General features: G+C 63.0%; 87 protein-coding genes, 1 pseudogene and 1 riboswitch (1 of these 89 running past the window's edge). Of the genes and pseudogenes, 53 read left to right on the top strand and 35 right to left on the bottom strand.

Annotated features, from left to right (window positions below):
- On the bottom strand, positions 1-797 hold a 797-nt coding region (gene leuB / locus BC360_RS07370; protein WP_065794742.1), incomplete at its 3' end, for a 3-isopropylmalate dehydrogenase.
- A 495-nt stretch (positions 798-1,292) separates the two neighbouring features.
- Here leuB and BC360_RS07365 point away from each other — a divergent pair.
- Positions 1,293-1,934, top strand: a complete 642-nt coding sequence (locus tag BC360_RS07365) for a LysE family translocator (protein WP_065794741.1) — start codon at positions 1,293-1,295, stop codon at positions 1,932-1,934.
- 137 nt (positions 1,935-2,071) lie between these two features.
- Positions 2,072-4,135, top strand: coding sequence for a M3 family metallopeptidase (locus tag BC360_RS07360; protein WP_065794740.1), 2,064 nt, complete (start codon positions 2,072-2,074; stop codon positions 4,133-4,135).
- A 98-nt stretch (positions 4,136-4,233) separates the two neighbouring features.
- Here BC360_RS07360 and BC360_RS07355 read toward each other — a convergent pair whose 3' ends face one another.
- Entirely contained in the window at positions 4,234-5,715 is a 1,482-nt protein-coding gene (locus BC360_RS07355; RefSeq protein ID WP_065794739.1) for a glycosyl transferase family protein, read from the bottom strand.
- 154 nt (positions 5,716-5,869) lie between these two features.
- On the opposite strand from BC360_RS07355, the gene BC360_RS07350 reads away from it, so the two are divergent.
- A complete protein-coding gene (locus BC360_RS07350) occupies positions 5,870-8,044 on the top strand; it encodes a TonB-dependent receptor domain-containing protein (protein ID WP_244512679.1) in 2,175 nt (724 codons plus the stop codon).
- Between the two features lie 64 nt (positions 8,045-8,108).
- Here the strand turns inward: BC360_RS07350 and BC360_RS07345 are convergent, their stop codons facing one another.
- Positions 8,109-9,281, bottom strand: a complete 1,173-nt coding sequence (locus BC360_RS07345; protein ID WP_065794738.1) for a dihydrodipicolinate synthase family protein — start codon at positions 9,279-9,281, stop codon at positions 8,109-8,111.
- Between the two features lie 319 nt (positions 9,282-9,600).
- Between BC360_RS07345 and BC360_RS07340 the strand changes: the two genes are divergently transcribed.
- From BC360_RS07340 to BC360_RS07320, 5 genes are read left to right on the top strand one after another with little or no spacing between them, the layout of a single operon-like run.
- Entirely contained in the window at positions 9,601-10,644 is a 1,044-nt protein-coding gene (locus BC360_RS07340) for a LacI family DNA-binding transcriptional regulator (RefSeq protein ID WP_065794751.1), read from the top strand.
- Positions 10,641-11,642, top strand: coding sequence for a Gfo/Idh/MocA family protein (locus BC360_RS07335; RefSeq protein ID WP_065794737.1), 1,002 nt, complete (start codon positions 10,641-10,643; stop codon positions 11,640-11,642). Before BC360_RS07340 ends, BC360_RS07335 begins: the two co-directional genes overlap by 4 nt.
- A gap of 4 nt (positions 11,643-11,646) precedes the next feature.
- Positions 11,647-13,266 carry an acyl CoA:acetate/3-ketoacid CoA transferase gene (locus BC360_RS07330; RefSeq protein WP_083222462.1) on the top strand — a complete coding sequence of 540 codons (1,620 nt, stop codon included), beginning with the start codon at positions 11,647-11,649 and terminating at the stop codon, positions 13,264-13,266.
- Positions 13,259-14,038, top strand: coding sequence for an enoyl-CoA hydratase/isomerase family protein (locus BC360_RS07325; protein WP_065794736.1), 780 nt, complete (start codon positions 13,259-13,261; stop codon positions 14,036-14,038). The genes BC360_RS07330 and BC360_RS07325 overlap by 8 nt, the downstream gene beginning before the upstream one ends.
- A complete protein-coding gene (locus BC360_RS07320) occupies positions 14,038-15,546 on the top strand; it encodes an aldehyde dehydrogenase family protein (protein WP_065794735.1) in 1,509 nt (502 codons plus the stop codon). The genes BC360_RS07325 and BC360_RS07320 overlap by 1 nt, the downstream gene beginning before the upstream one ends.
- 112 nt (positions 15,547-15,658) lie before the next feature.
- Here BC360_RS07320 and BC360_RS07315 read toward each other — a convergent pair whose 3' ends face one another.
- Positions 15,659-16,711: a LacI family transcriptional regulator gene (locus BC360_RS07315; protein ID WP_065794734.1), complete on the bottom strand. Its 1,053-nt coding sequence runs from the start codon at positions 16,709-16,711 to the stop codon at positions 15,659-15,661.
- A 316-nt stretch (positions 16,712-17,027) separates the two neighbouring features.
- Between BC360_RS07315 and BC360_RS07310 the strand changes: the two genes are divergently transcribed.
- The 9 genes from BC360_RS07310 (at position 17,028) to BC360_RS07270 (ending at position 26,978) form a co-directional block, all read left to right on the top strand.
- The gene (locus tag BC360_RS07310) at positions 17,028-18,260 is read left to right on the top strand and encodes an ABC transporter substrate-binding protein (protein WP_413813728.1); all 1,233 of its coding nucleotides are present in this window, start codon (positions 17,028-17,030) and stop codon (positions 18,258-18,260) included.
- A gap of 179 nt (positions 18,261-18,439) precedes the next feature.
- The gene (locus BC360_RS07305) at positions 18,440-19,321 is read left to right on the top strand and encodes a carbohydrate ABC transporter permease (RefSeq protein ID WP_065784548.1); all 882 of its coding nucleotides are present in this window, start codon (positions 18,440-18,442) and stop codon (positions 19,319-19,321) included.
- On the top strand, positions 19,318-20,199 hold the full coding sequence (locus BC360_RS07300) for a carbohydrate ABC transporter permease (protein WP_065784546.1): 882 nt from the start codon (positions 19,318-19,320) through the stop codon (positions 20,197-20,199). The genes BC360_RS07305 and BC360_RS07300 overlap by 4 nt, the downstream gene beginning before the upstream one ends.
- Positions 20,200-20,203: 4 nt before the next feature.
- Positions 20,204-21,316, top strand: coding sequence for an ABC transporter ATP-binding protein (locus BC360_RS07295; protein WP_065784545.1), 1,113 nt, complete (start codon positions 20,204-20,206; stop codon positions 21,314-21,316).
- An 8-nt stretch (positions 21,317-21,324) separates the two neighbouring features.
- Positions 21,325-22,836 (top strand): FAD-dependent oxidoreductase, encoded by a 1,512-nt coding sequence (locus tag BC360_RS07290; RefSeq protein WP_065794732.1) that lies wholly within the window; start codon positions 21,325-21,327, stop codon positions 22,834-22,836.
- Positions 22,833-23,612 carry a 3-ketoacyl-ACP reductase gene (locus BC360_RS07285; RefSeq protein WP_065794731.1) on the top strand — a complete coding sequence of 260 codons (780 nt, stop codon included), beginning with the start codon at positions 22,833-22,835 and terminating at the stop codon, positions 23,610-23,612. Before BC360_RS07290 ends, BC360_RS07285 begins: the two co-directional genes overlap by 4 nt.
- A 107-nt stretch (positions 23,613-23,719) precedes the next feature.
- Positions 23,720-25,375 (top strand): GMC family oxidoreductase, encoded by a 1,656-nt coding sequence (locus tag BC360_RS07280; RefSeq protein ID WP_065794730.1) that lies wholly within the window; start codon positions 23,720-23,722, stop codon positions 25,373-25,375.
- 8 nt (positions 25,376-25,383) lie between these two features.
- Positions 25,384-25,701 (top strand): Dabb family protein, encoded by a 318-nt coding sequence (locus tag BC360_RS07275; RefSeq protein WP_065784538.1) that lies wholly within the window; start codon positions 25,384-25,386, stop codon positions 25,699-25,701.
- A 5-nt stretch (positions 25,702-25,706) separates the two neighbouring features.
- Positions 25,707-26,978, top strand: coding sequence for a glycerate kinase (locus BC360_RS07270; RefSeq protein WP_065784537.1), 1,272 nt, complete (start codon positions 25,707-25,709; stop codon positions 26,976-26,978).
- Between the two features lie 141 nt (positions 26,979-27,119).
- Here BC360_RS07270 and BC360_RS07265 read toward each other — a convergent pair whose 3' ends face one another.
- A complete protein-coding gene (locus BC360_RS07265) occupies positions 27,120-28,457 on the bottom strand; it encodes an aspartate aminotransferase family protein (RefSeq protein WP_065794729.1) in 1,338 nt (445 codons plus the stop codon).
- A 149-nt stretch (positions 28,458-28,606) separates the two neighbouring features.
- Here BC360_RS07265 and BC360_RS07260 point away from each other — a divergent pair, with 149 nt between their 5' ends.
- Positions 28,607-29,155, top strand: coding sequence for a cupin domain-containing protein (locus BC360_RS07260; RefSeq protein WP_065794728.1), 549 nt, complete (start codon positions 28,607-28,609; stop codon positions 29,153-29,155).
- Positions 29,156-29,223: 68 nt separating this feature from the next.
- On the opposite strand, the gene BC360_RS07255 is transcribed toward BC360_RS07260, so the two are convergent.
- The 5 genes from BC360_RS07255 to BC360_RS07235 form a co-directional block, all read right to left on the bottom strand.
- Positions 29,224-29,457, bottom strand: a complete 234-nt coding sequence (locus BC360_RS07255) for a hypothetical protein (protein ID WP_065794727.1) — start codon at positions 29,455-29,457, stop codon at positions 29,224-29,226.
- A gap of 167 nt (positions 29,458-29,624) precedes the next feature.
- Entirely contained in the window at positions 29,625-30,860 is a 1,236-nt protein-coding gene (locus BC360_RS07250) for a pyridoxal phosphate-dependent aminotransferase (RefSeq protein WP_065794726.1), read from the bottom strand.
- A 42-nt stretch (positions 30,861-30,902) separates the two neighbouring features.
- Complete coding sequence (locus BC360_RS07245) at positions 30,903-32,435, bottom strand: aldehyde dehydrogenase family protein (protein ID WP_065794725.1); 1,533 nt, start codon at positions 32,433-32,435, stop codon at positions 30,903-30,905.
- 30 nt (positions 32,436-32,465) lie between these two features.
- The gene (locus BC360_RS07240; protein WP_065794724.1) at positions 32,466-33,887 is read right to left on the bottom strand and encodes an FAD-binding oxidoreductase; all 1,422 of its coding nucleotides are present in this window, start codon (positions 33,885-33,887) and stop codon (positions 32,466-32,468) included.
- Between the two features lie 10 nt (positions 33,888-33,897).
- Positions 33,898-35,298 carry a VOC family protein gene (locus BC360_RS07235; RefSeq protein WP_065794723.1) on the bottom strand — a complete coding sequence of 467 codons (1,401 nt, stop codon included), beginning with the start codon at positions 35,296-35,298 and terminating at the stop codon, positions 33,898-33,900.
- A gap of 113 nt (positions 35,299-35,411) precedes the next feature.
- Between BC360_RS07235 and BC360_RS07230 the strand changes: the two genes are divergently transcribed.
- The 6 genes from BC360_RS07230 (at position 35,412) to BC360_RS07205 (ending at position 48,328) form a co-directional block, all read left to right on the top strand.
- A complete protein-coding gene (locus BC360_RS07230) occupies positions 35,412-36,305 on the top strand; it encodes a LysR family transcriptional regulator (protein ID WP_025425244.1) in 894 nt (297 codons plus the stop codon).
- 370 nt (positions 36,306-36,675) lie between these two features.
- Positions 36,676-45,291, top strand: coding sequence for a cyclic beta-(1,2)-glucan synthase (gene ndvB, locus BC360_RS07225; protein ID WP_065794722.1), 8,616 nt, complete (start codon positions 36,676-36,678; stop codon positions 45,289-45,291).
- A gap of 212 nt (positions 45,292-45,503) precedes the next feature.
- A complete protein-coding gene (locus BC360_RS07220; protein ID WP_065784527.1) occupies positions 45,504-46,661 on the top strand; it encodes an OpgC family protein in 1,158 nt (385 codons plus the stop codon).
- Positions 46,662-46,837: 176 nt separating this feature from the next.
- Positions 46,838-47,419, top strand: coding sequence for a TetR/AcrR family transcriptional regulator (locus BC360_RS07215; protein WP_065794721.1), 582 nt, complete (start codon positions 46,838-46,840; stop codon positions 47,417-47,419).
- A gap of 13 nt (positions 47,420-47,432) precedes the next feature.
- A complete protein-coding gene (locus tag BC360_RS07210; RefSeq protein WP_065794720.1) occupies positions 47,433-47,726 on the top strand; it encodes a YciI family protein in 294 nt (97 codons plus the stop codon).
- Complete coding sequence (locus tag BC360_RS07205; protein WP_065794719.1) at positions 47,723-48,328, top strand: DNA-3-methyladenine glycosylase I; 606 nt, start codon at positions 47,723-47,725, stop codon at positions 48,326-48,328. The genes BC360_RS07210 and BC360_RS07205 overlap by 4 nt, the downstream gene beginning before the upstream one ends.
- Positions 48,329-48,413: 85 nt before the next feature.
- On the opposite strand, the gene BC360_RS07200 is transcribed toward BC360_RS07205, so the two are convergent.
- On the bottom strand, positions 48,414-50,171 hold the full coding sequence (locus tag BC360_RS07200) for a glucan ABC transporter ATP-binding protein/ permease (protein WP_065794718.1): 1,758 nt from the start codon (positions 50,169-50,171) through the stop codon (positions 48,414-48,416).
- A 388-nt stretch (positions 50,172-50,559) separates the two neighbouring features.
- Between BC360_RS07200 and BC360_RS07195 the strand changes: the two genes are divergently transcribed.
- Together BC360_RS07195 and pyc are read left to right on the top strand one after the other, a co-directional pair.
- The gene (locus BC360_RS07195) at positions 50,560-51,300 is read left to right on the top strand and encodes a helix-turn-helix transcriptional regulator (protein WP_065794717.1); all 741 of its coding nucleotides are present in this window, start codon (positions 50,560-50,562) and stop codon (positions 51,298-51,300) included.
- A gap of 116 nt (positions 51,301-51,416) precedes the next feature.
- Complete coding sequence (pyc, locus tag BC360_RS07190) at positions 51,417-54,875, top strand: pyruvate carboxylase (RefSeq protein WP_065794716.1); 3,459 nt, start codon at positions 51,417-51,419, stop codon at positions 54,873-54,875.
- A 287-nt stretch (positions 54,876-55,162) separates the two neighbouring features.
- Here pyc and BC360_RS07185 read toward each other — a convergent pair whose 3' ends face one another.
- The 3 genes from BC360_RS07185 to BC360_RS07175 all read right to left on the bottom strand — a co-directional run bounded on the left by BC360_RS07185 (position 55,163) and on the right by BC360_RS07175 (position 57,585).
- On the bottom strand, positions 55,163-55,924 hold the full coding sequence (locus BC360_RS07185; RefSeq protein WP_065784515.1) for an amino acid ABC transporter ATP-binding protein: 762 nt from the start codon (positions 55,922-55,924) through the stop codon (positions 55,163-55,165).
- Entirely contained in the window at positions 55,921-56,601 is a 681-nt protein-coding gene (locus tag BC360_RS07180) for an amino acid ABC transporter permease (protein WP_065793348.1), read from the bottom strand. Before BC360_RS07180 ends, BC360_RS07185 begins: the two co-directional genes overlap by 4 nt.
- A 210-nt stretch (positions 56,602-56,811) precedes the next feature.
- Positions 56,812-57,585 carry an amino acid ABC transporter substrate-binding protein gene (locus BC360_RS07175; protein ID WP_065794715.1) on the bottom strand — a complete coding sequence of 258 codons (774 nt, stop codon included), beginning with the start codon at positions 57,583-57,585 and terminating at the stop codon, positions 56,812-56,814.
- Positions 57,586-57,858: 273 nt separating this feature from the next.
- Here BC360_RS07175 and BC360_RS07170 point away from each other — a divergent pair, with 273 nt between their 5' ends.
- From BC360_RS07170 to ispG, 4 genes are all read left to right on the top strand, one after another.
- On the top strand, positions 57,859-58,641 hold the full coding sequence (locus tag BC360_RS07170) for a DeoR/GlpR family DNA-binding transcription regulator (protein WP_065794714.1): 783 nt from the start codon (positions 57,859-57,861) through the stop codon (positions 58,639-58,641).
- Positions 58,638-59,024, top strand: coding sequence for a VOC family protein (locus BC360_RS07165; RefSeq protein WP_065794713.1), 387 nt, complete (start codon positions 58,638-58,640; stop codon positions 59,022-59,024). The genes BC360_RS07170 and BC360_RS07165 overlap by 4 nt, the downstream gene beginning before the upstream one ends.
- Before the next feature lie 30 nt (positions 59,025-59,054).
- Positions 59,055-60,239, top strand: a complete 1,185-nt coding sequence (locus BC360_RS07160; protein WP_065794712.1) for an MFS transporter — start codon at positions 59,055-59,057, stop codon at positions 60,237-60,239.
- 190 nt (positions 60,240-60,429) lie between these two features.
- Positions 60,430-61,683, top strand: a complete 1,254-nt coding sequence (gene ispG / locus BC360_RS07155) for a flavodoxin-dependent (E)-4-hydroxy-3-methylbut-2-enyl-diphosphate synthase (protein WP_065794711.1) — start codon at positions 60,430-60,432, stop codon at positions 61,681-61,683.
- A gap of 95 nt (positions 61,684-61,778) precedes the next feature.
- Here ispG and BC360_RS07150 read toward each other — a convergent pair whose 3' ends face one another.
- The 3 genes from BC360_RS07150 to BC360_RS07140 form a co-directional block, all read right to left on the bottom strand.
- On the bottom strand, positions 61,779-62,420 hold the full coding sequence (locus tag BC360_RS07150; RefSeq protein WP_065794710.1) for a LysE family translocator: 642 nt from the start codon (positions 62,418-62,420) through the stop codon (positions 61,779-61,781).
- Positions 62,421-62,592: 172 nt separating this feature from the next.
- The gene (gene hisC, locus BC360_RS07145; RefSeq protein WP_065794709.1) at positions 62,593-63,648 is read right to left on the bottom strand and encodes a histidinol-phosphate transaminase; all 1,056 of its coding nucleotides are present in this window, start codon (positions 63,646-63,648) and stop codon (positions 62,593-62,595) included.
- A gap of 3 nt (positions 63,649-63,651) precedes the next feature.
- Positions 63,652-64,566 carry a polyprenyl synthetase family protein gene (locus BC360_RS07140; RefSeq protein ID WP_065794748.1) on the bottom strand — a complete coding sequence of 305 codons (915 nt, stop codon included), beginning with the start codon at positions 64,564-64,566 and terminating at the stop codon, positions 63,652-63,654.
- Between the two features lie 173 nt (positions 64,567-64,739).
- Here BC360_RS07140 and mtgA point away from each other — a divergent pair, with 173 nt between their 5' ends.
- The 4 genes from mtgA (at position 64,740) to BC360_RS07120 (ending at position 67,242) form a co-directional block, all read left to right on the top strand.
- Positions 64,740-65,486, top strand: a complete 747-nt coding sequence (gene mtgA, locus BC360_RS07135) for a monofunctional biosynthetic peptidoglycan transglycosylase (RefSeq protein WP_065794749.1) — start codon at positions 64,740-64,742, stop codon at positions 65,484-65,486.
- A gap of 75 nt (positions 65,487-65,561) precedes the next feature.
- A complete protein-coding gene (locus tag BC360_RS07130; RefSeq protein ID WP_065794708.1) occupies positions 65,562-66,209 on the top strand; it encodes a glutathione S-transferase family protein in 648 nt (215 codons plus the stop codon).
- Positions 66,210-66,368: 159 nt separating this feature from the next.
- Positions 66,369-66,554, top strand: a complete 186-nt coding sequence (gene rpmF, locus BC360_RS07125; RefSeq protein WP_025425225.1) for a 50S ribosomal protein L32 — start codon at positions 66,369-66,371, stop codon at positions 66,552-66,554.
- A 286-nt stretch (positions 66,555-66,840) separates the two neighbouring features.
- Complete coding sequence (locus tag BC360_RS07120) at positions 66,841-67,242, top strand: hypothetical protein (protein WP_025425224.1); 402 nt, start codon at positions 66,841-66,843, stop codon at positions 67,240-67,242.
- A gap of 64 nt (positions 67,243-67,306) precedes the next feature.
- On the opposite strand, the gene phaR is transcribed toward BC360_RS07120, so the two are convergent.
- On the bottom strand, positions 67,307-67,885 hold the full coding sequence (gene phaR, locus BC360_RS07115) for a polyhydroxyalkanoate synthesis repressor PhaR (protein WP_065794707.1): 579 nt from the start codon (positions 67,883-67,885) through the stop codon (positions 67,307-67,309).
- Positions 67,886-68,107: 222 nt separating this feature from the next.
- Here phaR and BC360_RS07110 point away from each other — a divergent pair, with 222 nt between their 5' ends.
- From BC360_RS07110 to BC360_RS07075, 8 genes are all read left to right on the top strand, one after another.
- Positions 68,108-69,289 (top strand): acetyl-CoA C-acetyltransferase, encoded by a 1,182-nt coding sequence (locus tag BC360_RS07110; protein ID WP_065794706.1) that lies wholly within the window; start codon positions 68,108-68,110, stop codon positions 69,287-69,289.
- A gap of 121 nt (positions 69,290-69,410) precedes the next feature.
- Positions 69,411-69,662: a hypothetical protein gene (locus BC360_RS32095; RefSeq protein WP_065794705.1), complete on the top strand. Its 252-nt coding sequence runs from the start codon at positions 69,411-69,413 to the stop codon at positions 69,660-69,662.
- 17 nt (positions 69,663-69,679) lie between these two features.
- Positions 69,680-70,405: a beta-ketoacyl-ACP reductase gene (locus BC360_RS07100; protein ID WP_065794704.1), complete on the top strand. Its 726-nt coding sequence runs from the start codon at positions 69,680-69,682 to the stop codon at positions 70,403-70,405.
- A 701-nt stretch (positions 70,406-71,106) separates the two neighbouring features.
- On the top strand, positions 71,107-74,094 hold the full coding sequence (locus tag BC360_RS07095; protein ID WP_065794703.1) for a DEAD/DEAH box helicase: 2,988 nt from the start codon (positions 71,107-71,109) through the stop codon (positions 74,092-74,094).
- A gap of 7 nt (positions 74,095-74,101) precedes the next feature.
- Positions 74,102-74,515, top strand: coding sequence for an RNA-binding S4 domain-containing protein (locus BC360_RS07090; RefSeq protein ID WP_065794702.1), 414 nt, complete (start codon positions 74,102-74,104; stop codon positions 74,513-74,515).
- A gap of 201 nt (positions 74,516-74,716) precedes the next feature.
- Positions 74,717-75,055 carry a ferredoxin FdxA gene (fdxA, locus tag BC360_RS07085; protein WP_025425217.1) on the top strand — a complete coding sequence of 113 codons (339 nt, stop codon included), beginning with the start codon at positions 74,717-74,719 and terminating at the stop codon, positions 75,053-75,055.
- Between the two features lie 412 nt (positions 75,056-75,467).
- Positions 75,468-76,037 carry a CarD family transcriptional regulator gene (locus tag BC360_RS07080; protein WP_025425216.1) on the top strand — a complete coding sequence of 190 codons (570 nt, stop codon included), beginning with the start codon at positions 75,468-75,470 and terminating at the stop codon, positions 76,035-76,037.
- A 348-nt stretch (positions 76,038-76,385) separates the two neighbouring features.
- Positions 76,386-77,252 (top strand): RNA polymerase factor sigma-32, encoded by an 867-nt coding sequence (locus BC360_RS07075; protein ID WP_053251667.1) that lies wholly within the window; start codon positions 76,386-76,388, stop codon positions 77,250-77,252.
- A 292-nt stretch (positions 77,253-77,544) separates the two neighbouring features.
- Here the strand turns inward: BC360_RS07075 and BC360_RS07070 are convergent, their stop codons facing one another.
- The 4 genes from BC360_RS07070 to thiB all read right to left on the bottom strand — a co-directional run bounded on the left by BC360_RS07070 (position 77,545) and on the right by thiB (position 82,729).
- Positions 77,545-79,056, bottom strand: a complete 1,512-nt coding sequence (locus tag BC360_RS07070) for a M48 family metalloprotease (protein ID WP_065780396.1) — start codon at positions 79,054-79,056, stop codon at positions 77,545-77,547.
- 295 nt (positions 79,057-79,351) lie between these two features.
- Positions 79,352-80,068: an ATP-binding cassette domain-containing protein gene (locus BC360_RS07065; protein WP_065794701.1), complete on the bottom strand. Its 717-nt coding sequence runs from the start codon at positions 80,066-80,068 to the stop codon at positions 79,352-79,354.
- The gene (gene thiP / locus BC360_RS07060; RefSeq protein ID WP_065794747.1) at positions 80,065-81,669 is read right to left on the bottom strand and encodes a thiamine/thiamine pyrophosphate ABC transporter permease ThiP; all 1,605 of its coding nucleotides are present in this window, start codon (positions 81,667-81,669) and stop codon (positions 80,065-80,067) included. The genes BC360_RS07065 and thiP overlap by 4 nt, the downstream gene beginning before the upstream one ends.
- A gap of 31 nt (positions 81,670-81,700) precedes the next feature.
- Positions 81,701-82,729 (bottom strand): thiamine ABC transporter substrate binding subunit, encoded by a 1,029-nt coding sequence (thiB, locus tag BC360_RS07055; RefSeq protein ID WP_065794700.1) that lies wholly within the window; start codon positions 82,727-82,729, stop codon positions 81,701-81,703.
- Positions 82,730-82,778: 49 nt separating this feature from the next.
- Positions 82,779-82,896, bottom strand: a riboswitch (TPP riboswitch).
- Positions 82,897-83,037: 141 nt separating this feature from the next.
- Here thiB and BC360_RS07050 point away from each other — a divergent pair.
- The 5 genes and pseudogenes from BC360_RS07050 to BC360_RS07030 all read left to right on the top strand — a co-directional run bounded on the left by BC360_RS07050 (position 83,038) and on the right by BC360_RS07030 (position 88,003).
- A pseudogene (locus BC360_RS07050) lies at positions 83,038-83,623 on the top strand (GNAT family N-acetyltransferase).
- A gap of 106 nt (positions 83,624-83,729) precedes the next feature.
- Positions 83,730-84,380 (top strand): thiamine diphosphokinase, encoded by a 651-nt coding sequence (locus BC360_RS07045; protein ID WP_065794746.1) that lies wholly within the window; start codon positions 83,730-83,732, stop codon positions 84,378-84,380.
- Between the two features lie 3 nt (positions 84,381-84,383).
- Positions 84,384-86,210: an ABC-F family ATP-binding cassette domain-containing protein gene (locus tag BC360_RS07040; RefSeq protein ID WP_065794699.1), complete on the top strand. Its 1,827-nt coding sequence runs from the start codon at positions 84,384-84,386 to the stop codon at positions 86,208-86,210.
- 78 nt (positions 86,211-86,288) lie between these two features.
- The gene (locus BC360_RS07035) at positions 86,289-86,768 is read left to right on the top strand and encodes a MarR family winged helix-turn-helix transcriptional regulator (RefSeq protein ID WP_065794698.1); all 480 of its coding nucleotides are present in this window, start codon (positions 86,289-86,291) and stop codon (positions 86,766-86,768) included.
- Positions 86,765-88,003 (top strand): multidrug effflux MFS transporter, encoded by a 1,239-nt coding sequence (locus BC360_RS07030; RefSeq protein WP_065794697.1) that lies wholly within the window; start codon positions 86,765-86,767, stop codon positions 88,001-88,003. The genes BC360_RS07035 and BC360_RS07030 overlap by 4 nt, the downstream gene beginning before the upstream one ends.
- A gap of 83 nt (positions 88,004-88,086) precedes the next feature.
- On the opposite strand, the gene BC360_RS07025 is transcribed toward BC360_RS07030, so the two are convergent.
- Positions 88,087-89,304, bottom strand: a complete 1,218-nt coding sequence (locus BC360_RS07025) for an argininosuccinate synthase (protein ID WP_065780415.1) — start codon at positions 89,302-89,304, stop codon at positions 88,087-88,089.
- 171 nt (positions 89,305-89,475) lie between these two features.
- Between BC360_RS07025 and BC360_RS07020 the strand changes: the two genes are divergently transcribed.
- Positions 89,476-90,117, top strand: coding sequence for a LysE family translocator (locus BC360_RS07020; RefSeq protein WP_065794696.1), 642 nt, complete (start codon positions 89,476-89,478; stop codon positions 90,115-90,117).
- 229 nt (positions 90,118-90,346) lie between these two features.
- Here the strand turns inward: BC360_RS07020 and BC360_RS07015 are convergent, their stop codons facing one another.
- From BC360_RS07015 to BC360_RS06985, 7 genes are all read right to left on the bottom strand, one after another.
- On the bottom strand, positions 90,347-91,141 hold the full coding sequence (locus tag BC360_RS07015; protein WP_065780424.1) for an ABC transporter ATP-binding protein: 795 nt from the start codon (positions 91,139-91,141) through the stop codon (positions 90,347-90,349).
- Positions 91,138-92,016: an ABC transporter permease gene (locus tag BC360_RS07010; RefSeq protein WP_065794695.1), complete on the bottom strand. Its 879-nt coding sequence runs from the start codon at positions 92,014-92,016 to the stop codon at positions 91,138-91,140. Before BC360_RS07010 ends, BC360_RS07015 begins: the two co-directional genes overlap by 4 nt.
- A 226-nt stretch (positions 92,017-92,242) precedes the next feature.
- The gene (locus BC360_RS07005; protein ID WP_065794694.1) at positions 92,243-93,196 is read right to left on the bottom strand and encodes an ABC transporter substrate-binding protein; all 954 of its coding nucleotides are present in this window, start codon (positions 93,194-93,196) and stop codon (positions 92,243-92,245) included.
- Between the two features lie 218 nt (positions 93,197-93,414).
- Complete coding sequence (gene rlmN, locus BC360_RS07000) at positions 93,415-94,650, bottom strand: 23S rRNA (adenine(2503)-C(2))-methyltransferase RlmN (protein ID WP_065794745.1); 1,236 nt, start codon at positions 94,648-94,650, stop codon at positions 93,415-93,417.
- 233 nt (positions 94,651-94,883) lie between these two features.
- Positions 94,884-95,387: an invasion associated locus B family protein gene (locus tag BC360_RS06995; RefSeq protein ID WP_065780809.1), complete on the bottom strand. Its 504-nt coding sequence runs from the start codon at positions 95,385-95,387 to the stop codon at positions 94,884-94,886.
- Between the two features lie 405 nt (positions 95,388-95,792).
- Positions 95,793-96,170, bottom strand: coding sequence for a YkvA family protein (locus BC360_RS06990; protein WP_065780441.1), 378 nt, complete (start codon positions 96,168-96,170; stop codon positions 95,793-95,795).
- Between the two features lie 48 nt (positions 96,171-96,218).
- A complete protein-coding gene (locus BC360_RS06985; protein WP_065794693.1) occupies positions 96,219-96,536 on the bottom strand; it encodes a 4a-hydroxytetrahydrobiopterin dehydratase in 318 nt (105 codons plus the stop codon).
- An 85-nt stretch (positions 96,537-96,621) separates the two neighbouring features.
- Between BC360_RS06985 and BC360_RS06980 the strand changes: the two genes are divergently transcribed.
- Positions 96,622-97,098: a low molecular weight protein-tyrosine-phosphatase gene (locus BC360_RS06980; protein WP_065794692.1), complete on the top strand. Its 477-nt coding sequence runs from the start codon at positions 96,622-96,624 to the stop codon at positions 97,096-97,098.
- On the opposite strand, the gene thpR is transcribed toward BC360_RS06980, so the two are convergent.
- Complete coding sequence (gene thpR / locus BC360_RS06975; protein WP_065780452.1) at positions 97,035-97,625, bottom strand: RNA 2',3'-cyclic phosphodiesterase; 591 nt, start codon at positions 97,623-97,625, stop codon at positions 97,035-97,037. The two genes, BC360_RS06980 and thpR, sit on opposite strands and share 64 nt — an antisense overlap.
- A gap of 114 nt (positions 97,626-97,739) precedes the next feature.
- Positions 97,740-98,381, bottom strand: coding sequence for an arylesterase (locus tag BC360_RS06970; protein ID WP_065794691.1), 642 nt, complete (start codon positions 98,379-98,381; stop codon positions 97,740-97,742).
- Between the two features lie 67 nt (positions 98,382-98,448).
- Here BC360_RS06970 and BC360_RS06965 point away from each other — a divergent pair, with 67 nt between their 5' ends.
- The 4 genes from BC360_RS06965 to BC360_RS06950 all read left to right on the top strand — a co-directional run bounded on the left by BC360_RS06965 (position 98,449) and on the right by BC360_RS06950 (position 103,363).
- Entirely contained in the window at positions 98,449-99,174 is a 726-nt protein-coding gene (locus BC360_RS06965; RefSeq protein WP_065780458.1) for an ABC transporter ATP-binding protein, read from the top strand.
- Positions 99,171-101,723, top strand: a complete 2,553-nt coding sequence (locus BC360_RS06960; protein ID WP_065794690.1) for an ABC transporter permease — start codon at positions 99,171-99,173, stop codon at positions 101,721-101,723. Before BC360_RS06965 ends, BC360_RS06960 begins: the two co-directional genes overlap by 4 nt.
- Positions 101,724-101,944: 221 nt before the next feature.
- Complete coding sequence (locus BC360_RS06955) at positions 101,945-102,682, top strand: Bax inhibitor-1/YccA family protein (protein WP_065780467.1); 738 nt, start codon at positions 101,945-101,947, stop codon at positions 102,680-102,682.
- A gap of 123 nt (positions 102,683-102,805) precedes the next feature.
- Entirely contained in the window at positions 102,806-103,363 is a 558-nt protein-coding gene (locus BC360_RS06950; RefSeq protein ID WP_065780810.1) for a GNAT family N-acetyltransferase, read from the top strand.
- 72 nt (positions 103,364-103,435) lie between these two features.
- Here BC360_RS06950 and BC360_RS06945 read toward each other — a convergent pair whose 3' ends face one another.
- The 3 genes from BC360_RS06945 to acnA all read right to left on the bottom strand — a co-directional run.
- The gene (locus tag BC360_RS06945; protein WP_065780811.1) at positions 103,436-103,840 is read right to left on the bottom strand and encodes a DUF2794 domain-containing protein; all 405 of its coding nucleotides are present in this window, start codon (positions 103,838-103,840) and stop codon (positions 103,436-103,438) included.
- Between the two features lie 430 nt (positions 103,841-104,270).
- Positions 104,271-105,044: a DUF1223 domain-containing protein gene (locus tag BC360_RS06940; protein WP_065780475.1), complete on the bottom strand. Its 774-nt coding sequence runs from the start codon at positions 105,042-105,044 to the stop codon at positions 104,271-104,273.
- 184 nt (positions 105,045-105,228) lie between these two features.
- Positions 105,229-106,289: the 3' end of an aconitate hydratase AcnA gene (gene acnA / locus BC360_RS06935; RefSeq protein WP_065794689.1), read on the bottom strand. The gene runs 1,630 nt beyond the window's last position; 1,061 of the gene's 2,691 nt are visible here — the last part of the coding sequence; the start codon falls outside the window, past its right edge — the gene reads right to left on this strand; its stop codon occupies positions 105,229-105,231.

Genomic DNA, 106,289 nt, shown 5'->3' with positions numbered 1-106,289 from the left:
AGCATGCCGAGCGACCCGGTCAGCATCGCCGCCACATCCGAGAGCATGTCGCCGAACAGGTTGTCGGTGACGATGACGTCGAACTGCTTGGGCTGGCGCACCAGCTGCATGCCGCCGGCATCCGCCAGCATGTGCTCGAGCCCAACATCGGAATATTTCGCCTTGTGGGTTTCGGTGACCACCTGGTTCCACAACACGCCCGACTTCATGACGTTGCGCTTTTCCATCGAGCAGACGCGGTTGTTGCGGCTGCGGGCCAGTTCGAAGGCAACGCCGGCGATGCGCTCGATCTCGTAGGTGTCATAGACTTGGGTGTCGATGCCGCGCTTCTGGCCGTTGCCGAGATCGATGATTTCCTTCGGCTCGCCGAAATAGACGCCGCCGGTCAGCTCGCGCACGATCAGGATGTCGAGGCCTTCGACCAGTTCCGGCTTCAGCGACGAGGCGGCGGCGAGCGCCGGGTAGCAGATGGCCGGGCGCAGGTTGGCGAACAGCTCAAGGTCCTTGCGCAGCCGTAAGAGACCGGCTTCCGGACGGACGTCATAGGGCACGGCATCCCACTTCGGACCGCCGACGGCGCCAAACAGCACGGCGTCGGCGGCCAGCGCCTTGGCCATGTCCCCTTCCGAAATCGCCTGGCCGTGGGCGTCATAGGCCGAGCCGCCGACAAGCCCCTCGTCCGTCACGAAGCCGGCACCAAGCTCGGCATTCATGTAGGCAATGATTTTGCGGACTTCCGCCATGGCTTCCGGGCCGATGCCGTCGCCGGGCAGAAGGAAGAGATTGCGCACTGTCATGGAAAGTCCTTCTCGCGGGGAAAACTCGCGCGCGTCTTAGCGCAACTTCGTATCGAGGGAAATCATCGCGACGAAAGAATTGTGCGCCAACATCCCTGTCCCGCGCCCGTTACCGCAGAAACAGCGCGCAGGCCGAAAGGGTGGAGTTCTCACCTTCACGACTTGCAGCCATCAGCGCACATGCACGGAAGAGTCAGGACCATGCGTCCGTTCACTCTCGAGATCGCGACGCTTCTCGGCGCCAGCATCAATGCCCTCATCCTCGGCAACCTCCGGGTCGGTGGCTTCCGTTGCTAGAACACGCCGTTCGCGCCGCCAATGTTCCGTCGAAGCGCGTCTTGTCGCCGACACACCCGACTGTCACGAGGCAGCCGCGCCAGCAAATGCAAGGTTCTGTCACGGACTCCCTTTTGGCGTTCGCTCACGCTCGCCTTTCCGCTTGACGGAATCGCCGGCTGCGGATCGAATGGCCGTTGACTTAACCGGGGACCTGCCATGTCCGAGACGCTGCTGATCGGTGCCTTTCTCGCCGCCCTCTCCTACACGCTCATTCCCGGGCCGGCCTTCCTCGCCCTGCTTGGCATCGGTGCCGGTCAGGGCCGCAAGGCCGGTGCGCTGTTCATGGGCGGTCATCTCGCCGGCGATATCCTCTGGTCGACGCTTGCGCTCGTTGCCATTGTCGGCGCGCGCTCGGTCGGCACCACGATCTTCGACATTCTCGGTCTCTTCTGTGGCCTCTATCTCGGCTGGATCGGCTGGACCGCCCTGCGCGCCCGGCCGACGGGCGAAAACAGGGCGCTGATCACGGTGGAGCGGCCGCTCCGGCGCGGGCTGATCTTCGGCCTGACCAACCCGAAGGGCTATCCGGTGGCGCTCGCAACCTTCACCGCTTTGCTCGCCGGCTCCGCCAACGCATTGGAATTCGACTCCTTGCCGATGCTGCTCGGCGTCTCGCTCATTGGCTTTCTCGTTGCCGACCTGATTCTGGTCGTCATCATCGGCGCTTCGGTCGTTCGGCGCTTCTATCGCCGCCACGAGCTGGCGATCGTCCGGCTTTCGGGCCTACTGTTCATCGGCTTTGCCGTCCAGGCCGTGTGGCACGCTGCCCCCGGCCTTCTCGGTCTGCGCAAGCCGTGATGCCCAAGCCGTGACGCCAAAGCCTTGACGCCAAGGCCGCCAGCAACCACCTCAAGCTCTTCCGCCCGGCATGCCTCCGGCTTCACGGGCGTTCCCTCCCGGTCTCTGGCCGGCATCCGCATGCGAAAGGACCTTCCATGACCGCGAGTACCCCGCTCAACCCTGCCCTGACGACCTGGACCGGACATGAGGGCCTGCCCCGCTTCGATCTGGTGAAGGACACGGATTTTGCGCCGGCCTTCGAGGCGGCCTTCCGGGCACATGAGGCGGAAATCGACGAAATCGCCGGAAACGCTGATGCGCCGACATTCGAAAATACCTTAATTGCGCTTGAGATCGCTGGTGATGCGCTGTCGCGCATATCCTCGATCTTCTGGAACAAGGCCGGTGCCGATACCAACGAAACCATTCAGGCTCTGGAGCGCGACATCGCGCCAAAAATGTCGCGGCATTACTCCAAGATCGGCATGAATGCCGCGCTGTTCAAGCGGATCGACACGCTCTGGGAGAACCGCGAAAGCCTCGGTCTCGATCTGGAGGCGACGCGGGTGCTGGAGCGGCACTGGAAAGGTTTCGTCAAATCCGGCGCGAAGCTCGCGAAGGATGAGCAGGAACGGCTGGCGGCGATCAACGAGACGCTTGCCGGCCTCGGCGCCAAATTCGGTCAGAACGTGCTTGCCGACGAGAAGAACTGGGCGCTCTTCCTGGAGAGTGACGAGGATCTGGCCGGTCTGCCGGATTTTCTGCGCGACGCCATGGCCGCTGCCGCCAGCGACCGCGGCGAAAAGGGCAAATATGCGGTGACGCTGTCGCGTTCGATCATCGAGCCGTTTTTGACCTTCTCCGACAATCGCGAGCTTCGGGAACAGGCTTTCCGCGCCTGGATCGCCCGCGGCGAGAATGGTGGCAAAACCGACAATCGCGGCCATATCGCCGAAACGCTGGCGCTGCGGGCCGAGAAGGCCAAGCTGCTTGGCTACGCCAACTATGCGGCGCTGAAGCTCGACGACACCATGGCCAAGACACCGGCAGCCGTGAACGGCCTGTTGATGCAGGTCTGGGAAAAGGCGGTTGCCCGTGCCCGCGAGGAAGAGGCGGATCTTGCCACGCTGATCGCGATGGAAGGCCGCAATCATGACGTCATGCCTTGGGATTGGCGCCACTATGCGGAAAAGCTGCGCACCGAAAAGTTCGACTTTTCGGAAGGCGAGCTGAAGCCCTACCTGCAGCTCGAAAAGATCATCGACGCCTGCTTCGACGTTGCCCAGCGCCTGTTCGGTATCACCGCGACGGAAAAGCAGGGGATTGCCGGCTACCACCCTGATGTGCGCGTCTTCGAGATCCGTGACGCAGCCGGAAAGCTTGTGGCGCTGTTCCTCGGCGATTACTTCGCGCGTTCGTCGAAGCGCTCCGGCGCCTGGATGAGCTCGTTCCAGTCGCAGCACAAGCTGACGCTGAAGAACGGCGCAGTCGGCGAATTGCCGATCATCTACAACGTCTGCAACTTTGCCAAGCCCGCTGAAGGCAAGCCCGCGCTCCTGTCGCTCGATGATGCGCGCACCCTTTTCCACGAGTTCGGGCATGCGTTGCATGGCATGCTATCCAACGTCACCTACCCCTCGGTTTCCGGTACGGGCGTCTCGCGAGACTTCGTGGAACTGCCGTCGCAACTCTACGAACATTGGCTGACGGTGCCGGATATCCTCAAGCGCTACGCGGTGCATTACCAAACCGGCGAACCGATGCCCGAGGCGCTGCTTGGCAAGGTGCTTGCTGCACGCACCTTCAATTCCGGCTTCACGACCGTCGAGTTCACGTCGTCCGCACTGGTCGACATGGCCTATCACACGGCGGAAACACAGGGTGAACCGATGGCGCTCGAAGCGGCGACGCTCGAGAAGATCGGCATGCCGAAGTCGATCGTGATGCGGCACCGCAGCCCGCATTTCCTGCATGTCTTCTCCGGTGATGGATACTCCGCCGGATATTATTCCTACATGTGGTCGGAAGTGCTGGATGCGGATGCCTTTGCTGCCTTCGAAGAGACGGGCAATCCCTTCGATCCTGATATGGCGCGCAAGCTGAGGGACAACGTCTATTCGGTCGGCGGCTCGATCGATCCGGAAGATGCCTACAAGGCTTTCCGCGGCAAGCTGCCGAGCCCGGACGCCATGCTGGCCAAGAAGGGCCTGGCGGCCTGAGACGGACGGCGGGTCTACTGCATAATTCCTTAAATCGGAATCGATTTATGAAGAGAATTATGCAGCAGGTTCAAAGTGTTACGGCGTCATTTTGGGCGTCATATCTGATGCGCGGCGCTGTATCGTGCCATCTGGCGCGATCGGCCCGACCATAGCGCACGCGCCGTTTCGCAGGCGGCCTCGAAGTCCGAGGCGTTGCCGAGACTGAGAAGGGCAGCGGCTGCCGTGGTGACGATCGTCGTCTCGGCGCGTTCGTCGCGGGCAGCCCCCGTCCAGACCGCCTCCCAATATTCCCGGGTGCTGAGGCCGGTGCGCGCTTCGGCGGCTGGCGCCGGTAGGGCTGGAATCACCAGGTCCATGGCCTCGCCGGCGACCAGCCGAAACAAAGGCGTCTGGCGATAGGGGGTGAACTCCGCATGGTCGCGGGTGTTGCCGAGGATCGTCAGGTCCCTGACGCCGAGCAGCAAGGCGATGTCCCGGCTCAGTGTCCTGGCGGCGGAATTGGCGACGCCAAGCAGGCTCGTGCGCGCGCCCACGGGATTGATCAGATGCACGGCGGAGCCAAGCGGGGTGCGCATTTCCATCAGCCCGTAGAGGCCGAGCAGGCGATAGATCTGCGGCGAGAGTGCCGGTAGCGGCAGATAGGCAATCCCGGTTGTCGCCAAAGCGATATCGGCTTCCTCAAGCGATGCGCAGATGGCAATCCCGTCGCGAGCGGCGGCGATTTCGAGCTTGCCGCGCTCGGCGCCCTCCTGGCCGTAGTGGCCGTGCAACATGACGCGGTAGCCGGCGCTTGCCACCAGGCGCGCGGCATGCAGGAACCACGGCGCAGTCTTGAGCTTCGGCGAGAGATAGCAGGGCCAGTCCAGATCTGCCGCACCGCTGCCGACGGCGACAGCGCCGACATGGCGGCGGATCGCCCGCACGAAGCCGGCGATCTCGACGGCGGTCGCGCCACGATATTGCAGCGCCACCATCAGGGCGCCGATCTGTACCGGGTCTGCCTCCCCGGCCAGGATGATCATCAGCGCATCTTCCGCTTCCGCCTCGCTCAAGGGTCGGCTGCGGCCGGCGCCGGTGCCGATGGTCGCAATGCTGCGGGCCAGCCGGCGTTGCGGGGCTGCATCGCTGCCGATCCCCGCGAGTTTGGCGGCAAAGGCTTCCGGCGTCGGCTCGCCGTCCAGCATCAGGCTCGGTCGCACGGCGAGCGGCGGCGCCGCGATCAAGCCAGCCCCCTCCCAACCACTCTGTTCCTGCGGATCCGGCGTCACGGTTCGGCCGGGTGGTTCGAAAAGAGCTTCCGCCTCCGCGGCAAGTGCGCGCACCCGCAATCTCAGCGTTTCGGCAAAGGGCGTCGGCCGCAGGCCGTGGCCGGTGCGCAGGAACAGCGGGTCGTCATATTCCTCGCGCAACTGGGACAGCAATCGGCTCATGGCGGAGGGCTGGAGGCCGACGCTGACGGCTGCCCGGCTGACGCTGCTTTCCCGCAACAGCGCATCGAGCGCCAGCAGCAGGCGCAATTTGCGCATGTCGGTCTGGCGGTCGTGCGGGGGCAAAGTCTCCTGCGTCTGAGCCTTCATTGCTGTCGTTTCCCTCAAACACGGTTCGAGCATATTCGAAGCCCGTGTTTTGCGCTCATTCACATTTAGAACGGTTCTAAAACAGTGCCGTTGACCGGCTATCCCGCCAATAACTAAGTCGACTTTGATACTCAAGTTATTTGTGGGGACAAAGATGAGCATTGGGGCACGCGGTGCGATGGATAGCGGCATCGAGCGGCGCACATTCGCATTACCGATCCGGCGCCGGCCCGAGCAACGGTCGTTCGGTCGATCGCAGCGCTTTCTCTATGCGTGCCTTGCCGGCACGGCGCTGACCGTGCCGATCGAAGTGCAGGCGCAGAAAGCCAAGGACAAGGCGAAGACAACGGAGCTGCAGCAGATCGTCGTCACCGCGACCGGCTTCGAGCAGAACGTCAAGGACGCGCCGGCGAGCATCACCGTCGTCACCGGCGAAGAGCTGGAAAAAGGATCGTTCCGCGACCTGACCGACGCGCTTCGCGATGCTCAAGGCGTTGCGGTGACGGGTGTTGCCAACGAGCGCGATATCTTCATCCGCGGCCTGCCCGGTTCCTACACGCTGATCCTCGTCGATGGCAAGCGCCAGAGCACGCGCGACGCCCGCACCAACGGCAATTCCGGTTTCGAGCAGAGCTTCGTGCCGCCGGCGGCCGCGATCGAGCGCATCGAAATCGTGCGCGGGCCGATGTCGTCGCTCTATGGCTCAGATGCCATGGGCGGCGTCATCAACATCATCACTCGCAAGGTCTCCGATACTTGGAACGGATCGATCACCACGGATGCGACGGTGCAGCAGCATTCGCGCTACGGCAATTCCGGCCAGGTGTCATTCTACGCCAACGGCCCGATCCTGAAGGATACGCTCGGCATGCAGATCTGGGGGCGCGGGCTGAAACGCGGCGAGGACAAGTTCCTGTCCGGCATCACCGGCGCCCGCGAGCACGATCTGACGGCGCGGCTTGCCTATACGCCGAATGAGGACCACGACTTCTTCCTCGAGGGCGGCACGGCGAGGCTGCGGCGCGAAGCCACTGTCGGCAACACGATCGCTTCCGGCCCGAGGGACGTCAGTACCTACAACGACAATGATCGCGATCACTGGTCGTTTTCCCATACCGGTCGCTGGGGACCGACCACGTCGGACTTCTCGATCCTGCAGGAATGGGCGGAGCGGCGGACCTACAACTACAATCCGGCCGATGGCCGCTTCGCCAAGCAGGCACGCGCGCCCGAGGTTCGCAACACCGTCATCGACGGCAAGTTCACGACCCCGTTCGACCTCGGCGGCAGCCACATGCTGGTGACCGGCGGACAGTTCTTCGAAGCGCGGCTCTCCGACCAGAATCCCGGACGGCGCACCGGGCTCACCGAAAAACTCTCGGCGACGCAACGGGCGCTCTTTGCCGAGGATGAATGGCGCATGCTCGACAGCTTCGCGCTGACAGGCGGGCTGCGCCTCGATCACCACGAGGAATATGGCTATCACCTCAGCCCGCGCCTCTATGGCGTCTGGGATGCAACGGACGCCCTGACGGTCAAGGGCGGCATCTCCACCGGCTTCCGCGCGCCCGACATTCGCAGCATCGCGCCGGGCTATGCCTACACGACCGGCGGCGGCGGTTGCTCCTATGGGCCGGCCGGGACCTGCGGCGTCATCATCGCCGACCCGAACCTCAAGGCGGAGTCGAGCACGAGCTATGAAATCGGCGCCATCTGGGACAATGGCGACGTCATCCTCGGCGGCACCTATTTCTACACCGACTTCAAGGACAAGATCTCCAACTCGCTGGTGCTTGATGCCGCCGGAAACCCGGTACGCTGGAGCGAGGATCCGAATTACCGGCTGTGGTACAACTACAATATCGACGACGCCGTCATCCAGGGCGTCGAGCTGACGGCAACCTGGAACGCGACGGCGGATCTGACCCTGCGTGGCAGCTACACCTATACGCACTCCGAACAGAACACCGGAACCTATGCCGGTTTCCCGCTGGCGCGCACACCGGAGCATATGGCCAACCTTCGGGCCGACTGGTTCACGCCGGTCGAAGGTTTGGAAGCCTGGGCTTCGGTCAATTATCATGGCGAGGAGATCGCCGCCGGCGCGCGCATCGGCACCAACGGCAAGCCGGTGACGATCAACGGCCAGCAGGGGCGGAAATACGACGCCTATGCCACCGTCGACATCGGCACCAAATATGCGCTCGGCGAAGGCCTGACCCTGAACGCGGCGGTCTACAACCTCCTCGACAAGGAGGTCGAGCCGACCGATTTCAACACGGTGATGGAGGGCCGCCGTTTCTGGATGAGCCTGACGGCGACGTTCTGAGACAATCCACCGAGGTCCCTGCCCCGGTCATTGACGGCGCCCGCGCGGGCGCCGTCTTGCGTTGTCAGCCGGCCTGTTCGACGCCGAGGGTCGCGAGAAAACTCTGCATCCGTCTGGTAGCGAGTTCCGGTCGGTCGAGCACGTTGGCCTTGTCGGCAAGCCGGAAGATATCGGTGTAGTGCAGGAGGCCACGTGCGGACTGCATGCCTGCGGGCATGGTGAAATGGCTCTGGTGGCCGTTCAGCCAGGCGAGGAAAACGACGCCGGCCTTGTAATACTGCGTCGGCGCCTCGAATATCTTGCGCGACAACGGCACGGTTGGCTCGATCACACCGCGGAACGTGGCCAAATCGCCCTTGGCCAGTGCCGCAAGCGCCTTGGAGGCGGAAGGAGCGACCGCATCGAAGATGCCGAGCAGCGCGTGGCTGTACTTCGCGCGGTCGCCCTCGATCAGTTCCACATAGTTGAAGTCGTCGCCGGTGAAGCAGAGCACACCCTCAGGCAAGCGGCTGCGCAGGGCGACTTCCTTGGCGTTGTCGAGCAGCGAAATCTTGATGCCTTCGACCTTGTCGCGATTGGCCGCGATGATCGACAGCACCACGTCGAGCGCCTCATCGAAATCGTCAGACCCCCAATATCCCCTAAGCTGCGGGTCGAACATGTCGCCGAGCCAGTGCAGCACCACCTTGTCCTTCGTCTGGCGCAGGATATGACCGTAGACATGACGATAATCGTCCGGCGAGCGGGCGACGCGGGCAAGCGCGCGGCTTGCCATCATGATGGCGCGGCCGCCCTCACCCTCGACGAAACCGATCTGTTGCTCATAGGCGGCAATCACGTCGTCGAGCGTGCGTGCGTCGGCAGGTGAAAGGTGATCCGTTCCGGCGCCGCAGGCAAGGTCGGCCCCCGGCACGCTTCGCGCCTCGGCGAGGGAACGTCGGATCAGCTGCTGCGCGCCCGGCCAGGCGAGGCCCATGCCGCGCTGGGCCGTGTCCATCGCTTCGGCGATCTTGAAGCCCAGGCTCCAGAGGTGATGGCGGAATGCCATGGTCTGGTCCCAGTCGATGGCGGCATTGCCCCAGGGATCGGCATCGCGAAGCGGATCCGAAACGACATGGGCGGCGGCGTAGGCGATGCGGTTGAAGGTTGGGGCGGTGCTCGGCCGCTCGAGCGGGATTCCCGTCAGTCGGTAGTGCTCCAATGAGCCGTCTTGGCGTGGCAACGTCAGGCTTGTCATCGGCTTTCGTCTCCTCCTCGGACCGTTGCTTTCGAATAATTTAGATCGTTCCAAATTTCAAGCGGCAATTGTTGCCATTTGTTTTCCGGGTCCGGTGCGGCGAGAAGACGGAGTGCGGCAAGTCGAGATTAAGTATATGTAATTATGAGATATATTATGAATTTATGGCGCCAATATCTTGCTGGTATGTCAATTGCGCGCGCTGCTTCATCTCCGCTTCTGTGTTGCCGGAATCAAAAATGTAACCGTTTTCCTCTTGACTGATTTGGAACGTTCCAATTATGAATGTGAGAAATACCGCATGTTTTGGGAGGATGCCTTGGTCAAGGAACGGGTAACGGTGGTCGATATCGCACGCGCAGCCGGCGTGTCGAAGTCGACCGTGTCGCTCGTCCTGCAGGGCAGCCCACTCGTCAACGAAGTGACCCGTGCCAAGGTCAATGCGACCATTCGCGAGCTTGGCTATGTCTACAATCGCAGCGCTGCCAACCTGCGCCAATCGAAGTCCAAGATCATCGGCATCGTCGTCAACGACCTGACTAACAGCTTCTTTGCCGAGCTGGCGGTCGGCGTCGATGCCGTGGTGCAGTCGGCCGGCTTCGTTCAGTTTCTCGCCAACACGAATGAAAAGATCGAGCGCCAGCGCGAGGTCGTTGCGTCCATGCGCGAGCATGGGGTTTCCGGCCTGATCATCTCGCCGGCGCGCGGTACCGAGGCGGCCGACCTGGCGCCTTTGGTTGATAGCGGCATTCCGGTCGTGCTTGTCGTTCGCGATATCGCCGATGCGGGCGTCTCCTCGCTGACGTCGGACAATCATGCCGGCGCCATGGCGGCCGTGCGGCATCTGATCGCGCGTGGCCATCGGCGCATCGCCTTTCTCGGTGGCTTCCCCGACACTGTCGTGTTCGAGGCGCGCATGCGCGGTTACCGCGATGCCTTGCTCGAGGCGCGGCTCGATGCGGCCGACGTGCTCGTCATCGGTTCGGCGCCATCGCGCGCCGGCGGCGTCACGGCCATCGAGCAGGCGATGATGCTTGCCGACCGGCCGACGGCAGCACTGTGCTTCAACGACGCGGTCGCCTTCGGCGTCTGCGACGGCCTCAGGGCGCGGCGGCTGGAGCCGGGCGCTGATTTTGCCGTGATCGGCTTCGACGACGTGATCGAGGCGAAGACCGCGGTGCCGGCACTGACGACCGTGTCCGTCGATCCGCAGGGCATGGGGCAGAGGGCGGCGGAATTGCTGCTGAAGCAGATCAACGCGGGCAGGGCCGAGGCTGAATCGATCATCGGTTCGGTGCGTCTCGTCGTTCGCCAGAGCTGTGGTGCTGCGATCGAGCGCAGAACGAGGGAGGCATTATCATGACTGGGTGGGGTCTGATCGGCGCGAGCACGATCGCGCGCGAATGGGTCATCGACGCAATCCGCGCGACGGGCGGCGAAGTCGTTTCGGTGATGAGCACCAGCGCCGAGCGCGGTGCCGCCTATGCCAGCGAAAACGGCATCGGCAAGTCAGTGACGTCGGTCGAGGAGCTGGTCGGCGATCCCGATGTCGATGCCGTCTATGTGTCGACCACCAACGAACTGCATCGCGAGCAGACGCTGGCAGCGATCGCGGCCGGCAAACACGTGCTCTGCGAAAAGCCGTTGGCGATGAACTTGAATGACGGCTGCGAAATGGTGCTGAAGGCGTGTGAGGCCGGCGTCGTGCTTGCCACCAACCATCATCTGCGCAATGCAGCCACCCACCGCGCCATGCGCGAAGCAATCGCCGAAGGCAAGATCGGTCGACCGATTGCCGCGCGCGTTTTCCACGCGGTCTATCTGCCGCCGCACCTTCAGGGCTGGCGGCTGGAGCGACCGGATGCCGGTGGTGGCGTCATCCTCGACATCACCGTGCATGATGCCGATACGTTGCGCTTCGTCCTCGATGACGACCCGATCGAAGCCGCGGCCATCAGCCACAGCGCCGGCATGGCCAAGGAGGGGCTGGAGGACGGCGTTATGGGCGTGCTTCGCTTCCGCTCCGGCGTCATCGCCCAATTCCATGATGCCTTCACCACCAAATTCGCCGAGACCGGCCTCGAAGTGCATGGCACCGAGGGCTCGCTGATCGGTCGCAATGTCATGACGCAGAGGCCCGTCGGCACGGTCACGCTGCGCAATGCCGATGGCGAGAGCGAGCTGCCGCTCGACCATCGCAACCTCTACGAAACCGCGCTTTCCGCTTTCCATGCCGCGGTCGCAGGCGAAGGCCGCCCGTCGGCATCCGGCGAAGACGGTGTCTGGTCGCTGGCGACAGGGCTTGCCGTCGTCAAGGCGGCCGCAACCGGCCAAGCTGTACCGATCGAAACGGGACTTTGAACGGATGTCGATGAACAAGCAAATCTCGCCGGCCGAAGCGGCCGCCTTGATCCCGGACGGTGCAATCGTTTCCGTCTCCTCCTCCAGCGGTCTCGGCTGCCCGGATCTGATGCTGAAGGCGATCGGCGAACGCTTCGAGGCGACCGGCCATCCCCGTGGCCTGACGACGCTGCATCCGATCGCCGCGGGCGACATGAGCGGCATCAGGGGTGTCGACCACATCGCCAAGAAGGGGCTCTTGAAGAAGATCATCGGCGGCTCCTATCCCTCCGGCCCGTCGAGCGCCGAGCCGCCCCTGATCTGGCAGATGATCGGCGCCGACGAAGTCGCCGCCTACAACATTCCCTCCGGCATCCTCTTCGACATGCACCGCGAGGCCGCGGCCAAGCGCCCCGGCGTCATGACCAAGGTCGGGCTCGACACCTTTGTCGACCCGTCGCGCGAAGGCTGCGCCATGAACGCCTCGGCGGCGGCCGAACCGGTGGTCAAGAAGATCGCCTTCGAGGGCGAGGACTGGCTCTATTTCAAGGCGATCGCGCCTGAGGTGGCGATTATTCGCGCGACCACGACGGATGAACGCGGCAACCTGACTTACGAGCATGAAGGCGCCTATCTCGGCGGCCTCGACCAGGCGCTGGCCGCCCGCAACAATGGCGGCATCGTCATTGCCCAGGTCAAGCGCATCACCAAGGAAGGCTCGTTGAAGCCGCACGATGTGCGTGTGCCCGGTGTGCTCGTCGATTATGTCGTCGTCGATCCCGACCAGAAGCAGACGACGCAGACGCTCTATGATCCCGCCATCTCCGGCGAGATCTTCCGTCCGCTCGACAGTTTCCGCGTGCCGGAGTTCAACATCCAGAAGGTCATCGCCCGCCGTGTGGCGCAGGAGCTGCAAACGGGCAGCGCGGTCAATCTCGGCTTCGGCATTTCGGCCAACGTGCCGCGAATCCTGCTCGAGGAAGGCCTGCACGGTGCCGTTACCTGGGTGATCGAGCAGGGTGCCGTCGGCGGCGTGCCGCTCTTGGATTTCGCCTTCGGCTGCGCGTCCAACGCCGATGCCTTCATGCCCTCGCCCTACCAGTTCACCTATTTCCAGGGTGCGGGCTTCGATGCCTCGCTGCTTTCCTTCCTCGAAATCGACCGCAGCGGGTCCGTCAATGTCTCGAAGCTCTCCTTCCGGCCGCATGTGACGGCCGGTGCCGGCGGCTTCGTCGACATCACCGCGCGGGCGAAGAAGATCGTCTTTTCCGGCATGTTCAATGCCGGCGCCAAGCTTGCCGTCGCCGATGGCAAACTGGTGATCGAGAAGGAAGGCAAGCTGAAGAAGCTCGTCAACGAGGTCGAGCACGTTACCTTCTCCGGCCGCCGCGGCATCGAACAGGGCCAGGACATCACCTATGTCACCGAGCGCTGCGTGATGAAGCTGACGCCCGAAGGCGTGATGCTCACGGAAATCGCGCCGGGCGTCGACCTGCAGGCTCATATCCTCGACCAGTCCGAGTTTCCTCTGATTGTGTCCGATCGTTTGAAGACCATGGATGCAGCACTTTTCCACGAGGCACCGATCGGCCTGAAGCTGCCAGTCAAAGCTGCCCGTGCGCTTGCGGGAGGCGCCCATGTCTGAGGACCGCATCCAGATCGCAGTCGACGGCCCGATCGCCACGATGACGGTCGCCCGTCCGGAAAAGCTCAACGCTTTCGACATCGACATGCTGAAGGCGCTCGCTGCAGCCTGCGATACGGTGGAAGTGATGCGCGAGGTGCGCGTGCTGATCCTGACGGGGCAGGGCAAGGCCTTCTCCGCCGGTGGTGACATCAAGGCCTGGGGCGGCATGGATGCCGCCGCCTTCGGTCATGACTGGGTGCGATTCGGCCATCGGGTCTTCGAGCGGCTGGCGACGTTGAGAATGCCTGTTATCGCGGCGCTCAACGGCCATGCGCTCGGCGGCGGCCTGGAACTGGCCGCTGCGGCCGACATCCGGATCGCCGAAAACCAGATCAAGATTGGCCTGCCGGAAACGAGCCTCGGCATGGTGCCCGGCTGGTCGGGCACGCAGCGGCTTGTTGCCCGTTTCGGCGCCCAGATCGTGCGGCGCATGGTGCTCGGCGGCGAGATGTTCTCCGCCGAGACGGCGAAGGCGGAAGGTCTGGTCGATGCGGTCGTCGAAACCGGAACGGTGATGCAGGCGGCGCGGGATTATGCCGCCCGCGTGGCAAAGCGTGGTCCGGCCGCGCTCGAGATTTCAAAACTGATGATCGCCTCTGCGAACGGCGAGGACAAAGGTGCTGCGGTCGAAGCGCTGGGTTCGATCCTCGTTGCCAAGACAGGCGATCTCAGGGAAGGCGTCGCTGCTTTTTCCGAAAAGCGCGAAGCCCAGTTCAAGGGAGAATGGTAATGACGGTTCTGGTGAGGCCCAAGGCACTCGGCGATCACAAGGTGCGCACGTTCCAGATGCTGATCGACGGCAAATGGGTCGACAGTGCCGACGGACGCACGATCGAGCGTGTCGCGCCCGGCCACGGCGTCGTCGTCAGTCGCTATCAGGCGGCGGCGAGCGTCGATGCGGAGCGGGCGATCTCTGCTGCCCGCCGTGCTTTCGACGATGGCCCCTGGCCGCGCATGACGGCGTCCGAGCGGTCACTGATCCTGCTCAAGGCCGCCGACATGATTGCCGCGCGCGCCGACGAGCTTGCCTTCCTCGACGCCATCGAATCGGGAAAGCCGATCAGCCAGGCCAAGGGCGAACTCGGCGGTGCCGCCGATATCTGGCGTTATGCCGCAGCCCTTGCCCGTGATCTTCACGGCGAAAGCTACAATACGCTGGGCGATGGCACGCTCGGTGTGGTTCTGCGTGAAGCGATCGGTGTCGTTTCGATCATCACGCCGTGGAATTTCCCGTTCCTGATCGTCAGCCAGAAGCTGCCTTTTGCGCTTGCTGCCGGCTGCACAACCGTGGTCAAGCCTTCCGAACTGACCTCTGCCTCGACGCTGATCCTCGGCGAAATTCTCGAAGCGGCCGGTGTGCCGGCGGGTGTCGTCAACATCGTTACTGGGACCGGCCCGGAGGTCGGCGCGCCGATGACGACGCACCCGGATGTCGACATGGTTTCCTTCACCGGCTCCACCGGCGTCGGCCGCCTGACGATGGCCAATGCCGCGCAGACGCTGAAGAAGGTGTCGCTCGAACTCGGCGGCAAGAACCCGCAGATCGTCTTTCCCGACGCCAACATCGACGAGTTCATCGACGCGGCCGTATTCGGCGCGTACTTCAATGCCGGCGAATGCTGTAATGCCGGCTCGCGACTGATCCTTCACCACGATATTGCCGAAGAGGTGACGGCGCGCATCGCGGCGCTCTCGGCCAAGGTCAAGGTCGGCGATCCGCTCGATCCGGAAACCCAGGTCGGTGCGATCATCACGCCGCAGCATCTGGAAAAGATTGCCGGCTATGTATCCGCCGCATCAAAGGATGGTGCCGCTGTCGCCCATGGCGGCACGGTGCTCGATCTCGGCATGGGGCAGTTCATGGCGCCGACTATTCTCTCGTCGGTGCGGCCTGAGATGGCCGTTGCCCGCGAGGAGGTTTTCGGCCCGGTGCTGTCGGTGCTGACCTTCGAGACCACCGAGGAGGCGATCCGCATCGCCAATTCCATCGACTACGGTCTGTCGGCCGGTGTCTGGAGTCGCGACTTCGACACCTGCCTGACGATCGGTCGTCGCGTGCGCGCCGGCACGGTCTGGATGAACACCTTCATGGATGGTGCTTCCGAGCTGCCGTTCGGCGGCTATCGCCAGTCCGGTCTTGGCCGCGAGCTCGGTCGTCATGCGGTCGAGGACTACACCGAAACCAAGACGCTCAACATGCATATCGGCGCGCGCACCGGCTGGTGGATGCCGCGCTGACTCCGGGGATGGGAGGAGACGAACGATGACGGCAGGGATCGCGACAACGAAACGGGACGCGGGGTCATCGAACGCCGTCGACCGGTCGTCGTCGCGCGGCTCAGCCCGATGCCTACCAGTTGGCCGGGATCTGTGGAGAGAGCAGCAGTTGCAGCTTGCTGACGTCGGTTTCGCCGCCGATGCGCTGGAGCAGCACGCGGCCCATGTCCTCGCCGGTGGCCGTCAGGTCCTCGTAGATCGTCTCGACCTGGGGCTGGATTGCACCGAGCAGGTGCGAGGTCTGCTTGGCGACGATGTCATATTCCCGGCCGAGCGTCAGGCCGCAATCGCTCATGCCGGTGATGGTGGCGAGAGCGCAGACTTCACCGCCGCACATGAAACTGTCCGGCGGGTCGGGCTCGGCATACCGTTGGCGCACACGGTCGCGAATGTCGCCGGCCGGGCTGTCGAGATCGATGCCGGAGAGGATTTCGTAGGCGCAGCCCGCCTCGCGCACGGCGGTCATGAAGCCGTGCTGCAGATGGCCGCCGAAAGTGAAATCGGCCGGGCCGCTGATCAGCGCCGGCTTGCGGCGCCCCTTGGCGATCAGCCGGCGGGTCGCCTGATAGGAGAAGGTGAAGTTGTCGTAGTCGACATAGGCATGCGGCGCCGAAAGCTCCGTGCGTCCGTGGGTAACGAACGGAAAGCCGATCTCCGAAAGCAGCATGACGCGCGGATCGAGCGGTTCGGTGCGCGAGAAGATCAGGCCATCAGCCATGCTGTTGCGGGTGATGTAGTTGACCGCCTCGACATTGGTCGTGTTGAGGAAGTTCGGCATGACGATCAGGTGGTAGGAGGTGCCCTGCAGCGCCTTGGCGATGCCGCTCATGATCGAGGTACCGTAGCCGAGGATTTCCTCGTGCGGGTCGAGCAGCACCGCAATGACGTTGGTGCGGCCGGTCTTCAGGCGCTGGGCGGCGCGATCGGGCGAATAGCCGATTTCGATCGCCACCTCGCGAACTCGCCGGCGGGTGTCGGCGGAGATTTGTGGCGCTTCGGCAAGGGCACGCGAAACGGTGGTGACCGCCAGCCCGGTGATCTGGGCGATCGTCCGAAGGGTCGGCTTGCCGCGTCTGGCGGGCGAGCTGTTGTCTTCAGAACGGGCGGGCTTGGAGGGATCGGCCAATGCTAGTCATCCTCAAGGCGGTCAAGAGCGGCTTTTGTAACGTGGCACGAACGCTTAGGCAATCGAATCATGAAAACGTTTTAAATCTCGCGCTGCGACATGAATTGTTGCGATGCGAAAAGCCTAAGGCTGCATATAATTCAGCAATTTCAATTGCTTCTTGAGGTGAAGAAGCGCACGCGTGCGGAATGCTTGACTTGCTGAATTTATAACGTTTTAAATTGGCCAGCCGCTGCCTTAGGCGGTGCGATATCCGAGGCGGGAGGAGGTTCCGCTTCGATAACTTGCAAACGGGAGGAAAACGATGCGCAAGTTGATGACGACGACGGCTGTTGTGGCGCTGATGATGGCGGCCACTGCCGCGCGCGCAGCAGAAAACGTGGAAGTGCTGCACTGGTGGACATCCGGCGGTGAAGCTGCCGCGCTCGACGTTCTGAAGAAGGACCTCGAAGGCAAGGGCATTTCCTGGACCGACATGCCGGTCGCCGGCGGCGGCGGCACGGAAGCCATGACCGTGCTTCGCGCCCGCGTCACCTCGGGCAACGCTCCGACTGCGGTGCAGATGCTCGGCTTCGACATTCTCGACTGGGCCAAGGAAGGCGCGCTCGGCAACCTGGACGACACCGCTGCCAAGGAAGGCTGGGACAAGGTCATCCCGACGGCCCTGCAGCAATTCTCGAAATATGACGGCCACTGGATCGCCGCTCCGGTCAACGTCCACTCGACCAATTGGGTCTGGATCAACAAGGCCGCCCTCGACAAGGCCGGCGGCAAGGAGCCGACGAACTGGGACGAGCTCATCGCTCTGCTCGACAACTTCAAGGCTCAGGGCATCACGCCGATCGCCCATGGCGGCCAACCGTGGCAGGACGCGACGATCTTCGACGCCGTTGTGCTGTCGCTCGGCACCGACTTCTACAAGCAGGCGTTCATCGATCTCGACCCGGCAGCGCTCGGCGGCGACAAGATGAAGGAAGCCTTCGATCGCATGACGAAGCTGCGCTCCTATGTCGATGACAACTTCTCCGGTCGCGACTGGAACCTCGCTTCGGCAATGGTCATCGAGAACAAGGCCGGCCTGCAGTTCATGGGCGACTGGGCCAAGGGCGAATTCCTGAAGGCGAAGAAGGTGCCGGGCACCGATTTCGTCTGCATGCGCTTCCCAGGCACGCAAGGGTCCGTGACCTTCAACTCCGACCAGTTCGCGATGTTCAAGGTTGCCGACGACAAGATCCCTGCTCAGCTGCAAATGGCATCGGCGATCGAAAGCCCGACCTTCCAGTCGGCCTTCAACGTCGTCAAGGGTTCGGTTCCGGCCCGCACCGACGTTCCGGATACCGACTTCGACGCTTGCGGCAAGAAGGGCATCAAGGATCTCGCCGAAGCCAACACCAGCGGCACGCTGTTCGGTTCCATGGCTCATGGCCATGCCAACCCGGCTGCCGTCAAGAACGCGATCTACGACGTCGTAACGCGCGAGTTCAACGGTGAACTGTCCTCCGAAGAGGCAGTCAAGGAACTTGTCGCTGCCGTCGCGGCTGCGAAGTAACGGGCAAGACCCGGTCCGGGACGCGAACAGGCGTCCCGGACACCCATTCTGACATGCAAGCGTCTTCGCAGCGCCGCGTTCACCGCGGACGCGCGGGAGCGTTTTGATACAAAGAACCTGCGCGAATGCCGATATCAGGGAGTTTCCCGGCGGCTAAGCGCCAGAAGTGGTGAACGTTCATGGATAGCCGCAGTCGACTGCAGGACCTGATACCGAAGCTGGTCCTCGCCCCGAGCTTCGTTATCGTCCTGATCTTTGTTTATGGCTTCATCGCCTATACCGGCTTCCTGTCGATGACGGACAGCAAGATGCTGCCGTCCTACAATTTCGTCGGTTTCAGCAATTATCAGAAGCTCTGGGCCCTGCCGCACTGGTGGCGGGCGGTGAGCAACCTGGCGATCTTTGCGTCGCTCTACATCATCATCTGCTCGGTGCTCGGCCTCGGACTTGCGATCCTGCTCGATCAGAAGATCCGGGCGGAAGGTTTTCTGCGGCCGATCTATCTCTATCCGATGGCGCTGTCGTTCATCGTTACCGGCACGGCGTGGAAGTGGTTTCTCGATCCCGGCATCGGGCTTGAAAACACCATGCACCTCTGGGGCTGGGAGAGCTTTTCGTTCAACTGGATCAAGGACCGCAACTACGCGATCTATTGCGTGGTGATCGCCGCCGTCTGGCAGTCGACCGGCTTCATCATGGCGATGTTTCTCGCGGGCCTTCGCGGCGTCGACAACGAGATCATCAAGGCGGCGCAGATCGATGGTGCACCGACATCGACGATCTACCGGCGGATTATCATTCCGCTGATGCGGCCGGTGTTCCTCTCCGCCTTCGTCGTTCTCGCCCATCTGGCGATCAAGGCCTACGACCTGATCATCGCCCTCACCGGCGGCGGCCCCGGCCAGGCGACCGAACTGCCGGCGACCTTCATGTATTCCTACACCTTCACCCGCAACCAGATGGGCATCGGCGCCTCGTCGGCCATCATCATGCTGGTGATGATCTTCTCGATCATCGTTCCCTATCTCTACTCCGAAATTCGGGGAGGAAAACGCTCATGAGCGCCCCCAGCCCAGACAATGTCATCTCGCACAACCGCCTGACGCGGGCACTGATCTACACCGCGCTGATCGTTTTCGCGCTCTATTCGCTGCTGCCGCTCTACGTGATGCTGGTCAACTCGCTGAAGCCGCTCGATGAGATCCGCCAGGGCGGCATGCTCAATCTGCCGCAGACCCTGACGCTGGAGCCCTGGCTTTCCGCCTGGTCGACGGCGCAGATCGGCGTGCAGCCGACCGGCCTGAGGCCGTTCTTCATCAATTCCATCCTGATGGTGGTGCCGGCCGTCGCGATCTCGACGCTCATCGGTGCGCTCAATGGCTACGTGCTGACCAAGTGGCGCTTTCCCGGTGCCAACATCTTCTTCGGCATGCTGCTTCTGTCGTGCTTCATCCCCTTCCAGATCGTGCTGATCCCGATGGCGCGCATGCTCGGCATCATCGGTCTTGCCGGCTCGATCTGGGGCCTGATCTTCGTGCACGTGATCTACGGCCTCGGCTTCACCACGCTCTATTTCCGCAACTACTACGAGGCCTTCCCGACGGAACTCGTGCGTGCGGCACAGATCGATGGCGCCAGCTTCTTCCAGATCTTCTGGCGGATCATGCTGCCGTCGTCCGGCCCGATCATCGTCGTCTCCGTCATCTGGCAGTTCACCAATATCTGGAACGACTTCCTGTTCGGGGCGTCTTTCTCCGGCGCATCCTCGACGCCGATGACGGTGGCGCTCAACAACCTCGTCAGCTCGTCGACCGGGGTCAAGGAATACAACGTTCACTTCGCAGGCGCGATCCTCGCCGCCCTGCCAACGCTCATCGTCTACATCGTGTCCGGCCGCTACTTCGTGCGCGGGCTGATGTCCGGCGCCGTGAAAGGATAAGCCCATGTCTTTCCTCAAAATCAGCAACCTGCGCAAATCCTACGGCTCGCTCGAGATCCTGAAGGACATCAACCTGGAGATCGATGAAGGCGGCTTTCTCGTGCTCGTCGGTCCGTCCGGCTGCGGCAAGTCGACCCTGCTCAACACCATTGCCGGTCTCGAGCCGATCACTTCGGGGGAGATCGCCATCAACGGCCGGTCGGTCGCCGATCTGCATCCGTCGAAGCGCGACATCGCCATGGTGTTCCAGTCCTACGCGCTCTATCCGAACATGACGGTCGCCGGCAACATCGCCTTCGGCATGGAAATCCGCGGCGTGCCGAAGGACGAACGCGAGAAGGCGATCAAGCAGGTCGCCGACATGCTGCAGATCGGCCATCTGCTCGATCGTAAGCCGAGCCAGCTCTCCGGCGGCCAGCGCCAGCGTGTCGCCATGGGCCGCGCGCTCGTGCGCAACCCGCAGGTCTTTCTCTTCGACGAACCGCTGTCGAACCTCGACGCCAAGCTGCGCGTCGACATGCGTACCGAGATCAAGCGTCTCCATCACCGGATGAAGACGACCATCGTCTACGTGACGCACGACCAGATCGAGGCGATGACACTGGCGACCAAGATCGCGGTATTGAAGGACGGCGTGCTGCAGCAGTTCGGGACGCCGGCCGAAATCTATAACAATCCGGCCAACATGTTCGTCGCCGACTTCATGGGATCGCCGGCCATGAACCTGTTGACGGCGCGCATCGAAAAGAGCGGTTCCGACGTTGCCGTCACGCTCGCGCGCCCGAACGCCGAGCCGATGAGGCTTGCCGTGCCGCATAACGGCGCACTCGCCGCCTATGCCGGCAAGGACGTCGTCTTCGGCATCCGTCCGGAAGCGCTGACCGATCCGGATGGTGCCGACCGCAATGCCAAGGCGATCGTCGAAGGCGAATGCCTGATCGAGGTGGTTGAGCCCGCGGGTTCGGACACCTTCGCGGTGACCCGCCTCGGCGGCAAGGAGGTCGTTGCCCGCCTGCGCGCCGATGCGCGCATCGCACCCGGCCAGACGTCGCAGCTCGCCTTCAATCTCGACAAGGCGGTGTTTTTCGATCCTCAGACGCAGCAGCGGATCGCGTGACCTGAACCATGCCGAGAGAGCCGGATATCGTCATCATCGGGTCGGGGATCGGCGGCTCCACCATTGCGGCGGGGCTCGCCGGCTCGGGTGCGCGCATAGCCATACTCGAGCGCGGCGAGCGCCTGCCCGACACACCGGACGCGCGCAGCTATAGCTCGATCTTCGTCAAGGGCCATTTCCGACCCAAGGAGATGTGGCGCGAAGAGGATGGTACCGAGTTCAATCCGGGAAATTTCTATTTCGTCGGCGGCAATTCCAAACTCTTCGGCGCGGTGCTCTTGCGCTACCGCGCCGAGGATTTCACCGAGATGCAGCATCTTGGCGGCGTTTCGCCGGCCTGGCCCTTTCCCTACGAAGAGTTGGAGCCGTGGTACGGCAAAGCCGAGCAATTGTTCGAGGTGCGCGGCGAATTGGGCCAGGACCCGACGGAGCCGTTCCACGCCTCGCCCTACCCTTACGGCGCGGTACCAGACGAGCCGGCCATTGCCCGCGCTCGCGCCGAATTGAAGGCGCAGGGGCTGCATCCGGCGACGCTGCCGCTTGGCGTCGATATCGACACGTGGCTGGCCGGTGGGCGCACGCCATGGGACGGGTTCCCTAACACAGGCCAGGGCAAGAAAGATGCCGAGACCGCATCGCTCGCCTCCGCGCTGAAGGACCCCAATATCGAGCTGATCACCTCCGCGCATGTCGACACGCTGGAGATAGGTCGAGGTGGCCGGATTGAAGCGATCCACTACACCCACAGAGGCGAGAAGAAGCGCCTTTCGCCCGGGTTGGTGATCCTGTCGGCGGGCGCGATCAACTCAGCGGCTATCCTGCTGCGCTCCGGCGACGGCAAGGGACTGGCCAACGCCTCCGACCAGGTCGGCCGCAATTTCATGAACCATAATTGCAGCGCCATGCTGGCGATCAATCCGTTCAGGCGCAATGACAGCGTCTACCAGAAGACGCTGATGTTGAACGATTATTACCTGACCGGCGGCAGGAACGGTTTGCCGCTCGGCAATGTCCAGCTGCTCGGCAAGATCAACGGCGACATCCTCAAGGCCAATGCGCCGGGAGGATTTCGCTTCTGGGCGCCGCGCTTCGCGTTCGACTTCATGGCCGGCCATGCGGTCGACTGGTACATGATGACGGAGGACCTGCCGAACCCGGAAAGCCGCATCATGGTCGACGGCAAGGGCATCATCATGCAGTGGCGGCGCTCGAACATGGAGGCGCTTTCCGGCCTCGAAGCGAAGATGCGCGAGCACTTCAAAGCTGCAGGCTATCCGATCGTGCTTTCCCAGGCCTTCGACAAGCGCACGCCGTCGCATCAGTGCGGGACGGTGCGGATCGGCAAGGACCCGAAAGACGCGCCACTCGACGTCTATTGCCGCGCCTTCGATCATCCGAACCTCTTTGTCGTAGACGCCGGCTTCCTGCCGACCTCGGCGGCCGTCAACCCGGCGCTGACGGTGGCGGCGCAGGCGCTGCGCGTTGCCGACCATATCGTTGCGAAGGAGCTGAGAGCATGACGACATCGAAGCGTCCCGTGGCTGTTGTTACCGGCGGCCGGCGCGGCATCGGGCTCGGTGTTGCCCGCGCCCTGGCGCGTGACGGCTTCGATATCGCGCTGACAGGCCTCGGTGCCGCGGACCAGACGACGCAGGCGACGCTCACCGAGCTATCGGCACAGGGCGGCCGGGCCATCTACCTCGAGGCCAATCTCGCCGATGTCGGTGCGCATGCCGCAGCCGTTGCCGACATCCGCCAGGAGCTGGGCCCTATCCGTTGCCTCGTCAACAATGCCGGTATCGCCTCCGTCGTGCGCGGTGATTTTCTCGACCTGCTGCCGGAGAATTTCGACACGATCGTCGCCACCAACCTGCGCGGCACGGTGTTCTTTACCCAGGCCGTGTTGCTCTCGATGCTCACCGAGCCGCCGGGCGCAACGCCGCGTTCGATCATCAACATCACCTCGGTTTCCGCGACCATGAGTTCGCCCGAGCGGCTCGACTATTGCATGACCAAGGCCGGGCTTGCCGCCTTCAGCCAGGGGCTCGCCTTGCGGCTGGCCGACACCGGCATCTCCGTCTTCGAAATCCGACCGGGCGTCATCCGGTCCGACATGACCGCCGGCGTTTCGGCGAAATACGACGCCCTGATCGACGGCGGTCTCGTGCCGATGAAGCGCTGGGGCGAGCCCGAGGACATCGGCAACATCGCCGCCGGGCTTGCCGGCGGGAAATTCGGCTTTGCCACGGGCTCCGTCATCCAGGCGGATGGCGGCCTGTCGATCGGTCGACTCTAGGGAACAGTGCAGGGCAGTCAGAGGCTCGCAAGAGCGAGCGGGTTTTGAGTTTATCACGTCGGAAATTTGGAACGTTCCAAATGCCGTGCCGTGGAGGAAGACAGGCAATGACATACGACTATATCATCACCGGTGCCGGCCCTGCCGGCTGCGTTCTTGCCAACCGCCTCTCCGAGGATCCGTCCGTGCGTGTGCTGTTGCTGGAGGCGGGCGGCGGCGACTGGAACCCGCTGTTTCACATGCCGGCCGGTTTCGCCAAGATGACCAAGGGCGTCGCCAGCTGGGGCTGGGAGACGGTGCCGCAGAAGCACATGAAGGGCAGGGTGCTGCGCTACACCCAGGCCAAGGTGATCGGCGGCGGCTCGTCGATCAATGCCCAGCTCTATACCCGTGGCAATGCAGCGGACTACGACCTCTGGGCGTCCGAGGACGGTTGCTCCGGCTGGGACTACCGCAGCGTTCTTCCTTATTTCAAGCGGGCGGAAGACAACCAGCGCTTTGCCGACGACTATCATTCCTATGGCGGTCCGCTCGGCGTTTCGATGCCCGTTTCCACGCTGCCGATCTGCGATGCCTATATCCGCGCCGGTCAGGAACTCGGCATCCCCTACAATCACGATTTCAACGGCCGCCAGCAGGCGGGGGTCGGCTTCTACCAGCTGACGCAGCGCAACCGCCGCCGGTCGAGCGCATCGCTTGCCTATCTCTCGCCGATCAAGGACCGGCGGAACCTTAACGTGCGCACCGGCGCGCGCGTCGCCTGGATCATACTCGAAGGCACGCGTGCCGTCGGCGTCGAAGTGGTAACGGCCAAGGGAAGCGAAACCATCCGGGCGGAGCGGGAAGTTCTGGTCTCGTCAGGCGCCATCGGTTCGCCGAAGCTGCTGCTACAATCCGGTATCGGGCCGGCAGATCATCTGAAGTCGGTGGGCGTGCAGGTAAAGCACGACCTGCCCGGCGTCGGTGGCAACCTTCAGGATCATCTCGACCTCTTCGTAATCTCAGAATGCACCGGCGACCATACCTATGACAATGTGGCGAAGCTGCATCGGACGCTCTGGGCCGGGCTGCAATATGTGCTTTTCCGCTCCGGCCCGGTGGCGTCGAGCCTGTTTGAGACCGGCGGCTTCTGGTACGCGGATCCGGATGCCCGCTCGCCGGATATCCAGTTCCATCTCGGTCTCGGCTCCGGCATCGAGGCTGGCGTCGCGCGACTGAAGAACGCAGGCGTGACGCTCAATTCCGCCTATCTGCATCCGCGCTCGCGCGGCACTGTCAGGCTTTCGGCCGCCGATCCGGCCGCAGCCCCGCTGATCGATCCGAACTATTGGGAAGATCCGCACGACCGCAAGATGTCGATCGAGGGGCTGAAGATCGCCCGCGAGATCATGCAGCAGGCGGCGCTCAAGCCTTTCGTGCTGGCGGAACGTTTGCCGGGCAACAGTATCGTCTCCGACGCGCAGTTCTTCGACTATGGCTGCGCCAATGCCAAGACCGACCACCACCCGGTCGGCACCTGCAAAATGGGCACCGACGCCATGGCCGTCGTCGGCCTCGACTTGAAAGTGCGTGGCCTCGAAGGTCTTCGCGTCTGCGACAGTTCGGTCATGCCGCGCGTTCCCTCTTGCAACACCAACGGGCCGACGATCATGATGGGCGAGAAGGGCGCCGACATCATTCGCGAACTCCAGCCCCTGCCGCCGGCGATCTTCGCCCATGAACGAAACGATGCCCGGCCGCGGGCCCGCGCCGATATCCGCTGAGGAAAATCATGATCCGCCACTGTGTCTTCATTCGCTTCCGTCCAGAAATTCCGGCGGATGAGAAAGCGTCGATCTTCGCCGAGATTGCGGCGCTGAAAAGCCGGCTCCCCGGGCTGCTGGCAACCCATGCCGGCGCCAATGTCAGCCCGGAAACCGGCATGGACAAGGGCTATGCCGAAGGCTTCATCGTCGATTTCGCCGATGCCGCAGCGCGCGACGCTTATCTCGACGACCCGCAACACCGACAGACCGGCGCAAAAATCGTTGCGGCTGCGCAAGGCGGCACCGACGGCATTTTTGTCTACGACCTCGAAGTCCGGGGCTAAGGACGATGGCAGACTTTGACGCGCGTCCCTTTCTCACCACTCTTTTCGAGGCGGCTGTGCGTGCAGCCGACCCCTACGAGGCGATCCGCGCACATCTGCCGGAAAGACCCAAGGGGCGAACGATCGTCGTCGGCGCGGGGAAGGCCGCAAGCCAGATGGCCGCTGCCTTCGAGAGACTGTGGGATCATCCGCTGACCGGCACCGTCGTTGCGCGTCACGGGCCGATCGAACATTGCGAGCGCATCCGCGTGCTGCAATCCGCCCATCCGGTGCCGGATGAGGCCGGTCTCAGGGCATCGGAAGAGTTGCTGAAGCTGGTGAAAGGTCTGAGCGCTGACGATCTGGTCGTCGCGCTGATCTCCGGCGGCGGGTCAGCCCTGTTGCCGGCGCCGCCCGATGGTTTGACGCTTGCCGACGAGATCGCTGTCAACAAGGCGCTGCTCGCCTCCGGCGCACCGATTTCCGCGATGAACGTCGTGCGCAAGCATGTGTCGCGCATCAAGGGCGGGCGCCTGGCGGCAGCGGCAGCGCCGGCGCGTGTCGTCAGTCTCGTCGTTTCCGACGTTCCCGGCGACAATCCCGCCTTCGTTGCCTCCGGTCCGACGGTGCCCGATGGCAGCACGCCACGGGAGGCACTCGATGTGGTTACCCGCTATGGCATGGCTCTTCCCGATGGCGTGATGGCCCATCTTAGATCTGAAGTAGCGCGGGCGCCTGATCCGTCGGACCCGGTTTTCCGCCGACACGCATGCCACGTGATCGCGTCGGCAAGCGTGTCGCTGGAGGCTGCCGCGAGGAAGGCGAAGGAATTGGGCGTTGAGGCTCGGATCCTGTCGGATGCGATCGAAGGCGAAGCGCGCGATATCGGCCGCATGCATGCGGCGCTGGCGCGCGAAGTCGCGCTGCGCAATCGCCCTTTCCAAAAGCCGGTCGTGCTCCTGTCCGGCGGCGAGACGACGGTGACGATATCGGGCAAGGACTACGGCAAGGGCGGCCGCAACACCGAGCTGTTGCTATCGCTGGCACTCGATATTGATGGTCTCGATGGGATCGATGCCTTGGCGGCGGATACGGACGGCATCGACGGGTCGGAAGACAATGCCGGTGCGTTCGCCAATGGCGGCAGCGTCAACCGGATGCGTGCTACGGGCGCCGATCCGCGAGCGCATCTCGCGCGTCACGATGCCTGGTCGGCATTCTCAGCGAGCGGCGATCTTTTCGTGCCCGGCCCGACCGGAACCAATGTCAACGATTTCCGGGCAATGCTGATCCGCTAGATGGCGCAATGCCGGACGGAAACCATTTCGCGTTTACCCGGAATTGCTTAGCCGGATTCGCGCACGCTCGTGGAGTGGCTCATCGGAAACGCATTCGTCGCCGCTGCCGAAGTGCTCGGCAGCGGCGACGTAATCTTTCACCTACTTCGCGCGCTTCAGCGCATCGCCGAGGATCGAGACGATTTCACCAAAATGTTTTTCCTCGGCGATCAGCGGCGGCGAGAAGGCGATGATGTCGCCGGTCACGCGGATCAGCAGGCCCTTTTCGAAGCAATCGACGAAGACGTCATAGGCACGGGCGCCGACGGCGCCATCGCGCGACTGCAGCTCGATACCGGCGATGAGGCCGATGGTGCGGATGTCGATGACACCAGGCAGGTCCTTCAGCGAATGCATGGCATCGTGCCAGGCGTCCTGCAGCTCGGCGGCACGGGTCATCAGGCCTTCGTCGCGGTAGATGTCGAGCGTGGCGATGCCGGCGGCGCAGGCGGCCGGGTGGCCGGAATAGGTGTAGCCGTGGAACAGCTCGATCTGGTTTTCCGGGCCGTGCATCAGCGCGTCGTGCACCTTGCGGCTGGCAAAGACCGCGCCCATCGGGATAGCGCCGTTGGTAAGCCCCTTGGCCGCCGTCACCAGATCCGGGGTGACGCCGAAGAAGTCGGTGGCGAAGGCCGCGCCAAGACGACCGAAGCCGGTGATGACCTCGTCGAAGATCAACAGGATGCCGTGCTTGTCGCAGATCGCGCGCAGCCGCTCGAGGTAGCCCTGCGGCGGAATGAGGACACCGGTCGAACCGGCAACCGGCTCGACGATGCAGGCGGCGATCGTCTCGGCGCCGTGCAGCGCCACCAGCCGCTCGAGATCGTCGGCAAGCTCGGCGCCGTGTTCTGGCTGGCCCTTGACGAAGGCGTTCCTGGCAAGATCGTGGGTGTGGCGCAGGTGGTCGGAACCGGGGAGCTGCGGGAAGACACGGCGGTTGTTGAGAATGCCGCCGACCGAGATGCCGCCGAAGCCGACGCCGTGATAGCCGCGCTCACGACCGATCAGGCGCGTGCGGGTGCCCTGGCCGATCGAGCGCTGATAGGCGATCGCCATCTTCAGCGCGGTGTCGACCGATTCCGAGCCCGAGCCGGTGAAGAACACGCGATCGAGCTTCTGGCCTTCCGGCCCCGGCGCAATCTCGGCGAGGCGTTCGGCAAAGTCGAAGGCGATCGGATGGCCCATCTGGAAGGAGGGGGCGAAATCCATCGTAGACAGCTGGCGCTCGACGGCCGAGGCGATCTGGCGGCGGCCATGGCCGGCATTGACGCACCAGAGACCGGCGGTGCCGTCGAGGATCGTACGGCCGTCTGTGCTGGTGTAGTGCATGCCTTCGGCGGATGCGAGCAGGCGGGGTGCCGCCTTGAACTGCCGGTTGGCGGTAAAGGGCATCCAGTAGCTGTCGAGTACCGGGGCGTTGGGTTTGGTGTGCTGGTTCATGGCATCCTCCTGAAGGTTCGGGGATTGACGCCATGATTTGAATTGCCAAACAAGTCCTTTTCTGCTGTCGTTCAAGCCATTGAATTTTATAGGACGAGGTCCGAGAAGTTGCGATATTCCGAACAACCTGAACACCGGAATGGACACCCATGAGCGTGGACATTGGAAACCGGCTTCGTCACCTCAGGCTGATGCACAATCTTTCACAGCGCGAACTTGCTAAACGGGCGGGCGTGACCAACTCGACGATCTCGCTGATCGAATCGAACGCCTCCAATCCTTCCGTCGGCGCGCTGAAGCGCATCCTCGACGGCATTCCGATCGGGCTTGCGGAGTTCTTCTCGTTCGAACCGGAGCGGCCGCGCAAGGCGTTCTATGCGGCGGAGGAACTGGTCGAGATCGGCAAGGGGCCGATTTCGTACCGCCAGATCGGCGAAAATCTCTTCGGCCGCAGCCTGCAGATCCTGAAGGAGTGTTATCAGCCGGGCGCCGATACCGGAAAGGTGCCGCTGGTGCATGACGGCGAGGAGGGCGGTATCGTGCTGTCGGGGCGCATCGAGGTCACCGTCGACGACGAGCGGCGGATCCTGGGGCCCGGTGACGCCTATTATTTCGAAAGCAGGCGGCCACATCGGTTTCGGTGCGTCGGGCCGGTACCCTGCGAAGTGATCAGCGCCTGCACGCCACCGACGTTTTGAGCCGCCGCAGGCGTCCTTGACGAAACGAGTGATCTAGAGAGTGCAGGTGCTGTGCCCACTGAATGCGGCTACCCGCGCTCGAACCGGGCCACCAACACCGTGCCGAGAACTATACCCAAGATTGCCCCAAGCGGCATGATGACCGTATAGGTCGGGTGCAGGCATCCCAGGCCCTGGCATCCGCCGATGATGTTGAAAGCATCGAGAATATCCATGCCCATCAGGGCAAGAAATGCCCCGGCGGTTCCACCAAACAGCCAGATTATCGCGGTCTTGAGCATGGCGGCGAGAATGTCAGACATTGCTTTCTCTGGCAGTCAGTGGTTGCGTGCAATGTGCATACGCCATCCTGGGGTGCGGTCAAGCATTTGGCCGCCAGTGCCTACGGCGATCGCTTTTCGTCCGGAGGGGATCACCGACAAAAGATGTTGGGGGCGCAACGTGCGCCCCCCGGGTCCGCAAAAATGCGTCAACCCTGAAGTCTTGCGCAGGCGTCGGCGATGCGCTTTAGCGCTTCCTTCAGCTCCGCTTCCGAGGTCGCGTAGGAGATGCGGAAGAACGGCGACAGGCCGAAGGCCGAGCCTGGAACGACGGCAACGTGGGCGTCGTCGAGCAGGTAGGCGCAGAAGTCCGTGTCCGTCTCGATCGTCTTGCCCGAAGGTGTCACTTTGCCGAGCATGCCGGCGCAGCCGGAGAAGGTGTAGAAGGCACCTTCCGGGACGCGGCAGTCGAGGCCGTCGATGGCGTTGAGGCCGCTGACGACGAGATCGCGGCGGCGCTGGAAGCTGGCCGTGCGTTCCTTCAGGAAATCCTGCGGGCCGGTCAACGCGGCCACCGAAGCGGCCTGGCTGACCGAAGATGGGCAGGAGGTCGCCTGGCTCTGGACGACGGCCATCGCCTTGATCAGCTCGCGCGGACCACCGGCATAACCGATGCGCCAGCCGGTCATGGCATAGGCCTTGGAGACGCCGTTGACCGTCAGGGTGCGACCCTTGAGGCGAGGTTCCAGTTGGGCAGGGGTGACGAAGCGGAAGCCGTCATAGACGATGTGTTCGTACATGTCGTCGACCAGCAGCCACACATGCGGATGCCGCAAGAGCACGTCGAGAAGCGGCCGGTAGTCGGCAGCGCCGTAGGCTGCGCCCGAAGGGTTGGAGGGCGAGTTCAGGAGCACCCAGCGCGTCTTCGGCGTGATTGCCGCTTCGAGCTTGTCGGCTGTGAGCCGGAAGCCCGAGGCCGCGTCGCAGGGGATCAGGACCGGCTTGCCTTCGCAGATCTGGACGATATCCGAATAGGAGGTCCAGTAGGGCGTCGGAATGACGACTTCGTCGCCGGGATTGATCGTCGCCATCATGGCGTTGAACAGGATCTGCTTGGCGCCGGTGGCGACGGTGATCTCGTCCTGCTCATAGGCGAGGCCGTTCTCGCGCTGGAACTTTTCGCGGATCGCCTTCTTCAGTTCCGGCGTGCCGTCGAGGGCGGTGTATTTGGTTTCGCCGCGCTGGATCGCTTCGCAGGCGGCCTGCTTGACATAGTCAGGCGTGTCGAAATCCGGCTCGCCGGCGCCCAGAATGATGACCGGCTTGCCCTCGCGCTTCATCGCCTGGGCACGCGCGCCGATCTTGAGGATTTCGGATACCCCGATCGAGGAGATCCGCGAGGCGGGCTGGAAACCCGCCTCCTTGACCGTTGCATTGATGGTCATGGTCGATCCTATTCGATGTCGCCAATTATTCGATGTCGCCAACTATTCGATGTCGAACGAGACGCCCTGCGCCAGCGGCAGAGCCTTCGAGTAGTTCACCGTGTTGGTGGCGCGGCGCATATAGGCCTTCCACGAGTCGGAGCCCGATTCGCGGCCGCCGCCGGTTTCCTTTTCACCACCGAAGGCGCCGCCGATTTCGGCGCCCGAGGTGCCGATGTTGACGTTGGCGATGCCGCAATCCGAGCCGTCGACGGCGAGGAACCGTTCGGATTCCTGCATGTCGCGGGTGAAGATCGACGAGGACAGGCCGGCTGCAACCGCATTATGGTCGGCAACAACGGCGTCGAAGTCGCTGTACTTCATCACGTAGAGGATCGGCGCGAAGGTTTCTTCCAGAACCGGACCAGCTTGCTTCGGCATTTCGACCAGGGCCGGCTTGGCGTAGTAGCCGTTGGCATAGCCGAGCTCGACGCGTTCGCCGCCGGTGACGGTGCCGCCATGGGCCTTGGCTTCGTCGATCGCCTTCTGCATGCCGTCGAAGGCCGCCTTGTCGACCAGCGGGCCGACGAGTGCCGTGGTTTCCAGCGGGTTGCCGACCGAGACCGAGCCGTAGGCCTTCTTCAGGCGCGGAACGAGCTGGTCGTAGACGCTTTCATGGACGAACAGGCGGCGCATGGTCGTGCAACGCTGGCCGGCGGTGCCCATGGCGCCGAAGGCGATGGCGCGCAGCGCCATGTCGAGATCGGCCGACGGGCAGACGATACCGGCATTGTTGCCGCCGAGTTCGAGGATGGCGCGGGCGAAACGCTTGGCAAGGCGCGGGCCGACGTCGCGACCCATACGGGTCGAGCCGGTGGCCGAAACCAGCGGAACCTTCGGGTTGTCGACAAGGACTTCACCGACGGTGCGGTCGCCGATCAGGACCTGCGACAGGCCTTCCGGCGCATCGCCGAAGCGGGCAAGCGCGCGTTCGAAGATTGCCTGCGATGCAAGGGCCGTGAGCGGGGTCTTTTCCGACGGCTTCCAGACGACGGAGTTGCCGCAGACGAGCGCAAGCGCTGTGTTCCACGACCAGACGGCGACGGGGAAGTTGAAGGCGGAGATGACGCCGACGACGCCGAGCGGATGCCAGGTTTCCATCATGCGGTGGCCGGGACGCTCGGTGGCGATCGTCAGACCGTAGAGCTGGCGGGAAAGACCGACTGCGAAATCGCAGATGTCGATCATTTCCTGGACTTCGCCGAGACCCTCGGAGGTGATCTTGCCGGCTTCGATCGAAACCAGGCGACCAAGATCGGCCTTGAAGGTGCGCAGCTCTTCGCCGAGCAGGCGGATCAGTTCGCCGCGCTTCGGCGCCGGGACGAGGCGCCAGGCCTTGAAGGCTTCATGGGCCTTGTCGATCTTGGCAGCGGCTTCGGCGGCCGAAACCGTCTTCAGGCTGGCGATCTGCTCGCCGGTGACCGGGCTGAACGACGGCATGTCGCCGCCGGTATAGAGTTCCTTGGCGACGCCCATCTTTTCGAGCAACGCTGCTGCTTCCTTGGTGACGTCGATCTTCTTCGTTGCAATGTTCATCTGGTCTGACTCCCGTTTTCCTGCCCTGGTCTATCCGAAGCGCACGCTGCCGAGTTTCCCCGGCGAGGTGAGCGTCTTCAGGCCCGCGGCCATGTCCTTGAGTTTGTCGGTTGTATAAATGTCGTAATAGGCCTGGTTGCGGCGGCCTATCGCATGTTCCGCGCTGAAACTGCCGTGATACTCCTCGACGGCCACGGCGAAAACCCATTCTCTCAAACGCTGCTCGAATGTCGGATCGCTAAGCAGCGGGCTGTCCTTCGGCACCACGAGATTGAAGTGTACACCACCGTCGCCGATATGGCCGAAGTCGCAGACGGTGACGTCAGGAAACCTGTTCGGCATCTCGGCCTTCATATGGTCGCAGAAGGCCATGATGTCACCCCTGCGGAAGGACACGTCGAAGGCGATCAGCTTGCCGAGGTGCTTCACGCCTTCCGACAGTGCGTGGCGCAGCGCCCAGATTTCATGCGGCGGGCCGACGAAGGCGTCGGCGAGCGGTGCCGTCTCCATCTCCCAGATCTCGGCCAGCACCGTTTCGAGCGCGGCGTCGAGCGATTGCTCGCCTTCGCGTAGGCCCCAGGTGCGGCTGATCTCGGCGAGGATGACGTAATCCGGGACATGTCCGCCCTGGAAAGGGTTCTTCAGCGACGGGACATGCGCGAACGCCGCCTTGACGGCGTTACTCGACATGCCCTCGAAGGCTGAGAGATAGGCGCCGAGGCGCTCTTCCATGGCGCGCAGCAGCGGCATCACATGGGCGCCGCTTGCCGGCACCAGCAGCGCGGTCGCTGTCTGCTGCGGCAATCGCTCCAGATTGAGCACGCATTCGGTGACGATGCCGAAGGCGCCGGAGGTGCCGACAAAGATCTGTTTCCAGTCGACGCCGGTGTTGTTCTTGCGCAGGTCGCATTGAAGATCGAGCACGGTGCCGTCTTCATCAGCGAGAACCACGGTGAGGCCGAGCGTGTTGCGGCGGACGTCACCGTATTTCAGGAAGCGCGAGCCGCCGGTGTTGGTGGCGATCATGCCGCCGATCCGCGGATCGGCGCCGAGGTCGATCGGGAAGAACAGGCCATGTTCTTCCAGCCGGCGGTTGAGATCCGAAAGCCTGAGCCCGGCATCGACGCGCACCGAGCGGTTGTCGAGATCGAGTTCGAACGCCTTGGCGAGGCGGTCGAGGCTGAGGACCGCCTCGTTGCCGGATGCGTCCGGGGTCGAGCCGGAGACAAGTCCGGTATTGCCCGATTGCGGGATCAGGGCGATGCCATGGCGCACGCAATAGGCAACGGTTGCCGAGGTTTCCACTGTTGTTGCCGGCCGCAGCACGACCGAAGCCCGGCCGCGATCATAGCGCGCGCCGGTCTCGTAGGCTTCCATGTCTTCAGCGCGCGTGACCACACCCTTGTCGCCAAGGATGCCGGTCAGCGCGTCGATGTGTACCTGTTCGATCATCTTGAACGTATCATTCCGCAGCGATGGCTGCGGTCAAGACCCGCACGCAGCTTTCGATCGATGCCTCTTCGATGCCGGCATAGTGATCGAACTCGTTGAGCACGGTGGCGCCGAGGTCGATCTCGAAACGCTTCTGGTTCGGGCTCGCGACAAAATCCTGATGGGCGCCGTCGCCGAGGTTGGACTGGAAGATACCTGCGGCACTGACCGGCAGGAAGTCTTCGTAGACGATGGCATCGAACTGCACGAGGCCGTCGGCGATCAGCGCGTTGATATCGCGGCGGTCGGAAATCCTGGTCTTCAAGCCCTTGTCGGTCAGCGAATAGCTGAAATAGCCGAGGCCGGCTTCACGGATGCCTGCCCAGGTATCAGGGAAGCTTTCGAAGGCTTTGGCAAGGGCTGCCTCATAGTCGCGGGCATTGGAGCCGTCGGCTGCCGGGCGCACGATCTTGCGCGAGGCTTCCAGAAGCTCATCGTAGAGCGCGCGGCCCTTGGGGGTGAGCGCAATGCCGCGCTGCTCGATCTCGCCGAAGCGGGCGGTGTGCGAGCCGGCCTTCCAGTCGCCATCGCCGTCGCGGAAGGACACGGCTTCTTCCAGCGCCTTGAACGAGGTCTGGCGAAGCAGGATCGGGCATTTGCGGGTCGGCGGTCCCTCGACGACGGCCTTCGGCGCGATGCCGTATTCGGGCATCAGGCTCTGGACCCGGTCGATATCCAGCGTGCGCGGCGTCAAATGGTTGATATGCGGCCCCTTGAACGACACGACGTCGGCGATCAGCCGGTGGGCGTCATGCAGGCGCTTGTACATGTCGGCGCTGACATTGGCCCTGTCGTGCCAGCGGAAGGTTTCCAACACCTCGGAGACGAAGCGTTCGGCATCGGTCTTGTCGAGGCCGCCGTCGCGTTCGGCTTTCTCAGCCAACTCGACAGCGACGGGCGTAAAGATCCGGCGCTCGGAAAGGATGGCTTCGGACTCGGCGCGCAGGCTTTCGTCGGCGATCAGGTCCAGGCGCAGAAGCGAGGTGAACACCCGGAAAGGGTTGCGCTTCAGAGCCGTTTCGCCAACGGGGCGGAAGGCTGTCGAGTGTACCGGTACGCCGGCGGTCGAAAGATCGTAGTAGCCGACGGGATACATGCCCATGACGGCAAAGACGCGGCGCATCATCGCGAGTTCGGCAGGCGTGCCGAGACGGATCGCGCCGTGGCGCTCCTCGGAAATGCGGTCGAGCGAATCCGTCGCGTCGAGGCGCTCTCTGAGCGCCGGGTCGGCATCGAGCGTATCGTCGTTGACCCTGGCGACCAGTTCCATCAGCGTGCCGTAGGCCGGCACTTCCTCGCGGTACATGACCGACATGGCTGCGGAAAAAGCCGAACGGATATCATCGGCGGATACGAAACTATTCTCTTTCACTGGGGCTCGCCTCGCGCTATGGGTGAAGGACAAGGTCATTCTCATTTCGGATCATATCCGAGGGCGGCGGCCATTGATCGCGCTGCTTGTGACTATGTTGATGCGAGGCTGGAATGAAGTTAAGCCGCAGACTGGTTCCTGACGTTACGACGCTGCAGGCTTTCGAATGTGCGGCGCGGCACGGCAGCTTCACGCAGGCGGCCGCCGAACTCAATCTGACCCAGAGTGCCGTCAGCCGCCAGATCAAGGATCTGGAGAACCAGCTCGGCGTGCTCCTGTTCGAGCGGGTGCGCCAGCGCGTCATTCTCTCGGAAGCCGGGCAGAAGTTCCTGCCCGAGGTTCGCCGCCTGCTCAACCAGACCGAAGAACTGATGGTGCGGGCGATGGCGTCGGCGCGCGCCGACTCGACACTGTCGATCGCGTCGCTGCCGACCTTCGGCAGTCGCTGGCTGGTGCCGCGCCTGCCCGATTTTCTTCGCCAGCACCCCGACACGGTGGTCAACATCGCGTCGCGGTCGGCACCCTTCGATTTCGACGAGCAGAATTTCGACATCGCCATCCACTACGGCCAGCCGGTGTGGGCGCATGCGACCTGCAGCTATCTCTGCAGCGAGATCATCGTGCCGGCGGCAAGCCCGACCCTGCTTGCGGCCAACCCGGTTGCGACGCTGGAGGATATCGTCGGCGGTCCGCTTCTGCACCTGGCGACGCGGCCCAAGCTCTGGGCGCAATGGTTCGAGGCCAACGGCATGGACGGCCGGGGCGCCTATCGCGGCAATCGCTTCGATCAGTTCTCGATGGTGATCGAGGCGGCGACCGCCGGTCTCGGTTTCGCCTTGCTGCCCCGCTATCTGATCGAGCAGGAGCTGGCAGCGGGAACATTGCGCATCGTTCTCGACCGGCCGATGCAAACGGAGAACAGTTATTATCTCGCGGTTCCGGAAGGCAAACTCGAAAACCCGATCAGTCTCGCCTTCCGCGAATGGATCACCGAACAGGTCGGCTAGGTTCTCATCCTTCGAACATGTTTCGACCGATGGCAGGAACCTTCTTCACGCGCTTAGCGTTTCGCGACGGACTGCTACCCAGAGATGCGCCGGGAAGGGGCAAAATTGATACATAGATTTGAGGGTGCCATCGGCGGGCGCGGACTATTGCGTTTTCGCCCGATGAGAGTGTGCGCAATTCGTTCAAACTTGCGCCGCCGATCCTTGCAAGCTGTTGGCACCACGGCTAAAAAATGCCACTTTCATGCATCACGCGGCCTTGAAAACCAATGCGCCGCCGGCTTTGCTTTCTCCGATGCCCAGTTCAAGGGCGGTGCCAGTTTCCGCCAGTTTCCGGTTTGCCGGAAAATGACGGCGGATGGGAGGACACATGACCGTGTCTAGCAACGCGCCGGCCAAGCCTGGAACCTCAGGACCGCAGCCAACCCGGCAGAACAACGAGAGCCGGGCCGATCAACCCCGGTTGGATTCAGAACCAGCACCCATGCCCCTTCATAACACGCCGTCCTCCTCTTCTCGCGAACCGGAAGCGAAACAGATCGATTACAACGATTCGATCCGCTCGACCTTTTTCTCGATGGAGGATCTGCGGCAATGCGGCGAGGCCCTTGCGCTCAAGGGCGCCCCGTCCCTGCCGGGCTTCTTCCCGTTCGAGTTCCGTCCGCGCCATCGCGAGAATGAAAACGAAATCCTGAGGGTGTATCGGGCGACGGCGGCTGACGTCGAAGCGGGGGCGCAGATCACGCCGGCCGCCGAATGGCTGCTCGACAACCACCACGTGGTCGAGGAAGCGATCCAGGAAGTTCGTCGCGACTTCCCGCGCAAGTTCTATCGCCAGCTGCCGACGCTGTCGGTTTCCGGAACCGTCATTCCGCGCACGATGGCGCTCGCCTGGCTCTATGTCGCCCATACGCACAGCACCGTCTCGCGGGAGAGCATCACCGCGATGGTCGAGGGCTTTCAGAAGCACGACACGTTCAAGATCGGTGAATTGTGGGCGCTGCCGTCGATCCTGCGTTTCGTCCTGATCGAAAACCTGCGGCGCATCGCCATCCGCGTCGAGCGTTCGCGCGGCATGCGGCGCAAGGCAAACGACATCGCCGATCAGATCATCCGTCACAACGACCCGGAGAAGTGCCGGTCGCTGCTGACCGAATCCGAGGCGCTTGCCGCCGACAATACCTTCGTTGCCCAATTGCTCTACCGCATGCGCGACGGCTCGCAGACCTCCGGCTCGGTGATCGCCTGGATCGAGGAACAGCTGGAAAAGCGCGGCAGCGACGTCGAGGATGCGCTGGTCGCCGAGCAGAACCGCCTGTCGTCTGGCAATGCGACGATGAGCAACATCATCCGCAGCCTGCGCGAGATCGACGACACCGACTGGGCCGTCTGGTTCGAAAGCGTCAGCAAGATCGATGCGGCGCTGCGCGACGGCTCCGATTATGCCGCGCTCGAATTCGGCTCGCGCAACAAGTATCGCGATACGATCGAAAAGCTGGCGCGCCGCTCCGGCCACAGCGAATATGAAGTCACCCAGATCGCCATCGAGATGGTGAAGGAAGCGGAGGCGGCGGCCGCCGTCGAACCGCAGCTTCAGGAGCCGAACGTCGGCTCCTTCCTCGTCGGCAAGCAGCGCAAGGCGCTCGAGCAGAAGATCGGCTACCGGCCGTCGGTACTGCAGAGCATCATCCGCCTTAGCCGCAAGCTCGACTGGTTCGCCATCGCCGGACCGAACATTCTGCTGACCATCCTGGCGATGATCGCCGTCTATGCCTTCGTCAGCCCGATGGATATTCCGAACGGCGCAAAGCTGATCATGCTGCTGCTGTTTGCGCTGCCGGCGTCCGAAGGCGCGATGGGACTGTTCAACACCCTCGTCACGCTGTTCGTCAGACCGTCGCGCCTGGTCGGCTACGAGTTCCTCGACGGCGTTCCGGAATATGCCCGCACGCTCGTCGTCGTGCCCTGCCTGATCTCCAAGCGCGACCATGTCGACGAGCTGGTGCGCAATCTCGAAGTTCACTACCTCGCCAATCCGCGCGGCGAGATCTACTTCGCGCTGCTCAGCGACTGGGTCGATAGCAAGACCGAGGAAACCTCGGCCGACACCGACGTCCTCGACTATGCCCGGCGCGAGGTTGCCGAGCTTTCGGCGCGGTATGCCTATGACGGCAAGACACGCTTCTTCCTCCTGCACCGTCGCCGTCTCTTCAACGAGGCGGAAGGCGTGTGGATGGGCTGGGAGCGCAAGCGCGGCAAGCTGCATGAGCTGAACCTGCTCCTGCGCGGCGATCGCGACACCTCGTTCCTCCAGGGCGCCAACACCGTGCCGGAGAACGTCCAGTACGTCATGACGCTCGACGCCGACACGCGCCTGATGCGCGATGCGGTGACGAAGCTGGTCGGCAAGATGTCCCACCCGATCAACCGCCCGATCGTCGATCCGGAGACGCAGAAGGTGATTGCCGGTTACAGCCTGCTGCAGCCGCGCGTGACGCCGTCGCTGACCACCGGCAGCGAGGCTTCGGCGTTCCAACGCATCTTCTCGGCCAATCGCGGCATTGACCCCTATGTCTTTACCGTGTCGGACGTCTACCAGGACATCGCCGGCGAAGGCAGCTTCACCGGCAAGGGCCTCTACCACGTTGACGCCTTCGAGGCGGCGCTCAAGGGCCGGATCGAGGAAAACGCCGTTCTCAGCCACGACCTGCTCGAAGGCTCCTATGTGCGCTGTGCGCTGGTAACGGACGTCGAACTCGTCGAGGATTTCCCGACCCGCTACGAAGTCGAGATGTCGCGCCAGCATCGCTGGGCCCGCGGCGACTGGCAGCTGCTGCCTTACATCTTCAATCCGTCGAACGGCTTGTCGATGCTCGGCCGCTGGAAGATGTACGACAACTTGCGCCGCTCGCTGATCCCCTGTGCCTGGCTCGTCGCCTCGGTCATGGGCTGGTATTATATGCAGCCGACGGAAGCGCTGATCTGGCAGATCGTGCTGATCTTCAGCTTGTTCGTCGCGCCGACGCTGTCGCTGATCAATGGCCTCTTACCACGCCGCAACGACATCGTCGCGCGCGCCCACCTCCATGCGGTGCTGACCGAAGTTCGCGCCGCCAACGCCCAGGTCGCGCTTCGCATCGTCTTCATCGCCCATGGCGCGGCGATGATGGGCGACGCGATCGTGCGCTCGCTCTACCGCACCTTCGTCAGCCGCAAGCTGATGCTGGAATGGCGCACCGCCGCCCAGGTGCAAAGTGCTGGCCATGGAAGCATCGGCGACTACTACCGGGCGATGTGGATCGCGCCAGCGCTGTCTGTGCTGTCACTGGCGCTCGCTGCGGTTTCCGATACCGGCCTGCCCTTCATCGGCATTCCCTTCGCCCTGCTCTGGGCGCTTTCTCCGGCAGTGGCGTGGTTCGTCAGCCAATCGGCCGAAACCGAGGACCAGTTGGTCGTCTCCGACGAGGCGATCGGGGAAATGCGTCTGATCGCGCGGCGCACCTGGCGTTATTTCGAGACCTTCGTGACCGCCGAGCAGAATTTCCTGCCGCCGGACAACTTCCAGGAAACGCCGCAGCCGGTGCTTGCCGAGCGCACGTCGCCGACCAATATCGGCGTCTACCTTCTCTCGGTGATGTCGGCACGCGACTTCGGCTGGATCGGCTTCGAGGAGACGATCACGCGCCTGGAACAGACGATCGCCACCATCGACCGGATGCCGAAATATCGCGGCCACCTGTTCAACTGGTATCGCACCAATACGCTCGAAACGATGGAGCCGCGCTACATCTCGTCGGTCGACAGCGGCAACCTTGCCGGTCACCTGATCGCGGTGTCGTCCATGTGTCGGGAATGGGCGGAAGCCCCATCCGCGCACGTCCAGGGCAGCCTCGACGGCATCGGCGACGTGGTTGCCATCCTTGCCGAGGTGCTGAAGGACCTGCCTGACGACCGCAAGACCGTTCGCCCGCTGCGCCGCCTGATCGAGGAGCGCATCGTCGGCTTCCAGAACGCGCTGGCAGCCGTCAAGCGCGAGCATGAGTTCGCATCGATCCGTGTGATCAACCTCGCCGTGCTGGCGCGCGACATGCACAAGCTGACCGTCAATCTCGACCATGAGGTGCGCACGGCCCAGAGCAGCGAAGTGACGAAGTGGGCGAACACGCTCGTCGCCACCTGCGAAGCGCATATTGCCGACGGCGTGTTCGACCTCGGCGCCATCGAAGCGCTGCGCCAGCGGCTGGCGGTGCTGAAGGATCGCGCACGCGACATCGCCTTCTCGATGGATTTCGGCTTCCTGTTCCGGCCGGAGCGTCGGCTGCTTTCGATCGGCTTCCGCGTCAATGCCAACGAACTCGACGAGGCCTGCTACGACCTTCTGGCATCCGAGGCGCGCCTGACGAGCCTGTTCGCCATCGCCAAGGGCGACCTGCCGACCGAGCACTGGTACAAGCTCGGCCGTCCGATCGTGCCGATCGGCGCGCGCGGCGCGTTGATCTCCTGGTCCGGTTCGATGTTCGAATACCTGATGCCGCCGCTGGTCATGCAGGAGCGGCAGGGCGGCATCCTCAACCAGACCAACAATCTGGTGGTCAGGGAGCAGATCAATCATGGCCGCCGTCTCGGCACGCCATGGGGCATCTCCGAAGCGGCCTTCAATGCGCGCGATCATGAACTGACCTACCAGTACACCAACTTCGGTGTGCCGACGCTCGGCCTCAAGCGTGGCCTCGGCCAGAACGCCGTCATCGCGCCCTACGCCTCCATCCTCGCCTGCATGTACGATCCGAAGGCGGCGCTGGCCAATCTCGGTCGCCTGCGCGAAGTCGGTGCGCTCGGTGTCTACGGCTTCCACGATGCCGTCGACTTCACGCCGACGCGCGTGCCCGAGGGGCAGAAATGCGCCGTGGTGCGCAACTACTATGCCCACCACCATGGCATGTCGATCGCTGCGGTCGCCAACGTCGTCTTCACCGGCAAGCTGCGTGAATGGTTCCACGCCGATCCGGTGATCGAAGCGGCCGAATTGCTGCTGCAGGAAAAGGCGCCGCGCGACATTCCGATCATGAATGCCAAGCGCGAGCCGGAATCGCTCGGCAAGGGCCAGGACGACCTGTTGCGTCCGGAAGTCCGTGTTATCGAAAACCCGCTCGCCCAGGACCGCGAAACCGTGTTCCTGTCCAACGGCCATTATGCCGTCATGCTGACGGCAACCGGTGCCGGTTATGCCCGCTGGAACGGACAGTCGGTCACCCGCTGGAAGCCGGACCCGGTCGAGGACAGGACGGGCACATTCATCTTCCTGCGCGACACGACGACGGGCGACTGGTGGTCGGCCACCGCCGAGCCGCGGCGTGCCGTCGGCGAGAAGGTGCTGACGCGGTTCGGCGACGACAAGGCCGAGTTCGTCAAGACCGTCGGCGACCTCACCAGCGAGGTGGAGTGTATCGTTGCCACCGAGCACGATGCCGAAGGCCGCCGCGTCATCCTGCTCAACACGGGAACGCAGGATCGCTTCATCGAAGTGACCTCCTACGCCGAACCGGTGCTTTCGACCGACGAGGCCGACAGCGCGCATCCCGCCTTCTCCAAGATGTTCGTGCGCACGGAAATCAGCCGGCGCGGCGATGTCATCCATGTCAGCCGCAACAAGCGCAGCCCCGGCGATCCGGATATGGAAGTGGCCCATCTCGTCACCGACAATGCCGGCAGCGACCGCCCGACCGAAGCCGAGACCGACCGTCGCCGCTTCATCGGCCAGGGCCGTACCCTTGCGGAGGCCGCCGCCTTCGACACCGACGCGGTGCTTTCGGGAACCGACGGTTTCACGCTCGATCCGATCATGTCGCTGCGTCGTGTCGTGCGGGTTCCGGCCGGCAAGAAGGTCAGCGTCGTCTTCTGGACGATCGCTGCGCCGAATCGCGAAGCCGTCGATCGCGCCATCGATCGCTACAGACATACGGAAACCTTCAATCACGAGCTGATCCACGCCTGGACGCGCAGCCAGGTGCAGATGCGCCACGTCGGCGTCAGCTCGCAGGAGGCCGCCAGCTTCCAGATGCTCGGGCGCTACCTCGTTTACCCCGACATGCACCTGCGCGCCGATACCGCGACGGTTCAGGCGGGGCTTGCGTCGCAGTCGACGCTCTGGCCGCTGGCGATCTCGGGTGACTTCCCGATCTTCTGCCTGCGCATCAACGACGACGGCGACCTCGGTATCGCCCGGGAAGCGCTCAGGGCACAGGAATATCTGCGCGCCCGCGGCATCACCGCCGACCTGGTGATCATCAACGAGCGTGCCTCGTCCTATGCCCAGGACATGCAGCACGCACTCGATTCGATGTGCGAGAACCTGAGGCTTCGCGGCCTGTCCGATGGTCCGCGCCAGCACATCTTCTCGGTGCGCCGCGACCTGATGGAGGCGGAGACCTGGTCGACGCTGCTGTCGGCCTCCCGCGCCGTGTTCCATGCCCGCAACGGCACGATCTCCGATCAGATCGCCCGTGCCAATTCGCTCTATTCGACGCCGCCGGTGAAGGGCAGCGAAAGCAATTTCCCCTTGCTGGCTGCGCCGCAGCAGCCGGCCGACGCTGTCGATGCTCGTATCGTCGGCGACGGTCTCGATTTCTGGAACGGCTACGGCGGCTTTGCCGACGGCGGGCGCGAATATGTCGTGCGCCTGCGCGGCGGCGAGGCGACACCGCAGCCTTGGATCAACGTCATCTCCAACGAACAGTTCGGCTTCCACGTTTCGGCGGAGGGTGCGGCCTTCACCTGGAGCCGCAATTCGCGCGACTACCAGCTGACGCCGTGGGCCAACGATGTGGTCGTCAACCGCCCGGGCGAAGCGATCTTCATCCGCGACTTGGCGAGTGGCGCGGTGCTGACCCCCTACGCGGCCCTGTCGCGCAGCCGGTCGGTCGTCTTCGAGACGCGCCACGGACTTGGTTATTCGACATTCCGCAGCACCCAGGACGATCTCGATATCGAGGCAGCGCACACGGTGCATCGAACCTTGCCGGCCAAGCTGGTCCGCATCTCGATCCGCAACCGCTCCACCACTGCCCGCCAACTCAAGATCTACGGCTTTGCCGAATGGGTGCTCGGCAACAACCGGGCCCGCATGGCGCCCTTCGTTCTGTCGAAGTGGGACGACGCCGCCGACGCGCTGGTTGCGACCAACCCCTACAGCATCGACTATGCCGGTCGCTCGGCCTTCTTTGCAGTCGAGGGTGGTGTCGGTGTGAGCCACACGGCAAGCCGGCGCGAGTTCCTCGGGCGGATCGGCGGCATTCTCGTGCCGCAGGCCGTTTTGTCAGGGGCCGAGCTTTCCGGCTCTGTCGATGTGGACGGCGACGCCTGCGCGGCGTTGGCGACCGATCTGGTGATCGAGCCTGGTGCCGAAAAGCAGCTGACGTTCATCCTCGGCGATGCCGACAACGACGAACAGATGCGCGCGGTTCTCGGCGAGTTGCGCCAGACTGCGTTCGACACGGTCATGGATGCGGCGAAGACCTTCTGGAGCGAGTTCACCGATATCGTAAAGGTGGAAACGCCGGATGCCGCCTTCAACACCATGATCAACAACTGGCTGCCCTATCAGAGCCTCGGTTGCCGGATCATGGCACGCTCGGCTTTCTACCAGGCGAGCGGCGCCTTCGGCTTCCGCGACCAGCTGCAGGACACGCTGGCGTTCCTCATCCACCGGCCGGAACTGGCGCGGGCACAGATCCTCAACGCGGCCGCGCGGCAATTCGTCGAAGGGGACGTGCAGCATTGGTGGCTGCCGGGCACCGGTGCCGGCGTCCGCACGATGATCTCGGACGACGTCGTCTGGCTCGCTCATGCCGTCACGCACTATTGCGAGGTCACCGGGTCCGCCGACATTCTCGGCGAGAAGATCGCCTTCATCACCGGCCCGGCACTCGAGGAAGGGCAGCACGACAGCTTCTACAAGCCGGAGATCGCCGACGAGATCGCCGATGTCTACGAGCATTGTGCCCGTGCACTCGATCTGGCGATCAGGCGCAGCGGCGAAAATGGCCTGCCGCTTATTCTCGGTGGCGACTGGAACGACGGCATGAACCGTGTCGGCATTGCCGGACGCGGGACGAGCGTCTGGCTCGGCTGGTTCCTGGCGGGCACGTTGCGCGGCTTCCTGCCCTTTGCCCGCCAGCGCAAGGACAAGGCCCGTGTCAGCCATTGGGAGACGCATCTTGCGGCCTTGAAGACGGTGCTCGATGAAGCGGGCTGGGATGGCGACTATTACCGTCGTGGCTACTACGACGATGGCGCGCCGCTCGGCTCGAGCGAAAGCGACGAATGCCGGATCGATTCGATCGGTCAGTCCTGGAGCGTGCTTTCGGGCGAGGGCGACGAGCAGCGGTCGCGGCACGCGATGGATGCGGTCATGGCCGAACTCGTCGATCCGGATCGACGCATCGTCCGGCTGTTTACGCCGCCGCTCGAAAGAACCAGGCAGGACCCGGGCTACATCAAGGCCTATCCGCCCGGTGTGCGTGAAAACGGCGGGCAATATACCCACGCGGCGACGTGGGTGGCGCTGGCCTTTGCCGAGCAGGGTCGGGCCGAGGAAGCCTGGCGCGTCTTCCAGATGCTGAATCCCGTCTCGCATGCCCTAAGCCGCGAGGGCGCCGACCATTACCGGGTCGAGCCCTATGTGGTGGCCGCCGACATCTATGGCGAAGGCGCGCTGGCCGGACGCGGTGGCTGGACCTGGTACACCGGGTCGGCCGGCTGGCTCTACCGCGCCGGCGTCGAGGGCATTCTCGGCATCCGCAGGCATGGCGAAAAGCTGGTCATCCGGCCGGTGCTGCCGGAGGCCTGGGACGGCTACTCGGCTGAAGTGACGCTGAACGGCACGAAGCATCGCATTTCGGTCAAGCGCGATGCGAAAAGTCGCGAGCCGATCGTCAGCATCAATAATAGTGTCACAAAAAACGCGCATGAAGGCATTTTGCTGTAACTGCCGGTATTGAATGAACGTTGAAACCGGCTTTGCACCCGAACGGGCAAGGCCGGTTTTTTCTTGCAGATCTGCCGGCGGCGCGAACCCTCGAGAGGTTTGCGCATCGATCGACGGCATCGGATATACGCACCCTCCAGGGCCAAGCGAATGTCCGGCGCCCGTTTCAACAGGGGTGGGGCAGGGGCGCCAGATCCCGGATACTAGACCGCATGCTGCAAAAGACATCTGGGGGCGGTTCGATCCCGACGATATCCGCCCGCATGGTTCCCAAGGAGCGCGACACGCGCCTTGACGTGTTGAGGGCGCTCTGCCTTCTGACGATCTTCGTCAATCACGTTCCCGGGCAATATCTCGAATATCTGACCCACAAGAACTACGGCTTCTCGGATTCGGCCGAGGCCTTCGTCTTGATCTCCGGCCTCTCGGTCGGGCTTGCCTATGGCGGCAAGTACGTGCCCCGCGCACGTCTGGCGCTGACGCTGAAGATCTGGCGACGGGCGCTGGCGCTCTATGTCGCCCATATCATGACCAGCATCGTCACTTTGGCGATCTTTGCCGGCGGCGCCCTCTATTTCGGGAGGCAGGACCTGATCGGCGAGATCAACATCCGGCCCTTCGTCGAGCAGACCGAACAGGGTATCGTCGCGATGGTCCTGCTCGGGCACCAGCTCGGTTACAACAACATCCTGTCGATGTATGCGGTGCTGTTCCTGATGCTGCCGGCCATCCTCTGGCTGAACGGCATCAGCAAGAAACTGCTGCTCCTGCTGTCTGCCCTCCTGTGGCTCGTGGCCGGCATCTTCAAGTTCGTGCCGTCGAACTTCCTCGACGAAGGCTATTGGTTCCTCAACCCCTGGTCATGGCAGTTCCTGTTCGTGATCGGCGTGGTCTTCATGACCTTCGTGCGCAAAGGCGGTACGTTGCCGCGATGGCCCTGGCTGGTGGCCCTGTCGGTCGCCTACCTCGCGATCTCCGGTGTCTGGGTGCTGTTTTCCTGGTGGAACATCGACCTCTCCTTCGGCCTTCCGGCCGTGCTGACCGGTTTCGACAAGACCTTCCTGTCGCTGCCGCGGCTGCTCCACGTGCTGGCGATCGCTTACATCATCGCCGTGACGCCTGCCATCAGTGGCCTCGCCAAACTCGATAGCGACCATCCCCTTGCCGTGGTCGGTCGCCATTCCCTGCCGATCTTCATTTTTGGCACGATCCTGGCGATGGCCGGCCAGGTGCTGCTGTTCGTCACCGGGCGAAACCCTGTCATCGGCAGCCTCTTCGTGCTCATCGGCATCGGGCTGCATTTCGCCTATGCCTACTATCTCGAATGGCTGAAGGGCCTGACGGCGGCCAAGCCGATCCGGGCAGCCTGATCGCCCACTGCCGTTCTTGCGATGCTGACGCCTCATGGCGTCGGCCGCGATGTGGAAGGCTTGCGAAGCGGGGCAATGATCCGGCCCCTGCACACATGACCTTTTCGAGAGTCCCCGCGTTGACGTTCTAGGGCAAATGTCCTAATTCTGTTCGGGCCGAACAGGACGTCGAACATATGCCTTCTCCATCCACCCGTAGCCTGATCATCGAAAAGGCGGATGCCCTTTTTTACGAAGGTGGGTTCGAGGTCACGTCCTTTGCCGACATTGCGGCCGCGGTGGGCATCTCGCGCGGGAATTTCTATCATCACTTCAAGACCAAGGACGACATACTCGATGCCGTGATCGTCCGCCGCATGGAGCGCACACGCGCAATGCTCGACGGCTGGCAAGCCGAGGGCGTGAGCCCGCGCGCGCGTATCCTGTCCTTCATCCATATGCTGATTGCCAACCGAGCGAAGATCATGGCCTTTGGTTGCCCGGTCGGGACGCTTTGCTCCGAACTCGCCAAACTGGATCATTCCGCGCAGAGCCGAGCGACCGAAATCCTCGGCCTCTTCCGCGACTGGCTCGCCGCACAGTTCCATGCCCTTGGTGCCGACGAGCAGGCGGAAGCGCTGGCGCTGCATCTTCTAGCATGGTCGCAGGGGGTAGCCGTCATGGCGACCGCCTTCCGGGACGAGGCATTCATCCGCAGCGAGGTGGCCGGGATCGAACACTGGCTGGCGAACTTGCCGAACCTTCCCCGATCTACATAAGCACGGAGCGCCGATGTTCGTCACCTTCCTCAAATTCGCGGAAAACCGCGCTGCCGCATCCGAGTTCATGGCGGCGCATAACGATTGGATCGCACAAGGCTTCGCTGATGGCGTGTTCCTCTGCGTCGGCTCCCTTCAGGGCGCCGCTGGAGGCGCGATCCTCGCTCATAAGGAAAGCCGCGCGGCCTATGACGCGCGCATAGCGGCCGACCCGTTCGTCGTGCAGGGCATCGTGACCGCCGAAACCTACGCAGTGGACCCGAAGCGAACCGCGCCGAACCTCGATTTCCTGAAGGTGCCGGCATGAGCGCAAGTGTGCTCGGTCAGGACGGACGTCCGCGCTGCCGCTGGTGCGCCGCTGCGCCCGAGTTTTTCGACTACCACGACAAGGAGTGGGGCTTCCCGGTCGTGGACGACATAAGGTTGTTCGAAAAGCTCTGCCTCGAAAGCTTCCAATCGGGCCTGAGCTGGCGCACCATCCTCGCCAAACGCGAGAATTTCCGGGTCGCTTTCGCCGGATTCGATTTCCGCAAAGTGGCGCTGTTCGACGAGGCCGACGTAGCGCGGTTGATGGCGGATACGGGCATTGTTCGTCATCGCGGCAAGATCGAGGCTGTCATCAACAACGCGCGACGTGCCTGCGCGCTGGTCGAGGCTGAAGGCTCGCTTGCGGCATTCGTCTGGAGTTTCGAGCCGGTCGATGACGGGGCGCGGCCGCAAAGCCGCTCAACTTCGCCGGCCTCCGAAGCACTGTCGAAGGAGCTGCGCAAGCGCGGTTGGAAATTCGTCGGCCCCACGACCGTCTACGCTTTCATGCAGGCAATGGGTCTGGTCAACGATCATGCCGAGGATTGCATCATGCGATCCGAGGTCGATCGGGCGCGCGCGGGTCTGCGTCGTCCTTCGTGATCAACCGAAGAGCAGGCAATAAAAAACAGAAACCCCGGGGTCACAGATCCCCAGGGCTTTCGTATCATTTGAAGCGCCTTGCGGCTCAGGCCGCCGTGTGGCTCATGCGGACGTCGTCGTCCGTCAGTATGCCGCTGGCGCGAAGCAGGGCGGCGAAGCGGCCGTTGCTCTGGCTGAGCTCGTTGAAACCGCCCATTTCGACGATCTGGCCCTGATCCATGAAGATCACCAGATCGGCTTCGCGCACCGTCGACAGGCGGTGGGCGATGATGAAGGTGGTGCGGTCCTTGCGCAGGGCGTCGATCGCCTCCTTCACCCGCGCCTCGGTCTCAACGTCGAGCGCGCTGGTCGCCTCGTCGAGCACCAGGATCGGGGCGTTCTTGAGGATGGCGCGGGCGATCGCAACGCGCTGGCGCTCGCCGCCCGACAGGCGGTTGCCGCGCTCGCCGACGACGGTGTCGTAGCCGCTGTTGCGGCTCTCGATAAAGTCGCTGGCGGCAGCAGCTTCGGCGGCGGCCATCACTTCGTCGAGCGACGCGTCGTCACGGCCAAGCCGGATGTTGTCGCAGATCGAGCGGTTCATCAGGCCAGCGTCCTGGAAGACGGTGGCGATCGAGCGGCGCAGCGACTTGCGCGTCACCTTGGCGATATCGACGCCGTCGATCAGGATCTGGCCATCACGCGGCTCGTGAACGCGCTGCAGCAGGTTGACGAGCGTGGTCTTGCCGGCGCCGGTCGGGCCGACGATTGCGATCGTCTGGCCGGCCTTGGCGGTGAAGGACACATTGCGCACGCCCTGCGTGGTGTTGGCGAAATCGAAGGACACGTCGCGGAATTCCACTTCGCCCTTGACCGCAGCCAGGTCCATCGCGCCGGCCGGCTCTTCGCGTTCGCGCACCGAATCTTCCAGCTGGAAGAAGTCTTCAAGCTTGGCGCGGGCTTCGAAGATCTGCGTGACGAAGGCCTTCATCTGGTCGAGGCGACCGATCAGCAGGTTGGCAAAGCCGATGAAGGCGATGACCTCGCCGACGCCGAGTTCGCCGCGCTGGACGAGCACGGTACCGATGACGAGGATCGTCATCATCGAGATGGTCGAGGCGACGCGGTTGAGCGCGCTTGCCAGCGCCCACCAGTCCAGGACCGGGAACTGAGCGGAGATCAGGCGTTCGGTGAACTTCTTGAGCTCGCGCGTCTCGGCTTCGATGCGGTTGTAGCTGTGAACGACCGACACGTTGCTGATCGCATCGGAAACGTGGGAGAAAACCGTGTGGTAGTGGTTCTCGACCGAGGCCTGGCCCTCCTTGGTGCGGTTCATCACCGCCTTGCTGACCAGCACATAGGAGACGCCGAGAACGACGAGCACCAGCGACAGGCGCACATCCATCGCAAACGCCGTCGGGATGAGCAGGACGAGCGCAACGGCCGTTGCCAGATGCTGGCGCATGAATTCGAGCCACAGACCGAACAGCGTTTCGCAGGCGCGAAGCAGCGTATGCAGCGCGTTCGACGTGCCGCGCTGGCTGTGCCAGGAAAGCGGCATCGAAACGATGCGACCGAAGGCTTCCGTCAGAAGCGTGGCGCGGCGGCCATGGGCGAGCCGGTCCGCTTCGCGGGCGACGAGGACGAAGGCGACGGTGTTGAACACACCCAGGCCCGCCCACATCAGCAGCATCGGCGTGACTTCGCCCTTGGAGGAAATGGCGTCTATGATGCGACCAAACAGGATCGGCTCCGCAATCGTGATGACGGCGAGCACGACGTTGGCGAGCACGATCGCCGAGACACGGAACTTGTGAACCGCAAGATACTGAAGCGCTCTTGCATACACTTGGAACAATGACACTGTCTCACCCCTTCTGGGTACCGGATTTTGCGCCGCAACAACATTCGTGCGGCAGATGCGTCACGCCCCGACACACTCCGGCAGACGGGCAACAAGCTCCGTACTGCCGGCCATCAAGGCGGCTCTGGGACGGTCAATAGCGATATCCTAGGGAAATCAGGAGTTTCAGACGGTTTTGACGGCGGAACCCCGTTTGCCCATCGGCGGGCTTGGCGCGGGTATTCATAGTTTGCTATCTTTTCCGTCCAATTCCGATTTCTTGCGATTTTCGCACAAGACCGGGCATGGTATGTCGAATTATCGCGGGTGCAACATGAATGGCCGCTGAACGGTTTATTCATGTCCGGTGTCCGGCCCTCGCACACGTGTTCTACCTGGAAGGTGATCCATGAATATCACGCTGCTTGTGCAATTTCTCGCGCTGATCGAAGAGATGAAGACGCGCGAAGAAATCGTACCGGAATTCGAACGGCTGCTCGATCGCTGCGGCTTCGACTTCTATGGCGTCGTCAGGCAGCCGAAGCCTCACGAGAATCCGCTGAGGCTGCTGCTCGCCGGCCGTTGGCCGGAGGGTTGGCCGCAGATCTACATCCGCAAGAAGTATGTGGTGATTGACCCGACCATTCGCTACCTCGGCCATGCGCAGCGCGGGTTCCGCTGGCGCGACACGCTGTTTGCCTTCCGCTCCGATCCGCATCGCAAACGTATGGAAAGCATGATGATCGAGGGCCGCAACCACGGCCTTCACGATGGTTACATCTTCCCGGTGCACGGCCGCCGCGGCCTGCTCGGCAACCTGACGGTCGGCGGCCGCGTCGTCGATCTGAGCCCGGTCGAGATCAGCCTGTTCGACCAGATTGCCAAGCGTCTGTTCTGGAAGCTGCTGGAACTGACCGATCCGGAGATTTCAGCCGAGCTCGCGTCCCGTGTCGAAGTGCAGATGACGCGCCGCGAAATGGAAGCGCTCAACTATCTCGCCGAAGGCATGACCTCGAACGACATCAGCAAGGTGCTCGATATTTCCAGTCACACGGTCGATTGGTACATGAATGGCATCCAGGAGAAACTGAAGGGCAAGAACCGCCATCACGTCGTGGCGATCGCCTTCCGGCTGGGGCTCATTTCCTGATCCCTTTCTCTCGGATTTCCGCTCGACTCTGAAATTGCGCTTCATTCCGCGACCCGCTAATACTTCATTTCGCGGGTGCAGCATTTCCCGCGTTTCAAGTCATTGAGGAGTCCGACTTGCCCATCTCGAAGATCCTTGTTGCCAACCGTTCCGAAATTGCAATCCGCGTGTTCCGCGCGGCCAATGAACTAGGTCTGAAAACGGTCGCGATATGGGCTGAAGAGGACAAACTGGCGCTGCACCGCTTCAAGGCGGACGAAAGTTATCAGGTCGGCCGCGGCCCGCATCTGTCGCGGGACCTCGGCCCGATCGAGAGTTACCTGTCGATCGACGAGGTGATCCGCGTTGCCAAGCTTTCCGGCGCCGATGCCATCCATCCGGGCTACGGCCTGTTGTCGGAAAGCCCGGAATTCGCCGAGGCCTGCGCGGAAAACGGCATCACCTTCATCGGCCCAAAGCCGGAAACCATGCGCCAGCTCGGCAACAAGGTCGCCGCCCGCAATCTTGCGATCTCGATCGGCGTACCGGTCGTGCCGGCGACGGAACCGCTTCCCGACGATATGGCGGAAGTGGCGAAGATGGCCGAGGCGATCGGCTATCCCGTGATGCTGAAGGCCTCCTGGGGCGGCGGCGGGCGCGGCATGCGCGCGATCCGCGACCCGAAGGATCTCGCCCGCGAGGTGACGGAAGCCAAGCGCGAGGCCAAGGCTGCCTTCGGCAAGGACGAGGTCTATCTTGAAAAGCTGGTCGAGCGCGCCCGGCACGTCGAAAGCCAGGTGCTCGGCGATACGCACGGCAACGTCGTGCATCTGTTCGAGCGCGACTGCTCCATACAGCGGCGCAACCAGAAGGTCGTCGAGCGCGCGCCGGCCCCTTACCTCAGCGCCAGCCAGCGCGAAGAGCTTGCCGCCTATTCCAAGCGCATTGCCGAGGCGACGAACTATATCGGCGCCGGCACCGTCGAATATCTGATGGATGCCGACAGCGGCAAATTCTACTTCATCGAGGTCAATCCGCGCATCCAGGTCGAGCACACGGTGACCGAAGTCGTCACCGGCATCGACATCGTCAAGGCGCAGATCCACATCCTCGACGGTTATGCCATCGGCACGCCGGAATCGGGCGTTCCCTCGCAGGAAAACATCCGCCTCAACGGTCACGCGCTGCAGTGCCGTATCACCACGGAAGATCCCGAGCAGAACTTTATTCCGGACTATGGCCGTATCACCGCCTATCGCGGCGCCACCGGCTTCGGCATCCGGCTTGACGGCGGCACGGCCTATTCGGGCGCGGTCATCACCCGCTACTACGATCCGTTGCTGGAAAAGGTGACCGCCTGGGCGCCGAACCCCGACGAGGCGATCCAGCGGATGATCCGCGCGCTGCGCGAATTCCGCATCCGCGGCGTGGCGACCAACCTGACCTTCCTCGAAGCGATCATCAGCCACCCGAAATTCCACGAGAACACCTACACCACGCGCTTCATCGACACGACACCGGAGCTGTTCCAGCAGGTGCGCCGTCAGGACCGTGCGACCAAGCTCCTGACCTATCTCGCCGACGTCACCGTCAACGGTCATCCGGAGGCCAAGGGTCGTCCGCGTCCGTCGGACGAGATCGCCGCTCCCGTCGTGCCGTTCATCGGCGGCGACATCAAGCCGGGCACCAAGCAGATGCTCGACCAGCTCGGCCCGAAGAAATTTGCCGAATGGGTGCGGGCGCAGCGCCAAGTGCTCGTCACCGACACGACGATGCGCGACGGCCACCAGTCGCTGCTGGCGACCCGCATGCGCACCTACGATATTGCCCGCGTCGCCGGCACCTATGCCCGGGCGCTGCCCAATCTGTTCTCGCTCGAATGCTGGGGCGGCGCGACCTTCGACGTTTCAATGCGCTTCCTCACCGAGGATCCATGGGACCGGCTGGCACGCATCCGCGAGGACGCGCCGAACCTGCTGCTGCAGATGCTTTTGCGCGGCGCCAACGGCGTCGGTTACAAGAACTACCCCGACAACGTCGTCAAATACTTCGTGCGCCAGGCGGCAAGGGGCGGCATCGACGTCTTCCGCGTGTTCGACTGCCTCAACTGGGTTGACAACATGCGCGTCTCGATGGAGGCGGTCGCCGAGGAGAACAAGATCTGCGAAGCGGCGATCTGCTATACCGGCGATATCCTCAACGCCGCACGGCCGAAATATGATCTCAAATACTACACGGCACTTGCCGCCGAGCTGGAAAAGGCCGGGGCGCATATCATCGCGGTCAAGGACATGGCCGGCCTGTTGAAGCCGGCGGCGGCGCGCGTGCTGTTCAAGGCGTTGCGTGAGGCGACGGATCTGCCGATCCACTTCCACACCCACGACACCTCGGGCATTGCAGCTGCAACCGTGCTGGCGGCCGTCGATGCCGGCGTCGACGTCGTCGACGCGGCGATGGATTCGCTGTCCGGCAACACCTCGCAGCCCTGCCTCGGCTCGATCGTCGAAGCTTTGCGCGGCTCCGAGCGCGATCCGGGTCTTGATCCCGAGTGGATCCGCCGTATCTCGTTCTACTGGGAAGCGGTGCGCCACCAGTACGCCGCCTTCGAAAGCGACCTCAAGGGGCCGGCTTCCGAAGTCTACCTGCACGAAATGCCGGGTGGCCAGTTCACCAACCTCAAGGAGCAGGCCCGCTCGCTCGGTCTGGAGACCCGCTGGCACGAAGTGGCGCAGGCCTATGCCGACGCCAACCAGATGTTCGGCGACATCGTCAAGGTGACGCCGTCCTCGAAGGTCGTCGGCGACATGGCGCTGATGATGGTCAGCCAGGATCTGACCGTTGCCGACGTCGAGAACCCGGCCAAGGACATCGCCTTCCCGGAATCGGTCGTGTCGATGCTGAAGGGCGACCTCGGTCAGCCCCCGGGCGGCTGGCCGGAAGGCCTGCAGAAGAAGGCGCTGAAGGGCGAGAAGGCCTATGTGGTGCGCCCGGGCTCGCTGCTTGAAGCCGCCGACCTTAATGCCGAGCGCAAGACGATCGAAGAGAAGCTCGAGCGCGAGGTCAACGATTACGAGTTCGCCTCCTACCTCATGTATCCCAAGGTCTTCACCGACTATGCGCTGGCGGCCGAAACCTATGGGCCCGTCAGCGTGCTGCCGACGCCCGCCTATTTCTACGGCATGGCGCCGGGCGAGGAGCTGTTCGCCGACCTGGAAAAGGGCAAGACGCTCGTCATTCTCAACCAGACCCAGGGCGAGATCGACGAGAAGGGCATGGTCAAGGTGTTCTTCGAACTCAACGGCCAGCCGCGTCCGATCAAGGTTCCCGATCGCAACCGCGGTGCTTCCAGCGCCATCCGCCGCAAGGCGGAGGCCGGCAACGCCACGCAGCTCGGCGCGCCGATGCCGGGCGTGATCTCGACGGTCGCGGTTCACGCGGGCCAGGCGGTCAAGGCCGGCGACGTGCTGCTGTCGATCGAGGCGATGAAGATGGAAACCGCTCTGCATGCGGAGAAGGACGGCACGGTTGCCGAAGTTCTGGTGCGGGCCGGCGATCAGATCGACGCCAAGGACCTGTTGATCGTTTTTGGCGCCTGAGGCTTCAGGTAAGACAAGATAGAAACGGCCGGGCGCGAGTCCGGCCGTTTTCGTGAGTGGACGCGAGGTGCAACTTTCCCTCCGTCATCCTCGGGCTTGACCCGAGGATCCATTCGGGCCGGAGCGAACTTCATCGACAGGGGTTGGCCGCCATCGAAGGCATCTTAGAATACTGCGAAGGCCCCAACCCTGGGCGTGGATCCTCGGGTCAAGCCCGAGGATGACGAGCGAGAGTAAGAGGGTACGTTGTCCGCCGCCCTTCAACATCCTGACGGGCGATCCGCCGCTTAGATATCGTAGCTGTGCGGGGCGCTCAGCGAGGCGATGAACTTCTTGGTGCGCTCGCGCTCCGGCGTCGAGAAGATCGTTTTCGGGGCACCGCTTTCGACGATCACGCCGCCGTCGAGGAAGACCACCTTGTCGGCGACGCGCGAGGCGAGCCTGAGGTCATGCGTTGCCATCACCATCGTCGTGCCTTCGCGCGCAAGCCGGCCCAGCACTTCGACCACTTCTTCGGCCAGCTCCGGATCGAGCGCCGAGGTCGGCTCGTCGCAGAGAAGGACGCGCGGCGACGGTGCCAGCGCACGGGCGATCGCCACGCGCTGCTGCTGGCCGCCGGAGAGCGTTGCCGGCCAGGCATCGGCCTTGTGGGCCATGCCGACCTTTTCAAGCAGTTCCATGGCGCGCGCGCGCGCCCTATCGGCCGGCCATTTCAAGACGGTCACAAGCCCTTCCATGACATTGCCGAGTGCGGTCTGGTGCGGGAAAAGCTGAAAATTCTGGAACACCATGCCGGTCTGGCGGCGCAGGCGCTGGATCGCCTGAAAGCCGGTCTTGCGCCCCGGCAGGAAGTCCAGCGTCTCGTCGCCAAGCCGGATCGAGCCTGACGTCGGGATCTCCAGGAGGTTGATGCAGCGCAGAAGCGTGCTCTTGCCGCCGCCGGAAGGGCCGACCAGCGCCGTCACCGTGCCTTCGGCCAGCGTCACGGAGATATCCTTCAGCACGAGATTGTCGCCGAAGCGTTTTTCGATGTGGGAAAGCTCGATCATGTCCGTGCCTCCAGGAAGCCGCCATAGCGGGCGAACCGGCGCTCCAGCCGCACCTGCAGGGCGGAGAGCACGGAGCTCATGGCGAGATAGATCAGTGCCGCCTCGATATAGAGGATCAACGGCTCGTAGGTGGTGGCGACGATGCGCTGGGCCGTCTGGAAGAGCTCAGGAACCGTGATCGCGGCGGCAAGCGAAGTATCCTTCACCAGCGAGATGAAGGTGTTGGACAGTGGCGGCACGGCAACGCGCGCCGCCTGCGGCAGGATCGTGCGCCGCATCGCCTGGCTCCAGCTCATGCCGATCGAATGGGCCGCTTCCCATTGTCCGCGCGGCACCGAGGAGATCACCGCGCGGATGATCTCCGAGGTGTAGGCGCCGACGTTGAGCGTGAAGCCGATCAGCGCGGCCGGGAAGGCGTCGAGCAGGATGCCCATGCTCGGCAGGCCGTAAAAGATCACGAAGAGTTGGACGAGCAGCGGCGTGCCGCGGATGACCCAGACATAGAACCGCGCGACCGCGACGACCGGCGCCGGGCCGAAGAGGCGGGCGATCGCCGTCACCAGGCCAAGCGCCAGGCCGAGAATGAACGAAAGCAGCGTCAGCGGGATGGTGAATGTCAGCCCGGCCCAAAGCAGGGACGGCAGCGAATCCAGCATGAGTTGGAGCCAGGTTGGCAAGGGACAGGCCTTTCGAAAAAGCGCGATCCGCTCCGGAGACCGGAACGGATCGCGATTCATACTGCATAATGCCCTAAACCGAAATCGATTTAAGGCAGAGATTATGCAGCAAGTTTAAAGCGTTACAGCATCCTTTGCGCGTCATGTCTGGCGCGTCGCGCTATAGCGAGAAAGGCCGGGAGAGAAACCGGCCTCGATCTCAGGCGGATGTTACTTCGAGACGTCGGCGCCGAAGTACTTCTGCGAAATCTTCTCGTAGGTACCGTCCGCCTTGATGTCGGCGAGCGCCTTGTTGATGGCGTCGAGAAGTTCCGGCTCGCCCTTGCGGATGATGATGCCGGAATAATCGGCGTCGGCCTGCTCGGCGGCGATCTTCACGTTGGCGTCCGGCTTCTGCTTCTTGAAGTCGAGGAAGGAGAGGCTGTCGTTGATGGTCGCATCGGCGCGGCCGGTCAGAACCAGCTGGATCGACTGGTCGAAGCCGTCGGTGCCGACGAGCTCGGCGCCGGAAGCCTCAGCCAGCTTGCCGAAGTTGCTCGTCAGCGACTGGGCCGACTTCTTACCCTTGAGGTCGGCAAAGCCCTTGATCTCGGCATCGTCGCCCTTGACGATCAGCACGGCCTTGGAGGCGATATAGGGCTCGGAGAAGTCGTACTTCTTCTTGCGCTCCTCGGTGATGCCGACCTGGTTGATCACCGCGTCGTAGCGGTTGGCGTCGAGGCCGGCGATCAGGCCGTCCCACTTGCCTTCCAGGAACTCGGCCTTGACGCCCAGCTTCTTGGCTACTTCCTCGCCGATCTCGACGTCGAAGCCGACGAGCGCGCCTGACTTGTCATGGTAGGTGAAGGGCGCATAGGTGCCTTCGGTGCCGATCTTCAGAACGCCCGCGGACTTGACCTGGTCGAGGTTCTCACCGGCCTCAGCCGGGGCGAAGGCGGAAACCTGCAGGAGGGCGGCGGCGAAAAGCGTGGGGAGGAGTTTCATCGTGTCTTTCCATCTTTCTCATGTTCCGGCCCGTCGTCCGGATTGAGGGGACAATCGCACAAAAAAATCGTCGCTTGAGCGCATAAAACTCCAATTCCTGAGCGTTTTGATGAAGATTTTTCCCCGGATCGGCAGAATTTTCATCCGGAAGGCGCGCCTGTCGTTAAATCTGGCCCTTTTCGATCGGGGTGCCTGATCGCGGGTTGAAATCGCTTTCAAAATTCGATATGCACATTTTCATCGATTCATGCACGTTTATGCACGATTGGCGAAATGTCCACGGAACTCCTCCTTCGCGAACGAAAGACACGCATCCAGGAACGGCTGAAGGCCGACGGCCGGGTGCTGGCCGCTGATCTCGCCGCAGAGTTCCGGGTTTCGGAAGATACGATCCGGCGTGATCTGCGCGAGATGGCGGCAGCGGGCCTCTGCGAACGGGTCTATGGCGGCGCGCTGCCGCTCGCGCCGAGTTCGCTGACATTGAGCCAGCGCGTGGCCATGGCGCCGGAGCGCAAGGCAGCGCTTGCGCGCGCCTCGGTCGGCTTCATCGCGCCTGGTAGCACGGTGTTCCTCGATGCCGGCTCGACCAATCTCGCCATCGCCGAGCTTATCGAGCCGGATCTGACGGCCACTATTGTTACCAACACGCCGCTGATCGCTGCCGCCCTGATGGAGAAGCCGGGCATCGACCTGATCCTTGTCGGCGGCCCGCTCAATCGCGCCGTCGGCGCCGCAGTCGGCGCGCGGGCGCAGCGGGATATCGAGCAACTGCGCCCCGACCTTTGCATCCTCGGCACCTGTGGTGCCGATGTCGATGCCGGCCTGACGGCGATCTATTTCGAGGATGCCGAGTTCAAGCGGCTGATTGCCTCGCGCAGCCGCGCCCTGCTCGTCGCTGTTACCAACGACAAGCTCGGCACGGCCGCGTCCCATGCGATCGTCGGCATCGACGAGGTGACGACGCTGGTGCTGGAGGCCGACGCGCCGGCGCACCACGTCGCCGCCTTCGAGGCGTCGGGGACGACCGTCGTCATGGCGGGAGGAAGCGAACGATGAGCATCGCCCATGTGGCCCTTTGGACCAGGGATCTGGAGGCGGTTGCATCCTTCTGGTCGAATTTTTTCGGCGCCAGCATCGGCGACGTCTATGAGAGCCGGCGCCGCCCGGGTTTTCGCTCCCGCTTTCTGACCCTTGGCGACGGGCCGGCAATCGAAATCATGGAGGGGCCTTGGGTGGCTCCGGCCGACCCGGAAGGCGTCGAGCGCACGGGCCTGGCGCATGTCGCCCTGTCGCTCGGCAGCGAAGCGGCGGTCGACGCCATGGCGGCCCGGGCCGAGGCTGAGGGCATTCTGGTATCGCCAGCGCGGTGGACGGGCGACGGCTTCTATGAGGCGGTGCTTCGCGACCCCGACGGCAATCTGATCGAAATCACAATTTGAGCCGGCGGCTTCCGGCATAGAGGCAAAATCATGGATCAACGTTCCGCTCCCACCGCCGTCCGGCAGGGTTACATGACCCGCAACCGGCTCGCCGTGTCGCTGCTGTTCCTGATGAACGGTTTCGTCACCGGAAGCTGGGCGCCGAAGATCCCCGAATTCAAGGATCGGCTGGGCATCAGCGAAAGCGTGCTCGGCCTGCTCATCCTGATGTTCGGCATCGGCTCGCTGGTGCTGATGCCGATCGCCGGTGGCTTCATTGCCCGGGTCGGCTCGCAGAAGGTCGTCAAGGTTACGGCCATCCTGCTGTCGCCGCTGCTTTTGCTCTTGACGCTGCTGCCGAACGTCTGGGCTGCCGCCGTCGGCATGTTCCTGCTCGGCGGCTTCGTCGGCGCCATGGACGTGGCAATGAACGCCAATGCGGTCGAGGTCGAAAAATCGATGCGCCGTGCCATCATGTCGTCCTGCCATGCCTATTGGAGCCTCGGTGGCCTGATCGGTGCCGGCATCGGCGGTTTCCTGATGGCGCGCTTCGGCGTCCTGCCGCATGTCATGGTCGTGACGCTGCTCAGCCTCACCGTCATCGCCATCGCCTGGCCGATGATCCTGGCCGACAAGCCGCATCCCACCGCCACCAAGGAGAAGCTCCGCCTGCCGATGACGCCGCTTCCCTGGCTGATCGGCATCATGGCGTTGTTTTCGATGGTGCCGGAGGGAACCGTGCTCGACTGGGGTGCGCTTTACCTGCGCAACGAACTCGGCGCCACCGTCGAACTATCGGGTTTCGGCTTTGCCGCCTTCTCGGCGACCATGGCGACGATGCGCTTTGCCGGCGACCATGTCCGCGATCGCTTCGGCGCCAAGCGGACGCTGCGCATCTGCACGGTGACGGCGCTTGTCGGCATGGTCCTGGCTGGACTCGCGCCGAACGCCTATCTCGCCATCCTCGGTTTCGCGATTGCCGGCATCGGCATTTCCAACATGGTGCCGATCGCGTTTTCGGCCGCCGGCAACATGCCAGGCCTGCAGCCGGGCATCGGGCTCTCGGTCGCAACGTTCATGGGCTATTCCGGCATGCTGTTCGCACCGTCGCTGATCGGCTTTGTTGCCGAGCACACCGGCTTTGCGATCATCTTCGCCTCGGTGCCGGTGCTGTTCATCGTGGTGCTCCTGCTGTCCCATCATGCGGTGCATGCGGACCACGCAAAAGGGCATTGAGGCCGGGCGCCTGCCATCAAATCGCCGTCAGGGCATGATGTCGCCGTTGACAATGATGCTTTCCTCATCCACCTGATGGACGAAAAGCAGGAGCGGGGCGGGCAAAAGCTTATGCGGTTTTCCGTCCGCATCCCGCTCAGAAACGATGAGACCAGGTCACAGGCGTGACCTGGGGGACCAAGAGGCCTTCATGTCTGCCGCCTTCGATTTTGATCCGCAGCCCCGCCGTGCGTCCGTCGCCGTCGATGTCGGCGGTGTCATAGTCGGCGGCGGTGCGCCGGTGGTCGTCCAGTCGATGACCAATACCGACACCGCCGATATCGACGGAACGGTGGCGCAGGTGGCGGCCCTTCACAAAGCCGGCTCGGAGCTGGTGCGCATCACCGTCGACCGCGACGAGAGTGCGGCTGCCGTGCCGAAGATCCGTGATCGGCTGCTGCGCCTCGGCCTCGACGTCCCGCTCGTCGGCGATTTCCATTATATCGGCCACAAGCTGCTTGCCGACCATCCGGCCTGCGCCGAGGCGCTGGCGAAGTACCGCATCAATCCGGGCAATGTCGGCTTCAAGGACAAGAAGGACAAACAGTTCGCCGAGATCGTCGAGATGGCGATCCGCTACGACAAGCCGGTGCGCATCGGCGTCAACTGGGGCTCGCTCGACCAGGAGCTGTTGACGCGGCTGATGGACGAGAACCAGGCGAATGGTTTTCCGCTGACCGCCCAACAGGTGACACGCGAGACCATCGTGCAGTCGGCCCTTCTTTCGGCCGAGCTTGCCGAAGACATCGGCCTGCCGCGCAACCGCATCATTCTTTCGGCCAAGGTTTCGGGCGTCCAGGACCTGATCGCCGTCTATGCCATGCTGTCGACGCGCTCCGATCATGCGCTGCATCTGGGTCTCACCGAAGCCGGCATGGGCACCAAGGGCATCGTCGCCTCCTCCGCCTCGCTCGGCATTCTCATGCAGCAGGGTATCGGCGACACGATCCGCATCTCGCTGACGCCGGAGCCGGGCGGCGACCGCACCCGCGAGGTGCAGGTGGCGCAGGAGCTGCTGCAGGTTATGGGCTTCCGCCAGTTCATTCCCGTCGTTGCCGCTTGTCCGGGATGCGGCCGCACGACGTCGACGGTGTTTCAGGAACTCGCCCAGAAGATTCAGGACGACATCCGCCGCAACATGCCGGTCTGGCGTGAGAAATATCCGGGTGTCGAAGGCCTCAAGGTCGCGGTCATGGGCTGCATCGTCAACGGCCCCGGCGAAAGCAAGCATGCCGATATCGGCATCTCGCTGCCGGGTACCGGCGAAACGCCGGCAGCACCGGTCTTCATCGACGGCCAGAAGGCAATGACCCTGCGCGGCCCTGATATCGCCGGCGATTTCGAGACGCTCGTTTCCGACTATATCGAGAAACGCTACGGCCAGGGCCAGGCTGCGGCCGAATAGAGCGCTTCCAGGAAAAGTGCGAAGCGGTTTTCCGCCAGGAAATGCGTAAAAACAAAGAGATAGAGCGATTCTTCTTGAGCCGGAAGCGTTCTAGGTCAGAGCCGCGTCGTCAGCAATTTCAATCCTGCGAAAGCGAAGAAGCCCGCCATCAGGCTCTCGATGACGCGCCGCGACTTGAGATAGCCGCGGTGCACCGGCGGCAGCGAGAACACGATCGCAAAACCGCAGAACGTCACGAGACCGAGCACCATGCAGCCGGCGATGAAGGCTGCGGTAACGGTAGTCGGTGCGCCGGCGGGCATGCCGAGCGAGACCAGCATGATCCAGGAGAAAATGGCCTTGGGATTGGTCAGGTGGATGCCGAGCCCCTTGAGATAGAGCTTCTTCAGCGAGGCCTGTGCCTGACCCGGCATCGCCGCTCGTGGCGTCTGTCCACGCATGGCGGCGCGCAGCGCGTTGTAGGCGAGCCAGAACAGATAGCAGGCACCAGCGATCTTCAGGATGACGAGCACCTGTCCGTAGGCGCTGATGAGCGCGGAAAGGCCGGATGCCGTCAGCATCGCCCAGGTGTAGCTGCCCGAGAGCACGCCGAAGGCAAGCGCCAGGCCCGCCTTGCGCCCCTGGCTGATCGAGGTGGTGATGATCGCAAGCACGGCCGGGCCCGGCGATGCGGTCACAATCAGATAGGCGGTCCAGGCGACCGCGAGTTGCGAGAGGTAAGGCGAAAGGTCGAACATGGACAGGGCCCCGGCATGGATCGCTGGATCCTTACAGCGCCGCGCGTCTATTTAGACGCGCAAAGGTCGCTGTAACACTTTGAGTTGCTGCATAATTCCTTGAATCGATTCCGATTTAAGGAATTATGCAGTAGCGAATGGGTCTTTCGCGGCCAAGTGGCAGAGCCACGGATCATAGAATGTCGTCGAGCGCCTCGATCAGCCGCGCGCATTCGGCATCGGTGCCGACGGTGATGCGCAGGAAATCGGAGATCCGCGGCTTGGCGAAATGGCGCACGAGCACGGCGCGGTCGCGAAGCGCCTGCATCAGCGTCTCGCCGGATTGGCCGGAATGGCGGGCGAAAACGAAATTCGCCTCAGACGGCAGGACCTCGAAGCCGCGCTCGGCGAGCTGACCGGTGAGGCGCTGACGCGATGCGATGATCTTCTCGCGCGTCGTTTCGAACCAGGCCTCGTCTTCAATCGCAGCGATCGCTCCGGCCTGGGCCGGGCGGCCAAGCGGGTAGGAGTTGAAGCTGTCCTTCACCCGCTCCAGCGCCTCGATCAGCGGCCGCTGGCCGATGGCGAAGCCGACGCGCAGGCCGGCGAGCGCACGGGACTTGGAGAAGGTCTGGACGACCAGCAGGTTCTCGTATTTCGGCACCAGCGCGATCGCCGACTGGCCGCCGAAGTCGATATAGGCCTCGTCGATGACGACCGGCTGCTCCGGATGGGCGGCAACGAGGCGCTCGATTTCGGCAAGCGGCAAGCCGATGCCGGTCGGTGCATTCGGATTGGGCAGGATGATGGCACCGCACGCCCTGTCGTAATCGGCAAGGTCGATGCGGAATTGCGCGTCGAGCGGCACTTCGACGGCGTCGATCGCAAACAGCCGGGCGTAAGTCGAGTAGAAGCTGTAGGAAATGTCGGGGTAGAGCAGCGGAGCGTCGTGCTTCAAGAGCCCGGCAAAGATGTGGGCGAGAACCTCGTCCGAACCATTGCCGACGAAGACCTCGCCGGCGGTGACCCCGTGACGGGCGGCGATCGTTTCACGCAGGCGAAGCGCTAAGGGGTCGGGGTAGAGCCTGAGATCGCCGTTGGCCGCCGCGGTGATCGCGCTCAGAACCTTGTCCGACGGGCCGTACGGGCTCTCGTTGGTGTTGAGCTTGACGAGGTTGGCGATGCGCGGCTGCTCGCCCGGCACATAGGGCTTGAGCGTCGAAACGATGGGCGACCAGTATTTGCTCACGGTTCAATTCCTGCGATTGGCGATGAAGCGGGCGGTTTCGGCAAGGATAGACGAACGTTCGCCATAGGGTTCGAGCAGAGCTTCGGCCTCTGCCACCAACTGTTCCAGCCGGCTTTCGGCCCAGGCCTGTCCGTGGAGGGCGACGAGCGTGCCCTTGCCGCGCGCGGCATCCTTGCCGGTTGCCTTGCCCATGGTCTCGGCGTCGGCCGTGAGGTCGAGCAGGTCGTCGGCGAGTTGGAAGGCCAGGCCGATCTTTTCGCCGAAGCTGCGCAGACGCTGGCGGTCGATCGCGCCGGCGCCGGCAACGATGGCGCCCGCCTCGCAGGCAAAGCGCAGAAGCGCGCCGGTCTTCATCGCCTGCAGAGTGACGATGCCAGCTTCATCAGGAGTGGATTTTTCTGCCGCAAGGTCGAGCGCCTGTCCGCCTGCCATGCCGCCATGGCCGGCAGCGCGCGCCAGCGCAAGCACGAGTGCGGTCTTCTGTGCGTCGGCAAGCGGCGTTTCCGGCGATGCGATGATGTCGAAGGCGAAGGTCAGCAGGCTGTCGCCGGCCAGAATGGCCGTGGCCTCATCGAAGGCCTTGTGCACGGTCGGCTGGCCGCGCCGGATGTCGTCGTCGTCCATCGCCGGCAGGTCGTCATGGACCAGTGAGTAGCAGTGGACGCATTCGAGCGCAGCACCAACACGAAGTGCTGCATCGAAGCTTCCGCCCAGCAGGCTGGCGCATTCGATCACCAGAAACGGGCGCAGCCGCTTGCCGCCGTTGAGCACGCCATGGCGCATCGCGCCGAGCAGGTTTTCCGGTCGCCCGATCTCGTCGGGCTCGATGCTCAAACCCAGCAGACGTCCGAGCAGCGTCTCGATCGCATGCGCGTTGCGTTTCAATTGGGTCTCGAAGGTCGGTGCTTCCTGTCTCATGCAGCGCTCTTTGACATGCGCGAAAGGCGCTTTCAACGGGCTTTCGTGTCGCGGCGGTGCGCTTTGTCGAGGACAGACCTGTGAGCGCCTTGCCTTTTGCCAGAAAGCCCGTTCAACTTTGCCAGCCCATGCACTAAGAGAAACGGATGGACAGAGAGGTGGACAGTCAGGCCGTGGACATCGTTCCCGAGGCGCGTGAGGAGGGCGATATGTCCGCCAGTCGCTGGTCGTCCCTCCGTCGGACGTGGCGCTTGCATCGCCGTCGCATCGTTCTTGCCGTTGTCGGCCTGTTGCTTCTGCCCTATGCGCTGATCGCGCTCTATCTCATCGACTTCATTCGCCCGGTTTCGACGCTGATGCTGCGCGACCTCGTCCTTTTGCGCGGCTATAACAGGCAGTGGGTCGAATTCGACCAAATAGCCCCGGCGCTGGTGCAATCGGTGATGATGTCGGAGGATGGCCAGTTCTGCGTCCACGACGGCGTCGACTGGGGGCAGATGCGCGGCGTGGTGGAGGATGCGCTCGAGGGGGAATCGACGCGCGGCGCCAGCACCATCCCGATGCAGACGGTGAAGAACCTCTTTCTCTGGAACGGCCGCTCCTTCGTGCGCAAGGCGATGGAACTGCCGCTCGCCATCGTCGCCGACTTCGTCTGGAGCAAACGGCGGATGATGGAAATCTACCTGAACGTCGCCGAATGGGGCGATGGCATCTACGGCATCGAGGCTGCCGCCCGCCACCATTTCGGCGTTTCCGCCGCCAAGCTTTCCAGGCGGCAGGCCGCCTTGCTCGCGGTTTCGCTGCCCAATCCGAAAGAGCGCAACGCCGGAAAACCGGGGCGCGGACTGAAGCGCCTGGCATCGCTGATCGAGCGCCGGGCCAGCCGGTCGGGCGGATACATCACCTGCCTTTATGATTGAGATGACGTCTATTCATTGGTCCTGATGCTCGCCGTGGCCTAAGGGTTACGGCAGGATGCATAGGGAGATCCAATCGTGAGCAAGCTCGTCCTTTACGTCGGTAACAAGAACTACTCGTCCTGGTCGCTGCGGCCCTGGTTGGCGCTCGAAGCCTCAGGCATTGCCTTCGAGGACATCGTCATTCCCTTCGATTTTGCAGCCGGGAACCCCAAGCTCCGGGAAATCTCGCCAACCGGACGGGTGCCGCTTCTCGTGCACGGTGACGTCAAGATCTGGGAGTCGCTGGCGATCATCGAATATGTCGCCGAGCTGGTTCCGGCGGCTGGCCTGTGGCCGGAAGAGCAACAGGACCGGGCGCGTGCGCGCAGCTATGCCTGCGAGATGCTGTCCGGCTTTCGCGCCTTGCGCAGTGCCTGCCCGATGAACATCCGCCGGCAGAAACAGGCGCTTGAGGTTTCCGACGACGTGCGCGCCGATGTCGCCCGCATCGAGACGGTCTGGGCGGAGGCGCTTGCGCGCTCCGGCGGTCCGTTCCTCTTCGGACCGTTTACCGCGGCGGACGCGATGTACGCGCCTGTGGTTAACCGCTTCGACGTCTACAATCTCGTTAGCGACCCGGTGACTTTGGAGTATATGGAGCGGGTAAAGGCGCATCCGGCGTCCCGCAAATGGGAAGCGGCCGCACGAGCGGAGCCGTGGATCGTTGCCGAAGACGAAGTTTGACTTGATCTCTTCGCGAGGGCGAGTCGAAAAATTGCGCTCGGGGACTGGTCAAGCGGCAGTTCGCCATGTATAAGCGCGCCAAATTTCCGTGATTAACATCTGTTTTATCCGGCCATTTCGGCTGCTGAACAGTGTTTTGCCCGATAAGTGGAGAATGAAATGGCTGTACCTAAAAGAAAAACGAGCCCGTCCAAGCGTGGCATGCGCCGTTCTGCCGACGCCCTCAAGACGCCGACCTACATCGAAGACAAGAACTCCGGTGAACTGCGTCGCCCGCACCACATCGACCTGAAGACCGGCATGTACCGTGGTCGCCAGGTTCTGACCCCGAAGGAAAGCGCATAAGCGCTGACATTGGCGGACCGAGTTAAGGGCTGGCTTTGCCAGCCCTTTTCTTTTGCATGCCTGACATCTTCTCGACGGAGAGGACGGCTAATACCAACCCAGGTTGGCATTACAGCGCCGCGCCTGTTCAGGCGCGCAAGGGTCGCAGTAACACTTTGATCTGCTGCACAATTTTGTCCCTAAATCGAATCCGATCTGGGGAATTGTGCGGTAAGTAAGCGTGGTGATCTCTGGCGTCACGTGGCGCATGCGGCGATCACCCATCGAAGAGGGAGCGCATTTGTTCATGCTTGCCGCCATTCCATTGCTGATCCTGCCCTTTGCCATCTACAACCTTGCCATGCTCGGTCTCTTCGGCGGCACGGCCGGGCTGGGTGCCGGCGTGATGTCGCTGTCCATGCTTTCCGGCGCGACATGGGCGATGAGCTTCGGCGACCTCCTGATCGTCGTGGCCCTGCTTCTGCTGTTCGTGGAAATTCTCAAGGCGACCCGGACCGGCACGCGGGCGCTGATGGACCATCTGTTGTCGATGGTGCTGTTCATCGCGTTCCTGGTCGAGTTCCTGCTGGTCGCCCCGGCGGCGACGCAGATCTTCTTCATCCTGATGACGATCAGCTTCATCGACGTCATCGCCGGCTTCTCCGTGTCGATGCGATCGGCCGGCCGGGATGTATCAATCGGTCTTTGAAGAAGACTGAAGAAATCTCACAACGCCGCGTGTCGATGAGGGCCGCGGCGTTGTCGCGAAACGCTCAACCGAGGTTGTCGAGCTTGGTCTGAAGGGCCCGCAATTGCTCCTTCAACTCGTCGATATCCTTGGCTTCCGCCTTCTTGGTTTCCTTGACAGGAGGCGAGGCGATGAACGGCGAAAACATCTGCATCGCCTGATGGAACATTTCGGTGTTGCGGCGAACCTGCTCCTCGACCAGTTGCAGCGGTGCCTGCAGGTTCTTGCCGAGCGGCGTGTCGCCGAAGGCCTTGTTGATCTGTTCGCGCATCTGCACCTGCTGCTCGGTAAAGGCCTGCATCGAGTGCTCGAGATAGCTCGGCACGACCATCTGCATCTGGTCGCCGTAGAATGAAATCAGCTGGCGCAAGAACGAAATCGGCAGCAGCGTGTTGCCGGTCTTGGATTCCTGCTCGAAGATGATCTGCGTCAGAACCGAATGGGTAATGTCTTCGCCGGACTTGGCATCCTGCACGGTAAAGTCTTCGCCCTTCTTCACCATCACGGCCAGGTCGTCGAGCGTGACGTAGGTGCTGGTCCCGGTGTTGTAGAGCCGCCGGTTCGCATATTTCTTGATTACGATCTGGCCTTCGTTCTTCGCCATCAGGGTCTCCTCATTACCCGCGGTCCGTCTTTTTCTACTTTTCAGAGTATCCGCAAACGAATGCCGCTGACAATGTCTTTGTGCGATGCGGCGACGCAAGTGCGAAATCTCGCAGTCGGTGCTGGATGACGGTTTTGCGGCAGTGCATCAAGGTGTTTGACTTGCGCCCCGCGCTTTGCCAGTCTGCTGCCGTACCGCAAGAAAATCTGAGGAAACGTCCCCATGAGCAATCCCTCCATCGTGATCGCCAGCGCGGCCCGTACCGCCGTCGGATCCTTCAACGGTGCCTTCGGCAACACACCGGCCCATGAGCTTGGCGCCGCCGTCATCAAAGCGGTGCTCGAACGCGCCGGCGTCGAGGCGAGCGAGGTCGATGAGGTGATCCTCGGGCAGGTGCTGCAGGCAGGCGAAGGCCAGAACCCGGCGCGCCAGGCCGCGATGAAGGCGGGCATTCCGCCGGAAAAAACCGCCTGGGGCATGAACCAGCTCTGCGGCTCCGGCCTGCGCGCCGTCGCGCTCGGCATGCAGCAGATCGCCAGCGGCGATGCCGACATCATCATTGCCGGCGGCATGGAGTCGATGTCGATGGCGCCGCACTGCTCGCACCTGCGTGGCGGTGTGAAGATGGGCGACTTCAAGATGATCGACACGATGATCAAGGATGGCCTGACGGACGCCTTCTACGGCTACCACATGGGCATCACCGCGGAGAATGTCGCGCGCCAGTGGCAGCTGACCCGTGAAGAGCAGGACCAGTTCGCGCTCGCCTCGCAGAACAAGGCCGAGGCCGCGCAGAAGGCTGGCCGCTTCGCCGACGAGATCGTTCCGTTCGTGGTCAAGGGCCGCAAGGGCGACGTCGTCGTCGACCAGGATGAATATATCCGTCACGGCGCCACGCTCGACCAGATGACCAAGCTGCGTCCGGCCTTCGACAAGGAAGGAACAGTGACTGCCGGCAACGCGTCGGGCCTCAATGATGGCGCCGCCGCCACCCTGCTGATGACCGAGGCAGAGGCCTCCAAGCGCGGCATTCAGCCGCTCGCGCGCATCGTCTCCTGGGCAACGGCCGGTGTCGATCCGCAGGTGATGGGCACGGGCCCGATCCCGGCATCGCGCAAGGCGCTGGAGAAGGCCGGCTGGGCTATCGGCGACGTCGAACTGGTGGAAGCCAACGAAGCCTTCGCGGCGCAGGCCTGCGCGGTCAACAAGGACCTCGGCTGGGACCCGTCGATCGTCAACGTCAACGGCGGTGCGATTGCGATCGGTCACCCGATCGGCGCGTCGGGCGCCCGTGTTCTCAACACGCTGTTGTTCGAAATGAAGCGTCGCGGTGTTTCCAAGGGCCTTGCGACGCTGTGCATCGGCGGCGGCATGGGTGTCGCCATGTGCGTCGAGCGTCTCTAACCGGCCCGGCCGCATGCGTCATGTCAGCGGATTGATCCTTTCAGTCCTGTTCGTCGCGTCGTCGGCGGCTCAAGCGCATGCGAGTCCCCCGCCGTTCGAACAGGCGAAGGTGGTTCAGTGCATGCTGGACCACACGACGTCCGATGACGAAACGATCTTCAAGAATCTGATCGTCGCTGCGCTCAACGACGACAGCGACAACGTCAAATCGCATCTCATTCAGGTGAGCAGCCTGATGATGAACCTCGCGCTGATGAAGTGCGAGGTTGGAATGTCCATGCTTGCCGATCCGCAGTTTCAGGCCGCGGCCAAGACCTACGGGCAGCATCTGGGCGAAAAACTGATCAAGAAGGCCTTTGATAAACTGAATTAATCAAGTGGGAGGCGAGCATGAGCAGGGTAGCATTGGTTACGGGCGGATCACGCGGCATTGGCGCTGCGATTTCCATCGCGCTGAAGAATGCAGGATACAGGGTTGCTGCCAACTATGCCGGCAATGACGAGAAGGCTCAGGCCTTCAGGGAAGAAACCGGCATCCCGGTCTACAAGTGGGATGTCTCCAACTATCAGTCCTGCGTCGAGGGCATTGCCAAGGTCGAAGCCGACCTCGGGCCGGTCGAAGTGCTCGTCAACAACGCCGGCATCACCCGCGATGCCATGTTCCACAAGATGACGCCGGAGCAATGGGGCGAGGTGGTCAACACCAACCTGACCGGCCTGTTCAACATGACCCATCCGGTCTGGACGGGCATGCGCGACCGCAGCTTCGGGCGCGTGATCAACATTTCGTCGATCAACGGCCAGAAGGGCCAGATGGGGCAGGCGAATTATTCGGCCGCCAAGGCCGGTGACCTTGGCTTCACCAAGGCGCTCTCGCAGGAAGGGGCTGCCAAGGGCATCACTGTCAATGCAATCTGCCCGGGTTACATCGGCACTGAAATGGTGCGGGCGATACCGGAAAAGGTTCTCAACGAGCGGATCATTCCGCAGATCCCGGTCGGCCGCCTGGGCGAGCCGGAGGAGATTGCGCGCTGCGTGGTTTTCCTCGCATCCGACGATGCCGGCTTCATCACGGGCTCGACGATCTCTGCCAATGGCGGGCAGTTTTTCGTCTGATCCGTCAGCCTTCGGCGAATTCGACGGCGCTCCCTTGGGGGCGCCGTTGGCGTTTGCATCGCCCGCCTGGCGCGGCCGCAAGTGGTTAACGACGCCGTGCGGACTGCCGAAAAATGGCAGAAAGCCATTGCCGAATCTGTTGTTCGTCTCGCGCGAAGACACTATATGTTGTGGAGAACAAAAATGGAACGTGATGATGTCTGCGATTCGTCGTCGATTCGTTCCGGCTTTAATCGTTGTATTAATGTGGCGATTCTCATTCCTTGATTCCGCTGAATCCACCGGAATCTTCGGTTAAAATTTCCTAAACTTTCCAGAGTCTTGGATTCCGAATCCTTTGTCACTTTTAACGCTTCGGCAACCTGGGTTAACGCCCGTGGTACGCCCAGCACTCGGTACCGGCGGCGTGATTCAGCATGTGGTGCAAGATTGGCAGTTGAAATCTATATGTAGCCGTGAACATACAGTGAATCGAGTGGAGTCAGCGATTCGTCGCCGATTCGTTCCATGGCTGTTCCGAGTCTTAATTTCGCGCATCCAGATATGGTGGTGCGGACCGCCTCAGGTTTGCCGGGAAATGGTTTTAGTTGCCGGCGCCCCTTGCGTTTGCTGCGGTGCGTGGGCATGTGTTTGCCGCCGGCGCGTAAAGGCGCCTCTTATGTTTCTGAATGCCCGGGATCGATGACGTGTCCGTTCACCCCATGATCCTGAGCGGCCGCGGCGTAACCGCGGTGCTCGGGCCAACCAATACCGGCAAGACGCATTATGCGATCGAGCGTATGGTCGCGCACGACAGCGGCGTCATCGGGCTGCCGCTGCGCCTTTTGGCGCGCGAGGTCTATACCCGTGTCGTCGAAAAGGTCGGCCACCACAACGTCGCGCTGATCACCGGCGAGGAAAAGATCACCCCACACCGCGCCCGCTATTCGGTCTGCACCGTCGAAGCGATGCCGCGCGAGACGACGGCATCCTTCGTGGCGATCGACGAGGTGCAGCTCGCCGGCGATCTCGAGCGTGGGCACATTTTCACCGACAGGCTGCTCTACCTGCGCGGACGCGGGGAGACGTTGTTGCTCGGGGCCGCGACGATGCGGCCGCTCCTCGAACAGTTGCTGCCGGGCATCACCGTCGTCGAACGGCCGCGCATGTCGCAGCTGCTCTATGCCGGGTCGAAGAAGATCACCCGCCTGCCGCATCGTTCGGCCATCGTCGCCTTCTCGGCCGACGAGGTCTATGCGATTGCCGAGTTGATCCGCCGCCAGCGCGGCGGCGCCGCCGTCGTTCTCGGGGCGCTGTCGCCGCGCACCCGCAACGCGCAGGTCGCGCTCTATCAGGAAGGCGATGTCGAATATCTGGTCGCAACCGATGCGATCGGCATGGGGCTGAACCTCGATGTCGACCATGTTGCCTTTGCCCAGGACCGCAAGTTCGACGGCTACCAGTTCCGCAATCTCAATCCGGCCGAACTGGCGCAGATCGCGGGGCGTGCCGGGCGCCATGTGCGGGACGGTACGTTCGGCGTCACCGGCCGGGTCGATCCGTTCGACAACGAACTCGTGCACCGCATCGAGTCGCATGAATTCGATCCGCTCAAGGTGCTGCAGTGGCGCTCGAAGGCGTTCGATTACGCTTCGCTGGCCGCTCTGAAGCGGAGCCTCGATGCTGCGCCGACGATTCCGGGACTTGCGCGCGCACTACCTGCGGTGGATCAGCAGGCGTTCGAACATTTGTCGCGCTATCCCGAAGTGGCCGATCTGGCGACCGCGCCCGACCGGGTCGAGAAATTGTGGGAAGCCTGTGCTCTGCCGGATTATCGCCGCATTACACCGGCTCAACACGCCGATCTGATCTCCACGATCTATGCCGACCTCGTCCGTCGCGGTACCGTGAACGAGGATTTCATGGCCGAACAGGTCCGGCGGGCGGATTTTACCGATGGCGAGATCGACACACTTTCGGCGCGAATCGCGCAGATCAGAACCTGGACTTATGTGTCGAACCGGCCCGGATGGCTTGCCGATCCGACACACTGGCAAGAAAAGACGCGGGAAATTGAAGATCGATTGTCCGACGCACTACATGAACGGTTGACGAAACGCTTTGTTGATCGCAGGACATCTGTGCTCATGAAGCGCCTGAGAGAGAATGCTATGCTGGAAGCTGAAATCAGTGTGAATGGTGACGTCTTCGTTGAAGGCCATCACGTAGGACAACTAACCGGTTTCCGGTTTACGCTGGCGACCGGCGGAGACGGACCGGACGCCAAGGCCGTGCAGGGTGCTGCGCAGAAAGCGCTGGCGCTTGAGTTCGAAGCGCGTGCGGCGCGGCTGCACGCCTCCGGCAATGGCGACCTTGCGCTGTCATCCGACGGCCTGGTGCGTTGGCTCGGCGATCCGGTAGCCCGGCTTGCGGCCAGCGACCATGTCATGCGTCCGCGCGTCATCCTGCTTGCCGACGAGCAGCTGCAGGCCAATGCGCGCGAGCATGTCGTCGCCCGCATCGAGCGCTTCGTGAACCATCATATCGGCACCGTCTTGAAGCCGCTCGACGATATCTCGCGCGCCGAGGATCTCGAAGGCCTCGCCAAGGGCCTGGCGTTCCAGCTCGTCGAAAATCTCGGCGTGTTGTTCCGCCGCGACGTCGCCGAAGAGGTGAAATCACTGGACCAGGACGGCCGCGCCTCGATCCGCAAGTACGGTGTCCGCTTCGGCGCCTACCATATCTTCCTGCCCGCGCTGTTGAAGCCGGCCCCGGCCGAGCTCATCACGCTGCTCTGGGCGTTGAAGAACGACGGTCTCGACAAGCCCGGCTATGGCGATCTCATTCCGATGCTGGCTGCCGGCCGCACCTCTGTTGTCACCGATCCCTCGTTCGAGCGGACCTTCTACAAGCTGGCGGGCTTCCGTTTCCTCGGCAAGCGTGCCGTTCGCATCGACATCCTCGAGCGTCTGGCGGATCTCATCCGCCCGTTGCTGCAGTGGAAGCCGGGCGCGCAGCCGCGTCCGGAAGGCGCCTATGACGGCCGTCGATTCACCGCAACGACCTCCATGCTTTCCATTCTCGGTGCGACGCCGGATGACATGGAAGAAATTCTCAAGGGTCTTGGCTACCGCGCCGACAGCGTGAAGGCCGAGGATGCCGCCGCGTTCCTGGCAAGCCAGGGCGGTGCGCCGGAGGCCCCGAGCGAAGCCTCAGCCGAAGCTGCTGCCGATCACGACGACGCCGATGCAGGCGGCGACGGCGAGCCGGCGGCTGAAGCTGAGGCATCTGCCTCCGTCGAGCCGGCGAGCGCCGAAGGCGAAGCTGCCGCTTCCCAGGTGACCGCGGACGAGGGAGCCGAGGCTGCCGAAGCCAAGCCGGTCCTTCTCTGGCGTCCGGGCACCCGCCAGGACAATCAGCGCCAGGGTGGTCGTCATCAGGGCGATCAGCGCCGTGGTGGCCAGCGTCACGGCCAGGGTCAGGGCGAGGGACGCGAAGGCGGCCGCAAGGGCGGCGCACCGGCGCGCGGCAAGCGGCAAGAGGGCAAGCCTGAGGGTGGCCAGCGGCAGGACCGCCATGATCGTCACGATCGCGGCGGCAAGCCCAACGCGGCCAAGTTCGAGGCGCGTCCGCCCCGCAAGGAGAAGCCGATCGATCCGGATTCGCCCTTTGCCAAGCTTGCTGCTCTCAAGGAGCAGATGAAGAAGTAGGAACGCCATGGAGAAACAGTCAACGTCCAACCCGGCATCGCGCCAGCGTCTCGACAAATGGCTGTTCTTCACGCGCCTGTTGAAGTCCCGCTCGCTCGCCCAAAAGGCGATCGAGGCGGGGCATGTCGCTGTCAATGACGAGCGGGTCAAACAATCCTCCTTCCAGGTGAAGGTTGGCGATGTGCTCGCCTTGTCGCTCGAGCGGCGCGACGTGATCGTGCGGGTGCTTTTGCCCGGCGAGCGGCGCGGTCCTTACGAGGAGGCGCGGCTGCTCTACGAGGACCTGACGCCGACGGAACCGCGGGAAAAACTGTCGGCCTTCGACCTGGCGACGCGCGAGCCCGGAGCCGGGCGCCCCACCAAGAAAGAGCGGCGCGAAACCGACCGGCTGAAGCCCGGTTTCAATCCGCTCGACGATTAGAAAACTCTGCCTTCAGCGCGGCGTTTCGCGCATTGAATATTCTTGCAAAGGGTCCATAAAGCCTTTACCTGACAACCCACGTTGGGTGCATCGGTCTTGCTTCGGCAGCTATGCGCGCCGGACATTCCTAGCATGCGCGGACATGAGCATCACCATTGATTGCCGTCCGCCATCAAACGTGAGCCTTGGCTGGAGTACCTCATGACGTATGTCGTGACCGACAATTGCATTCGCTGCAAGTACATGGATTGCGTTGAAGTCTGCCCGGTGGACTGCTTCTACGAAGGCGAGAATTTTCTCGTCATTCATCCCGACGAATGCATCGATTGCGGCGTCTGCGAGCCGGAATGTCCTGCCGAGGCGATCAAGCCCGATACCGAGCCGGGCCTTGATATGTGGTTGAAAGTGAACGCTGATTTTGCCACCAAGTGGCCGAATGTCACCATCAAGCGCGACGCGATGCCGGAAGCCAAGGAAATGGACGGGGTCGAAGGCAAGTACGAGAAGTACTTCTCTGCCGAACCTGGTCAGGGCGACTGAGGCGTTCGGTTCCGGTCCGTTCGCCGAGGCTGACGAAACGATAGTGACCCCAGCGTCAAATCTGGGGAAAATCAGGCTCCGCCCTCGCAACTGCGAGAATGGCGGCTTGATGGCTGCCATGCAGCAAATTATTGATTTCCGCAGTTTTTTGTGATAGGGTCCTTCTACTGATCCACAGAGGGTGTTTTTGCGCGCCCGAAAACCTCACGAAAGCAAACGATCTCCACAGCGCGGCTTTTCCAGATACGCACCGTTGCGTTTCTCTATTGTGACCGCGTTTGATGGGACCGTTTGCGTTCCTTTGGACGGACCAGGATGGACCCACCCGGCGGTATCCCCGTCTATCCCGGGCCTCACTGACCCGGCCCCGGCCAAGAATGGCCGGGTGCGAAACAGGGAGTTTTTGAAACGAATGACGACCCAGCAGAAAAAATCTTCGACACGCCACGGCTTCAAGACCGGTGAATCGATTGTCTATCCGGCCCATGGCGTCGGACAGATCGTTGCTATCGAGGAGCAGGAAGTTGCCGGCATGAAGCTTGAGCTTTTTGTCATCGATTTCGAAAAGGACAAGATGCGTCTGAAGGTGCCGGTCGCCAAGGCCGTCAGCATCGGCATGCGCAAGCTCTCGGAGACCGATTTCGTCGATCGCGCGTTGAAGGTTGTGCAGGGCAAGGCTCGCGTGAAGCGGACCATGTGGTCGCGCCGCGCACAGGAATACGATGCCAAGATCAATTCCGGCGATCTGATCTCGATCGCAGAAGTGGTGCGCGACCTCTACCGCGCAGAAAACCAGCCGGAACAGTCCTATTCCGAACGCCAGCTCTATGAAGCTGCCCTCGACCGCATGGCGCGCGAAATCGCGGCCGTGAACAAGATGTCCGAGACCGAGGCCGTTCGCCTGGTCGAAGCCAATCTCAACAAGGGCCCGAAGCGCGGGAAGGCAATCGAAGAAGACGACGCCCAGGACGAGGCAGCTTAAAGAGCGCCAGTCCTTCCCCATCACGACAAGACCAAGCCCGGCCATCGCGCCGGGCTTTCTCGTTTTGAGCGTGCTTGTTTTGAGCTTTCTCGTCCGGGCGAGGGAACTTTTTGCGCGGAAGCGCATTTATCAAGGCCGGCAGGGATGCGCCGCTTTCCTGCCGGGGCGATCTGGGTCCTGTGATCTTCTGTCAGAATTCAGCTTCGTAGTTTGGAAGTAGGGCGCCGCACCGTTTCTTCAAGCTTCGGTGTCGTCGCACCAGCCGCCGCCGGCGCCGGTCGGGTTCCTCCGTCCGGCCCTTGGACTTCACCCGTTAGCGGCGTCCAGGCGCCCGCCATGGAGCGATCGATGAGGACTCTCACAGCAGACAGGCGCATGATCAAGATTGCGATGGAGGCGCCTTATCTCGAGCGTGAAGAAGAGCATGCATTGGCAAAGGCCTGGCGAAACGATCACGATCAGGATGCCCGCAACAAGATCGCCATGTCGCATATGCGGCTGGTCATTTCCATGGCGGCAAAGTTCCGCAATTTCGGCCTGCCGATGGGCGATCTCGTCCAGGAGGGGCATATAGGCCTGCTTGAGGCCGCCGCACGCTTCGAGCCCAGCCGTGAGGTGCGCTTCTCGACCTACGCGACATGGTGGATCCGCGCCTCGATGCAGGACTATGTGCTGCGCAACTGGTCGATCGTTCGCGGCGGCACCAGCTCGGCCCAGAAGGCGCTGTTCTTCAATCTTCGCCGACTGCGCGCGCGGCTTGCACAAGGCGACCGCCAACTGACATCGCAGGCTATGCATGAGGAAATTGCGGCTGCCCTCGGGGTCAGCATTGCCGACGTCCAGACCATGGATGCGCGCCTGTCGGGCAGCGACACCTCGCTGCAGGCACCGGTGGGCGGCGCGGATTCCGATGGTGGAGAGCGGCTCGACTTCCTCGCAAGCGATGCGCCGCTCCCTGACGAACAGGTGAGCGACATGATCGACGGCGAGCGTGCCCGCATCTGGCTCCGTGACGCCATGGGTGCACTGACCGAGCGCGAGATGAGGATTATCCGCGCGCGACGTCTGTCGGAGGAAGGTGCAACGCTGGAGGAGCTGGGGCTCGACCTCGGCATCTCCAAGGAGCGGGTCCGCCAGATCGAGACGCGCGCGCTCGAAAAGCTGCGGGCTGCACTCGCCACCAAGGCCCCGGCACTGACATCCATGGCGCACTGAGGCATTTCCAGGAGAAGTGCAAAGCGATCTTCCGTCAACGGACGGGGAGCAAGCGTCGGCGTGGTTGCGCAAGCGGGCCGAGGACGGAACGCGTCAACGTGCTCAATGGACGGCAAACGCATTCGCATCTTCGATGCAAAGACATAATATCAGCGCAGGTTGGTGCAAGACGGCATCGGACTACCGCATGTTTCCTTAAGTCCTACCCGATTTATGGACAAAAACATGCAGCAATTCAAAGTGCTACAGCGACCTTTGCGCGTCTGATAAGACGCGCGGCGCCGTTGGGCGTTTACTCGGAAATGATCTTGACCCGGTCGCCCGGCTTGATGGTTGAGGTGACCTGCATGGCGTTGATCAGCCGGAACAGATCGAGCTTGCGGTCGGTACCCATCATCCGGGCCGACAGCGTGGCAATCGTCTCTCCGGGCTTGACGACGGCGACGCGGATGCGCAGCGGCTTCAGCGACTGTGCTTCGACTGGTGTCATCTTGCGGAACGACGCGCGCAGCTGGTTGGCCGTCGGCTCCAGCGTGCGCGATCCCTTTGGAACGGCGGTCAGGAATCGGTAGATGCGGTTGTCGATGCGCACGACGGTGACGTCGAAATCCCAGCGATCGGCGGAGGCGCGTGCGGTCGCGGCCTCAAGGCCGTTGACGCTGGTCGGGCGGATGGTGTCGGGCTGCAGGCCGGTCACCCAGCCGCTGGCGATGTAATCCGTCAGGCTCTTGCGGGCCGTATCGGCGATGCCGTCGAAGCGGATCGCCACGTCGCCGGGCCCCGTTGCCAGAACCGCTTCCGCCTTGTTGTCGATCTGGAAGCCGGTCGGCACGTCGAACCGGATGCCGAGCTGGCCGTGCATGAAGGTCTGGCCGCGGACATAGCCTTCCTGTGGGCTGTCGCCATAGAGCAGCCCATCGATGCCGGCGAGATAATAGTCGCGACCGCGGTCGCCGCTGGTGCCTTCGGCGCCAAACGCACGCGCGTGCCGGCGCGCGAGATCGACGCGTTGCGGGGCGTTCGGGTGGCTCGACAGGAAGTCGAGGCTCTGGTCGGCTTCCGGATCAACCGCCGAGAAGCGGCTATAGGCGGCCATGGAATCGAGGAAGCGCGCCGCTGCATAGGGGTCGTAGCCGGCTTCGCCGAGCATGCGCACGCCGATGACGTCGGCCTGGAGCTCCTGGTTGCGGGAGAAGGCGGCCAGACGCAGCTTGCCGCGCGCCAGTGCCTGCTTGCCGGCGAGATCCGAGGAAAGCACCTCGGAGACGACACGGCTGGCGATGACTTCCGCTTCCTCGCGTTGCTGGCGCTCGATGCCATGGTTGGCGGTGACGTGCGCCATTTCGTGCGACAGCACGGCCGCAACCTCGGACGCGTCATTGGCAAGCGCCAGCAGGCCGCGGGTGACGTAGAGATAGCCGCCGGGCAGCGCAAAGGCGTTGATCGCCGGGGAATTGAGGATGGTGATGCGGTAGGACTGCTGCGGGTTCTCCGAGACGGCCGTCAGCGCACCGGCGATGCGCGCCACCAGCCGCTCCGTCTTTGCGTCCTTGTACTCGCCACCGTAACTGGCGACGATGCGCGGGTGTTCGCGCGCGCCGAGCTGGGCACGGGGGTCGTTCTTCTGGACTTCATCGACGATCTGCGGATTGGAGGACGGTGATACGGTCGGCTCGTAGGTCTGCTCGATCACCGACTGGCAGGCGGAAAGCAGCGCCGTCGCAAGCAATGCAACCACAGCACGTGTCCGGATGCGTCCGCGTTTGGGCGGGAACCGGTCGTTTCTGACTGTATGACTTTCCATGCCTCAGCCCGTTTCCCGTCCAACGCCGGCCAGCCATAGGCGCTGCGGCGGCGTTGAAAGTCTTACTTTTTCAGCCGGATACGTCCGATCCGGCGTGAGTATTCCAGCCCGAGTCTTGCTGTATCTGATTTCAGCGCCACCTGCCTAGTTTACCCCGGTAGAAATAGTTGCCCCGTGGTATCACAGCAACGGATGCGCGAATATTCGCGTTGCGCCGGCCGGATAATCCGCGCGTCGCATGGCGCGGCGGTCAAATTGTGGCGAAGTGCTGCAGGTGGTAAGATTCCACGCCGCATCACTCGTTGCCGAGAAAGCGGTTGATGGCCGCCACGTCGCGTCGTTCGAGAAAGCGCTCGACCGGGTCATGGGCGATGATACGCCCCTGGTCCAGAAAAAGCACGCTATCGGCCAGTGCCCTCACGTCATCGGGATGGTGCGTGATCATCAGGATCGTGTTGTTCTCCTCATCATGCAGGTCTTGCAGCAATGCGCGCATGCCGGCCCTCATGCCGGGATCGAGTGCGGCAAAAGGTTCATCCAGCAGCAGCAGTGGGCGGTGCCGCACCAGGGCGCGCGCCAGTGCCACACGCTGGCGTTCGCCGCCGGACAACGTCGGTGGCAGGCGCGTGCCGAAACCGTCGAGCCCTACGCGGTCAAGGGCGTCGTCTATTCGTGCGCGATCAGCGACCGACAGGCGAAGCGAGGAGCTGATACCGAAGCCGACATTGGTGGCGACGTCGAGATGCGCAAACAGGTTGTTGTCCTGAAAGACCACGGAAACGGGCCGTTCTGCCGGCGCCCGGCCTGCCATCGTCTTGCCGAGAATGCGAACCTCTCCCCGGTCCGGCTCCTCGAAGCCGGCGATGACGTGAAACAGCGTCGACTTTCCGGATCCGGACGCGCCGGCAACCGCGACGATGCCGCCTGGCTCGATGGTGCAATCGAAATGAAGCGCCGTGGTGTCGTAACGGATATCGACGCCAACGAGCTCCACGGCCGCCTGGGAATTCATGTCTTTCGTCCTTCCGGCAAGCGCCTGTCGCCGGCCGTGCCGAGCATGGTGAAGATCAGGCAGAGCAGGCCCAAGAAGAGCGCCAGTCCGGCTGCATCCGTGGTGCGATAACTGCCCATCCGGCTGTAGAGCAGCCACGGAAGCGTGACCATGTCCTGCGAACCGAACAGCGCCACGGCACCAAGGTCGCCGAGCGACAGCGCCATGGCGAAGGAGAACGCCATCAGCAAGGGTTTCCTGAGCGGCGGCAGGTCGATCCATCGCAGGCGATGCAAGCCATGGATGCCAAGGCTCGCGGTCAGCCGGTCGGTGCGGGCGGCATGCGTTGCCATCGCCGGGGCCAGGATCCGGTGCACGAAGGGCAGCGCCATCAGCGCGTTGATGGCGACGACGATGGCCGGGGCGAAACGCGCGACATCGCCAAAGGGGCGCAGAAGCAGGAACCATCCCGCCCCAAGCACGACCGGCGGCACTAGCAGCACCAGCGAGGTGCTGGCGGTGACAGTGCTGGCAAAAGCCCTGGCCAAGGTCGGGGCGTGGCGACGCGCCACAACAGTACCTGCGGCGCGGATCATCGCGGCGGCAACGCCGACGCAAAGGAGTGCCGAGAGGACGGCGATGACGATGCTGGTGATGAGGGCACGATGCACGCTCGGGTCGCCCGCAAGCTTCACCAGGTCCGCACGCAGGCCCGAGCCGAGGACGGCCATCAGCGGCGCCCCGATAAAGAGCAGCGAGAACAGGATCCAGCCGGCATCGGATGCACGGGAGAGGCCGGTTCGTGCATCGTAGCGTCTGGAGGCACGGCCTGTGGTCGCGCTTTGCGCGGGTTCGGTCGCGACACGGGCCAGTGCCAGGAGCAGGGCTCCGGTCATGACGATCTGCAGGGCGGACAGAGCGATCGCCCGGGGTGGATCGAAATCGAAGCGCAGCGCCTGGTAGATCGCGACCTCGATGGTGCTGGCGGCAGGCCCGCCGCCGAGCGTCAGCACGAGGGTGAAGCTGGTGGCGCAGAGCATGAAGACGAGCCCGGCTGCCCCCGGCAACAATCCACGAAGGACCGGCCATTCGACAAAGCGGAAGAGTGCGCCGGGCGGCATGCCCAGATTGGCGGCGGTTCTCCAATATTCCGAGGGTATCCGCTCAAGGCCGGCGAGGAAAAGGCGCGCGACAAGCGGCATGTTGAAGAAGACATGGGCAAGCAGGATGCCGAAGAGGCCATAGATGCTCACGGGCTGCTGCAGCCCGAGCTCTGCAAGGGCGGTGTTGAGCACGCCCTGCCGGCCCCAGATCTCGATCAGCCCGAGTGCGCCGACCAGCACCGGCAGACCGAGCGGCAGGGCCATGATCCGTAGCACCCAGACGCGGCCGGGAAAGGCGGTCCGGCGCGCGAGTGCCCGCGCGACCGGAATGGCCAGAGCAACCGAAAGCAGCGTCGAAAGGCTCGCCTGCAGCAAGGTGAAGCGCGTCACCCGCCAGATATAGGCATCGAACAGGACGCCGTTGCCAAAATCTCCGCTCTGGAGCAGAAGCGCTGCAATTGCGAGGCCGACAAAAAGCAGGATACCGCCGAGGCCCACGGCCCCGGCGGTGATGGTGATCCTGTTTTCGGCCGGCGCGAACAAACGGGTCTCAGTTCTTGCTCATGGCGGCGAGCCATTCGTCGATCCAGGCCTTGCGGTTTGCCGCGACCTCTTCCGACGGCAGCAGGAAGGTCTTCTCCGGATTGACCAGCTTGCCGAAAGCGTCGGGCAGGGGTTCCTTGGTCGCTGCGACCGGCATCATCCAGTTGGTGGTCGGAATGATTGACTGGAACTCCGGACCGGTCATGAAGGCGAGAAATTGCTTGGCAAGCTCCGGCTCCTTGGCGCTCTTGGTCATGCCGGCGACTTCGATCTGGATGTAGTGACCTTCCGAAAAGGCGGCTGCCTGGTAGCGATCGGTGTTTTCCGCCACCATGTGGTAGGCGGGCGACGTCGTATAGGAGAGCACCATCGGCGCCTCGCCCTTGGTGAACAGGCCATAGGCTTCCGACCAGCCCGGCGTCACGGTCAGCACACGGCCCTTGAGCTTGGCCCAGGCGGCACCCGCCTCATCGCCATAGACGGCCTTGACCCACAGAAGCAGACCGAGACCCGGCGTCGAGGTGCGCGGATCCTCGATGACGATCTTCTGCGACGGGTCGCCCTCGACCAGATCCTTGAGGCTCTTCGGCGGCGTCTTCAAAACCTGGCTATCATAGACGACGGCGAAATGGCCGTAGTCATAGGGGAGGAAGGTGTCGTCGGAGAAGTTGCCGGGCACCTTGACGCCTGCTGCTTCGATACCGTGCGGCGCGAAGAAGCCGGTGGCCTTGGCCTCGGCGACGAGATTGGTGTCGAGGCCGAGCACGATGTCGGCCTTGGAGGCCGCGCCTTCGAGCTTGAGGCGGGTCAGCAACTCGACGCCATCGGCGACGCCGACATAGGTGACCTTGCATTCGCAGGTCTTTTCAAAGGCTTCAGCGACCTTGGCACCCGGGCCCCATTCGGTGATGAAGCTTTCATAGGTGTAGACGGTCAGCGTCTTTTCCGCAGCGACGGCATTGGCCGCGAACACAAGGCTCGCAGTCGCGGCAAGCGCTAGCCGGCTAAGGAACTTCAGTTGCGATGAACTGGACATGGCAGGCACCTCTCCCTAATAATGATGTTGCATGGGAAAAGGGCGTATCGATCCGATCGCGTCTAATCCCTCCGCCGGTATGAGCCGGATCAGGTTCCGCGGGTTGGCGTTCAACGCCTCTCAGCCTTCGGCCGCCATGCGGTCGGAAGGCACCCCGTTAGAGCGGGTAGAGATTTACCGCCGAGCCGGTTTGATGGCAAGCGAAGTTTGGGGACGGAGAAAGCATGCGCCCCGCGTTTTCGCGCCGGCGGCGCATGGGGTAAATTCGTCCGTAGAGACATGAGACCCGGACGCGGAAGGAGTCTGCGATGACAGACATGCTCGTTCGCCTTTATGCCCTGCCGGCACAGCCCAGATCGCCGCTTGCGGACGGCATCGGCATTCACCGCGCGATGGCGCCCGAACGCAGGCGCGTCGTTCCCTGGATCGAGCAGACGTTCGGCTCCGGCTGGGCGGGCGAGGCGGAGGCCGCCTTCGCCTCGACGCCGACACGCATGCACATCGCGGTGTTTCAGGATCGCATCGTCGGCTTTGCCTGCCACGATGTCACCGCGCTCGGCTTCTTCGGGCCGACCGGTGTCGATGAGGCCATGCGCGGGCGAGGGATCGGCGAGGCGCTCTTGCGCGAGAGCCTGACGGCGATGCGCAATGCGGGCTACTGCATAATTCCTTAAATCGGAGTCGATTTAAGGAATTATGCAGCAGGTATAAAGCGTTACAGCGTCCTTTGCGCGTCATATTTGACGCGCGGCGCTGTATGGTTACGCCATCATCGGCGGCGTCGGCCCTGCCGAATTCTACCGGCGCGCGGTGGGCGCCATAGAGATCCCCGATTCCACGCCCGGCATCTATGCGGAGATGCTGTTTCCGGATCCCTTGCCCGACGAACACTGAAAATGACTAAAGATCACTGGCGACGGCGGCGCAAAATCGCCGGATCGCCCCTTCGTTCGGTTTTCTTGCTTTTCCTTGCCCGTGCCTTTGCGCTATGGGCTTTGCCATGGCCCGATCCACCTTCACCATTCTGCTCGGCGGTGCGCTTACCCCCACCGAGCGCGTTGCGCGCCAGCTCGCAGGCAGCCGCTTTGTTGCCGCCGATGGCGGCATGCGGCATGCGCGGACCCTGTCCGTGATCCCCGACGTCTGGGTGGGCGATTTCGATTCGACCGAGGAGACGCTGCTCACGGAGTTTGCCAGCGTCCCGCGTGAGCCCTATCCTGCCGCCAAGGCTGCGACTGATGGCGAAATCGCCGTCGAGGCGGCACTTTCGCGTGGCGCGGAAGCGCTGATCTTTGCCGGGGCACTTGGCGGCACGCGCAGCGACCATGCATTCCTGCACCTGCTTCAGGCCATTTCGCTGGCCGAGCGTGGGTTGCCGGTGTTCATGACCTCGGGCGAGGAGGAGGCCTATCCGCTGCTGGCAGGCGAGATCGAAATCGATCTGCCGAAGGGCAGCCTGTTCTCGATCCTCGGGTTGACCGATCTCTTCGGCCTTTCGATCGTCGGTGCGCGCTATCCGCTTACCGATTTCACGGTGCCGTTCGGGTCCTCCCGCACCGTTTCCAATGTCGCGGAGGGTCCCCTTCGCATTTCCCTCGACACTGGCCGGGCGATCGTTCTCGCCCGCCCCTATGACCTTTCCGGAGCCTGAGCCTTGGCGCCTCCCATTCTGAAACTCGACGATATCTTCCTGACCTTCGGTGGCACGCCGCTTCTGGCCGGCGCCAACCTGCAGGTGGAGCCGGGGGATCGCATCTGCCTTGTCGGGCGCAACGGTTCCGGCAAATCGACGCTGATGAAGATCGCCGCCGGTCTTGCCGAAGCGCAATCCGGCGAAATATTCCGCCACCCTTCGGCGACGGTTCGTTACCTGCCCCAGGCGCCGGATTTCGACGCCTACGACACAGTGCAGGCCTATGCCGAGGCGGGCCTTGGCCCGAGCGACGACCCTTACCGGGTCGCCTATCTGCTGCAGCATCTGGGCCTGACCGGCGAAGAAGACCCGGCGCGCCTGTCCGGCGGCGAGGCGCGCCGTGCAGCACTTGCCCGGGTGATGGCGCCGGAGCCGGATATCCTCCTGCTCGACGAGCCGACCAACCATCTCGACCTGCCGACGATCGAATGGCTCGAAGACGAGCTGACCAGGAGCCGCTCCGCCCTGGTTCTGATCTCGCACGACCGACGCTTCCTCGAAAAGGTATCGACCGCGACCGTCTGGCTCGATCGTGGCCAGTCGCGCCGGCTCGACCGCGGCTTCGGCCATTTCGAGGCTTGGCGCGACGAGGTGCTGGAGGCGGAGGAACTGGAACAGCACAAGCTCGGCAAGGCGATCGAGCGCGAGGAACACTGGCTGCGCTACGGCGTCACCGCCAGGCGCAAGCGCAACATGCGCCGTCTCGGCGAATTGCAGGACATGCGCTCGCGTCATCGCGGCCACAAGGGGCCGCAGGGCTCTGTTCAGGCGACGGCTTCCGACGCCAAGGAATCGGGCAAGCTGGTCATCGAGGCGGAGAAGATCACCAAGGCCTACGGCGAGCGGACGATCGTCGCGCCGTTCTCCATTCGCGTGCACCGCGGCGACCGGCTCGGCCTTGTCGGCCCGAACGGTGCCGGCAAGACCACGCTGTTGAAGATGCTGACCGGGCAGATCGAGCCGGATACGGGCACGGTGAAGCTCGGCACCAATCTTGAGATGGCGACGCTCGACCAGAAGCGCGAGGATCTCAATCTCGAGGATACGCTGGCCCACTACCTGACCGATGGAAGGGGCGAGAGCCTGATCGTCAACGGCGAGCAGCGTCATGTCACCGGCTACATGAAGGACTTCCTGTTCCAGCCGGAGCAGGCCCGCACGCCCATCCGTGAGCTGTCTGGCGGTGAGCGTGCCCGGCTGATGCTGGCGCGCATTCTTGCCCGCGCCACCAATCTCCTGATCCTCGACGAGCCGACCAACGATCTCGATATCGAGACGCTGGACTTGCTTCAGGAGGTCGTCGCCGGCTTTGCCGGAACCGTCATCCTTGTCAGCCACGACCGCGACTTCCTCGACCGCACGGTGAGCTCGACCATCGCGCCTGCCAATCCGGAGGCGCCTGACGGCCGCTGGATCGAGTATGCCGGCGGCTACACCGACATGATGGCGCAGCGCAAGGGCGCCATTGAAGAGCGGCGCAAGTCGGAGAAGGCGGAAAAGGCGAGGGTTGCTGACGTCGCAGCCCCTGCAGCCGAGACGCCGAAGGCCAAGGGCAAGCTGTCCTACAAGCAGAAGTTCGCGCTCGAGAATCTGCCGAAGGAGATCGCCAAGGCTGAGGCGGAAGCTGCCATGCGCGAGGAGAGGATGGCCGATCCCAACCTCTTTGCGAAGGATCCGAACACGTTTGCGAAACTGGCGCAGGAGCTGGAGAAGCTTCGCGGCGATCTCGCACGCATGGAAGAGGAATGGCTGGAACTGGAGATGCTGCGCGAGGAGCTCGAGGGCTGAGCCTAGGCGGCTCCCGCGTTGAAAGTCACCAAGGAGTATGATAAGGAAAGCTTATTATATCTCTTGTGAACGATCCTGATGCCGACAAAACTCGAATCCGAAACCATCGGCATGTTGCTGACCGATGTCTCCCGCCTGCTGCGCGGCGCCTTCGACCGCAAGGTCAACGCGATGGATCTCGGCATCACGCCGGGCGAGGCCCGTACGCTCATCCAGGTGGCGCTGACGGAAGGCATCAAACAGGCGGAAATCGCCACGCGCATGGGCATCGAGCCGATGACGCTGTCGGCCTATCTCGACCGGCTGGAGGCGATGGAGCTGGTTGCCCGTTTGCCTGATCCGGCCGATCGCCGCGCCAAGAACGTCGTCATCACCGACAAGGCCGACCCGCTGCTGGCCGAGCTGATGGCGGGGCTGCGCGAGATGATGAATGCCTATACGGAAGGGCTCGACGAGGCGACGCGCGAGATGCTCTCCGCCAACCTGCGCATCCTGCGCGAGAACCTGCGGCGCCTCGACCCCTGCGTGGCCGGCAAGGAGAAGGGTGCAAGACAATGACGCGCCGCATGAGCGAACGGCGCACCAGTATCATCGGCGCCTTCCTGGTGGCGCTCGGCCCCGTTTCCATGGCGCTCTACACGCCGGCAATGCCGGAACTTGTCCGCGCCTTTTCCTCCAGCGAGGCGGCAATCAAGATGACGCTGTCGCTCTATTTCGCCGGCTTCGCCTTCGCGCAGCTGGTTTCTGGTACATTGTCCGATGTCATCGGCCGCAGGCGCACGACGCTGATCTTCATGGCCATCTATCTGGCCGGCAGCCTGATGGCCGCCTTTGCCCCTTCGGTCGCGGTTCTGCTTGCCGGCCGCCTGGTGCAGGGCATCGGCGCCTCCGTCGGCATGACGGTGGCGCGCGCCATCGTGCGCGACCAGTTCACCGGCCTTCAGGCGGCGCGGATCATGAACATGATCGGCATGATGCTGGCCATCGGTCCGGCGGTGTCGCCGACGCTCGGCGGCCTGGCGCTTGGCCTCTTCGGCTGGCAGTCGATCTTCTTCCTGATGGTCGGCTTTGCACTGATGGCCTGTGTCAGCGTGCAGTTCTTCATGGCCGAAACCGCGACGCCCGATCCGGCCAAGGGCCACCTGCGCCCGATCCTCGCCGCCTATCGCGAGCTTCTCACCGACAGCCGCTTCGTCTCGTCGACCATCGTGATTGCCGGTGCCGTCGGCGCGCTCTACGCCCAGGCGACGATGCTGCCCTTCGTTCTGATCGGTACGGTCGGGCTGACGCCGACCGAATTCGGGGTCGGCATGCTGATGCAATCCGGCTTCTTCTTCTCGGGCACGGTCACGGTGCGGCTCCTGATGCGGCGGTTCACGCCGCAGGCGCTGGTGCCGGCCGGTCTCTGTTTCATCGCCATCGGCAGCGTGGCGCTCGCCTACACGATGCACACGCTCGAGCCGAGCTTCCTGTCGGTGATGGCGCCGGTCGGCGTCTACGCCTTCGGCATCGCCTTCGTCATGCCCTATATGATGACGGCGGCCATGGCGCCTTTCCCGCACATCGCCGGCACGGCATCGGCGATGATGGGTTTCATCCAGATGGGCGCCGGTCTTCTCGGCGGCGCATTGGCGGCGGTGGTCGGCGTGCCGGTGCTGGCGCTCGGAACGATCATTCCGAGCTTCGGCCTTCTCTGCGTGCTCAGCTACCTCTGGTACCGCCGGACGGTTCGCCTGAAGCCATTGGCCGCTGCCACCGATGGCAAGCAACCCCTGCCGGAAGCGGCCGAATAATATCAGCGCAGGTTGGTATAGGGCGCATGAAAAAGCTTCCGCGACGGGGTCGCGGAGGCTTTGTCTTGTCAGGCGCCTGTCGTTTAACGGTTGCGCGCAGCCAGCGTGCGCAGGCGCAGTGCGTTGAGCTTGATGAAGCCGGCTGCATCCTTCTGGTCGTAGGCGCCCTGGTCGTCCTCGAAGGTGACCAGCTTGTCGGAATAGAGCGACTTCGGGCTTTCGCGGCCGGTGACCATGACGTTGCCCTTGTAGAGCTTCAACGTCACTTCGCCTTCGACGTGCTCCTGGCTCTTGTCGATCGCCGCCTGCAGCATCTCGCGCTCCGGCGAGAACCAGAAACCGTAATAGATCAGCTCGGCGTAGCGCGGCATCAACTCGTCCTTGAGGTGGGCGGCGCCACGGTCGAGCGTGATCGATTCGATCGCGCGGTGGGCGGAGAGCAGGATCGTGCCGCCGGGGGTCTCGTAGACGCCGCGCGACTTCATGCCGACGAAGCGGTTTTCGACGAGGTCGAGCCGGCCGATGCCGTTGTCGCGTCCATAGTCGTTGAGCTGGGCGAGCAGCGTTGCCGGCGAAAGGCGTACGCCGTTGATCGAGACGGCATCGCCGCGCTCGAAACCGATCTTGATGACGGTCGCCTTGTCGGGAGCCGCTTCCGGCGAGATCGTGCGCATGTGCACGTATTCCGGTGCTTCCTGCGCCGGATCTTCCAGAACCTTGCCCTCGGACGAGGAGTGCAGCAGGTTGGCGTCGACGGAGAAGGGAGCCTCGCCCTTCTTGTCCTTGGCGACCGGGATCTGGTGCTTCTCGGCGAATTCGAGCAGGTCGGTGCGGCTCTTGAACGACCAGTCGCGCCATGGCGCGATGATCTTGATGTCGGGGTTGAGCGCGTAAGCCGACAGCTCGAAGCGAACCTGGTCGTTGCCCTTGCCGGTGGCGCCGTGCGCGATCGCGTCAGCGCCGGTCTTCTTGGCGATGTCGATCAGGTGTTTGGAAATCAGCGGCCGGGCGATGGAGGTGCCGAGCAGATAGACGCCCTCATAGACGGCGTTGGCGCGGAACATCGGGAAGACGAAATCCCTGACGAACTCTTCGCGCACATCCTCGATGTAGATTTCCTTGATGCCGAGCATCTCGGCCTTCTTGCGCGCCGGCTCGAGTTCTTCGCCCTGGCCAAGGTCGGCCGTAAACGTCACCACTTCGGCGCCGAGTTCGGTCTGCAGCCACTTCAGGATGATCGAGGTGTCGAGACCGCCCGAATAGGCGAGAACGACCTTTTTCACGTCTTTATGCGATGCCATGGTTTCCGTCCGTCTGGTCTTGGGGCGGCGTGCCGCCTTGGAAATTCTGCGGCACTTTATCCAGAACACGCTTGGATACAAGCGGAAGAACGCTGCAACGGCCGAATCCGCTAGCAAAAGCCGATCCACCGGAATAGAGGGGGGCGACCGAGTCTCCCAGGGATCGCGCATATGGACTTCCTTCCCGGCCTGCCAACGCTGTTCGGCTTTGCTGCCGCCACGCTTCTGCTTGCGGCAACGCCGGGGCCTGACATGACGCTTTCGATCAGCCGTGCGCTGTCGCAAGGCAAGAAGTCCGCCCTCTTCGTGGTACTCGGGACGAGCTTCGGCATCGTCGTTCACACCCTGTTGGTCGCCTTCGGCATCTCGGCACTGATCACGGCTTCGCCGACGGCGTTCATGGTGCTGAAGACCGGTGGGGCGGCCTATCTGCTCTGGCTTGCCGTCCAGGCCATCCGGCACGGATCGACGCTCTCGGTCAAGAAGGTCGACGGCGCCGGCGGCACGGCTCTTTCCAACGTCTCGTCGGGCTTCTGGGTGAACCTGCTCAACCCCAAGGTCATCATCTTCTTCATGACCTTCCTGCCGCAGTTCGTCAGCGCCAACGATGCGTTGGTGACGGGCAAACTTCTCTTCCTCGGCGGGCTGTTCATCGTCATCGGCATGCCGGTGAACATGCTGGTGGTGTTTACCGCCGACTGGCTGTCCTCCTGGCTGCAGCGCAACAAGGGTTTCATGCGGGCGCTCGACTACAGCTTTGCAGGCGTCTTCTCTGTCTTTGCGGTGAAGATCTTCATGACGACGGCTCGGTAAGCCATCTTCGGAGGGTTTAGCCCCTCATCTGCCTGTCGGCATCTTCTCCCCGCTTGCGGGGAGAAGAACGCTTGCCGCACCGTTGGGCGACAACGGCGAACTCCTGAACGAGATGATGGTTTGTCAGAGACCGAGCGGTGCCGTTTCGTCTCTTCTCCCCGTTTCAACGGGGAGAAGATGCCGGCAGGCAGATGAGGGGCAAGCTCGGATAGGCCCGCAAGCGACAGTATCAACCGATCAGCAATGCGTCGTCGTCGAGCGTCTGGCCGCGGATACGGCGGAACATGGCGATGAGGTCCTCGACCTGCAATTCCTTGCGGCTGTCGCCGGCAACGTCGAGCACGATCTCGCCGCCATGCAGCATGACCGTGCGGTGGCCGTAGTCGAGCGCCTGGCGCATCGAGTGGGTAACCATCATCGTCGTCAGCTTGCGCTCGGAAACGATCTTCTGCGTCAGGTTCATGACGAACTCGGCCATCCCCGGGTCGAGGGCGGCGGTATGTTCGTCGAGCAGCAGGACTTCGGAGCCGGCCAGCGTCGCCATCACCAGCGAAACAGCCTGACGCTGGCCGCCCGAAAGCAGGTCCATGCGGTCGCCCATGCGGTTTTCGAGGCCGAGATTGAGTTCGGCGATGCGCTCGCGGAAATGCTCGCGGCGCTTCGGGCCAAGTGCTGCCATCAGCCCACGCTTCTCGCCACGCTTGGCGGCGAGGGCCAGGTTTTCCTCGATCGACAGGGCGCCGCAGCTCCCGGTCAGCGGGTCCTGAAACACGCGGGCAACAAGGCCGGCGCGGGCGGCCGTGCCCTTGCGCGTCACATCGGTCTTGCCGATGGTCACCTGGCCGGCACTCGGCAGCACGTCGCCGGCGAGAACGCCGAGCAGCGTCGACTTGCCGGCGCCGTTGGAGCCGATGACGGTGACGAAGGAACCCTGTTCGATCGTCAGGTCGACGCCGTTCAGCGCCTGCTTCTGCAGCGGCGTTCCCTTGCCGAAGATAACCTGGATGTTCTTGACGCTGATCATGCCGCACCTCCGCGACGAAGACGGGGAAGGATGAGGGCAAAGGTGACAAGCACGGCGGTGACGAAATTGAGATCGGAGGCCTGCAGCCCGAGCATGTCGGTCGACAGTGCCAGCTGGATGGCGATGCGATAGAGGATCGAGCCGAGCACGCAGCCGATCAGTGCGATCAGGATGCCGCGGGCGCCGAGCAGCGTCTCACCGATAATGACGGCCGCAAGACCGACGACGATGGTGCCGACGCCCGAGGTGACGTCGGCAAAGCCGTTGGTCTGGGCAAAGAGGGCGCCGCCGAAGGCGACCAGCGCGTTGGAGATCGCCATGCCGAGATAGATCTGCCGGTTGGTGTCGACCCCTTGCGCCCGGGCCATGCGCGCATTGGCGCCGGTTGCCCGCATCGCAAGGCCCGCGTCGCTTTCGAGGAAGCGCCAGACGGCGATGACGGCGACGAGCACGAGGATGCCGATGAACAACGGACGGACGTAGAACTCGCGCAATCCAAGGCCGAAGAACGGCGAGAGCATGGTGTCGGCATTGATCAGCGCGACGTTGGGCTTGCCCATGACGCGCAGATTGACCGAGAACAGCGCGATCATCGTCAGGATCGAGGCCAAAAGGTTGAGGATCTTGAAGCGCACATTGAGCATCGCCGTGACGATGCCGGCGGCAGCACCGGCCACCATCGCGACACAGGCGGCGATCCAGGGGTTGACGCCGGCGATGATCAGTACCGCGGTCACCGCGGCGCCCAGCGGGAACGAACCGTCGACCGTCAGGTCAGGAAAATCGAGAACCCGGAATGCGAGAAAGACGCCGACGGCGACAAAGGCGTAGACCAGCCCGAGCTCGACGGCTCCCCAGAAAGCGATTTGACTCAAACCCCCGACCCTCTTTTTGTCCTGCCGCGCGCCTTAAACTTTTTATATCCGCGCGGCATCCCCGGTTGGCGCATGACGCCTGAGATCCGGCGTCGGCGCAGCTTCAAACTGTCAGAGCGGGCCTGCGGCTCCCAAGGGAAACGCGACGCTCCAATAACGAACCGCCCTCGTATGGAACGAGGGCGGCAAAAACGCAACAAACTTGAACCTGAAAAGGCTCAAAGCCTTATTCGACAACGCGTGTGGCGCGCTTGACGACGCTTTCCGGAAGGGTGACGCCCATCTTTTCAGCGGCCTTCTTGTTGATCACCAGGTCGGAACCGGCGGCAACCTTGACGGCGATATCACCCGGGTTTTCGCCCTTGAGGATGCGAACGACGACTTCGCCGGTCTGCTTGCCGACGTCGTAGTAGTTGAAGCCGAGGGCAGCGAGCGAACCGCGCGCAACCGAATCCGTGTCGGCGGTGAACAGCGGCAGCTTGGCTTCCTCAGCCACGGCAACGGCACCTTCGAGGGCGGAGATGATCGTATTGTCGGTCGGGACGTAGATCGCGTCGGCACGGCCGACGAGTGCGCGGGCAGCACCCTGAACTTCGGCCGACTTCGTTGCAGCGGATTCGACCACCGTCAGGCCGGCCTTTTCGGCTTCCGCCTTCAGCACTGCCAAAAGCGATACGGAGTTGGCTTCGCCGGAGTTGTAGACGTAGCCGATCGACTTGGCGTTCGGCAGGATTTCCTTGATCAGCGCGACGTGCTCGGCAACCGGAGACATGTCGGAAAGACCGGTGACGTTGCCGCCCGGCTTGTCCATGTCCTTGACCAGCTGTGCGCCGACCGGATCGGAAACGGCGGTGAAGACCACGGGAATGTCGCGCGTCGAGGAAACGACGGCCTGGGCCGACGGGGTGGAGATCGGAACGATGACATCAGGCGCTTCGCCGGCGAACTGGCGGGCAATCTGTGCGGCTGTCGCCGGGTTACCCTGGGCCGATTCATAGAGGAACTTGAGGTTTTCGCCTTCCTTGTAGCCGGCCGCTTTCAGCGCGTCCTTCACGCCGTCGCGCGCAGCATCGAGAGCCGGGTGTTCGACGATCGCGGTTACGGCGACGGTCACCTCATCGGCGCGTGCAGGCAGGGTAAATGCCACCGTGGCGGCAAGGGCGATGAGAAGTGAGCGCATGGGTGTCCTCCTGGATTGATTGCCCGCTTTCTTAGGAAACCGGGACAATGAAATCAATCGATAGGAACTGCATCACCCATCAATGTTCTTCATCGATCACGACATGACCGCGGTTGAAGCGCTGCGGATCGACACAATCCGAGGCCGTCATGATCGCCTTTTGATGCATGAAGCTTGAGACGCGAGCGGGAAGCCGCGTCGCGTTTCTTGCCGCCGCCTCAGTCCTCGCCGTGATTGGCAATCATCATCGCTTCGAAGGCAAGCCGGTCGACCTTGCGCATGCGCTCGGATTCGGACTTCAGCTGGCCGCAGGCGGCAAGGATGTCGCGGCCGCGCGGCGTGCGGATCGGCGAGGCGTAGCCGGCCTGGTTGATGAAGTCGGCAAACTTCTCGATCTGCTCCCAATCGGAACACTGGTAGTTGGTGCCCGGCCAGGGATTGAACGGGATGAGGTTGATCTTCGCCGGCACGCCCTTCAGGAGCTTCACCAGTTCCTTGGCGTCCTCGAGACTGTCGTTGACGTCCTTCAGCATGACGTATTCGAAGGTGATGCGGCGCGCATTGGACAGGCCCGGATAGGCGCGGCAGGCGTCCATCAGCTCCTTCAGCGGGTACTTCTTGTTGATCGGCACCAGCATGTCGCGCAGATCGTCGCGCACGGCATGCAGCGAGATTGCCAGCATGACGCCGATCTCGTCGCCGGTTCGATAGATCTCAGGCACGATGCCGGAGGTTGAAAGCGTGATGCGGCGCTTGGAGAGCGACAGACCCTCGCCGTCGGAGGCGATCAAAAGGGCGGTCTTGACCTCTTCGAAATTGTAGAGCGGCTCGCCCATGCCCATCATGACGATGTTGGTGATCTTGCGCCCTTCCGCTGGCACGATCGCGCCCTGGGGCGTGTCGCGCTCCGGGAAATCGCCGAGCCGGTCACGCGCCAAGAGCAGCTGCGCCAGGATTTCCTCGGCCGTCAGGTTGCGCACCAGCTTCTGCGTGCCGGTGTGACAGAAGGAACAGGTCAGGGTGCAGCCGACCTGGCTGGAAATGCACAGCGTGCCGCGGCCTTCCTCGGGAATGTAGACCGTTTCGATCTCGACCGGGCGGCCGGCGCCGCGGGCGGGAAAGCGCAGCAGCCACTTGCGGGTGCCGTCGCCCGAGGTCTGTTCCTCGACGATCTCAGGCCGAGCGATGGTGAAATGCTGCTTCAGCATCTCGCGCATGTCTTTGGAGACGTTCAGCATCTCGTCGAAGTCTGAAACGCCGCGCACATAGAGCCAGTGCCAGAGCTGGCTGACGCGCATCTTTACCTGACGCTCGGGGACGCCGTTTTCGACCAGGGCCTTGGCCATGTCCTCGCGTAGCAGCCCGATCAGCGAAGGCTTCTCGGCCTGCGGTGCGACGCGCGCCTGCGGTGCCTTGACGGTATCCACCCGGTTCAAGATTTCAGTGGCTGCCATGCTCTGGTGTCCTGTCGTACAGAAAACGCCCGTCCGGAGAAGGGGTCCGGAGATTGTCCTGATGCTCGAATTGAAATCGGTCGAGCCTTCAAGCGCGGCCATTGGGGCGCGGGGCTCTTAATTTGCCGGGGCTTTAGCATTGTTTTGGCTGGGAGTCACGCGCAGGGGTCAATCCTGAATGCAAAAAGGCCGGCGTCAGGCGCCGGCCTTCACTTTGCCACAGAGGCGAAAGCTTACTTGCAGGCTTCGATCTGCTTCAGTGCCGCCGAAATGCCGGACAGCGAATAGGCGTAGGTTGTCGTGGTACCCTTGCGGGACTTGGCGTTGACCGACATTGCCTTGCCGTTTTTCATCGCCGCAACGAGCGCAGGCTCTTCGGCTGCGTTCTCGACCCAGGCGGAGTTGCCCTTGGTGAACATCACGAAGGTGCGGCCGTCGATGACGACGTTGACCTTCGAGTTTTCCTGCAGCGGATAGCCCATCATCGCCTGCGGCTCGTAGCTGATGTTCTGACCGGGGCGCTGGGAAACGAGGAAGAAGATGTCGCCGTGGTCGACGCCGGCCGGGCTCTTTTCCTTCGGGACCGACAGGACATAGCATACCTTGCCGCCGCCGGAATTGTAGGAATAGGCGCCCCAGGCGTTGAACTGCTGGATGCGCGTCGGAGACTGGGCGGCAGCCATGCTGGCGGTTGCCAGAACGAGTGCGATTGCGGTTGCGATCTTTCTTACAAACATGAGGTCCTGCCGCTTTTCTTGCTTTTCGATCACCCGAAACAGGTCAGACGGGCGACGCGTAGTCATGATTTCATTTGTTGTGACTTAATTCAGGTTACCAAACCGTCAACGAGGGCCAAAATCCGCTGGTTTCAGCCCCGAAACGAAGCATTTGTGGCCTTCGCGCCGGCATCAGTAGATCTTCCGTCCGCGCCGTTTCGAGCGCTTTTCCGGCGTCGAATGTACGGCGCCTCGGACCGCTCTTCCGGATCGTTTTCTGCCCAAGCCATTCCTAACGACACCCACCTCGACAAAGCCGATTCGATGCGTGTCATTCCGAAATGTCTATGCCACAAAGATTCGGGCAAGAGTTTGACTTTTGGGCAGGAATACGGCGGACATGCGGACGGGCCGCATTTGCCGCAGTCATTCCTCGGCATTATCGGCGAGTGTCTCGTCGGCCTTGAGGTAGTGGGCTTCCTTGATTTGTCCGCTGATGGCGGCAAAAGCGGCGGTCAGAACCGCAACGTCATCGGAAAAACCGACGACGGCGAGAAAATCGGGAAGGAAGTCGATCGGCAGCACGAAATAGGCAAGTGCCGCCAGCAGGATGCCGCGCGTGCGCGTCGGCGTCTTCGGGTCGATGGCGCAATAGTAGGCGGCCACGAGTTCCCGGCTGAACGGTATCTGGCGGGCGGCGCGGCGAAAGGTCGGCCAGAAGCGCCGCTTGACGCGCTTTTCCCTGCGCTCCTGTTCGGATTCTTCACCGGGCAGGAGAATTTCACCAATCTTTACGTCGTCCATCGCCTCGTTTCCGATGTTGCAACGCTCACAATATGGGAAGTGCCTGGTCTATTTCAAATGGTCCGGCATGCGGCCGGCCGCTGCCTTGTCCATTCTGGCGGCCAGCTTGAAGTCCAGTTCCGTGAGGCCGCTGGCGTCGTGCGTTGTCAGCGTTACGTCGACGCGGTTGTAGACGTTGAACCATTCCGGGTGATGGTCGAGCTTTTCGGCGACGATCGCCATTTCGGTCATGAAGCCGAAAGCCTCGACGAAATTCTTGAAACGAAAGGCCTTCCAGATCGAGGCGCCGTCTTCGGCGCGGACCCACCCTTCCATCTTGTGCAGATGCTCGGCGATTGTCGCCTCGTCTAGTTTCTCCGCCCTCATCTGTTCCTCCCAACCCGATCCCTGTTCCCAGGCCGCATGGCCGCGTATATGTCGGCCTGCCTTTTATCTCCTTGAAATGGATAGCATGAAACCGGCCCGATTTCTTTTTGTTTGTCTCGGCAACATCTGCCGATCACCGCTTGCCGAAGGCGTGTTGCGCGAGCTTGCGGCCCGAAGAGGGTTGGCGTCGCTGATCACAGTCGATTCGGCCGGTACGGGTGCATGGCACATCGGCGATCCTCCCGATCTGCGGTCGATCGAGGTGGCGCGCCGGCATGGCATCGACATTTCAGCGCTCCGAGGGCGCAAGGTCGGCAAGCCTGACTTCGAGGCCTTCGACCTGATCCTCGGCATGGACGGGGAGAACGTCAGGACCCTTCGCCAGCTCGCGCCGACCGGTCTTGAAGGCAGGATAGGTCTGTTCCTGCGCTACGCCTCGGGTCGGGACCAGGATGTGCCTGATCCCTATTATGACGGACCCGAAGCGTTCGAGCGCCTCTACCAGATGTTGGAAGCCGGATGTTCGTCGTTGCTCGAAAGGCTCGAAGAGCGGGCTTCGTGAAGCGGGAATACCTCTTCGGTGAGGTAAGGGCCACCGCCGACGGAATCGCGCGACGACAGCAACACGAAGCGTGACACCGTGAAGAGCGATGCCATGAAGTTGCCGCGACCGGAGAGATACTCGACGACATCCTCGACGCGGCTGGAGCGCAATCTTGCAAGCGTGACATGGGGCGTAAACTTACGTGGATCCGCCGGCAGCCCCAGCCTCTGGCAGATACGTTCGATTTCGGCCTGCAGCGCGTACATTTCCGGATGGTTGCTGACCCCGGCCCAGACCGAATGCGGTTTCTTCGAGCCGAAGGCGCCGGTGCCGGTCAGCTGCAGCTGGAACTCCGGTCTTTCGATCCGGTCAAGCTTGTCGATGATCTCGTCTGCGGTGCGCCAGTCGACGTCACCAATGAAGCGCAAGGTGATGTGGTAGTTCTCCACATCGATCCAGCGAGCTCCGGGAAGACCTCCGCGCAGCAATGAAAGACTCATCGCAACATTGCGCGGAATTTCGAGGGCGGTGAATAGTCTCGGCATGGCGAGCTCCCCGAATCTCTTGCAGATGTCTCAGCGAATCACGCATCGAGTCTGCAGGCAACTACTATTTGACGCTTGCGAATATTAACACTCTCTTAACTGTGGATGATTTGTTCACTCCGCCTTTGCCAATGTTGCAATGAAACGCTCGACCACGGGCAACGCCTTTTCGACCATCGTGCCGACGCCGTTGCCGTTCGGGTGCATGCCGTCCTCGAGCTTCAGCGCCGCGTCGGTGACCACGCCGTCGAGGAAGAAGGGGTAGAGCTCCAGCCCATATTTCTGGGCGAGCTCCGGATAGATCGGATTGAACCGGGCCGCATAGTCGGCGCCCATGTTCGGCGGAGCCATCATGCCGGCGAGCAGCACGGCGATGCCGCGCCCCTTGAGGCGCGCAATCATCGCTTCGATGTTCTTGCGGGTTTCTTCCGGCGGAATGCCGCGCAGCGCGTCGTTGGCGCCGAGCTCGAGGATAACGCCCTTGGTGCCGTCGGGTATCGACCAGTCGATGCGCGCAAGGCCGCCGGAGCTGGTGTCGCCGGAAACGCCGGCGTTCGCCACCGCGACGTCGAGACCCTTTTCCTTCAGCGCCTTTTCAAGCCGAGCCGGGAAGGCATCCTCGGGTGGCAGCTGATAACCCGCCATCAGGCTGTCGCCGAAGCCGACGAGACTGATCGTTTCGGCTCGCGCCATCGCCGATAACGCAATTGTCATTGCGAGCCCCAAGAAAAACCGTTGAAAACCTTTTAATGCCATGGGTCTGTTCCTAAATCGCGGGAGCCGTTTTCTTTTTCTCTTTCCGTTTCATATAGGGTTATTTCGCTTGGCCAGTACCATCATCGAGCTCAAAAATGCTGACCTCACCCTCGGCGAAGCTGCGGCCTCGGTGCATGTGCTGAAAGGCATGAGTCTGACAATCGACGCGGGCGAGTCCGTCGGCATCGTCGGGCCCTCCGGTTCGGGCAAGTCGACATTGCTGATGGTGCTCGCCGGTCTCGAACGGCTCGATCGCGGCGAAATCGTCATCGACGGCACGCCGCTGCATCGGCTGAGCGAGGACCGCGTGGCCGATTTTCGCGGCCGCAACATTGGCATCGTCTTCCAATCCTTCCACCTCATCCCCAACATGACGGCGCTTGAAAATGTCGCCGTGCCGCTCGAACTCGCCAATGTCCGCGACGCCTTCGAGATCGCGCGCAAAGAGCTCGTGGCTGTCGGCCTCGGCGAGCGGCTCAGCCACTATCCGGGCCAGCTTTCCGGCGGCGAGCAGCAGCGCGTGGCGATCGCGCGTGCGCTCGCGCCGTCGCCAAAGTTGCTGATCGCCGATGAACCGACCGGCAATCTCGACGCCGAGACGGGACGACAGATTGCCGATTTGCTTTTCGCCGAACAGCGTGACCGGGGCATGACACTCGTGCTGGTGACCCACGACGCGGCGCTGGCGGCGCGCTGCTCGCGGCAGGTGCGGGTGCGCTCCGGCGAGATCATCTCCAGCGGCGCGCTCGAACCGACCGTCGAAACGCAGCGCCAGGAAGCGGCATCGGCATGAGCGAGGTCCTCTCGATCCGTCTGCGTCCTCTGCTCGCCCTGCGGCTGGCGCTGCGCGAAATGCGCGGCGGCCTCAGGGGGTTCTACATCTTCCTCGCCTGCATTGCGCTTGGCACGGCGGCGATCGCCGGCGTCAACTCGCTGTCGCAATCCATCACCGCGACGATCGCGTCCCAGGGGCGCGATCTGCTTGCCGGCGACATCCGCTTCGAGCTCAACAATCGGGTGGCGACGACAGAGGAACGTGCGTTCCTCGACGGACTTGGGCCCGTCTCGGTTTCGGCCGGACTGCGCTCGATGGCGCGTTTGCCCGATGGCTCGAACCAGGCGCTCGTCGAGTTGAAGGCCGTCGATGCGGCCTATCCGCTCTATGGTCGGCTGGAAAGCCAACCGGATCAGCCGCTTGGCAGTCTGCTGGCGCAGCAGGGCGACGTGTTCGGTGCGGTGGCCGCACCGCTGCTGCTCGACCGCCTCGGCATTTCCGTCGGCGACGAAATCCTGCTCGGCAATGCCCGCATCAGGATTTCAGGCACGATCGTGCGCGAACCGGATGCGCTCTCCGACGGTTTTGGCTTCGCGCCGCGCCTGATGGTTTCCGCCGAAGCGCTCGCCGCGTCGGGGCTCGTGCAGACGGGAAGTCTTGTCGAGCACGGCTACAAGGTGAAGCTGAGCGATCCGACCCGGGTCACTGCTGCCCGCAGCGACGCCGAGACGCGCTTTCCTTCGGCCGGCTGGTCGATCCGCACCAGTTCCAACGCCGCTCCGTCGTTGACGGCCAACATCACCCGCTTCTCGCAGTTCCTGACGCTCGTCGGGCTCACGGCCCTGATCGTCGGCGGCGTCGGCGTCGCCAATGCCGTGCGCGCCTATCTCGACCAGAAGCGCAGCGTGATTGCCACCTTCAAGTGCCTGGGCGCGCCCGCCTCGCTGGTGGCGATGATCTATCTCTCGCAGATCCTGCTGATCGCGCTGATCGGCATCGGCCTCGGGCTTGTTCTCGGTGCGCTCATCCCCTTCGTCGCCGCGCAGTTTCTCGCCGACCTGCTGCCCATTTCAACCGAGTTCCGGCTCTATCCGGGTGCGCTCGGCATCGCGGCACTGTTCGGCGTGCTGACGGCGCTGGCCTTTGCCATCCTTCCGCTCGGCCGGGCCCGCGGCATTCCGGCGACGGCGCTCTTTCGCCAGCAGGGGTTCGACCCGACCGGTTTTCCGGCATGGCCCTATCTGGTCGGCGCGCTTGCCTGCCTGATCGCGCTTGCCGGGCTTGCGATCTGGACCGCCTACGACCGCTACATCTCGCTGGTCTTCCTGGGGGCGATCGCCTTTGCCTTCATCGTTCTGCGCCTCGTTTCGCTGCTGATCTCGTGGCTGGCGCGCCGCAGTCCGCGCGTCAACTCGCCGGCGCTGCGACTGGCGATCGGCAACATCCATCGGCCAGGGGCGCTGACGCCTTCGGTGGTGCTGTCGCTCGGCCTCGGCCTTGCTCTACTCGTCACGCTCGCGCTGATCGATGGCAATCTGCGGCGCGAACTGACCGGCGACATGGCCGAGCGGGCACCCAATTTCTTCTTCGTCGATATCCAGGGAAGTGAAATCGCAGGGTTCCGCACGCTCCTCAACGAATCGATGCCGAACGGCAAGGTCATCGAGGTGCCGATGCTGCGCGGCCGCATCATCGCCTTCAACGGCGAGGACGTGAACAGCCGCAACGTGCCGCCGAGCGGTCAATGGGTGCTGCGCGGCGACCGCGGCATCACCTATGCCAAGAACAAGCCTGAGAATTCGACGCTTGCCGAGGGCAGTTGGTGGGCGCCTGACCATAGCGGCGAGCCGCTGGTGTCGTTCTCCGCGGAAGAGGCGCGCGAACTCGGATTGAAGATCGGCGACATGGTGACCGTCAACGTGCTTGGCCGCAACATCACCGCCAAGATCGCCAATTTCCGCAATGTCGAATGGGAATCGCTGTCGATCAACTTCGTGATGGTGTTCTCGCCCAACACCTTTGCCGGCGCGCCGCATGCGTGGCTGGCAACGGTGATCGATCCCGGTGCGACGCCCGACGAGGAGGCGACGGTGCTGAAGGCCGTTACCAACGCCTATCCGACGATCACGAGCGTGCGGGTAAAGGATGCTCTCGACATTGTGAACGGGCTTCTCGGACAACTGGCAACGGCGATCCGTGCCGCTGCCGCCGTCGCGCTTGTCGCCTCCGTCCTGGTGCTGGCCGGCGCGCTTGCCGCGGGCAATCGGGCGCGCATCCACGATGCGGTGGTGCTGAAGACGCTGGGTGCCACACGCGCGACGCTGATCCGTGCCTTCAGCTACGAATACATCATCCTTGGCCTTGCAACCGCTGTCTTTGCGCTGTTTGCGGGCGGTGTTTCCGCTTGGTTCGTCGTTAGCCGGATCATGAAGCTGCCGTCGAATTTCCTGCCGGATGTGGCCGTCGCCACGGTCGTCATTGCACTGGTGATGACGGTCGGCATCGGGCTTGCAGGCACCTGGCGTGTGCTGGGTCAGAAGGCGGCGCCGGTTCTGCGGGAGCTTTGAGCTGACGGAGTTAACCGTAAATCCCTGTGATGCAAGGCCATAAACGCTCAGGCTGTGCCGAATCAGGGGTCTAAAGGTCTTGTACGCAAGGGCTTTCGGCATCATATTTATCCACAGGCATGCTGGAGCCCCGCAGCGGCGCCTGGGCATGGGATGATGGCCGATCGGTCAGGTCATCCGCCCGACACCGTAAGTTCAACCGGGGCTTAAATGAGGAAACAATGGCTGATCTGAGAAACTACCAAACCCGAATGTCGCCCGCCGGCGCTCAGGCGGGTGCCGTGATCGACGAAGGCCTTCGCACGTATATGCTGAAGGTCTACAACTTGATGGCCCTCGGCCTGGCGATTACCGGTGTGGCAGCTTACGGAACATTCGCGCTTGCCGTCTCCAATCCGGCATTCGCCCAACTTCTCTATGCGTCGCCCCTGAAATGGGTCGTCATGCTCGCTCCGCTGGGTCTCGTGTTCTTCATGAGCTTCCGCATCAATAACATGAGCGTTTCTGCTGCGCAGATGACGTTCTGGGTCTATGCGGCTCTGATGGGCGTTTCGCTGTCGTCGATCTTCATGGTCTTCACCGGCCAGAGCATCGTGCAGACGTTCTTCGTCACCGCCGCCTCCTTCGGCGCGCTGTCGCTCTACGGCTACACCACGAAGAAGGACCTGTCCGGCATGGGCTCGTTCCTGATCATGGGTCTGTTCGGCGTCATCATCGCGTCGATCGTCAACATCTTCCTCGCCTCTTCGGCGCTTAGCTTCGCGATCTCGGTAATCGGCGTGCTGATCTTCGCAGGCCTTACCGCCTACGACACGCAGAAGATCAAGGAAATGTACTACGATGCCGATGACAGCACCGTGGCCGGCCGCAAGGCGATCATGGGTGCCCTGACGCTCTACCTCGACTTCATCAACCTGTTCATGTTCATGCTGCAGTTCCTGGGCAACCGGAACAACTAAGCCTGAAGAGATTGACGGAAAAGGCGGCTTCGGCCGCCTTTTTTGTTACCAGGAAAAGGCTTGATCGATCGGTGCGATCCGTGTGACTGAATGGGGAAATCGAAGAACCTTCAAGATCCGTCCATGCCACTGACCTTACGCGACGCCACCGTCTCCGATCTGCCCGCCATCGCCGAAATCTACCGCGAATCCGTTCTGAACGGCGTCGCGACCTACGAGATCGTGCCTCCGTCGGAGGCGGAGATGGCAACACGCTTCTCCACCATCATAGGCCATGGCTATCCCTATATCGTCGCCCTCGACGAGGCGGGCACGATCGTCGGCTACGCCTATGCCTCCGCCTTTCGCACGCGCACGGCCTACCGCTTCCTGGTCGAGGATTCGATCTACCTCGCGCCATCGGCGCGTGGGAAGGGGGCAGGAAAGATGTTGCTGGTCGAACTGGTCGAGCGCTGCACCGCGCTTGGATTTCGCCAGATGGTGGCGGTTATCGGCGGGGCCCATCCTGCATCGATCGCCGTCCACCGCTCGGCCGGCTTCGAACATCAGGGGCTGATGAAGGCGACCGGCTTCAAGCATGGCCGGTGGCTCGATACCGCGATCATGCAGCTTGCGCTTGGCGATGGATTGACGAGCGATCCGCCGGAGGGCGTTTACCCAGATACACTTTATCAAGCCTGAGGGCCGGTGTTATCACAGCCATCCGGTCCATGAGCCCGGGCTCGGACCTCCGATCGGCCTCGAACCGGTCTCTCAGGTTTTGACCAGCTTGAGCGCCTTGTCGAAGACCTTCAGCACCGGCCCGAGCTCGTGTCCGCGTTTCAGGATCGTGCCGTGAATGTTGAGCACGCTGTAGGCGCCCTGCTTGGCCGCCAGTTTCGGATTTTTCTCGATGCGGTAGAGAGGCATCTCGCCCGATCGCTTGAAAACGGAGAAGACGGCCCGGTCGCTCATGTGGTCGATGGCGTAGTCTCGCCATTCGCCTTCGCCGACCATGCGGCCGTAGATCCACAGGATCTGGTCGAGTTCGCGACGGTGAAAGGTGATGGGAGGGGCATTCCGGGCGTTCTTGTATTCGTGAAGATCGACGACCACTTCGGAAGTGGTCGGGCGCTGATGTCGCGCCTGGCCTCGCGGCAAATCCGGCTCATCGGTCATCGGCAATCCGGCCTTCTGTTGTGACAGAACGATAACAGTTTGCCTGACACGAGCCGAAAAGCAAGCCGGAACCAGCCGGAAGCCGTTGGGTACAGACGGCATTTCTTGCCTCTGCCCCATTTCAGTCAAATCGCCGCCCCAATTCACCGCAAAACTCGCAGGCGCTGACGGACAGAGTCGTTGCCACCGTATGTCCGGTCAGATCGTCATGCTGCGTGACCTTCAACGAACGCAGTCATGGCCGGTTCGGTCCGGTAACTTCGAACCCTCAGCCCCAGCCCCTCGATGCTGCCGGGCCGAACCACCCCTCCTGCATAATTCCTTAAATCGGAATCGATTTAAGGACAAAATTATGCAGCAACTCAAAGTGTTACAGCGACCTTTGTGCGTCTAAATAGACGCGCGGCGCTGTAAGGAATTCTGCAGCCGCTCACAGTTTGCCCTGTGGGCCAGCGAGCACGGCCGTCGCGCCGATGATCGCCCCCGGGGTTTCGGCATCCTTCATCGACTGCAACAGCACCGCGCAGCCGCTTTTGCCACGCTGCTCCGTCAGGACCGTTGCAGGAAGGGTAAAGGTTGCCGGCTTGCCATCCCACATACCGATGGTCTGGATATCACGCACGGCGTGCCAGTAGGCGATCTCCTTGCCGCTGTTTTCGCCTTTCTCGACATTGACGATCTTCGCCCGATCGAAATAGACGACGACGACATTGGCCTTGCCATCACCCGCGCCGACCTTGATCGAGATCTCGTCGCCGTTGATCTTCGCCTCGACCGGAACGGCAAGCCCCTTGCCGGCGGCCTTCATGATGTCGAGCCGGGATTTGATCGCCTGCAGATTGGCGCCGTTGACATGATCGCGGCCGTTGAGGATCGCCTGCGGCGTATAAACGCCGTTGCGACCGAGCATCCGCGCATAGGCATATTGCCGGTCGGTGTTCTCGCTTGAGGCGAGTGTGTCCTTCCAGCCGAGATAATTCCAGTAATCGACATGATAGGACAGCGCCACCACGTCGCCGTCATCCACCAGCTTCTTCAATGCGGCATCGGCCGGCGGGCAGGAGGAACAGCCCTGGCTGGTGAAGAGTTCGACGACGCCCTTGATAACCTTGCCGTCCTCCGCCATGGCCGGAACCGACGCTGCCGCAAAAAGCCCGAAAGCCATTGCAACAGGGCAAAGGAAAAATCTGTCTGCGAATGTCATGGCGTCACTTCATTGCCGGCCGACAGGCCTACTTCACGGGGAAGCCCATTACATACGACGCCGATGCTTCAACGGGAAGTCACGTTGGAGTGAGGATATGGGCAGGCAACCCCAAAGGGAATGTGAAAGGGCCGGGACACCTTGCGGTATCCCGGCCCTTCAATGTTTCAGACAACCAGAGCGATCAGGCGGCGAGGTCGCGCAGAACCGTCTGCAGGATGCCGCCGTTGTTGACGTAGGTGACTTCGTCGAGCGTATCGATGCGGCAGACGAGCGGAACGTCCTTCACGCTGCCGTCGCCGTAGATGATCCTGGCGACGCGCTTTTCGCGCGGCTGGACATTGGCGAGGTTGCCGATGGTGACGATCTCATCGCCCTTCAAAGCCAGCGATTCCCAGGTCGTGCCCTGTTCGAAGACGAACGGGATGACGCCCATGCCGACCAGGTTCGAGCGGTGGATGCGCTCGAAGGACTGGGCGATCACGGCCTTGACGCCGAGAAGGTTCGTGCCCTTCGCAGCCCAGTCGCGCGACGAGCCGTTGCCGTATTCGACGCCGGCGAAGATGACGAGCGGAACGCCCTCTTCCTTGTACTGCATGGCGGCGTCGTAGATCGACATCTCTTCCTTCGACGGATAGTGGATGGTGTAACCACCTTCCTTGCCGTTCGGGCCGAGCATGTGGTTGCGGATGCGGATGTTGGCAAAGGTGCCGCGCATCATCACCTCATGGTTGCCACGACGCGTACCGTACTGGTTGAAGTCGGCGACGCCGACGCCATTGCCTATGAGGTAAGCACCCGCCGGCGAGGCAGCCTTGATCGAACCGGCCGGCGAGATGTGGTCGGTGGTGATCTTGTCGCCGAACAGGCCAAGGACGCGCGCACCGTTGATGTCGGAGATGCCCGAGCCGGACTTGCCCATGCCCACGAAGTAAGGCGGGTTCTGCACGTAGGTCGAACCGTCGTCCCAGGCGTAGGTCTGGCCCGGAGGAACCTGAACGGCTTGCCAGTTCTCGTCGCCCTTGAACACGTCGGCATACTTGGTCGCGTAGAGTTCGCGGGTGACGTACTTGAAGATGAACTCCTGGATTTCCTTGGAGGTCGGCCAGATGTCCTTGAGGAAGACCGGGTTGCCGTTCTGGTCTTCGCCGAGCGGCTCGTTGGTCAGATCCTTCTGGACCGTGCCGGCAAGCGCGTAGGCGACGACGAGCGGCGGCGAGGCGAGGTAGTTCGCCTGAACGTCCG

Origin of the sequence: Ensifer sp. LC163, from assembly GCF_001695855.1 — a bacterium.
Lineage (GTDB): Bacteria > Pseudomonadota > Alphaproteobacteria > Rhizobiales > Rhizobiaceae > Ensifer.
The sequence above is the reverse complement of the archived record's forward strand: the minus strand, read 5'-3'. Positions and strand labels throughout refer to the sequence as shown.

Coding starts and splice junctions, on each gene's coding strand:
- BC360_RS07365 (WP_065794741.1), top strand. CDS start 1,293: ATGTCCGAGACGCTGCTGATCGGTGCCTTTCTCGCCGCCCTCTCCTAC.
- BC360_RS07360 (WP_065794740.1), top strand. CDS start 2,072: ATGACCGCGAGTACCCCGCTCAACCCTGCCCTGACGACCTGGACCGGA.
- BC360_RS07355 (WP_065794739.1), bottom strand. CDS start 5,715: ATGAAGGCTCAGACGCAGGAGACTTTGCCCCCGCACGACCGCCAGACC.
- BC360_RS07350 (WP_244512679.1), top strand. CDS start 5,870: ATGAGCATTGGGGCACGCGGTGCGATGGATAGCGGCATCGAGCGGCGC.
- BC360_RS07345 (WP_065794738.1), bottom strand. CDS start 9,281: ATGACAAGCCTGACGTTGCCACGCCAAGACGGCTCATTGGAGCACTAC.
- BC360_RS07335 (WP_065794737.1), top strand. CDS start 10,641: ATGACTGGGTGGGGTCTGATCGGCGCGAGCACGATCGCGCGCGAATGG.
- BC360_RS07330 (WP_083222462.1), top strand. CDS start 11,647: ATGTCGATGAACAAGCAAATCTCGCCGGCCGAAGCGGCCGCCTTGATC.
- BC360_RS07325 (WP_065794736.1), top strand. CDS start 13,259: ATGTCTGAGGACCGCATCCAGATCGCAGTCGACGGCCCGATCGCCACG.
- BC360_RS07320 (WP_065794735.1), top strand. CDS start 14,038: ATGACGGTTCTGGTGAGGCCCAAGGCACTCGGCGATCACAAGGTGCGC.
- BC360_RS07310 (WP_413813728.1), top strand. CDS start 17,028: ATGACGACGACGGCTGTTGTGGCGCTGATGATGGCGGCCACTGCCGCG.
- BC360_RS07305 (WP_065784548.1), top strand. CDS start 18,440: ATGGATAGCCGCAGTCGACTGCAGGACCTGATACCGAAGCTGGTCCTC.
- BC360_RS07300 (WP_065784546.1), top strand. CDS start 19,318: ATGAGCGCCCCCAGCCCAGACAATGTCATCTCGCACAACCGCCTGACG.
- BC360_RS07295 (WP_065784545.1), top strand. CDS start 20,204: ATGTCTTTCCTCAAAATCAGCAACCTGCGCAAATCCTACGGCTCGCTC.
- BC360_RS07290 (WP_065794732.1), top strand. CDS start 21,325: ATGCCGAGAGAGCCGGATATCGTCATCATCGGGTCGGGGATCGGCGGC.
- BC360_RS07285 (WP_065794731.1), top strand. CDS start 22,833: ATGACGACATCGAAGCGTCCCGTGGCTGTTGTTACCGGCGGCCGGCGC.
- BC360_RS07280 (WP_065794730.1), top strand. CDS start 23,720: ATGACATACGACTATATCATCACCGGTGCCGGCCCTGCCGGCTGCGTT.
- BC360_RS07275 (WP_065784538.1), top strand. CDS start 25,384: ATGATCCGCCACTGTGTCTTCATTCGCTTCCGTCCAGAAATTCCGGCG.
- BC360_RS07270 (WP_065784537.1), top strand. CDS start 25,707: ATGGCAGACTTTGACGCGCGTCCCTTTCTCACCACTCTTTTCGAGGCG.
- BC360_RS07265 (WP_065794729.1), bottom strand. CDS start 28,457: ATGAACCAGCACACCAAACCCAACGCCCCGGTACTCGACAGCTACTGG.
- BC360_RS07260 (WP_065794728.1), top strand. CDS start 28,607: ATGAGCGTGGACATTGGAAACCGGCTTCGTCACCTCAGGCTGATGCAC.
- BC360_RS07255 (WP_065794727.1), bottom strand. CDS start 29,457: ATGTCTGACATTCTCGCCGCCATGCTCAAGACCGCGATAATCTGGCTG.
- BC360_RS07250 (WP_065794726.1), bottom strand. CDS start 30,860: ATGACCATCAATGCAACGGTCAAGGAGGCGGGTTTCCAGCCCGCCTCG.
- BC360_RS07245 (WP_065794725.1), bottom strand. CDS start 32,435: ATGAACATTGCAACGAAGAAGATCGACGTCACCAAGGAAGCAGCAGCG.
- BC360_RS07240 (WP_065794724.1), bottom strand. CDS start 33,887: ATGATCGAACAGGTACACATCGACGCGCTGACCGGCATCCTTGGCGAC.
- BC360_RS07230 (WP_025425244.1), top strand. CDS start 35,412: ATGAAGTTAAGCCGCAGACTGGTTCCTGACGTTACGACGCTGCAGGCT.
- ndvB (WP_065794722.1), top strand. CDS start 36,676: ATGACCGTGTCTAGCAACGCGCCGGCCAAGCCTGGAACCTCAGGACCG.
- BC360_RS07220 (WP_065784527.1), top strand. CDS start 45,504: ATGCTGCAAAAGACATCTGGGGGCGGTTCGATCCCGACGATATCCGCC.
- BC360_RS07215 (WP_065794721.1), top strand. CDS start 46,838: ATGCCTTCTCCATCCACCCGTAGCCTGATCATCGAAAAGGCGGATGCC.
- BC360_RS07210 (WP_065794720.1), top strand. CDS start 47,433: ATGTTCGTCACCTTCCTCAAATTCGCGGAAAACCGCGCTGCCGCATCC.
- BC360_RS07205 (WP_065794719.1), top strand. CDS start 47,723: ATGAGCGCAAGTGTGCTCGGTCAGGACGGACGTCCGCGCTGCCGCTGG.
- BC360_RS07195 (WP_065794717.1), top strand. CDS start 50,560: ATGAATATCACGCTGCTTGTGCAATTTCTCGCGCTGATCGAAGAGATG.
- BC360_RS07185 (WP_065784515.1), bottom strand. CDS start 55,924: ATGATCGAGCTTTCCCACATCGAAAAACGCTTCGGCGACAATCTCGTG.
- BC360_RS07175 (WP_065794715.1), bottom strand. CDS start 57,585: ATGAAACTCCTCCCCACGCTTTTCGCCGCCGCCCTCCTGCAGGTTTCC.
- BC360_RS07170 (WP_065794714.1), top strand. CDS start 57,859: ATGTCCACGGAACTCCTCCTTCGCGAACGAAAGACACGCATCCAGGAA.
- BC360_RS07165 (WP_065794713.1), top strand. CDS start 58,638: ATGAGCATCGCCCATGTGGCCCTTTGGACCAGGGATCTGGAGGCGGTT.
- BC360_RS07160 (WP_065794712.1), top strand. CDS start 59,055: ATGGATCAACGTTCCGCTCCCACCGCCGTCCGGCAGGGTTACATGACC.
- ispG (WP_065794711.1), top strand. CDS start 60,430: ATGTCTGCCGCCTTCGATTTTGATCCGCAGCCCCGCCGTGCGTCCGTC.
- BC360_RS07150 (WP_065794710.1), bottom strand. CDS start 62,420: ATGTTCGACCTTTCGCCTTACCTCTCGCAACTCGCGGTCGCCTGGACC.
- BC360_RS07140 (WP_065794748.1), bottom strand. CDS start 64,566: ATGAGACAGGAAGCACCGACCTTCGAGACCCAATTGAAACGCAACGCG.
- rpmF (WP_025425225.1), top strand. CDS start 66,369: ATGGCTGTACCTAAAAGAAAAACGAGCCCGTCCAAGCGTGGCATGCGC.
- BC360_RS07120 (WP_025425224.1), top strand. CDS start 66,841: ATGCTTGCCGCCATTCCATTGCTGATCCTGCCCTTTGCCATCTACAAC.
- phaR (WP_065794707.1), bottom strand. CDS start 67,885: ATGGCGAAGAACGAAGGCCAGATCGTAATCAAGAAATATGCGAACCGG.
- BC360_RS07110 (WP_065794706.1), top strand. CDS start 68,108: ATGAGCAATCCCTCCATCGTGATCGCCAGCGCGGCCCGTACCGCCGTC.
- BC360_RS32095 (WP_065794705.1), top strand. CDS start 69,411: ATGCTGGACCACACGACGTCCGATGACGAAACGATCTTCAAGAATCTG.
- BC360_RS07100 (WP_065794704.1), top strand. CDS start 69,680: ATGAGCAGGGTAGCATTGGTTACGGGCGGATCACGCGGCATTGGCGCT.
- BC360_RS07095 (WP_065794703.1), top strand. CDS start 71,107: ATGATCCTGAGCGGCCGCGGCGTAACCGCGGTGCTCGGGCCAACCAAT.
- BC360_RS07090 (WP_065794702.1), top strand. CDS start 74,102: ATGGAGAAACAGTCAACGTCCAACCCGGCATCGCGCCAGCGTCTCGAC.
- fdxA (WP_025425217.1), top strand. CDS start 74,717: ATGACGTATGTCGTGACCGACAATTGCATTCGCTGCAAGTACATGGAT.
- BC360_RS07080 (WP_025425216.1), top strand. CDS start 75,468: ATGACGACCCAGCAGAAAAAATCTTCGACACGCCACGGCTTCAAGACC.
- BC360_RS07075 (WP_053251667.1), top strand. CDS start 76,386: ATGAGGACTCTCACAGCAGACAGGCGCATGATCAAGATTGCGATGGAG.
- BC360_RS07070 (WP_065780396.1), bottom strand. CDS start 79,056: ATGGAAAGTCATACAGTCAGAAACGACCGGTTCCCGCCCAAACGCGGA.
- BC360_RS07065 (WP_065794701.1), bottom strand. CDS start 80,068: ATGAATTCCCAGGCGGCCGTGGAGCTCGTTGGCGTCGATATCCGTTAC.
- thiB (WP_065794700.1), bottom strand. CDS start 82,729: ATGTCCAGTTCATCGCAACTGAAGTTCCTTAGCCGGCTAGCGCTTGCC.
- BC360_RS07045 (WP_065794746.1), top strand. CDS start 83,730: ATGGCCCGATCCACCTTCACCATTCTGCTCGGCGGTGCGCTTACCCCC.
- BC360_RS07035 (WP_065794698.1), top strand. CDS start 86,289: ATGCCGACAAAACTCGAATCCGAAACCATCGGCATGTTGCTGACCGAT.
- BC360_RS07030 (WP_065794697.1), top strand. CDS start 86,765: ATGACGCGCCGCATGAGCGAACGGCGCACCAGTATCATCGGCGCCTTC.
- BC360_RS07025 (WP_065780415.1), bottom strand. CDS start 89,304: ATGGCATCGCATAAAGACGTGAAAAAGGTCGTTCTCGCCTATTCGGGC.
- BC360_RS07020 (WP_065794696.1), top strand. CDS start 89,476: ATGGACTTCCTTCCCGGCCTGCCAACGCTGTTCGGCTTTGCTGCCGCC.
- BC360_RS07015 (WP_065780424.1), bottom strand. CDS start 91,141: ATGATCAGCGTCAAGAACATCCAGGTTATCTTCGGCAAGGGAACGCCG.
- BC360_RS07005 (WP_065794694.1), bottom strand. CDS start 93,196: ATGCGCTCACTTCTCATCGCCCTTGCCGCCACGGTGGCATTTACCCTG.
- rlmN (WP_065794745.1), bottom strand. CDS start 94,650: ATGGCAGCCACTGAAATCTTGAACCGGGTGGATACCGTCAAGGCACCG.
- BC360_RS06995 (WP_065780809.1), bottom strand. CDS start 95,387: ATGTTTGTAAGAAAGATCGCAACCGCAATCGCACTCGTTCTGGCAACC.
- BC360_RS06990 (WP_065780441.1), bottom strand. CDS start 96,170: ATGGACGACGTAAAGATTGGTGAAATTCTCCTGCCCGGTGAAGAATCC.
- BC360_RS06985 (WP_065794693.1), bottom strand. CDS start 96,536: ATGAGGGCGGAGAAACTAGACGAGGCGACAATCGCCGAGCATCTGCAC.
- BC360_RS06980 (WP_065794692.1), top strand. CDS start 96,622: ATGAAACCGGCCCGATTTCTTTTTGTTTGTCTCGGCAACATCTGCCGA.
- thpR (WP_065780452.1), bottom strand. CDS start 97,625: ATGCCGAGACTATTCACCGCCCTCGAAATTCCGCGCAATGTTGCGATG.
- BC360_RS06970 (WP_065794691.1), bottom strand. CDS start 98,381: ATGGCATTAAAAGGTTTTCAACGGTTTTTCTTGGGGCTCGCAATGACA.
- BC360_RS06960 (WP_065794690.1), top strand. CDS start 99,171: ATGAGCGAGGTCCTCTCGATCCGTCTGCGTCCTCTGCTCGCCCTGCGG.
- BC360_RS06955 (WP_065780467.1), top strand. CDS start 101,945: ATGGCTGATCTGAGAAACTACCAAACCCGAATGTCGCCCGCCGGCGCT.
- BC360_RS06950 (WP_065780810.1), top strand. CDS start 102,806: ATGCCACTGACCTTACGCGACGCCACCGTCTCCGATCTGCCCGCCATC.
- BC360_RS06945 (WP_065780811.1), bottom strand. CDS start 103,840: ATGACCGATGAGCCGGATTTGCCGCGAGGCCAGGCGCGACATCAGCGC.
- BC360_RS06940 (WP_065780475.1), bottom strand. CDS start 105,044: ATGACATTCGCAGACAGATTTTTCCTTTGCCCTGTTGCAATGGCTTTC.